Here is a 115,343-nt window from a genome sequence, read left to right as displayed (position 1 = left end):
GACAGCCTAAAAAGAAGAAAAAACGTTAATGTTGTGGTAATGTATAGTTAGATTAATGATAAAATCCTCAAACTATACAGATAATATATACTCAACAAGTCCTTGATCGTGATGTAAATCCATTTTTTTACGCAAACGATATCTTTTAATTTCAACACTTCGTAGTGAAATATTAAGTAATGGTGCAATTTCTTTAGACGAAAGGTTTAACCTGAGGTAGGCACAAAGTCTTAAATCATTCGGAGTTAAAGAAGGATGTGCTAATTTAATTTTCTTCAAAAAGTCCTTATCTGCATTATCAAAGGCTTCTTTGAACACCTTCCAGGAATCCTCTTCGGTAATGTTTTTATTGATGGTTCTGATAACTGATTTTACACTTAAACTATTATTACTTTCCGAAGTTTTCTTCAAGTCTTCTTTTATAAAAGCGAGTAACTCATTCTTGCTGTTTAAACTCATCGATGTAGCAGCTAGTTCTCTGTTTTTCATGTCTACATCAAGTGTGAGCTTTTCGTTTTCTACTTTCATCAGTTGTTGCTCAATTTCGAGTTCTTTAATTTCGAGCAATCTATTGTTTTCTTCTATTAATTTTTCTTGTTGTTTATGGTAATAATTCCTATATGTTTTATGAATATAACGGGTTAAGAAAAGAAAAAATAATAAAAAAATAAAAATCGCAAAATTTGTTCTGTAAAAGGGTTTGAGAATAGTAAAGGAATAAACTGCCGTGTTTTCGATAGAAGAATTGGCAAATTTGGCTCTCACTTTAAATACATAATCCCCAGAAGAAATATTTTTAAAACTTACTGTTGGTTTTGTGCTCCATTCGCTCCATTCATCATGAAATCCTTCTAGCACATATTGATATTCTGCTTTAATATATTTGTTGTATTCTGGTACTGTATAATTAAATGACACATTATTTTCGTCATATTTAAATTCTCCTTCTTCATTAATTGATCTATAAATTGACTCCTCGCTTAATGTATTTGTGGTAATTTCAGAAATGGATACAGAATATCTTTTTGATGCTAAATCACTAATATTCAATATGTAATAACCATCAGTAGTGCCTATTAAATAATCATAATTTGATATTTGAGTAACATTTTCATAGCCTGGCATTGCATTAGTAAGCGAAGCCGGAATAGGAATAGCATTTTGTTTGAGTTGATTGCTCAATTTACTCATTGAAAAATAATGTATGCGGTTTTTTGAAAATAGCCAAATCTTATTTGAATTATCAACAATCATTTTTCCAGAAGTATACTCATCATTTTCAAAAACAGAACTCAATAATTTATCTTTTTTGAATTGTTTTGTTTTAGAATCTAATTTAAAAACACCCTCTTTGTAGGCGTAATAGATTGTATTATTATACTTTACTAAACCCGAATTTTTACCGCTCTTTGGTGAAGAATAGGTTATAATTGAGTTTGTTTTTTGCAACTTTGTATCTAATTGCAATCTAAAAATACCCTGTTTTTCGTGACTAACATAGACTCCAAAGGTATTATCCAATTCAAAATATCGCGAAGAATAATCAAAACCTTTTATTTTATTTCTAAAAACCCATTGATTATTTACTTTCGTTAAAATTGAAAGCCCAAAATAATTCCCTTGTAGTAAAAGTGATTTTTGATTAGGAACCGTTTGAAATTTCCAAGTTCCTGATAACGAAAAAATATTTTTTGCAGTAGTATCTTCAATAATAAATGTGCCTGAATCATGGCCACAAAACAGGGTATTATCGTATTCAAATAATGACCAAACCTGCCCTTTTGTTCCAGTAATTAATTTAAATTCTTCGTTGCTTTTATTATTTTTATAAAACAAGCCCTGATTTGTTCCTATATATAATTTTCCTTGATACAGTTTAGCTGCATAAACTGTTCCCAAATTACCTGTATCATCTGTGCTACTATGTATGGGAGATTGTAGGTTTAAACAATTGATACCGTTGTCAGAACCAACCCAAAGATTTTTATCATAGTCTTCAAATAAAGACAAAACAGTATTATTAGTCAATCCCAAAATTTGAGTAATGTGGTATTTCAAATTACCTTCTTTTGTCAAAATATAAATCCCTTTTGATACTGTTCCTATAACAAAACTACCGTCAGATAGCCTGATGCTACTATAAATACTTGTAGAGGCCAATTCAGCGTCAACTGCTGTCGAATATTTAGACAAAATAGAATTTGCCAATTTATAAAAACCATTAAATTCTGTCTGAATCAATAGGCCTTCATCTATAGAAAACACATTGACAATTCGGTTTTTTTGAAGAATAAGAGCATTCGAAACTAACCGACTTTTTCCGCTTTCAATCTCATAAAGTCCATCATTCAACGATTGAAAATAGATAGAATTATTTGTTTTATATGATTTGGTTATTCCTTTTTTTGTGGCAACAATTGTAAAGTTTCCTTTTTGTGAATCAAAAATAAAAATTCTATTTAATGATTGAAAAACAACCCATTGGTCGTAACTTATTATATTCCAAAAGATTTCATCATTAAGGATTTTATTTTTTATAGTAGTACTTAGTGAAGTATATTTTAATCTTCCATCATCCTGCCTTTTCCAGAAACCAAATTCCATATAACATCCTGTATAAATTCTATCACCGATGACTTTTACAGAACGAATTATGGTTTCATTAGGAGAAGGGTAAAGTTTCCAGCTAGATCCATTGAATTCTAAAAGTCCCTCATTATTTGCAAAGTATAAATGTTGATTTTTATCTTGAGTAATCATCCAGTTTTGATTTCCACCCTCATAGGTTAAAGCTGAATATTTAATTATAGGAGGTAGCTCTTGTGAAAAACTCAACGATAAATTGAGCAGTAAAACACAAAAAATAAATCGAAAAAGTAAATTTTTAAGCATTTTAAATTGGGTTTTAAATAAAAAGTAAAAAAAATAAAAAATTAATAACAAATATAAAATAATAAAGGCACGTTTTTGTTAAAACGAGCCTTTAAAAAACAAAACTATTAAACCTAAAAAACTATTCTTTAACTACTTTCGAGGTGTTCAATTTACCTTCAATTTCTGTAGTTACCATATAAACTCCTTTTTGAAGTTCATTGGTTTGCAAAGTGGTAGTATTACTTTTTGGACTTGATTTCATTACTTCTTGTCCCAAAATATTATAAACAGATACTCTTTGTATTTCACTGTTGGCCTCGATGGTCAAAGTGTTTTTCACAGGATTAGGATACATTTTTACCTTTGAAGTTTCAAATTTTTGTGTTCCTAAGACAATATTATTGTGTAAATAAATATTGTCCACATATACAATTCCAATATTTGATGAAATAAGGAATTGGTATATAGCTTCTCTTGAAAAAGCAGGTCCTGCTCCTTGTGGAGCAAAGTCTGAAAGTGGAACGTCAAGTGATACCCATGAACCTGCAACTGTTGGTAAGTTGGTTAATAAAAGGGCATTAGTTTCTCCTGCCATGGCTGCATGATTGGACAATTTTGGGTTTAAAACTTTTCCAACTAAATCAGTTCCAACATTAATATAATAATCCATGTGAAAGTGTGTCATAGAAGTTGCATTTGTATATGCCCCAAGTTGAACACCTAAGAAATTTCCAAAAGTAATTTTTTTAGTTGCATTACCAGCCACTGTTACATCAGCAATACTAGAATCATCCCAACCGGTTGACCACTCTGTTACTGCAATGTTTGTATACGCATCGCTAAACAATGATATAACATCTGCTGGAGCTCTGTTTGGAGGTGTTGGAGCAGCAGCTGTAGGAGCTGGTTCTACGGGTGGGGTTCCAATAACGCCTTTAATATTGTCTACATAAAACGTTCTTGCTGGTGTAAGAACCCCTGCAAATGTAGTGTTTCCTGCTGTCCAATAAGCATGTATGACAAAACTCGAATAAATGCCATTGGCAGTTGCAGCCTTACCGTCTAGTGCGGTGTTAAATGTAAATGTAAGTGTCTGCCACAAGCCATTACCATTGTGTGTAACCTCAGCTGCAGCTTCTGGAGCTCCTGATAAACCACCATTTACTTTAACCAAAAAAGTAATTGGTGCACTAGAGAGCACATCGATAGTCATCGATTTGGTTGATGTCAATTGTACTGGAGAGGTTAAATTTAAATTTATTCCTTGCCAAACTTCAGGACCGCCACTTCCAACTATCTTAAGAACTTGGCTTGTGTTGGTTCCAGTTCCGGCTTCTACAGCAGGGGCCGGCATGTTACCAAAAGGACCTCCGTTTACACCTCCACTTTCTCCGGCTTCAAAACCTATTACAAGATCTTGAGAAAAAACTAATGAAGTTATCATTAGTGCAATTAAAATTGTAATTTTTTTCATAATATTTATTTTTAAGTTAATATTCAAATTTAATCAACAAAATAGTAATTGCTATTTTGTTGAACTATATAAAAACTATACAAAAAAAAATAGTACGAAATCGTTTGAAATCACTGAATATAAAGGTTTACAACTTAAACCTGTTCGTTTTTAATTTTATTGAAAAACATAGTTTGATGTAGTAATGTTAAGTTAAATTTATGCTTTTGCTATAATAAAAAAAAGTTACAATAAAATTTGATATATAAAAAAACACACAAAACATCGTTTTTATACAACATAAATAAAATATTGATAAATCTCAAAGTAAACTTAAATCTTAGAAAACGATTACTATTTGAAATCTTAAAGAATAAATTCAACTGATTTGCAGTCAATAATTACACATTAACAATTACATTTATTTTCTTATAAAATTTGTTTTAAATAAATATGTATCGTAATATTGCAATATAAATATATAACGATGGGAGCATCCAAAACACACAGTTTTACAAATCAACAAAATGAATTAGCCATTCTTGCCAAAGCATTAGGACATCCGGCACGAATAGCCATAATCGAATATTTACTAAAAGTAGATACTTGCATTTGCGGCGATATCGTCAACGAGTTACCCTTGGCACAACCCACAGTTTCTCAGCATTTAAAGGAACTCAAAAATGCAGGATTAATCAAAGGAAACTTCGAAGGTGTATCCATTTGCTATTGCATTGATGAACTGGGTTTCGAAAAAATAAAAAGTTTTTTTCAAGATGTTACCCTGCATCTAGAGAAAAGAAAAAACAATTGTTGTTAACTTAAATTCAAATACAATGAAACTATCACAAGCAAAAAACATCTTAAAGTCAGTAGAAGCGGTAAACTTCTTATTGCCTGATGGAACTTCAGTTCCAGAACATTTTCACGTGACCGAAGTGGGTTTAATTACTAAAAACTTCATCGATTGTGGAGGAACCGTTCGCAAAGAAATGGTTGTCAATTTTCAATTGTGGGATGCCAACGATTTTGAACACCGTTTGAAACCCCAAAAATTGCTGAACATCATCGAATTGTCCGAAAAGATTTTGGGCACCGAAGATTTTGAAATTGAAGTGGAATATCAGGCACAAACCATAGGCAAATACGATTTGGATTTCAACGGAAACGATTTTGTTTTGCTAAACAAACAAACCGCTTGTTTAGCTCAAGACCAATGCGGTATTCCATCCGAAAAGCAAAAAGTAAAATTATCAAATATAAAAATCGAACAAAGCTGCTGCACTCCAGGTGGAAGTTGCTGCTAATTTTCGCTAAATTCCAATTGATTCGGTTATTGTAGAAAAATTGATACCGGGAATATGAATTGGCTTTAGCCAAATAGAAAAAAATTTGGCTAAAGCCAACAATTGCAATATTAATTAATCCTTTGGCTAAAGCCAAAGGCAATTCATAATTAATGATTTTCTGAAAATTTTAAAATACAAACTTCATTTTTAAACGATATAAACCAGTATAAATGACATCAACCAAAACAATCCTATTCCCAGAAATTGAAAATATTATTGCAGCTTTAAACTTCGAAAGCATATTCGAAGAACGCAAAATCGTTTTACAACCGCTTATTGATTTTATTCAAGGCAAAACCAACAATCAACAACAAATAAGACTCAACCTGATTTGTACCCACAATTCCAGAAGAAGCCATTTGGCACAAGTTTGGGCACAAACAGCAGCAGCGCATTATGGAATTAAAAACGTGTTTTGTTATTCAGGAGGAACCGAAGCTACGGCAATGTTCCCAATGTCAGCCAAAACTTTGACCAAGCAAGGGTTTCAAATCAAAACCATTGCCGAGGGAAGCAATCCTGTTTATGCCATAAAATATGCCGAAAATGAACATCCAATTATTGGTTTTTCAAAAACTTTCGACGATGATTTCAATCCACAAAGTGAATTTGCAGCGATTTTGACTTGTTCCTCCGCTGATCAAGGTTGTCCGTTTATTGCTGGTGCCGAATTGCGAATTCCAATTACTTTTGAAGACCCAAAAGCCTTTGACAATACGCCACAACAAGCCGAAAAATATGAAGAAAGAAGTGTGCAAATTGCTACCGAAATGTTCTATGTATTCTCTCAAATTAAATCATAAATATGTCAGCAAATAATTGTGCACCTGTGGTAGAAAGAAAGAAACTAGGTTTTCTTGACCGATTTTTGACGCTTTGGATTTTCTTGGCAATGGTAATAGGAGTTTTGATTGGGTATTTCATTCCTTCGAGTGGTAATTTCATCAATTCTTTTTCGAGTGGGACTACCAATATTCCGTTGGCAATCGGCTTGATACTAATGATGTATCCGCCATTGGCAAAAGTAAAATACGAACAAATGGGAGAAGTATTTAAAAACACCAAAGTTCTCGGAGCTTCCTTATTTTTGAACTGGATAGTCGGACCAATCCTGATGTTTGCATTAGCCTTATTTTTCTTAAATGGCTATCCCGAATATATGATTGGTGTTATCCTTATTGGATTGGCGCGTTGTATTGCAATGGTTGTGGTTTGGAATGATTTAGCCGATGGAAACCGCGAATATGCGGCAGGTTTGATTGCATTGAATAGTATTTTCCAGGTATTACTTTATAGCGTTTATGCTTATGTTTTCATCACTATACTTCCACCCTATTTTGGTTATACGGGTTTTGAGGTGAACATTAGTATTGGACAAATTGCCGAAAGCGTGGGAATCTATCTCGGAATTCCTTTTGCACTCGGAATCATAAGCCGTTATGCTTTAATTGCGCTCAAAGGTTCGGAATGGTTTGAAACTAAATATGTGCCTTTTATTTCTCCAATAACATTGATATCGTTATTGTTTACGATAGTTTTAATGTTCAGTTTGAAAGGGGAATTAATAGTCCAAATTCCGTTTGATGTTTTGCGAATTGCGCTTCCTTTGGTGATTTATTTTGTGATAATGTTCGTGATTAGCTTCTTCATCGGAAAGTATTTTGGTGCAGATTATTCGAAATCTAGTGCCATAGCATTTACAGCTACAGGAAACAATTTCGAGCTGGCAATTGCTGTTGCCATAGGTGTTTTTGGTATCAATAGTGGCCAAGCTTTTGCGGGTGTTATTGGCCCTTTGGTAGAAGTCCCAGCTTTGATAGCCTTGGTCAACGTTGCTTTTTGGTTTAGAAAAAAACACTTTTCTAAAACAGCATAAAATCAAAACTATAATACAAAAAGGCTCTTTTAAAACATACTGTTTTAAAAGAGCCTTTCTTTTTTAACTCCAAAAAAATTATTATTCTTCTTCCTCTTCTTCTTTGTTCAAATGCCAAATGATTTCGGCTATTAGTCCTGTCCATCCAGTTTGATGATTGGCCCCTAAACCTTTGCCCGTATCACCATCGAAATACTCAAAAAACAAATTATTTTTGTTGAAAAGTTCATCTTTTTGGAATTTCTCATACTCGCCATACATTGGGATTTTCTTTTCAGCATCTGGAATAAATAGGGCTAATAATCGCCTTGCTACGCCTTTAGAAGCTTCTTTAAGAGTCATTTTATTTCCAGAATTGGTTGGAAATTCAACTTTAAATTCTTTGCCATAGTAGTTGTGAAATTTTTCTAAAGAATCTAAAATCAAATAATTCATTGGAAACCAAATTGGACCTCTCCAATTGGAATTACCACCAAACATATCCCCTGTGGCTTCGGCTGGTGCATAATCTACTTGAATAATTCCGCCATCATGTTTAAATTTATAAGGGTTTTCTTTATGGTATTTTGACATAGATCGCACTCCAAAATCAGATAAAAATTCCTCCTCATCAAACATCCGCTTGAGAATCATTTTCATCCTATGTCCTCTAAGAGTAGAGAGTAATCTTGTTTCTCCCTCACCTTGAACAAACCAACTAGAAACTAAATTAGCTAAGTCAGGACGATTTTTCAAAATCCACTCTACACGACGCTTGAATAATGGTAGTTTTTCGAGTAAGTCTGGAGTCAATACTTCAACAGCAAATAGTGGAATTAAACCTACCATCGAACGAATTTTTAACAATTCGGCATCACCATTAGGTTTATGAAGCATATCATAGTAAAACTCGTCGGTTTCATCCCAAAGACTTATGTGATTGTCTCCCAAAGATTGCATTGCTCCGGAAATATGGAGAAAATGCTCAAAGAATTTGGAAGCCATGTCCTGATATACTGGATTTTTTAGTGATATTTCACAAGAAATTCTTAACATATTCAAGCAATACATGGCCATCCAACCTGTACCATCGGCTTGTTCAAGATGGCCTCCTGTGGGCAAGTCATAGGAACGATCAAAAACTCCAATATTATCCATTCCGAGGAATCCACCACCAAAGATATTATTCCCATTTTCATCTTTCAAATTCACCCACCAAGTAAAGTTGAGTAGTAATTTATGGAAAATGCGTTCTAAAAAAACAGTGTCTCCAACACCTCCATTAGCTTCCTTGTCTATTTCATATACTTTCCAAGTAGCCCAGGCATGAACAGGCGGATTTACATCAGAAAATGACCATTCATAAGCAGGGATTTGCCCATTGGGGTGCATATAATATTCTCGAAGAATGACCAATAATTGTCTCTTTGCAAAATCGGGATCCAGTCTGGCCAAAGGCAAAGTATGAAAGGCTAAGTCCCAAGCAGCAAACCAAGGATATTCCCATTTATCGGGCATTGAGAGAATGTTAGAGGTATATAAGTGTTTCCAAGAGCTGTTTCTACCTTCATTTCGTCCTCTTTCTGGTTTTGGTTTAGCTGGGTCTCCTTTTAGCCATTCATAAACATTATAATAATACCATTGTTTGGTCCAAAGCATCCCTGCATAAGCTTGCCTCTGGATGGATTTTAAATTTTCGTCCGTTACCCCTTTTTGAATTGGAGCATAAAATTCATCGGCTTCTTCAATTCTTTTTTGGAATAAGGCATCAAAATCTTCAAAAGCATCTTCGGGATTAGTATTTGTAAATCGAAGGCGATATTCTTTTTTACCTTGTGCTGGAATGCTATCATCATAATGTACTGAAGCCTTTGTACCAAGGGATTCAGGATTGATGCTAAGTCTTTTTTTATTAATTATATAATCATTTATACCATCTTTTGCATATAAAGATTGTGCCGGTGATCCATATAATTTTTCGTAATTGGTCTTGTTGTCACAAAACAAAATATTTTTTGCATTTTCTGCATATAAGTTAAAATGTCCTACTAATTTGTGATCGACTTCGATATGCGAATTGCCAATACCTTTCAAAGTTGGTTTTTCTTTGTAATTTTCGTATCCCCAACTCCAAGTATTTCTAAACCATATGGTGGGTAAAACTGTAATTGGAGCCGCTTCTTTTGAGCGGTTTTCTACTGTAACTTTTATTAAAATATCTTGCTCATCGGCTTTAGCATATTCTATAGTAATGTCAAAATAATCGTCATTATCAAAAACACCGGTGTCAATTAATTCATATTCAGGTTCAAGGCGAGAACGCTTCTTGCTTTCTGCAATTATTTTTTCGTATGGAAAAGCCTTTTGTGGATACTTATAAAGCATCTTTTGATAGGAATGAGTTGGCGTGGCATCTTGATAATAATAAATTTCTTTGACATCCTCTCCGTGATTAGATTCGGCTGGCGTTAATCCAAAATAGCGTTCTTTCAAGATACGATCTTTGTGGTTCCAAAACGAAAAAGCGAAACAAATGTGTTGTTTATTATCCGAAATCCCACCAATGCCTTCTTCTCCCCAACGATAAGCTTTAGAACGAGCCATATCATGATTGGTGCTTCCCCACGCATATCCACTTTGAGAATAATCTTCTCTAACTGTTCCCCATTGCCGATCAGTTAAATAAGGTCCCCATTTTTTCCAACCTTTATTGTCGGTTCTTAATTTTAATCGCGCTTTTTCTGCATTAGTTTCAACCTCTCTTTCCGACATGCTTTTTTGTTTTGATTCAGAATCGCAATTTATATAAAACGTGTATAAAAACAACTATAGAATTTGCAAAAATTAAAAGCTAAAACAAGCAATAAGTCATTTATTAGTTGTTTTATTATTGTATTTACAGAATTGCCCTAATCACAGAACTTGACGGTACTTTATTTTTGCGAAAAGTCTCAACGTTTTAGATAATCGTATTCCAGATGAATTTTTGTCAAATCAGAATCCAAAAGATATTCTGTATAAAAGCTATCAGAATTAATTTTGTTCAATTAATAACGTAAGCATTTAAAAGTTTTAAAATTATTTTTTGAATCTTCGAATGTTGATTTCTAAATAATTCCTGAAAAATATCCATTACTCTTAATCTTTTAATATATTAGCCCTGAAAACATTATGTATTATTATGCAGCATCTTCCAGAATGTCAACTTATTTTGAATAAACTTAAAAATGAATTATCTTCAAATTTGTTTTATCACTCTATTTATCATACTCTTGACGTATACCATTCTGCTGAAAGTATAGCGAAAGAAGAAGGTATTACTGATTCGGATTTGAAACTGCTACTAGTTGGCGCCGTCTATCACGATGCCGGTTATCTTATACAAAATAATAATCATGAACAGATCTCTTGTGAAATAGCAAGACAATATTTGCCACAATTTCTTTATACTGAAGAAGAAATAGACCTTATTTGTGGAATTATTATGGCCACCAAAATACCACAACGTCCAAAAACCCATTTAGAAGAAATCATTTGCGATGCGGATCTGAATTATTTGGGAAGGACTGATTTTCTTAGCATTCAGGAAAAACTTTATGAAGAAATGTATGCCTTTGGTTATATAGAAAACAAGAAGGAATGGAACAAAGTTCAGTTGAATTTTATGCAAAATCACCATTTTTTTACCCCAACGGTCATCAAACACAATTATTTGCAAAAAGAAAAAAATATTGCAATAGTACAATCTAAAATCAAATAACAAAATGATAGAGAAAATTACTCAACAACATATTATTGATACTATTTATACCATCGCCGGAATATTGTTTTGCAGCTTTGCTTTGAAAGGATTTTTAATTCCCAACCAATTTTTTGATGGAGGAGTTACTGGTATTTCCTTATTAATTCACGAAATATACCATTGGAATATTGGATTGGTAATTCTATTGGCCAATATTCCTTTTATCATTCTCGGTGCTTTTCTGGTCAATAAAACATTTGCCATAAGGACTTTGCTTGCCATTATCGGTCTAGCACTTTGTCTTCATTTTATTGAGTTTCCACAAATTACTTCCGATAAACTACTCGTGTCTATTTTTGGAGGTGTATTTTTGGGATTAGGATTGGGTTTAGTTATGAGAGCTGGATGTGCTCTTGACGGTATAGAAGTGTTGGCACTTTATACTGGAAAACGCATCAGTTTTACGATTAGCGAAATTATTTTGGGTATCAACACCATCATTTTTTTAATTGCAGCCATAAAATTAGGTCTGCCTGTAGCGCTTTATTCCATACTAACTTATTATTCGGCATCGCGAACCATCGACTTTGTAATTGAAGGTCTTGAACAATATACAGGGGTCACCATTATATCAGGTCATAGCGAAAAGATCAAAGAAGAACTGGTGTTGGGTTTAGGGCGTGGCATTACTGTATATAAAGGCGAAAGAGGCTTTATGAAAGACAGCTATGAAATCAGCCAACCCGTTGACATTGTTTTTACAGTTGTCACCCGTATGGAATTAATACGATTGAAAAACTTGGTGCATAAAATTGACCCCAAAGCGTTTGTATTTACCAGCATCATTAAAGAAACAGCTGGTGGTATACTAAAACGCAAGGTAAGGCATTAACAGTTTTTTTATTCCATAACCTCATATGTGCTGACTGGTTTGGCTTTATTTTTCAAAGTAAATTCTCCATTCGGTGTACATTTAAAGGATTCTGTGGTTTTTAAGTACACTTCTTCTGTGATAATGATTTGTCCTGCTTTAGCAATTGTCTGAAGACGTTGTGCTACATTGACGGCATCACCAATAACGGTATAATCCAGCCGTCTTAATGAAGCCGAGCCAATATTTCCAGATACCATTTCTCCAGAATTAATGCCAATAGAAATTTGTGGTTTGTATGTTTTACCTCCTTGCATTGCTACTTCAACATTACTGATTTGCTCTTTGATGGCCAATGCCACATCAATAGCTCTATCGAGATGGTATTCACCCCTAAAAACAGCCATAACGGCATCTCCCATAAATTTATCGACATGACCTCCTTGAGCAATGATTTCTTTTACGATTTTGTCAAAAATTCCATTGAGTAATGCTACAACCTCATTCGCAGGGATCTGTTCCGTGATGGCCGTGAATCCACAAACGTCTATAAACATAACAGTGGCGTCTAGTAATTCATTTTTCAGTAGACTGCTTTCAAACTCTTTGTTGGTCATAAAGTTCAGCACATTCGAATCCACATACATTTTCAAGATATTGTTTTCCTTAATGGCTTTAATTGTATCCTGCAATTGTTTGACATGGATTATTGTCTTTTCCATAGTAAGGTCAAGATCATCAAAATCAACCGGTTTGCACACAAAATCAAAAGCACCTCTATTCATTGCTGTCCTTATATTTTGCATATCTCCATAGGCCGAAACCATAATGGCTTTCAATAAGGAATTGGCTTCAGGCAATCGGCTTAACAAGGTAAGCCCATCCATAACCGGCATATTGATGTCACTCAGGATAATATCCAAATCCGGATGTTCGTGTACTTTTTGCAGTGCTTCCTCTCCATTTCTGGCAAAAATGAATTCATAAGTGTTTTCCCTAATTTTTCTTCTAAATTTCTGTTTAACGAGCATTTCTAAATCTGCTTCGTCATCTACTACAAGTATTTTTGCCATTATTCTAGAAGGTGTTTGAGTTTTTCTTTCAATACATTAAAATCAAGAGGCTTGGTCAAGAAATCATTGGCGCCATTTTCTATAGCCTGCCTGCGATTTTCATCATCACCATAAGCTGTAATCATCATTACAACAGGTTCAGGTTCGTGGTAATCATGTCGAATTTTAGACAAAAGCTCAATACCGCTCATTCCAGGCATATTAATATCGGAAAGTATCAACACGATTTCTGAATGTTCCTTTTTCATAAATTCGAGTGCTTCCTCGCCAGAAAGAGCAAAGTCAAATTCTAATTCGTGTGCCCGTAATTCTTTACGGAAGCGTTGCTGGAAAAGCGGTTGCACATCTGCTTCATCATCTACTACTAGTATTTTTATCATAAATTTCTAAAATTTAATTTGTAATTAAATAATTTTCAACTAATTAGAATTTTTAAATATAATCTTTAATGTGCTATAAAAAACATTTCATTTATCCTAAAGGCAAGCGAATTGTAAAAATGGTATATTCGTTTTCTTTGCTATCAATGCTAATTGTTCCTCCATGACTCTTCACAATAATATCATAACTCAATGACAATCCAAGTCCAGTTCCTTCTCCTGTAGGTTTAGTGGTGAAAAAAGGCTGCATTATTTTGTCTTTGATAGCATCCGGTATTCCCATTCCGTTGTCTTTTACGGTAATTTCAACAATGTCATTTTTCTGCGCAGTTGTTACCGAAACTGAAGGTTTATATTCTCCCATCGCTGCTTTTTGCTTTTGGTGTGTTGCATAAAAAGCATTGGTAAACAAATTCAGCAGCACTCGCCCAACATCCTGCGGAATCACATTTATTTTTGGAAGGTTTGCGTCAAAATGGGTTTCCAGCTCTGCATTGAAACTTTTGTCTTTAGCGCGAAGCCCATGATAAGCCAGTCTTAAATATTCATCGGCAAGTGTATTAATATTAGTGGATTCTTTCACATTATTTCCGGCTCGGCTGTGCTGCAACATTCCTTTCACTATACCGTCGGCACGTTTGCCATGATAGTTTATTTTTTCTAGATTTTGTTTGATGTCAATTGCAATGGTTTTGGCTTCCTCCAAATCTCCTTTTCCAATTTCAGCTTCCATTTCGTCTATTAATTCCATACTTACTTCAGAGAAATTATTGACGAAGTTCAACGGGTTTTGGATTTCGTGTGCTATTCCTGCAGTGAGTTCTCCGAGTGATGCCATTTTTTCAGATTGGATGAGCTGGGATTGGGTATTTTTGAGATCTTCAATTGATTTGGTCAACTGATTCGTTCTGAGAGCAACTTTTTCTTCGAGTATTCTATTTTCCCGTTTTAGATTTCTGGCTCTGAAGACAACGTAGGCTCGCAGTAAACTAATAAACACAACAAAATAAATCAAATACGCCCACCACGTTTTCCACCAAGGAGGAGAAATAATAATCGTAATCGCTGATTTGGCTTTGCTCCAAACCCCATCACTGTTGGCGGACTTTAGATTAAAGGTATATGTTCCGGGAGATAGATTGGTATAGGTTACCGTTCTTATTTTTCCAGCCTGAACCCAATCGTTGTCATAACCGTCCAGTTTATAGGCGTAGGTGTTTTCAGTTGGCTCATCGAATTGAAGTCCAATATAGTTCAAACGAATACGGTTTTGATTATACGGCAGTTCCAATTCTTTAAGACCAAATGTGACACGTCTGGTTTCCTCCTTTTTGTCTGCATCTGGATTACTATAAACTATTTCTTCAAGATGCACTTTTGGAGGAAACGGATTCGCATTTAGATTTTTGGGATCAAAAACAACAATACCATTTGTTAACTGTGACACAAAACGTCCATCCTCAAGTTTAAATAAACCTTGATACACATCAGAAAAATTATATTCCGTCAAAATAATATTCGACGAGAAATTTTTAACTGAAAGATCCTTTGGATTAATACGTGAAAGGCCTCTTTCGGTAGTAACCCATAGTTGCCCTAAAGCATCTTCATTAATTCCAAGTACACCATTAAACAACAAACCAGACGCTTCATTGAGGTGTCTTGTCCATTTTCCCTTTTTAAGGTTGAATTCGAAAAGACCATCCTGATAGGTACCCACCCAAAGTCTGCCGGAGCTGTCCTCGTAAATACTTGTAATACACCTCATTGCTTTATCTTTTGAATTATAATACGAAATGAAGCCATCTTTTATCGGATCATAAAGATTTAAACCTCCCTGGTTAGTACCCACCCAAAAATGATGTTGCCGGTCAATGTAGGTAGCCACTACCCTATTGTCATCTAAAGCTCCTGAATTTTTTGTAGTCAATTTTCCTCCATTTTCCCGGTAGGGATAAGCCTTAAATTTTTTATTCTTCGGGTTAAAAGAACAGATACCTTTACCATTTGTTCGCAACCAAATTATCCCGTTATCATCTTCAAATGGACTGTATAAAGTTCCTTCTGTAATTATTTTATCTGATGTGAATTTTTCTTTCTTTCCTGTTTTGAGGTTGTAAAAAACTAAACTTTTTAAAGTAGAAATATAAAAATTACCATCGTTGGTTAGACATCCTCGACCAATAAAATGCTCATCAGTATCTGCTGTATGGGTCTTGATAAAATTATTTGAATCTTGTTTCCATCTATAAATTATCTTTTCGTCATTAAACCAGTTGAAACCATTTTTTCCTGAAGCAAAAACACCGCCTTCTTTGGGATAACTATCCATTTGTTTTGGATTGTTTTTGTAGATATTAAAGACACTTTTTATCCTATTACTTTTATTAGCACCAGCCCAGCCAAATCCCAACCAAAAAGTACCGGTATGGTCAATTATTTTTGAAAAAAGAACTCGATTTGTTAAAACAGTTCCCAGACGATCTGGATCTGGTAGGTATCTTTCAAATTGAGCCGTTTTGGGATCAAAGTGAACCAATCCACCAGGCGAAGACAACCAGAAATCCCCTTCTTTGGTTTCTTTAATATCAAAAACCCATTCCGTTTTTGTTTCATTTTCATATTTAAAACCTGTTTTAAAATAGTCGAAAGTTTGCGTTTTTCGATTCAATCGAACCAATCCATCAAAACCGGCAAACCACAATTGTTGTTTCTTGTCTTCGTGAATACTATTAAAAAATTTAGGAATATAGTTGCTGATATTAAATAATTTAGAATTTGTATAATTAAAAATTCTAGAGTTTGTATTCAATGATTCATAAGCGTTTGATTTAGAATCAAAGCGAACAATCTTGCAATCTTTATATTTTCCGTGAAAAGTTACCATCCAAAAAATCCCTGACTCCGAAGGCGGTTCATACAGATAAACCACTTCGTTAGTAATTTCCGGATTAGTTGTTGTTTTATATCCTTTTAAGGGAATGTTCTTTCCTTCGTAACTATAAAACCCATTATTGGTACCAAACCAAACTTTTCCGGATGCGGAAGTAAAAGCTGTATAAATTCGAGAGGCATTGATATAATTAGTGTTTTTAAATTTTTTGCCAAAAAATTCAAAATGCCCTTTTTTGTCTAATTTCCAGAGATAATTTTTTTCATCATCTTTATCGACAGTACCCCATAAATTTCCATCTTTGTCATCTGTAAAAATAGTGTAACTAACTGCTACGTCTTTTTCTGGATAAACAAATTGTATAAAATTATCGCTATTGCGATTGTATTTAAACAAGCCATTTGAACTAGTACATGCCCAAAGCGTATTGTTCTTGTCTATAAAAAGGTTCCTTACATTGGATATATGATCAAGATTATTTTTTTTGGAACCCAATTGATATACTTTATATTGGTAACCGTCGTATCGCACCAATCCGTTTTGTGTAGCCATCCAGATATACCCCTGTTGGTCTTCCTTTATATCATTGACTGAACTTTCAGGCAAGCCCGATTTTACATCATACTTTTCAAAGTATATTTGGTTTTGTTGCGCTTGACTAATATTGGGAAGTCCCGAACAAAAGCTGATAAAAACAAAAATAATAGAAAAGTTTTTCATATAATTTTACTGATTAATTTTTGAAAGGTAGTGAAATAATAAATACACTTCCTTCACCTTCAACCGATTCAATATTTATGGAGCCACTATGCGATAGTACCACAATATCATAACTCAAGGATAATCCAAGTCCAGTTCCTTCTCCAGTAGGCTTTGTGGTGAAAAAAGGTTGCATTATTTTGTCTTTAATGGCATCCGGTATTCCCATTCCGTTGTCTTTTACGGTTATTTCAACGATTTCATTTTTTTGAACTGTTGTCACAGAAACACATGGTTTGTACTCACCTTTTGCTGTTTTTTGTTTTTGGTGTGTTGCATAAAAAGCATTGGTAAACAAATTCAACAACACGCGACCAATATCTTGCGGAATCACGTTTATTTTTGGAAGGTTTGCGTCAAAATTTGTTTCCAGTTCTGCGTTGAAGCTTTTGTCTTTGGCGCGAAGTCCGTGATAAGCCAGTCTTAAATATTCATCGGCTAGCACATTTATATCAGTGGATTCTTTTACATTGTTTCCGGATCGGCTGTGTTGTAACATTCCTTTCACGATACCATCGGCACGTTTGCCGTGATAGTTTATTTTTTCCAAATTTTGTTTGATGTCATTGGCTATTGTTTTAGCTTCGGCCGCATCTCCTTTTGCTATTTCGGCTTCCATTTCGTCAATCAATTCCATACTTACTTCTGAGAAATTATTGACAAAATTTAACGGATTTTGGATTTCGTGAGCAATTCCGGCTGTCAGTTCTCCCAGAGATGCCATTTTCTCAGATTGTATGAGTTGGGATTGGGTTTCTTTCAATTTATGATAGGCTACCTCAATTTCTTTGGCTTGAGCCAGTTCAATTTCTTTGGCCATTACACGCTGTTTTTCAAGAAGTCGTTTTCGTTGGAATCGGTCAATTGAAAATATTACAATTATAAAAAGCAAACCGTAAATTGTATAAGCCCACCAAGTACTCCACCAAGGTGGTGTAATACTGAAATGAATGGAAGCACCCGTTTCATTCCAAACGCCATTACTGTTGGCTGCTTTTACTCTAAAAGTATAGTCGCCTGGCGGCAAATTATAATAATATGCCATACGAACAGTTCCTACTTCACGCCAGTTGTCATCATAGTTCTCGAGTTTATAGGCAAATTTATTACTCGCAGGATTGGCATAATGTATTCCTATATAATTTATAGAAATGTTGTTCTGATTGAAATTGAGCACAATATTTTTCGACTTATAGGGTACATTCTTTGCCAATGAATCATTGTTCACAAAAATTGATAATTCTCCAATTTTAAAATCGGTGATAAACACTTTTGGTGGCGTTGAATTCTTTGTAATATCATTAGGATTAAATACTGTAATCCCGGTTTGACCCCCAAAAATCATCAATCCGTTCGAAGTTTTGAGATAAGATCCATCTGCAAACAATCGTCCTTGAATCCCATCTTCCATCGAAAAGTTGTTAAATTGCTCTTCTTTTAAACTGAATCTACTCATTCCTTCAAAGGTACTAAGCCAAAGCGCCTTGTTTTTTTCGTCGGGTAAAATACCCTGAATACCCATAGAAGGTAAACCATCCTTAATGGTATAGTATTTAATTTTTCCAGTTTTGGTATTGTATTTATTAAGACCACCATTCCAAGTCCCAACCCATAGTATTCCTTCTTTATCTACATATAGTGAATTGATGTCTTGTGATTTTAAAACATCTCCTTTTTTGGGGTCAAATCCGTATCGTTCCACTTTAGCTGTAGAATAATTATACAGAAACAATCCGTTATCAGTCAGCAACCATATTCCAAATTTTGAACTATCATAAATATTGTTTACTGAGTTACTTGAAGTATTGGAACCCGGAAGTTTACTTAAATCGAAATGTTGTAATGTCTTACTATTTTTTCTTTTCAAAAAAGCCCCCTCAGTTGTACAATACCATTGATTGTCCCTACTGTCCTTTTTTAAATTAAAAATATGTAGTTTAGCTAGTTTAGGATCTAGTATAGTTTTTTTACAAATTTTAGTAATTGTATTAAAAAGGAAATACCCTTTATTCGTTTGGATGAGAATCTCGTATGGAGAGAATTCACCAATTGCGGAACAATTTTCAAATCCAGGCAGAATATCGGCAAAAGAATATGGTGTTAAAGAATTATTTTTAGGATCAAATTCATTAAGTCCCCTTTCTGAAGTAATCCAAACTTTACCCTCTCTTTTTTCAAACATTTTATTGACCCAGCCAAATGAAATGGAGTTTTTATCCTCTTTTTTGTAAACATAGGATTTCAATACGGCTTTATTTGCATATCTAAGTAATCCCTGAGAGGGTGTTCCCATCCAAATATTATCGAAGGAATCCAAATGAAGACAGTAGACTTCAACTTTTGCCATTTTTGGATCTTCACTTTCTTTCAATATTTGAAATTGTTCCTTTTTTAATTGAAAATACCCTAAGCCTTTATTTGTTCCAATCCATATATTTCCTTTTGAATCCATCTCCATTTCATTTAAAAAAAGCGGAACTTTATCATTAGCTTGTTTCAAAGGATAGGATTTAATTTTACCGGAATTGGGATTCCATACACTAAGAATAGAATAAATGTTATTGCTTGAAGCCATCCATATATTGCCTTTAGCATCACTTATGATTGTACTATAGTATTTATCAGTTAGAAATTCAGCTATTGGCCAATTTTCTTTATGGATATTTTTATTGTTATCAATCCTAAAAAAACCATTGGAAGCAAAAACCCAAATATTGCCCAATTTGTCTGTGGTAGCTTGATAAATACTTTTTATTTCCACCTTATTTGGGGAATCATAGCGTTGGAGCTGTTCCTTGTTTTTGTCTTTATAGAAAATAGTATGGTTTCCTATACTACCAAATTTACCCCAAGCCCCAAAATAAATTCTACCTTCTAAATCCTCATTTATAGTAGTTATTACAACTCGTTCACCAAAAGGAAAATCAGTTAGTTTTGAGAAATTATAATTCTTAAATGTTTTAGTAACTGGATTGAATTCACTCAATACATTATCTGAAGAGCCAATCCAAATATGTCCATCCTGAGCCTCAAATAGTTTATTAGGTAAAATACTGCCCATTGTTTTTGAATCTTTGGGATCAACATCATAATGTTTGTATTCGTAACCATCGTAACGCACGAGTCCATTATCGGATGCAATCCAAACAACACCTGACTTGTCAGTAATAATATCCCTGATAAGAACGCCTTGTAATTCATTATAAAAGCTAAGATTATTAGGATTAAGTTGTGCTGAAACGGGCGTGAAAAACGCCTGAAAACTTACCAATAAAATAATAAGAAATAGTTTTTTCATAATGCTATATTTAGATTGTAGTTGGCAATTGAATACTAAAAGTACTGGTAAGGGAAATTTTATCTTCGGCAGACAAATACTTGACTTGCTGAATAAAATTTAAAATATATTGCAGGAGTTGATTCATTTATTTCTATTTCTAAAATCACAGAACAAGTTGTGCAATTATGCATTTTTAGTTTACCATTGAAGGTTATGGTAAGTTTTACTTAAAAAAACAATATTCATTTCCCAAAAAAAATCTGATTCAAAATTTAATCAGCTAAGGGAATCCGTAAATAATAAAAAGAATGGGGCGAAAAAAATAATTGAAAAAAATAACAGATTTTTTACTATATCAATTATTGAATTGTAAATTAAATGAAAAATTGTGATAAAATTATTTTTTTTTAACAATAATTTTATTAAAGAATAAAAAATTATATAAATTCCATTTGTTAGGTATAAAATATTCCTATCTGTTTCTTGTGGTAAATGCACATTTCATTTGATGTCTTGCGAATTGCGCTTCAGTTAGTGATTTATTTCACCATAATACTCATCCTCTTTTTCTTCTTCCTCGTGCAAAAGTCTATTGATTGCAGTAAAAACCTCTTTTGAAACCCTAAGAAAAATTCGACTATTATTCACTTATTTGTAGTAATTTTGTAAAACCAGTTTTTAAAAACATCAAAAAAAAACAAAATTATGGGATTTTTTTCAGCATTAATAGGCAACGCAGGAGCGGTAAGCCAAGAAAGTTTAATCAAAGATTATGGTAAATTATTAATCGAAGGCGAAGAAATTGAGTTGGGTTTCAAACTCATTCGCGATGTATTTATCTTCACCACCAAGCGTCTGATTTTGATAGAAAAACAAGGCATAACTGCTAGCAAAATTGAATACAAATCCATTACTTATAAAAGTATCTCCAGATTTAGCATCGAAACAGCAGGCACTTTCGACTTGGAGGCAGAACTTAAAATTTGGGTTTCAAGTGAAACTCATCCAAGTATTGTGAAGCAATTTAATAAATCGGTGAATGTTTATGACGTTCATATGGTTTTGGCGTCGCATGTTTTGGCGTAAATTAATTGCCAAATTCTTTTCACCAAATTCGAACCATTTCACATCTGATTGTAAATATTTTTAATAATCTCAGCAGCATATTTACTTGATATTTTTTTTATAAAAGAGGGGAAATCAATGTGTGCGGTCTCGTCTGCAATGTCTGAGATGGTTCGAATTATACTAAAGGGAATTTCATATTCATAACAAACTTGGGCTACTGCTGCTCCTTCCATTTCTACGCAAAGTACATTTGGTAATTGTGTATTGAGGTTGACTTTTTGTTCATTAGAAGAGAAAAATTGATCTCCGCTGGCAATATCTCCAATGAATAATTTGGGTTGCGAAATATTGAATTCCACCAAATCGTTTTCTCCAATAACCGAATGCAAACTTTTATTTTCAAATACTGTCTGTATTGCTTTTGATGCAATAACCAAATGAGTTGCATCACTTTCAAAATAAGTTTTGGATAGCAACGGAATTTCATATTGGTTCATCAATGGTCTTGCATCCATGTCGTGTTGAATTAATCTTTTACCCAAAACGATGTCACAAATTTTTAGTTCAGAGCTAATGGCTCCGGCAACTCCTGTAAAAAGTAATTCAGTGATTTTAAATTCGTGAATTAATGTAGTTGCTGTTGTTGCAGCAGCGACTTTTCCCCATCTCGAAAAAACCACTACAGTTTCTATTCCATTCAATTGTCCCGAAAAATAGGTTCGTTTCCCCATTGATGATTCAACGCAATCCGAAAGTAATGCCACAACGCCTTCAATTTCTTCGGGCATAGCTCCCATAATTCCAATTCTTCTTTTGCTCATTTGTAGCTACCTTTTTTCAATAAATATACAAATCACAAAGATTATAAAATTATGGGAATTTAATTTACTTTTTATTATTGTTTTGCATTATATTTTCGCAAATATTCCCGCGTTTTCAAACCTGATTCTTGTATATCGGTATCTTTCCAATTTCCGTTTGAATTTGCATATGGTTTAAGAAACGAACAGGTTTCGACTTTGCTAGAAACTGACCAAGTAATCCAACTTATTTTCCTTTCTTCCATCCAATCAATATATTCTTGCCACGACTTGTAATCTAATGGGCCATCACCCGATGCTTCCATTCCAGCCGATTCTGAAACAAAAATAGGCAAACCACTTTTTATGGCTTCATCGGTTCGGTCTCTCAACCATTTTCCGTGAGTGCCCGCATAAAAATGCATCGTGTACATTAAATTATCGAAACCTAAAATTGGGTCTTTGGCTGGTAAATGAATGTCTTGATCCCAATGTGGACTACCCACAAGGATAATATTTTTTGGATCATTTGCCCTTATCACTTTAATAACTTCTTCTGAATATACCTTTACTTCTGCCCAAGATTCATCATTTGGTTCATTGAAAACTTCGTAAATTATATGAGGATATTTTCCGTATTTTTTTGACATTTCGTCAAAGAAAATTTTAGCTTCTTTAAGATGAATGTTATGGCTATGAAAATCAATTATTACATAAATGTCCTGTTTTATAGCTTCTTTTATAACTGCTTCAATCTTTGCTTTGGAATCTTCTGGACTCTGAATAAAACAATTTTGGTCAGCATCTACTCCCATAGCAACTCTCAAAACATTGGCATTCCAATCGTTATGAAGCGTTTTGACTACCTCTTTATTGTAAAATTTTCCCCACCAATTGTGCCATCCGAAACTTAGTCCGCGCAACACAATAGCCTCTCCATTTTTATCTACTAACTGTGTTCCTTTTACGCTAAGCTGTCCGTGTTCTTTGACAAATTGTGCGTTTGCAAAACTACAATTCAAGACAAGCAAAAGCAAAATAATTTTAGATTTGAAGTTCATATTTACTAAATTAAGGAATTAATTTCAAAGTAATAACATCGTGAGCAACAATATCGGCGGTGAAATTCTTTTTGGTGGTTCCTGCTTCTTTGTTTTTCCAAAGATCTATAATTTTGAAGATGTTTTTGTTAAAATCGGCTTCGTAACCAAAATCAGTATCTTTAATAGAATTTTTCTTCCAATCGAAATTGATTTTTTTAGCCACTTCGGTTCGGTTCAAAAAAGTAACTGCCCAAGCACCATCGGACAAAGGTTTTACCCAAACTTCCACTCCGTCTTCTATCGTAAATTTGAATCCTTGAATTCCCAATTTGTCTTGATTTACGGCAATTAAATTTTTGTTGGTTAAAATGGCCAATGTTTCTGGTTTCATTTTTCGGAAATCATTTCCTGCGATTAGCGGAGAAGCCATCATACACCACATTGCAAAATGAGATCGGTCTTCGATGGTTGTCATTTCGTTGCCTACTTCCATCATATCAAAATCGTTCCAATGGTCGGGACCTGAATATTTCCGAATGTCTTTTCTCATTTCGACAATTTTCATAAATCCCCAAGACGACCAATTTTCGGGATGCTTGAATTCGCAATCGAAGCAAGGATAAATATCGCCCGAAATTCTCCAAAGATTTCCAACAGGCTCTCCCCATTCCCACGGTTGATTGTCTCCCCATTCGCAAAGGCTAAATACTATTGGTCTTCCAGCCATTTTTAGCGCATTACTCATTGTATTGTAAGCTTCTTTGGCAGTAATTCCTGCGGTATTACACCAATCGTATTTCAGAAAATCGATTCCTAATTTGGCATAAAAACGAGCATCTTGGTATTCGTATCCTCGAGTTCCTGGATAACCAGCACAGGTTTGTGTTCCGGCGCAATTGTACAACCCAAATTTCAATCCTTTGGAATGCACATAATCGATTACGGATTTCATTCCGCTTGGAAATTTTACAGGATCGGGAATTAAATTGCCATTTTCATCACGCTCTTTGGCCATCCAGCCGTCATCGAGTACAATATAATTGTAACCCGCTGCCGCCATTCCAGACGAAACCATAATATCGGCGGTTTCTTTAACTAATTTTTCGTCGATATTTGTGGCAAATGTATTCCAAGAATTCCAACCCATTGGCGGCGTCATAGCTAGACCTTTGTACTTTCCTAATTCTTGTTTGTGGGTGTTGCCTTGTGCGAAGCCTAGAATTGTTGTTCCGCTTAAAAGCAAAGTGATGAGTAATTTTTTCATTTTATGTTTTAGTTAAATTATAATATTTTGTTTTAGATTAAAATTGCCTCCAACTTTAGCTGGAGGAATAAAATTGCAATAGTTATGAATGGCTTTATCCAAAATTGTATTCCTTTTGGCTAAAGCCAATTTAACATTCATTCCTTTTCCCTCCAGCTAAAGTTGGAGGCAATTCACTAAAGCTGCAGGAAATTCACTAAAGCTGGAGAAAATTCAAATCTAGAGGTAATTCATTTTGTTGTATTTATTTTTATTTCGGCTTTCTTTAATCCATTTGCTGTTGCTGTCAAAATAATTTTGCCTGTTTCCCCCGTCGATTGCACGATAACTTGAGCCAAACCACTAAACAAAGTTCGTTTCCAAGTTGGCGCTGGTGTGAGGATTTGGATTGTTCCCGGATTGGTGTTTACTGTTCCCCATTTGTACTTGTAAATTAAAGGCGTTGTAACAATCGTAATTGTATTTTTTCCTGCTCGAAGATTGGTTTTATCTAATACAAAACTGTCTCCTTTTTTGTTTTCGGGAAGGGCATTTGCAATTAGTTTTCCATTAATATAAATGGATTGCGATTGCCCGATACTGTTATAGAACAAATTGATTTTGGTCTCCTTGAAATTATCCGGTAAATCAAAATCAGTACGATAGATTACGGCTTTGGCTTTCTTTCCAAAAATGGTGTCGCGACTGTCCTTGAAAGCAGAATCCCAATTGGAAACATCCATATTATCAGCAGTTTCAGCCGTATCAAAAATAGAATTAATGATTTTTTCTTTCAGATTTGAAATATTGATAACCGTATTTTGTTCCAAAAATTGGTCAGGTTCTACAGATGTTGGCTTTCCGTTTCCAACGCCGATTATTTTCCCTGGACCAGAAATGGTAAAGGCTACTTCGTTTTCAGAAGTTGGAACATGCAAGCCTGATTTATCTTTGATATCGACGGTAATCATTGCGATATCGGTAGCATTAGCTTGGATTGTTTTTACATTCGATTGCAAGCCAAGAGCAACGGCATCGGAAGTGGTTTTCACTGTTTCGCTTAGAAATTTCTTGCCGTTTTTATAGCCAATGGCTTCCAACGTTCCGGCTTGATAATTGACTTTCCATTCCAAGTGACCATTTTTTTCCATTGTTTTTTTTCCTAAACTTTTTTTGTTGAGGAACAATTCTACTTCATCACAATTGCTGTAAGCCCAAACATCAATGGGTTGTCCTTCTTTTCCTTTCCAATTCCAATGGGGTAAAAGGTGTAAAACGGGTTCGCTTCCCCACCACGATTTTAAATACCAAGCATCGTCTTTATAAAAACCACATTGATCCAACATCCCAAAATAAGAGCCTGTTGCAGGCCAAACGTAAGGTGTGGGTTCGCCACGATAATCAAAACCGGTCCAAATATACATTCCGGCGAGATAATCGCGAGAATCGTAATGTTTCCAACCTTGTTCTATACTGTGTGCATTGGCCGATTGTGGCAGATCGTAAGCGGGTTTGTATTGTTTTTCGTTGTCTTCAAAATAAATTCCGCGTGTGGCAAAAGTGGAGCCTTCTTCGGTTCCCCAACTGGCCAAATTTGGAAATTCACGATGGTGTTTGTCGGTGGTTTCTTTTCCTCCGTGTTTGATATAATTGTAGCCCACAATGTCTAAAACTGTAGCGATTCCGTTATCCCAATTACCACTAATTCCCGCTGTAATTCCTCTTGTGGTGTCGATGGTTTTGGCATAATCTTGTATGGTTCTGGTCATTCTTGCTCCTTTGATGTCGCCTTCAATTCCCCATTCTTCATTGGCTATAGACCAACTTATGATAGAAGGATGGTTTCTGTCTCGAAGCATCATTCTTTTTAATTCGCTCAATTGGGTGCTTGTAATTCCCATTAATCGGGTTTCATCAATCACAACCATTCCCAGTCGGTCACAAGCATCCAATAATTCTGTAGTGGGCGGATTGTGCGAACAACGATAAGCATTTGAACCAAAAGATTTTAAAGCAGCAATTCGAAAATCTTGCAAACCATCAGGCAATGCTGCTCCGATTCCTGCATGGTCTTGATGGTTATTGGTTCCTTTTATTTTAAGATGTTTTCCGTTTAAAAAAAATCCTTCGTTGGCATCAAAACGCAAAGTTCGGATTCCGAAAGTGGTGGTTTGTGTGTCTGTTAATTCCGTTCCTACATAAATATTGATAACCATTTTGTGCAAATACGGATTGTCCACCGACCAAAGTTTTGGATTAAGAATAGATAATGCGGCTTCAAATTCTTTGGATTCCATTGGTCGCAAATTCAGATTATCGATCGTTGCAGTGGCAATAGATTTTCCAGCTGCATCTAAAACAGTATGTACAATTTTGAAGTTTTGGGACTTACTTCCTTCATTAATTACCAAGACTTTCGAAGTGAGTTCAGCATTGTTAGTATTTAATTTGGTTGTACTTACAAAAGTTCCGTCCGATGGAACGTGTAATGGACTGGTTTTGTTCAACCAAACGTGTCGGTAAATTCCGGCTCCTTCGTAAAACCAACCTTCTTCCATCATTGCATCTACTCGAACTGCGATAGTATTTTCTCCACCATAATTGACATAATCGGTAACATCGTATTCGAAACCCAAATAACCCGATGGATTTATTCCCAAATAATGTCCGTTGAACCAAACCGTTGAATTGCGAAAAACACCATCAAAAGCGATGTGGATTCTACGTCCCAAATCGCCTTCGGGAATGTTTATTTTTTTTCGGTACCAACCGATGCTGGCTTCTGGAAATGGTCTTCCAATGTTTTTGAATCCATGACTATAACTAGCTTTCTCGCTAAAACCTTGTTCGACTGCCCAATCGTGTGGCAAATCGAGTTTTCGCCAAGAACGATCGTCAAAATTCGCGGCAGCCGCACCGTCGCCATAAGTGGATTTGGCTAAATAAGAGAAATAACCCGTTCCGTTATTGAAATCTTTGGCAGTATCAAAAGGATGACCAAAGGCAAATTGCCAATTTTTATCGATAGAAATGTGTTCTCGATTTTTGCTATTTGGAGCCGATTGAGAAAACCCTGCAAGACAAAAACTAAGAGAAATAAATAATGAAAATGTAATTTTGAGTGAATTTATCATTAAAGAAAGTTTAAAAAAACTGATTAGCCTATAGAACATACAATGTTAAATAATAATGACTAAAAACAATGATACTTTATTGTCAAAATACAATCATAACTTAACAAAAATTAGAAATTGGCTTAAAAAAGTCGAATTATAAGATACGCTTTAATCCTGAAAAATCTTCTCGATATTGACTCGGAGTACGGTTTTTAATTGCTTTGAAACTTCGGTTAAAATTAGCCAGATTATTATAGCCAGATTTGAATGCAATTTCAGAAACACTCATATCTTTCTCTACCAGCCATCTTGCCGCATATCCTATTCTAATGTCGTTAATATAATTGACAAAAGTCTTTCCTGTACGTTTTTTTATAAATCGATTAAAAGAAATACTGGTCATATTGGCAACACTGGAAACCTCTTCAAGAGTTATTTTTTGAGCAAAGTTTTTCTGAACATATTCATACACCAATTTCATTTTGTCATAATCATCGAAAGTCGCATAATCAACAGTATAAGTAGAAAGAAGTCTTTGATTTCGGGAGTTTGCAAGGTCAAACAATATCGAAGTTATCTCAAGAAAATAGTCCATACCGTCCAATTTTGACAATTTAATCAGTCTTGGCGTGAGTTCATCGGCAACTTTTTTTGAAAATAAAATACCATGAATAGAGCGATTAAACATCTCCTTAATAGGATTCATGATCCTTCTAGAAAGTAAAGAATCTGGAAATAAATTATTATCAAATTGAATTGTAATTTCGTGAATTTTCTTGCTTGTACATTTATTCAATTCCCAACCATGATATAAATTAGGACCAATCAGAACCAGTTCAATAGTTTCAATTTCTTCTATATTATCACCTACAACACGTTTTACGCCTTTTCCATTTAATATAAAATTGATCTCAAATTCAGGATGATAATGTACCGGAAAGTCAAAAGTATCTTTAACTCTGTCAAAGACTAAAAAACTATCAAGCGGGGACAATGGAGGAATTTCTCTATAAAATTTTTTCAAATTACTCATCTCTATTTTTTGTTTGCAATAATATGATATATAATTGATAAAATAATACTATTTAAGCAAGCTACATCAAATTACCTTTGAAATATATAATTACACTATTTTTAGTATTAATATTTATAAAAAACTATAATCATTATAAATAGGACAAGTTTTTATAATTTTGATAATTCTTTAGAAAAATTATCTAAATATATTAAATCAAAAAAAACAAAGCAGTCCCCTCAAAATATGTTTTTTAAACCACTAACAAATAATTATTCCATTCCATGAAAAAACGCTTAATTCTACCCCTTATCTATATTGCTATAGGAATGTCTTGTTCATCGAAAGCTCAAACTAGTAATACTATTTCATCTATTTCAGACAAAAAAGCTACACCTGAAACTAAAATATTGTACAAAAATTTAACAAAATTATCTAATAAAGCAATACTTTTTGGTCACCAAGACGATCTAGCCTATGGTGTTAACTGGAAATATGAAGCCGGAAGAAGTGATGTAAAAGACGTTACTGGTGAGTATCCCGCAGTTTATGGTTGGGATCTTGGTGGATTAGAAAATAAATCAGAGAAGAATATAGACGGCATTCCTTTTGATAAAATGCGTCAATATATAAAAGATGGTCATTCTCGTGGTGGAATTATAACGTTGAGTTGGCACTGTGACAATCCATTAACCGGAAAAAATGCATGGGACATTACTCCAAAATCGCTTGTATCAGCCTTACCTGGTGGCAAAAGCCACGAAAAATTCAAATCCTGGTTGGATGAAGCCGCAAAATATATTCTGACATTAAAAGATAAAAACGGAAAACCAATTCCAATTCTCTATCGACCATACCACGAATTGACTGGCACTTGGTTTTGGTGGTGCAAAAACAATGCAAGTCCAGAAGAGTTTAAGACTTTATGGAAATTCACCTACGATTATTTTCAAATGAAAGGTATTCATAATCTAATCTACGTGTACAACACTGCCGATTTTAAATCTAAAGAAGAATTCTTAGAATATTATCCAGGTTCCGATTATGCTGATGTTTTGAGTTTTGATAATTACCAATACAACGATCCAACAAAAGACAATTCTTTTATTGAAAATTGCCAAAGACAATTCAAAATAATGGATGACATTGCCAAAGAACAAAATAAAATTATGGCCTTTGCCGAAACGGGTTACGAAGCGATTCCGTATGACAAATGGTGGACGAACACTTTGTTGAAAGCCATTGGCGACTATAAAATCTCCTATGTTTTGGTTTGGAGAAACCATGGTTGGCAAGAAAACGAGAAAAAAATGCACTACTATTCACCTTACAAAGGTCAAGTGAGTGAAAAAGATTTTGTTGATTTTTATAAACTTGACCAAATTTTATTCGAGAAAGAAGCAGCAAAAGAAAAACTATACAAAAAATAATCCTTAAACCTTAATACCTCAAAAACCTTTAAAAATGCACGAAAAAATTAGTTTAAAAGAAAAAGTAGGATACGGTTTAGGCGACGCTGCTTCCTCAATGTTTTGGAAAATATTCAGCATGTATCTAATGTTTTTTTACACCGATGTATTCGGAATAGCACCAGCTGTCGTTGGAACAATGTTCTTAATTACCCGTATTTGGGATTCTTGTTTTGATCCATTTGTTGGGATTATGGCCGATAGAACCAAAACGCGTTGGGGCAAATTCAGACCCTATCTACTTTGGACAGCCATTCCCTTTGCATTAATCGGAATCTTAACTTTTTACACACCCGATTTCGACGAAAAAGGAAAAATAATTTATGCTTACGTTACCTATTCATTGATGATGATGGTGTATTCCATAATCAACGTTCCTTATGCCTCGCTTCTTGGTGTGATGTCCTCCGACAGAAAAGAAAGAACAACACTTTCCTCCTATCGTATGGTTTTTGCCTTTGGCGGAAGCTTATTGGCGCTTTGGTTAATTGAACCTTTAGTAAATCATTTTGGGGGAAGTTTAAATTCTAAAACGGGTTGGTTGTACACCATAATGGTTTTCGGAATCATTACTACAATTTTCTTTTGGGGTTGCTTTTTTCTAACCAAAGAAAGAATGGAACCAATCAATGACGAAAAACCAAATTTAAAAGAAGATTTAAACGACCTCTTAAAAAACCGTCCTTGGTGGATTCTTTTAGGTGCAGGAATTGGCGCATTAGTATTCAACTCCATTCGTGATGGTGCTGCCGTTTATTATTTTAAATACTATGTAAGTAGTACGGTAAGCTATAGTATTAATGTCTTTGGAGAAAATTTTGCTATGACACCTACCTCACTATACTTCGTTTTAGGACAAGCTGCTAATATTATTGGAGTCATTGCAGCCACACCAATCGCCAATAAAATTGGAAAAAAGAATACCTTTTTCGGTTCAATGACATTGGCAGCAATTTTAAGTGTAATTTTCTATTTCCTCGGAAAAAACGATGTGATGTTGATCATGGTTTTCCAAGTATTGATAAGCATTTGTGCCGGTTGTATTTTCCCATTGATCTGGTCAATGTATGCCGACAGTGCTGATTATTCCGAATGGAAACAAGGAAGACGTGCTACTGGACTGATATTTTCTGCTTCTTCGATGTCACAAAAATTTGGTTGGACAATAGGTGGTGCTGCAACAGGATGGCTTTTGGGGTATTATGGCTTTCAAGCCAATGTAGAACAAACCGCAGTAACCCAAAACGGAATTCAGTTAATGTTGAGTATTCTTCCAGCAATTGCTGCTGGAGTTTCGGTATTATTCATTCTACTCTATCCATTAACCGAAGAAAAACTAGAAACAATCGAACACGAATTAAGTAACAAAAGAAATACAACAAAATAATTTTTGATTTTTACATTAACACCCATGAGTACAACAACAAATACAATTTTCGATAAAAGAAAAGCAGCAATTGAAAAAGAATTTCAACAATTGATCGAGAAAAAAAACGAACCACAATCTACTGTTGGAAATGGAATCTTCGAGAGATATAAAAACCCTGTTGTAACCAGAAATCACGCTCCAATAGAGTGGCGTTATGATTTAAACGAAGCCACGAATCCATTCTTAATGGAACGCATTAGTATCAATGCCGCCTTCAATGCTGGGGCAATGAAATGGAATGACAGCTATATACTTGTAGTTCGTGTGGAAGGTGTGGACAGAAAATCGTTTTTTGCCATTGCCGAAAGCCCAAATGGGGTTGATAATTTCAAATTTTGGGATAAACCTTGCGTGATTCCACAAACCGAAGAGCCAGATACCAATGTTTATGATATGCGTTTGGTACATCACGAAGACGGCTGGATTTACGGTATTTTTTGTACCGAGAGAAAAGATCCAAAGGCACCAAAAGGCGATACGAGTTCGGCTATAGCCAATGCAGGAATTGTACGCACCAAAGATTTAGTGAATTGGGAACGTCTTCCTGATTTAATTTCGAATACAGGTCAACAAAGAAATGTAGTGATGCATCCTGAATTCGTGAACGGAAAATATGCCCTTTACACAAGACCACAAGACGGATTTATCGATGTAGGAAGCGGTGGTGGAATTGGATTGGGTTATGTAGACGATATGAAAAATCCAATTGTAATAAACGAAAAAATCATTTTCGGAAAACAATACCATACCATTTATGAACTAAAAAACGGATTGGGTCCAGCACCGATTAAAACAGAAAAAGGTTGGTTGCATTTGGCACACGGAGTACGAAATACCGCTGCGGGATTGCGTTACACACTGTATATATTTATGACCGATTTAAACGATATTTCAAAAGTAACTCACGTTCCAGCAGGACATTTTATGGGACCACAAGACTCCGAAAGAGTGGGCGATGTATCCAATGTATTGTTTTCGAATGGCTGGATTGCCGATGAAGACGGAACTGTTTTTATCTATTATGCCGCATCAGATACAAGAATGCACGTTGCCGTTTCTTCGGTTGAAAAATTAGTAGATTATGTACTGAATACGCCCGAAGATACTTTTATATCAGCTGGTTCTGTGAATACTATCATCTCTCAAGTGAATAAGAATAAAGAAATTAAATAAGTGTCTGTCAGCTCCGCAAAGTCTCCGACTTTGAGGATGTGAATGGCGGTCTCTGACCGCTTCTAAACCAAATAGTTATAAAAATAAATCGTGTCAACACAAACAATACATCTAAAAACCGAACTCACCACTGAACTCGACAACATTCTTGAATATTGGTCAAAAAATACTATTGACCAAAAAAATGGCGGTTTTATTGGTCAAATAGATTGCAATGAATACAAAAATTTTGAAGCGGAAAAAGGCTCTGTTCTAAATGCTCGAATTCTTTGGTCATTTTCTGCTGCTTATTCAATCACAAAAAACGAAGCACACAAAAAAATTGCCAAAGATGCTTTCGAATTCATTCTAACGTATTTTTATGATATCGAATTTGGTGGAATTTTCTGGAGCATTAATCCTGATAAAACACCAAAAGATACCAAAAACCAAATTTATGCTTTGGCTTTTGTGATTTATGGATTGACTGAATACTATGAAATTTCCAATGACGAAAGAGCGCTGAGATTTTCTGTAATACTATATAACAGAATACAAAAACACAGCTACGACCCAATAAAAAAAGGCTATTTCGAAGCTTTTACCCGCGATTGGCAACCTATCGAAGATTTGCGTTTGAGCGATAAAGATGCTAACGAAAAAAAGACAATGAATACCCATTTGCATATCGTTGAAGGCTATGCGAATTTGTACAAAGTGTGGAAAAACGAAAATCTAAAAAATGATATAATTGAATTGCTAGAAGTCATTGAAACGCATTTTATCAACAAAGAAACAGGTCATTTACGATTATTTTTTAACGAAAATTGGATCGAAAAACCAGACGTAACCTCTTATGGACACGACATTGAAGCCGCTTGGTTATTATTGCAATGTGCCGAAATTACTAAAAACGAAGCACTAATCGAACGCTACAAAAAATATGCAATTCTCCTAACCGATGCCACTTTCGAAGGAATTGACCCAAATGACGGCGGACTTTGGTACGAATTAGAACCCAAAGAGAACAAGTTGATAGCAGAAAAACATTGGTGGCCTCAATCCGAATTAATGATTGGTTTCTACAATGCCTACCAACTTTCAAACGACAAAAAATATTTGGATGTCGTACTCAAAAACTGGGAATTCGTAAAGGACTATATTTTAGACAACAAAAATGGAGAATGGATTTGGGGTATCAATAAAGATTATTCCAAAATTGAAAAAGACAAAACTGGTTTTTGGAAATGTCCATATCATAATACTAGAGTATGTATTGAATTAATACATCGAATAAAACCTCTCTTTAACTAAATAAAATCATTAATTAATATCCTAATGAAAAACCTAAAAAAACAATTTCTGTTTTTACTTGTCATTCTAATATTTTTCCAAGCTACAGCTCAAGAAAATGTAACAAAACTGAACGATGGAATAGAAATTAAGATAAAAAAACCGCAACGAAATGATGCTGCTGTTCTTAGAATTCAAGTAGTTTCCAATTCGATTTTGCATATTACAGCGAGTCCAACCTCAACGTTTGACAGTACAAAAAGCTTAATGCTTATTGATTTAAAACCCAACATAGCTAAATTCGAGGTAAAAAGCACCAACGATAATGTTACGATTTCAACTGCAACTTTGAATGCTACCGTTTCGACAGAAACAGGTGAAATAATCTTTAAAGATGAAACTGGAAATACACTTTTGCAAGAAACCAAAGGTGGCGGAAAAACAATAACTGGAACTACGCTGGACGGAAAACAATCCTATATCGTAAAACAATCCTTCACTGGCGAAACCGACGAAGCTTTGTACGGATTAGGGCAACACCAAAATGGGATTTTCAATTACAAAGGAACCAAAGTTTTATTATCACAATACAATACTGAAGTAGCCATTCCTTTCTTGGTATCGAGCAAAAACTACGGGATTTTATGGGATAACAACTCGCTTACCAAGTCGGTTGATACTCGAGATTTCGAAAAGATTTCTACCTTAAGATTGTATTCTGATAAGGGAGACAAAGGCTGGTTGACCGCAACTTACACCAACAAAAAAGGGCCATCAAAAGTACTTTCTCTCCCAGAATCTTTTATCGATTATAGCTTTATTCCATCCTTGAAACACCTTCCGGAAGGAATTGTATTAGAAAACACTACCGTAAAATGGGAAGGTGCTTTTGAAACTGATTTTTCGGGTGAACACCAATTTAATCTTTGGTCATCTGGTTATACCAATGTGTATATCGACGATAAACTAGTAGCAGCAAAATGGAGACAAGGTTGGAATGCAACCAACGAATTGATTCGAATCAATCTTGAAAAAGGCACAAAACACAAACTAAAAATTGAGTGGGATCCATTGGGAAATGAATCTTTCATTTGCTTTAACTGGTCAAAACCATTAACCGAAACACAAAAAAATGAATTTGCTTTTGAATCGGAAGCTGGTCAAAAAATAGATTATTTCTTTGTTTCTGGAAAAAATATAGACGAAGTAATAAGCGGTTATAGAACCCTTACGGGAAAAGCGACTATGATGCCCAAATGGTCGATGGGATTTTGGCAAAGTCGTGAACGCTACAAAACACAAGACGAAATACTAAACACGGTTGCCGAATTCCGTAAAAGAAAAATTGGATTAGACAATATTGTACTCGACTGGAGATACTGGAGAGAAGGTCAATGGGGAAGCCATGAATTTGACCCAGAACGTTTTCCTGACCCAAAAGGAATGATAAAAACACTTCACGAAAAATACAATACCAAATTAATGATTTCGGTTTGGGCAAAATTCTATGAAGATACTCAAAACTACAAAGATCTTGAAGCCAAAGGCTATATCCTAAAAAGAAACGTGGTCGAAAACCGAAAAGATTGGTTGGGTTTTAACAATGCCATTTACGACCCGTTCCATCCCGAAGCCCGAAAAGAATTTTGGAAATTAATCAACAAAAACATCTATACCACCGGAATCGATGCTTGGTGGATGGACGCTTCAGAACCAGATGTTCACAGTAATATGCCTCCCGAAGTTCGAAAAGAAATGATTGGAAACACCTACCTTGGAGCGCCAGAAATCAACTATAACGCATTCTCCTTGATGAATGCCAAAGGAATTTACGAAGGCCAACGCAGTGTAGATCCCAACAAAAGAATCTTTATGCTGACTCGTTCGGGTTTTGCAGGTTTGCAACGTTATGCTGCAGCCACTTGGAGTGGTGATATTGGCTCTCGATGGGAAGATTTGAAAAATCAAATTCCTGCTGGTTTGAACTTTACAATGTCTGGATTACCGTATTGGACAAGTGATATTGGAGGTTTTTCTGTAGAAACTCGTTACGAAAACGCAACAGGCGAAACACTAGAAGAATGGAGAGAATTAAACGCTCGTTGGTATCAATATGGCGTTTTTTGTCCACTATTTAGAGCTCACGGTCAATTTCCATACAGAGAAATTTACAACATTGCACCTGAAGATCATCCAGCATACAAAAGCATCTTGTTCTACAACAAATTACGGTATCGAATGATGCCTTATATTTATTCTTTAATTGGACAAACGTATCATAACGATTACACGATGATGCGTGGACTTCCAATGGATTTTAATTCTGATAAAAAAGTTTTAAATATCGCCGATCAATTTATGTTTGGCCCAGCATTGCTTATAAATCCAGTAACCGAATACAAAAAACGCAGTCGTGAATTGTATTTACCAAACACCAATGGTTGGTACAATTTGTACACTAGCGAATTCCTAAAAGGTGGTCAAACCATTACTGCCGAAGCAACTTACGAACAAATTCCGTTGTATGTAAAAGAAGGTTCTATTTTGGCTTGTGGACCCAATATTGAATATACTTCACAAAAATCGTCGGAGCCTTTTACTATTTATGTTTATACCGGAAAAGACGTTTCTTTTAGTTTATACGAAGATGAAAATACAAATTACAATTACGAGAAAGGGAAGTTTTCTACCATTGAATTTAAATATAACGAAGCTTCAAAAACATTGACTATCGCAAACAGAACAGGAAGTTTTGACGGAATGCAAAAAAACAGAGCTTTCAATATTGTCTTCATTGGGAAAAATAAAAATGCAACTTTCAATTTGATTTCAAACGCAAATGAAGGACAAAAAGTGAAATATAATGGTAATAAATTAGAAGTGAAATTCTAAAAAAATTCGATCTAATTATAGAGCTTAAAAAGCAGTATTTAAAAATATTATTATGAAAAAATCAGCATTACTACTAGTTTTATCTCTTTTTAGTTTGGGAAATTTTTCTTGTCAAGCACAAAAAAAACAACCCAAGATCACGGTCAAGGAAACACAATTCTTCAAAGGCGACAAACCTTATTCCTATATTGGAACCAATTATTGGTACGGAAGTTTATTGGCTTCGAAAAAAGTGGGTGACCGAAAAAGATTGTTGCGTGAACTGGATTTAATGCAGAAAAATGGCATCGATAACTTGAGAATTCTTGTTGGTGGCGATGGCGGAAAATACGATTTTACCGTTCGCCCTGCTTTACAATACGAACAAGGAAAATACGACCAAGATTTACTCGACGGTCTGGATTTCTTGATTTCCGAAATGGGCAAACGCAAGATGTACGCCGTTTTATTTTTGACCAACAACTGGGAATGGTCGGGTGGAATGTCGCAATACTTGGAATGGAACGGAAAAGGACCAATTCCCGTTCCTGCAATCCCACCAAATACGTGGCCTCAGTATATGTCATACACCGAAAAATTCCACAGTTGCGAACCGTGTATAGAAGCCTTAAACAATCACGTGAAGTATATTATGACCAGAACAAATGCCTACACCAAAAGAAAATATACCCAAGACAATACCATTATGGCTTGGCAAGTAGGCAACGAACCCCGACTTTTTACGGAGGAAAACGAAGCTAAATTCACGGGTTGGCTGAATAATATTGTCAATTTGATGGATAGTTTAGACAAAAACCATTTGATTTCGACCGGTTCCGAAGGGTTGAATAGTTCGAATGACAAGATAGAAATTTTCGAGAGAACCCATCAAAATCCGAATATCGATTATTTAACGATGCACATTTGGCCTAAAAACTGGAATTGGTTCAAAGCCGACGATGCCGATAAAACGTTACCAACCACATTAGAAAATACAGGTAAATATATTGATGCTCACATCAAAGTGGCACAAAATCTAAAAAGACCCATCATTATTGAAGAATTTGGTTTGCCTAGAGAAAATGAAAGTTTAGTTTCCAGTTCCTCTGTTGCCAATCGAAATGTTTTTTACAACTATATCTTCAATAGAGTTTTAGAAAGTCATAAAAATAATGGAGTGTTGCAAGCGGCCAATTTTTGGGGATTTGGTGGCGAAGGAAAAGCCGTTACCCCAGACGGGAAATGGAATCCCGGAGATCCATTAACAACCGATCCACCACAGGAACCACAAGGGCTGAACAGTGTTTTTTCGTCGGACAAATCGACTTTAGATATTGTGAAAAAATATAATTTGGAGTTGAAGTAAAATTAAATTATTGAATTACAATTCAATGATGATTTTTTAATTGTCCCTATTTTGAATTGCCTCCAGCTTTGATTTGCCATTAGCTTTGAATTGCTTCCAGCTTTGAATTGCCTCCAGCTTTAGCTGGAGGAATAGGAAATGAATATAAAATTGGCTTTAGCCAAAAAAACATACAATTTTGGCTAAAACCAATTCTACAATTGCTGATTTTTTCCCTCCAGTCAAAGCTGGAGGCAATTAAAATAAAAATTCTCAAAATCGTCTCAAATGAAAACAATAATCCTAGCATTTTATTTTTTGTTTATTTACACTTCCTATTCCCAAAAGAAGGAAAACTTTCAATTGCTTTCTCCTAACGGAAAAATTGAAATTAAAATAGTTGTTGACGAAACTATAAGTTGGTCTATTTTGAATAAAAAAGACCTTTTTTTGGCTCCTTCGGCAATGTCGATGACTTTGGATAAAAACGTAATTTTAGGTAAAAACCCAATACTTTTAAATACAAAAAAGGAAAGTATTCGCACTTCATTTGAAACACCATTTTACAAAAAAAAATCTGTTCAAGATCATTACAATCAATTAGTATTGAACTTCAAAGGCGATTTCAGTGTTGAATACCGCGCTTTCGATGATGGGGTTGCGTATCGGTTTCTAACCAAAAAGAAAGGCAATATTACCGTAAAATCAGAAGAAGTGGTTTTGAATTTTGACCAAGACTACAGTACTTTAATGCCTTATGTTCGAGATTTAAGAAACCCAAAAGACCCCTATATTTCTTCATTTGAATCACATTACGAAAACAAAAAAATCAGCGAATTTGCCAAAGATACTTTAGCTTTTCTACCCTTTTTAATAGATTTAAAAAACCAGAAAAAAGCCGTTTTCCTCGAATCCAATCTTCAAGATTATCCTGGAATGTATGTTACAAATAACAAATCAAAATCAGGATTCGAAGCTCGTTTCCCTAAATACCCTTTGCAGGAAATGAACGGCGGTTTCAATTTTCTAAACAAATTAATTAGCCAAAGAACCGATTATTTGGTTACCACAAATGGCAATCGAAATTTCCCTTGGCGAATTGTGGTTATTTCAGAAAACGATGCCGCTTTGACCAATAACGATATGGTACAACGATTGTCCGAACCTTCCAAAATCAAGGATGTTAGCTGGATAAAACCCGGTAAAGTCGCTTGGGATTGGTGGAACGATTGGAACATTTACAAGGTCGATTTTCAAGCGGGAATCAACACCGAAACCTATAAATATTACATCGATTTTGCTTCCAAAAACAAGGTAGAATACATTGTTTTGGACGAAGGTTGGAGTGTGGAAACCAATATTATGGAACACAACCCAAAAGTGGATTTGAAAACCTTAATCGGGTATGGTAAAGAAAAAAATGTTGGGATAATTCTGTGGTGTTCTTGGATGGCATTACATGAAAATATAGATGTGATTTTCAAAAATTACTCCGATTTGGGTGTCAAAGGTTTTAAAATCGATTTTCTGGACAGAGACGATGCCAAAATGGTGAATTCCGTGTATGAAATTGCTCAAAAAGCAGCCAATCATAAGTTGTTGCTCGATTTTCATGGCATGTACAAACCAACAGGAATTCAGCGGACTTATCCCAATATTTTGAATTTTGAAGGTGTAAAAGGTATGGAAAACAACAAATGGACACCCAACGATGATGTTCCTACTTACGACTGTTCCATTCCGTATATCCGAATGATGTCTGGTCCAATGGATTATACACCCGGAGCCATGCGAAACGCCACAAAAAGTGAATTCAAACCCAGCAATTCGAACCCTGTAAGCCAAGGAACGCGATGTCACCAACTGGCGTTGTACACTATTTTTGAAGCGCCTTTGCAAATGATGGCCGATAGCCCAACGGCTTACATAAAGGAACAAGAAAGCACCGATTTTATTGCAAAAATCCCAACCACTTTCGATGAAACCGTTGCTTTAAACGGCGAAGTTGGAAAATACATTTCTATAGCCCGAAAAAAAGGAAGTACTTGGTATTTAGGAGCCATTACCAACTGGAACGGCAGAAACATAACTATTGATTTCTCCTTTTTGGAAAAAGGAAAAACTTTCGAAGCCGATTTATTTACCGATGGATTAAATGCTGAAAAAGCTCCAGTCGATTACAAAAGAGAAAAAATCACTGTGGATTCCTCGACTAAAATGACCTTTCATTTGGCTAGTGGCGGTGGTTTGTCAGCAATTATTACAGCTAAATAAGAATAGCTTTTAAAAGCAAAAAAGGGAGCAAGTTTATATTTGCTCCCTTTTTTGCTTTTAAAATATTTTCAATCTTATCGATGATAATTTTTAAAATTTTTAATTGTCTCCAGCTTTGAATTTCCTCCAGCTTTAGCTGGAGAAAAAGAAATGAATATCAAATTAGCTTTAGCCAAAAAACATACAATTTTGGCTAAAGCCAATGCACTATTGCTGATTTTTTTCCCTCCAGCTAAAGCTGGAGGCAATTGAGAAATTGCAAAGATTAGTTTTTAAAAGAATTAAATTTTGTCAAAATCAAATTCATTTCTGTTTTGTCAAGCCTATCTTCAAAATGTCTATTAATCCAATACTCAGCAGTATCAAAGTCTATTTTTATAGCATAAATAAAACTAAGAATGTATTCAAATGATATAATTCTTCTTCCTATTTCATATGGTGGATTATTTATGTCATTCAATAGATTTGATATATTTTGTTCTATAGTTTTGTTTTCTTCAAACCATTCTTTTAGTTTAGAGATATTATTTTCAATAACATTATTTAAACTTTTTCTAAATTTATCTTCATTTACGGTACTTATTTTGTCGGGATTTATTGGACTGTTATTTTCATAACTTTTTTGCCAACCTTCCAATCTTTTATAATAAATGATTTTGGTTGATTTGTTAGTTTTATGATAAGTTAACTTTTTCTGTGATGAAATTGTTGGAATAAAATCGTAACAGATCCCAAAAGAGAATGAGCCTCCAAAACCTTTAAAAACATTGTATTCTATAACATATTTAATGCCCTGTGCGTTAAAATCACTAAACCATAAATATTTACCATTCCAATTATTTAGTCCAATTTTCGCAAATTTTGGTGTTACAATTTCATTAAAAATCTCAAGTCTCTTTTCTAATAGAACTTCATCTAAATTTTTTATATCGTTGTAGATTTCATCAATTGCTTTTCTTCGATTAATTATGTCTATAATTTTTTTTAAAAAAATCATATAGATTTCATTTTTTTTAAATTAATCCAACTCCCAATTTCAAACCGACGCCAAAATCGCTTCAATCTTGTCCAATTCCGCTTGTGTAAAATCGATATTTCCCAACGCATCAATATTGTTTTGCAATTGTCCCACCGAACTCGCACCAATCAAGACCGAGGTAATTCTATTGTCTTTGAGCAACCAAGCCAGCGCCATTTGAGCCAAAGATTGATTTCTACTTTGTGCGATGTCATTCAAGGCAACGATTACCTTAATTTTTTCTTCGGTAATATCTTCTGCTTTTAGAAAACCATTTGGGTTGGAAGCTCTTGAATTTTCTGGAATTCCTTTTAAATATCTATCAGTCAAAAGTCCTTGTGCCAAGGGTGAAAAGGCGATACAACCAATTCCTTTTTCGCCCAAAACATCGAGCAACCCTTCTTCGGGTGTGCGAACAAACATCGAATATTTCACTTGATGAATCAAACAAGGCGTTCCCAATTGTTTTAGAATCGCTGCAGCTTCTACAGTTTGTTCTGGGGGATAATTGGATATTCCGGCGTACAAAGCTTTTCCGCTTCGAACCGCATAATCCAAAGCCGTCATCGTTTCTTCCAAAGGTGTTTCTGGGTCAAAACGGTGCGAATAAAAAATATCGACATAGTCCAAATCCATTCGTTTCAAACTTTGATCTAAACTCGACAACAGATATTTGCGTGAACCCCAATCGCCATAAGGTCCCTCCCACATACCATAACCTGCCTTGGTCGAAATCACGATTTCATCACGAAGGTTTCCTTGAAAATTATTTTTGAGGATTTTACCAAAATTAGTCTCCGCTGAACCTGGAATTGGTCCGTAATTATTGGCCAAATCAAAATGGGTAATTCCTTTATCGAAAGCAGCTTTGGCAATACTTTCGGCATTTTCGAATGAATCCACCGAACCGAAGTTGTGCCATAATCCCAAGGAAATTTGCGGCAATTTCAAACCACTTTTTCCACATCTATTGTATTCCATTTGATTAATATAAAAAGGTTTAAATATAAAACACGAATTTCACGATTTTTCACCAATTAATTAGTGTCCATTCGTAAAATTCGTGTTTCTTTTTTTTTTATTTCAACTCAAATCCACTTTCCAAACCTTTGTCGGAACTTCCTCCTACCATAATTTTGAAAGTGCCCGGTTCTACTAAATAATTACCATCGTTGTCATAGAAACCAAGTTCTTTTTCGGTCAAAGTCAGGGTAACGGTTTTGGTTTCTCCTTTTTTCAATTCGATTAATTCGAAGCCTTTGAGTTCTTTTACTGGTCTTGCTAAACTGCCAAATTCATCGTGTATGTACAATTGAACTACTTCTTTTCCGTCATAATTTCCGGAATTGGTCACCTCAACAGAAACTTTTACTGGCTCTCCTTTGGCGAAAGCCGTTTTGTTAATTTTCAAATTTTTATACTCGAAAGTGGTATAACTCAATCCGAATCCAAAAGGGAATTGTGGTGTTTTTTCTACATCAGTATAATGCGACCAAAACACATTATTATCTGTCATATTGGGTCTTCCTGTACTATAATTGTTGTAATAAATGGGACATTGACCTACATTTCTTGGAAAAGACATTGGCAATTTTCCACTCGGATTATAATCGCCATACAACACTTGGGCAACTGCATTTCCGGCTTGGGTTCCTAATTGCCAAGCTTCAACAATAGCGGGAATATTTTTGGCAGCCCAAGGCAAAGCCAATGGTCTTCCGTTGTTTAAAACTAAAACAATATTTGGATTTACTTTATAAATTTCCTCCAATAATTCTTGTTGCAAACCCGGTAAATCAAGATTAGTTGTGCTTCTAGCTTCGCCTGTCTGAAAACCATTTTCACCTAAAACCATAACCACTATATCGGCATTTGCGGCTACCTTTTTGGCAGCATCAAAACCACTTCTGTCGGTTGTATTAAAAACCAATTCGTTGAGGAAAGTTGCTTTTTCAATAGTTAAATCTGCTCCTTTTTCGTAGGTCAGTTTGTTTTCTTTATATTGTTGCATTGCTTCTAAAACAGAAACGGCTGAATTGTCGTCGGCAGCTAATCTCCAGCTTCCCAATGGACTGTTTTTATCATTGGCCAAAGCCCCAATCAAAGCAATTTTTTGTCCTGATTTTTTTAGCGGAAGCAAATTCTTATCATTCTTCAGCAATACAATCGATTTTTTTGCCATATCCAAAACCCCATCGTTGTTGGCTTTGCTACCAATAACAGCTTTTTCTCTAGCTTCGTCACAATATTTATAAGGGTCATCAAATAAGCCCAATTCAAATTTAACGCGGAGAATTCTACGAGCTGCATCATCAATCAAGGACTCATTTACTTTTCCATCCTTAACAAGTTGAACTAAATCACTGACATAATTATAAGACTCCATATCCATATCCGAGCCCGCTTTTACTGCTTTTTCTGCAGCTTCTTTTCCATCTTTGGCATAACCGTGTGTAACCATTTCTTTAATAGAACCCCAATCGGTAACTACAAATCCATCAAATTTCCATTTGCCTTTTAGAATGTCTCTTTGCAAAAAGCTACTTGCAGTTGCTGGAACACCATTCAGAATGTTAAAGGAATTCATAAACGTACGAATTCCTGCTTCTTTTGCAGCCTCAAATGGTGGTAAAACGATATTGAATAATGTTGAATTACTCATATCGACTGTATTGTAATCTCTACCAGCTTCGGCAAAACCGTAAGCAGCAAAATGTTTGGCGCAAGCAGCAATCGTATTTACTTTCGACAGATCCGCTTTTGTATCACCTTGAAAACCTTTTACTCTGGCTGTTGCAATTTTGCTTCCAAGAAAAGGATCCTCACCAGCACCTTCCATCACTCTTCCCCAACGGGCATCTCTAAAAATATCGACCATTGGAGCAAAAGTCCAATTTATTCCTGAGGCCGATGCTTCGTCCGCTGCTATTTGAGCTGATTTTTTGATGGCTTCCAAATCCCAACTCGCCGCTTCTGCCAAAGGTATTGGACTCAAAGTCTTATAACCGTGAATCACATCGAAACCGATTATTAATGGAATTCCCAATCTGGTTTCCTCAACGGCAATTTTCTGAACGGCTCGCACTTGTTTTACACCACGAACCGATAGCATAGAACCCACCCATCCATCACGCAAATGTTTGTATTTCAGTTCGGCATTTCCCCCTTTTGGCGCAGGACCAGTTACTTCCCAAAAACCATTATATTGATTCATTTGACCCACTTTTTCTTCGAGTGTCATTTGTTTCAACAGCAAATCGATTCGTTCTTCAGTAGGTTTAGTTTTGTCTAAATGTGGTTTTTTTTGTGCGTTTAAAGTTCCAAAAGTCATTAGACAAAAAATTCCAAAGAAAATTAAATTTTTATTAATCATAGTTATAAGTATTGATTTCGTTATTGTAAAATTTATTAATTATTTAGTGATGAAAGATGAAGCTGGCAAATTGGCTTTATTGAAAAGAGTCGCCTGATCGGTGTTCTTCCAAGCAAAACGCACTTTTACAGGGTTTTTCTCTTTATCCGATTGTAAAACAACATTATTATTTTTGATAATTGCCACAGCTTCATAAAATATACCATCTGCTCCAGCAATTTCAAATTGATTGAATTTTGTATTCGAAAAATGCAATCCTTCGGCAAAATCGAAAGAAACTACGACTTTGTTTTTCTCGATTTTAATTCCTTTATAAAGTGGACCGTTTACCAATGCGGTGTTGGTTTTATAAGTATTGGCCAAAGCCAAATTAGCCAAACGTGTTCCTACTGATTTTTTGTCTTTTGGATGAATATCGTCAATGGGGGAAATATCGCTGGTCATTGCCATTCCGGTATAGGGAACTTCTTGCAACACTTTTCGTTGCGCATTGCGGATGATGGCGCCACCAAAATGATTTTCTCCATATTTATAAGGAGCGATTTGCACATAATAAAATGGAAAATCATATTTCCACAATTTCCTCCAAGAACCGATTAAAGCTGAAAAAGTCTTGTCGTAAACTGGTGATCCTACATTGCTTTCGCCTTGATACCAAATCACACCTGCGATTTTGAATCCCGCCAAAGGATAAATCATTGCATTGAAAGCCCGCCCCGGTTGGTTCGGACCATAAGTTTCCTCTTTTCTGGTTTTGGCGGCTTCTAATAAAATAGCATCGTTTTGAATCACTTCTTCGGGTGTCCAAATCTCGGCTGGAGTCCCGCCCCAATTGGAAGAAATCAAGCCAATGGGCACATTTTTCAATTCATCTTGTAAACGTTTAGCAAAAAAATAACCCACGGCACTAAAATATTTCATTGTTTCGGGAGTGCATTCTGTCCAGTTTCCAGAAAGATTGTTTTGTGGAGTTGCAGCTGTTAATTTAGGAACTGTAAAAAATCGGATGTTGGGATTTGTGGCATTTTTTACCATTTCATCGCCGTTTTCGATTCCCCAACTGGCGTTCATTTCCATATTGGATTGGCCAGAACAAAGCCAAACTTCACCAATCAAAATGTTTTTCAAAATGACTTCGTTGTAGCCTTTTATCGAAATTGAAAAAGGTCCGCCTTCTTTTGGAGTTGGAATGTTAATTTCCCATTTAGCTTGATTGCTAGCTTTTATTTTATAAGATTGATTGTTCCAACTTGGCGTAATTACAACTTCTTCCTGTGGATTTGCCCAACCCCAAATGGTAACTTCGGTGTTGCGTTGCAAAACCATATTGTCCGAAAGCACGTTCGGCAGCGTAACATTGGCGAAAGCAGTATTAAACAAGGTTAGGAAAAGAACAAATGCGATTAAATTATTTTTCATTTAACAATATTTTAAAAAATGGAATTAATTGGTCGGCCATCACTTTATCATCGGCGATGGCGGGATGATAACCGCAACCTTTGGGTACCATTGGTTGGAATTCGAATAATTCAATTTTTTTATGAATTGTATCATTTTCGAAAGCTTGAATAATTTTTTTCAAACAATTTACAAAAGTTACATTTCTATCACCTGAAACCATTGGGCTGTTGAGTAAAACAATTCGAGTTTTTGGAGCATGTTTGTAAACGGTTTTAATGAATTCGATATAATTCGAAACAAATTTTTCTTCGTTGAATGGTAATCTTGGTTTTTTGCCATCACCATCAGAAAGGTCGTTGGTTCCTAAACAAATACTCACTAAATCGGGTTGAAACTTAAAATCATACGGTTTTGAACGGTCTGTATTGAGGTATAAATTTTCATAAACATCAGGAATAATAGGTTCATTAATATGTTCGTCGTTCCAATTGCGATACATTCCGTATCCCGAAACCGAACTCAATACATAATCAATATCCAAAGCTCTAGAAAGTATTGGCCCGTATGCCCAATACGCATTATGCTGATCGTACCAATCACCTGTTCCACAAGAAATTGTTGAGTCATCATTACCAAAACCACTCGTAATTGAATCGCCAATGAGTTCGATTTTCTTTTTGGTTTTTGGAGCTGAAATTTCCATTAATTTAGCGGATGTACCTGCAAATAAAACACCTCCGTTTGTAGCTTCGGTAGCTTTATAAACCGAAAGATGGTGTATATTTTTTCTTTCGGAAATGGTAATAGGAAAGGGTTTTACATCTCCTTTTTCGATTCGGATTCTTCCAATGTATTTTCCGTCTAATTCTAAGGACACATAATTTTGATGATTTTCAACACTTTGTAACAAAATAGAACAGGAATCCCCTATAAAATCAAAAGAAACTGAGGAAGATGGACCGATGAGAATTACATTATTTGTGTCAAGAAGTTCAACTCTACCGGAATATGAAAATGAATTGCTTTTTGTTTGTACATTTTGAGAATTACAAACTAAATAAACCGAAAACAACAGAATGAAAAACGAAAATTTTTTTAAAATCATTTTTTTAAGCAATTAAGATGAATTCTGTAAAAATATAGATTTTAAAATTAAAGAAGAGATACAATAATGTCAAAATATAATCTAAAAGCGACTCGGAAATTAATATTTAAAAAATCATTATTACTATTGCCAAATTTTTAAATATTTGGTCCATTTAATATTTTTTTTACAAAATATTTTTAAGCACTTTCTCCTATTTGGAAGTAGTACAAATAAAATTATTTATGATTAATTTAACATAATTTTTTTTTAAATTTTTTTAAATTTATTCGATATTTCATTACCATATTATCAATTTCTTAAAATAGGATCAATTAATTTGAAAATTTTACGAATTGATAAATTAGAAAAATAATCATTAAGAATACATTAATGAAATTTTCACCACAAGAATATTCTTATCCAGACCTTTCGATGCAACCCTTTATTGATGCAAATGAAATATGGAATATTCTCAAAAATACTGCCTCTTCAAAAGCAGCCATCGAAGAAGTTATTGCCAAATCTTTATCCAAACAAAGACTCAATTTAGTCGAAGTAGCTATTCTAATAAATGCAACTGATGCTAGTTCAATTCAAGCTATAAAAGAAGGTGCTAAAACATTAAAAAAAAATATTTATGGCAATAGAATTGTGCTTTTTGCTCCTTTGTACATTGGCAATAAATGCCAGAATAACTGCTCTTATTGTGGTTTTAGAACTTCCAATAAAGAGGCTGTTCGCAAAACACTTGACGATCAGGAAATCATCAACGAAATTGAAGCTCTTGAGGAAAATGGGCAGAAAAGATTGGTTTTAGTATTTGGCGAGCATAAAGAGTATACCCCTGAATTTATTGCTAATACTGTAAAATTAGGGTACAGTGTAAAAAAAGGAAATGGAGAAATCCGCAGAGTCAACATCAACGCGGCTCCAATGGATATTGAAGGATTTAAAATTGTGAAAGAAGCTGGCATTGGAACCTTCCAAATCTTTCAGGAAACCTATCATCCAGCAGCATACGCAGCATACCATTTAGGCGGAAAAAAAGCAGACTTTGAGAACCGATTGACATCCTTAGACCGAGCTCAAGAAGCCGGAATTGACGATATAGGAATTGGGGTTTTGTTTGGATTATATGACTGGCGTTATGAAGTTATGGCCTTGGTTCGCCACACAAATCATTTAGAAGCTTGTTACAACGTTGGTCCTCACACTATTTCGTTTCCAAGAATCAAGGAAGCTTCGGGATTTAAAGCAATTCCAAAATATTTAGTTTCTGATGAAAATTTCACAAAACTCATCGCTATTTTGAGATTGGCAGTTCCTTATACAGGAATGATTCTCACCGCTAGAGAACCCGCAGAACTTCGAGACGAAATTATTCAATATGGTGTATCTCAAATTGATGGAGGTACCAAAATTGAATTAGGAGGGTATTCGAAAACATTAAATAGCGAACAAAATCTCAATAAAGGTCAGTTTAAAGTCAACGACGAACGTTCGTTAAACGAAATCGTCAATGAATTATTGGATAAAGAAATGATTCCATCGTTTTGCACTGCTTGTTATCGATTGGGCAGAACGGGCGAACATTTTATGGAATTTTCAGTTCCTGGATTTATCAAAAAATGCTGTACTCCTAATGCAACATTGACATTAGCTGAATATTTGATTGATTATGCCGATGAAACAACTGCCGAAAAAGGATGGAAATTGATTCAGAAAACAGTTGATGAAACTGAGAATAAAAAACTAAAAAAATCGCTGAAAGAAAGAATCGAAAGAGTTAAAGCTGGTGAACGAGATTTAATTTATTGAGGAAGTTGGAAGCTAAGAGTTTCGAGTTTGGGAGTTTCGAGTTTGAGGGTATCAATAGCCAACAGTTTCAAATGTTGGGTGCAAAATAATTAAATAATTGCCTTATGGATAAAGGTAAAGACAATAAACCACACATTGGAATCTACGGACGGCGCAACGTAGGCAAAAGTTCGTTTATCAATGCGCTGTCAGGAATTGATGTGGCCATCGTTTCTGAAATAGCCGGAACCACAACAGATCCCGTTAAAAAATCTATTGAAATTTTCGGAATTGGTCCTACCATTCTAGTTGATACTGCAGGAATTGACGATTTTGGAGAATTAGGCACAAAACGAATTCAAAAAACCATCCAAACTCTGGAACATATTGATGCGGCAATATTATTGATTTCCAATAATGTCTTCGACTCATTTGAACAAAAACTAATCAAGGAATTCAACAATTTTGACATTGAATATATCATTATTCACAACAAGGAAGACCTTGAAAAACTGAGGGATGAAACCGCTTTGAAAATCAAACAATTTTCGAAAGCGCCTATTGAAATTTGCAGCATTAAAAAGTCACAAAATATTGGAGAAGTCATTGAATTATTAAAAATTACCATTCCCGAAACTTCCTATCAAAAAAATACTTTATTGGGCGATATTATCCAAAAAGATTCCATTGTGATGCTCATCACGCCATTAGATTCAGAAGCTCCCGATGGTAGAATGATTTTACCACAAGCTATGGCAATCCGAGATGTATTGGATAATAATGCGGTAAATATTGTACTCCGAGAAACCGAAGTGGAAACTTTTTTCGAAAAAACTTCACTCCTACCAGACCTTGTAATTACCGACAGTCAGGCATTTGAATATGTCAATACAATTATTCCAAAACAAATTCCGTTGACCAGTTTCAGCATTGTTTATGCTCATATGCGAGGCCCATTCGAAGAATATGTGAACGGAGCTCAAAAACTTTCGGAATTAGAAAATGGAGATAAAATTCTAATTTTAGAATCCTGCGTCCATCAGGTAAGTTGCGAAGATATTGGACGATTTAAAATCCCCAATTGGGTTAGAAAATTCAGTGGCAAAAATTTGGAATTTGATGTTGCCGCCGGACTTTCAGCAATTGAAAGACCTATTAAAGACTATCAATTGGTTATCCAATGCGGTGGCTGTATGATTACCCGAAAACAATTATTCAACAGACTAAAACCAGCTTTGGAAGCTGGAATTGCCGTGACTAATTACGGAATTGCCATAGCCTATATGAACGGAATTTTAGACCGAGTTGTCGAACCTTTTTTAAAAGAACAAATAAATTCAAACCATTGAATGCCTTTTCTAAAATAGTGAATCAAACTTCTTTCTACAAAAAAGACCTCATCACGATGCTCAATGCTGACGAGGAAGACCAAATTATATTGTTCAAAAAATCAAAAGAAATTACTGATTCCCTAATTGGGAATAAAGTTCATTTGAGAGGTTTAATTGAGTATTCTAATGTTTGCATCAAAGACTGTTTGTATTGTGGCATCCAAAAATCGAATAAAAATACGCAACGTTATACACTTTCCGATGAAGAAGTTATCCAATGTGCTCTTTATGCTTTGGAACATAATTATGGAAGTATTGCAATTCAATCTGGCGAACGAACTGACCCACTTTTTATTTCCAAAATCACTCACTTACTTAAAGGAATAAAGAAACTAAGCAATGGAAAATTGGGAATTACATTGTCATTGGGCGAACAAACATTAGAAACTTACAAAGAATGGTTTGATGCAGGAGCGCATCGGTATTTGTTGCGAATTGAAACTTCAAATAGAGCACTATATTCTAAAATTCATCCCAACAATGACTTACATAATTTTGATAAACGACTTGAAGCTTTGCAAAATATTCGAAAAGCAGGTTTTCAATTGGGAACAGGTGTAATGATTGGTTTACCGCATCAAACCATAGGAAATTTGGCTGACGATTTATTGTTTTTGAAAGCTTTAGATGTTGATATGGTGGGAATGGGACCTTATATAGAGCATTTTGAAACTCCATTATTTGAAGCTCGACATTTATTAAAAACTCCTCAAGAACGCTTGGATTTGACTTTCAAAATGATTGCCAGTTTACGAATTATAATGAAAGACATTAACATTGTAGCCGCAACAGCCTTGCAAGCTATCGACAAAATAGGGCGCGAAAAAGCCATTCGATACGGAGCCAATATCCTGATGCCGAATATCACACCAGGAAATTTTAGAAATAATTACAAACTCTATCAAGACAAACCTTGCACTGATGAAAATGCCAACGATTGCAACACCTGCATCGATGCAAGAATGAGTATGATAGGAAGTAAAATTGGTTATAACGAATGGGGAGATTCAAAACATTTTACGAATTTGAAAGTTTAAATAACTCCAAGGGAGCAATAAATTGAAAATAAGAATTATTGAAAATAAAAATGAAAAATGAAACACATAAAAACATAGAAAAAAGAATAAGATAGACTAATTGCTTCGCCAGTTCGCTATCGCTCGGGTCTTGGTTTCACAAAGCTATGATTACTATAATAAAGTGAAACGTCTTAATAAAATCAATAAAAACTATGTTTCTATGTGTTTAAAAAGTAGAAATTAAATTACACCCAATGGGTTTAAAAAACAAAACATTTTACAATGGAAACCATAAAATCAGTGGCAGATTTACATAAAATCCGAACTTCAATTCTCGAAGCAAAACAGAAGCAAATCGTCGAAAATGACAATAAAAAATTGGTCGAAATTAAAGTTGCAATGGCTACTTGCGGAATTGCATCAGGAGCGAAAGCGGTAATGGATTTCTTTAGAGAAGAATTACCCAAAAGAAATATTGTGGCCAATGTAAAACAAACGGGATGTATGGGATATTGCTATGCTGAACCTACTTTGGAAATTACAATTCAGGACGAAAAACCGGTGGTTTTCGGGTATGTAGATCTTAAAAAAGCGGATGAAATCATTGAGAAATTCATCAAAAAAGGAGAATTGGTCGATGGAATTATTCCCATAAAATATGAATTAGCCAATTAATAAATTTTAACACATTAGTTATAATTAATTGAATTTTAAATTGAAAAAAATTGAAACACATAGAAACATAGAAAAAAGAATGAGATAGACCAATTCTTGGTTTACACAGAGCTATGTTCACTATTTCAAAATGAAATGACTTATTAAAACACTTCAAACTATGCATCTATGTGTTTAAATAAAAAGCATAATACAAACTCAAAATAATTTCAAAATGAGTAATAGGTACAGGAAAAATTTATTGGTATGCAACGGTAGTTCTTGCCAGCAAGCGTCAGATGCTGATTTAGTAGCTTTTATCAATTTCAAATTAAAAGAATACAACCTTGAGGACGGAATCAAAGTCGTGCAATCGGTTTGCTCCAATAAATGTTCCATTGGTCCAAATATCATTGTGTATCCCGACAATGTGGAATATTCAAAAGTCACCAAATCAGACATTGACGACATCATTATTGAACATTTGTTGAACGAAAGAATTGTAGAACGGCTTGTTTTTGATAAAGAAAACGGAAATGGTGTTGCTCCAATAAAACAATACAGAATCGCACTCCGCAATTGTGGTTTTATCGACCCTGAAGAAATCAAAGATTATATTGAAAAAGACGGTTACGATGCTTTGGCAAAATGTTTATCCAAATATACTCCAGAAGAAGTAACTCAAGAAGTCATAAAAAGCGGACTTCGAGGTCGAGGTGGCGGTGGTTTTCCAACAGGTTTAAAATGGGAAATTACTAGCAAAAGTGTTTCCGACCAAAAATATGTAGTTTGCAATGCCGACGAAGGCGATCCGGGAGCTTTTATGGATCGTTCCGTACTTGAAGGCGACCCACACTCTGTCCTTGAAGCAATGGCAATTTGTGGTTATTGTATTGGTGCCAACAAAGGAATTATATATGTTAGAGCCGAATATCCATTGGCTGTCAAAAGATTAAAAATAGCTATAAATCAAGCCAAAGAATATGGATTACTAGGTAAAAATATCTTCGGAACTGGTTTTGAATTTACCATCACTATAAAATATGGAGCAGGAGCATTTATATGCGGCGAAGAAACCGCCCTGATTCATTCGATGGAAGGATTCCTTGGCGAACCTACTTTAAAACCACCATTTCCCAGTGTCTCAGGATATTTAAAAAAACCAACCAATGTCAATAATGTAGAAACTTTTGCGAATATTCCCGCTATTATCAACAAAGGAGCCGATTGGTATGCCAGTATTGGAACAGAAAAATCCAAGGGAACAAAAGTTTTCGCTTTGGCAGGAAAAATCAATAATGTAGGTTTGATTGAAGTTCCAATGGGAATCACTCTTAGAGAAATAATCTATGATATTGGAGGCGGAATTGTTAACGGAAAAAAATTCAAAGCAGTGCAAACCGGAGGACCTTCAGGCGGATGTTTGACAGAAAAACATTTGGATTTACCTATAGATTTTGATTCACTTACCGCCGCAGGTTCTATGATGGGTTCTGGCGGTATGATTGTTATGGACGAAGACGATTGTATGGTTTCGATGGCTCGTTTTTATTTGGAATTTATTGTGGAAGAATCCTGTGGTAAATGTGCCCCTTGCCGAATTGGCAATAAACGATTGCACGAAATGCTCACCAAATTATGTGATGGTAAAGGAACAATGGAAGATTTGGATTTGCTTCGCAATTTAAGCGTTGTGGTCAAAGACACATCTTTGTGCGGATTGGGGCAAACTTCTCCAAATCCAATTCTTTCTACAATGGCCAATTTCTATGACGAATATTACGCCCACGTTGCTGAACATCGTTGTCCGAGTGGTCAATGTAAATCGTTTATGCTTTATTATATCAGCGAGGAAAATTGTATTGGTTGTCTGGTTTGCGCCAGAAAATGTCCTGTTGGCGCTATTTCGGGTGAGAAAAAGAAACTCCATATAATCAATCAGGAACTTTGTACGAAATGTGGAGTTTGTATGGAAAAATGCAAGTTTCATGCAGTTCACTTAAATTAATTCTATACTACAATTTTATGGATACCATTAGCATAAAAATCGACAATAAAAATTTTCAGGTTGAAAAAGGAACTACAATTTTGGATGCTGCCAAAAGTGTGGGAATTAATATTCCAACCTTGTGTTATATGCACTTACACGATTTAAACACGACTCACAATCCAACTGGTTGTCGAATTTGTGTAGTAGAAGTCGTAGGTCGCAAAAATTTAGCTCTCGCTTGTGCAACGGAATGCCTGCCCGGAATGGAAATAAAAAACCAAACCATCAGAGTATTAAACAGCCGAAAAACCATATTAGAACTTATCCTCAGCGACCATCCCACTGATTGCTTGATTTGTGCCAAAAATGGAGATTGCGATCTTCAAAGTATGGCGCAACAAATGGGTATTCGTGAGATTCACTACAAAGGAGAACAATCGCATTATATCAAAGATACTTCGCCAGCCATCAAAAGAGATATGGACAAATGTATTGGTTGCCGAAGATGCTTGACAATGTGTAATGATGTTCAAACTGTTGGCGCTTTATCAGCCATTAACAGGGGATTTATGTCGGTTGTTGCTCCGGCTTTTCAAATGAATTTAGAAGACAGTGTTTGTACCTATTGTGGCCAATGTGTAGCGGTTTGTCCAACGGCCGCTTTGACCGAAGTCGACCATACTAATTTAGTAATTAGAGCATTGGCAGACCCAACCAAAACTGTAGTTGTGCAAACAGCTCCGGCTGTCAGAGTTGCATTAGGAGAAGAATTTGGATACGAACCTGGCACAATCGTTACCGGAAAAATGACAGCAGCTCTGAAAGATATGGGATTTGATTATGTTTTTGATACTGACTTTGCGGCTGACCTTACCATTATGGAAGAAGCAACGGAACTTCTCGACAGACTGACAAGATACATCAATGGGGATACTACGGTAAAATTACCTTTATTAACTTCTTGTTGTCCGGCTTGTGTCAATTTCTTTGAGCATCAGTTTCCTGAAATGAAAGATATTCCTTCAACAGCTCGTTCCCCTCAACAAATGTTTGGTGCGATTGCCAAAACTTATTTTGCAGATAAATTAGGCATCAAACGAGAAAATATGGTCGTAGTTTCTATCATGCCTTGCTTGGCAAAAAAATACGAATGCAGCCGAGATGAGTTTAAAACTAATGGTAATCCCGATGTAGATTACGTTTTATCAACCAGAGAATTAAGCCGATTAATCAAACAAGCCAGTATTGATTTTGATAGTTTAATACCTTTAGAATTTGACCATCCAATGGGAGAATCATCAGGTGCTGGGGTCATATTTGGCACAACAGGAGGTGTAATTGAAGCTGCTGTAAGAACGGCTTATGAAACTTTTACAAAGCAAAAACTAGATAAAGTCGATTTCAAACAACTCAGAGGAATGGATTGGATTAGAGAATCGACCATTGATTTTAATGGAACGCCAATCAAAATTGGAATTGCCCATGGTTTAGGAAATGCCCGCAAACTGCTACAGGAAATCAGAGAAGGAAAATCACAATATCATGCTATCGAAATTATGGCTTGTCCCGGCGGATGTATTGGTGGCGGAGGTCAGCCTTTGCATCACGGAGATTCTAATATTTTATTGGCAAGACAAAAAGCACTGTATGCTGCAGATAAAGCGAAAGTCATTCGAAAATCTCACGAAAATCCTTCTATTCAAAAGTTGTACACTGAGTTTTTAGAAAGACCAATGAGTGAAAAAGCACATCAATTACTTCACACTCATTATTTTGACCGAAGTACTCACGTGGAAATTACCAAAGATTAATTTTAGCATTCGATAATTAAAATAGTAAAGAAATGATGACAATATGCGAAAGTAATGTCGCCAAAATAGAAGCAATTTGCAAAGAATATAATTGCGATAAAGGAGAATTAATCAATGTACTCCACCAAACGCAAAACACTTTTGGCTATTTACCCGAAGATGTTCAAGAAATTATTGCCGAAAACCTACAAACTTCCTTAGCTCAAGTGTATGGCGTGGTCTCTTTTTATTCTTTTTTCACCATGATTCCAAAAGGAAAACACCCTGTAAATATTTGCAAAGGAACCGCTTGTTATGTAAGAGGTGCTGAAAAAATAATCGACGAGTTTAAAACATTACTAGACATCAATATTGGAGAGACTACTGCAGACGAAAAATTCTCTTTGAGCAGTCTCAGATGTATTGGTGCCTGCGGATTAGCACCAGTAGTTTTAATAGGCGATAAAGTGTACGGGCGGGTTACGCTCGATAGTGTAAAGGAAATTCTGGATGAATATCAATGACAAATAAACCATAAAAAATTAAACATCAAGACCTTTGAAATAATAAAAAACTTCAAAGGTCTTGTTAAAAAAATCAATGGGTTACTAATTCAAAATGATTTTTAATACTACTATATTAATGTTGCAAAACAGGTTCAGCAACTTTATAAGGGACTATATTTTTCATTCCCATTGTAATCGCTTCTAGATTTAAAGGAATTAAATGATGATAGCGTTCAGAGATGGACTTTTTCAAGCCTTCAATCACATTTTCTATTTTTATTACGGGTTTTTCTTTTAAAAACCCTCCTAAAATTACCATATTGAAGATTTTTTTATTACCCATTTCGGTAGCTAATTTTGTGCCTTCAATTTGGAAAATTTTGATGTCGCTTCTTGTGGGATGATGGGTAATTCCGTTTGGATCATAAATTAAAATTCCACCCGGTTTTACAGATTCCTCAAATTTATCCATCGATTGTTGGTTCAAAATGATAGCAGTATCTACAATTTTTAAGTAAGGCGAACTAATTCTTTCGTCACTCAAAATTACGGTAACATTTGCTGTTCCGCCTCGCATTTCGGGTCCATATGAGGGTAACCAACTCACTTCTTGGTCTTGCATTATTCCTGAATAGGCTAAAATTTTTCCCATTGAGAGCACTCCTTGCCCACCAAAACCTGCGATAATTATTTCTTCAGTCATGATTTATACTTTTAATTTATTTTCTACTTTTATGTCTCCTAGAGGAAAGTAAGGAAACATATTTTCAACCATCCAATCATTGGCATCATTAGGAGTCATTTTCCAACCCGAATTACAATTGGAAAGAATTTCGATAAAGGAAAGCCCTTTTTTCAATCGGGTATTTTCAAAGGCTCGTCTAATCGCTATTTTTGCTTTTCGAACGTGTTTATGAGTATGAAGTGCGTGACGACTTACCGAATAAACTCCCGGAAGATTTGCAATTAACTCCGTTATTTTTAAAGGCGAACCCATCGTAGCTATTTCTCTTCCATAAGGCGAAGTCGAAGATTTCATTCCTTCTAAAGTCGTTGGTGCCATTTGTCCGCCAGTCATTCCATAAATACCATTATTGATAAAAAAGATGACTATATTTTCGCCTCTATTACAAGCGTGAATCGTTTCGGCTGTTCCAATGGCGGCCAAATCTCCATCACCTTGATAGGTAAAAACATATTTTTCTGGCCAAGTTCTAACAATCGCTGTTGCCACAGCAGGAGCACGTCCGTGAGCGGCTTGGGTCATATCGATATTCATAAAATCATAAGCCAAAACAGAACAACCAACTGGCGCAACACCTATAGTATCCTCTGAAATTCCCATTTCATCAATGACTTCCATAATTAAATTATTCGCCGTTCCGTGACCACAACCAGGACAATACGACAAAGGCGTATCCGTCATTAAATGTGACTTACAGAATACTTGATTCTCTGGTTTTATGATGTCTAAAACTTCCATTGTTGATTATTTTTTGTTCTAAGGCTGCTACAATTTCTTCTGGTGTGTGGATAATTCCTCCGGTTCTTCCAAAGTGTTCTACGGGTACTTTATGCTCCACAGAAAGTCTGACATCTTCTACCATTTGACCCGCATTTAATTCCACACTTAAAATTCCTTTGACTTGATCGGCCAATTCTAATAGTGCTTGTTTTGGAAAAGGAAATAATGTTATTGGTCTTAACAAACCCAATTTGATTCCTTTGGCTCTAGCCAATTCAACCGCTTTTTGTGAAATTCTAGCACTTGAACCGTAAGCTACTAAAAGGTATTCAGCATCTTCACAGTTTATTTTTTCAAAACGCAAATCTTCTTTCTCCATTTGCGCATATTTCTTTTGCAATCGATGGACTCTAGCTTCCATTTTTTCGGATTGCAAATCGAGAGACGTAATAATATTGCGTTCTCTTCCTTTTTTACCAGTAATTGCCCAATCTCCATATTTTTCGATTAATTCGGCATCTGTCAATCTAGGTTTTTGGTCTTTTAGAATTACTTTTTCCATCATTTGACCTATTAATCCATCGGAAAGAATCAAAACTGGTGCACGATATTTGAATGCAATATCAAAAGCATCTTCAACAAAATCAGCCATTTCCTGAACCGATGCTGGTGCTAAAACATATAATTTATAATCGCCGTGCCCTCCTCCTTTCACCGATTGAAAATAATCGGCTTGCGAGGGTTGAATCGTTCCTAAACCAGGGCCACCACGAACTACATTTACGATTACAGCAGGCAATTCGGCGCCAGCCAAATAAGAAATTCCTTCTAATTTCAAAGAAATACCAGGACTTGATGAGGAGGTCAGCGCTTTTTTACCAGTACTTGCTGCACCATAAACCATGTTGATGGCTGCTATTTCGCTTTCGGCTTGAAGAACAACCATTCCTGTTCGTTTTTCAGGACGTTCAGTCATTAAGTATTCAATAATTTCTGTTTGTGGAGTAATTGGGTAACCAAAATAAGCATCAACTCCTTCCCTAATAGCGGCTTCGGCCAATGCTTCGTTCCCTTTCATCAATTTTAATTCTGACATCATTAATGTTTTAATGGTTCTGTAGCAACTTTCACTCTATAAACTGTAATGGCTCTGTCGGGACAAACTGTCCCACAATTTGTACATCCGTTGCAAGCATCGGGGTTTTTCATATAGGCATAATGGTAGCCTTTTCTGTTGATGTCATTTGACATGCCAATCACGTTTTCCTGACAAACAGGAATACACACTTCGCAGCCTTTGCATACTTGAGTATCTACAACTATAGCTCCTCTTACTTTTGCCATTTCAATAAATTTATATATGATTATAGTGTCATAATTTTATTATTCTCAAAATTACGACTTGTCTATTGCAATAAAAATGATAATTATCATATTTAGCAGGTTTCAATGTTAGAAATTTGACAAAAAATGGCAATAAAAAACCCACTGAAGTTAGGATTCAGTGGGTTGTAATTTTTAATAAAACAATATCTTTATTCAGGAATTAATAATACAATTTTTTCCATTTTTAAAAAGTTCTATTTATTTCCTTTTTCGAAATCGGCAATAAATTGTGCCAATCCAATATCCGTTAATGGGTGTTTCAATAAGCCTGAAATCGCAGAAAGTGGTCCAGTAATTACATCGGCACCAATTTTGGCACAGTTTACAATGTGCATTGTATGACGAACCGAAGCCGCAAGAATTTGCGTTTCGTAACCGTAATTGTCATAAATCAATCTAATTTCTTCAATCAAGGCCAAACCATCAGTAGAAATATCATCTAAACGGCCAATAAATGGCGAAACATAAGTAGCACCCGCTTTGGCAGCTAATAAAGCCTGACCTGCGGAGAAAACCAATGTTACATTTGTTTTTACCCCTTTATCCGAAAAATATTTGGCAGCCATAACACCCTCTTTGGTCATTGGTAATTTCACAACAATTTGTTCGTGTAAATCAACCAATTCTTCTCCCTCTCTTACCATTCCTTCAAAATCCAAAGCGTTTACCTCGGCACTTACATCACCATCTACAAGGTTGCAGATGTCAACATAATGTTTCAAAATATTGTTTTTTCCGGTAATACCTTCCTTTGCCATCAAAGATGGATTGGTAGTTACACCATCTAAAACGCCTAATGCCTGTGCTTCCTTAATTTGGGCCAAATTTGCCGTGTCAATAAAAAATTTCATATGTATTTATTTAATTGTGTGTTTAAAATCAGGTGCAAAATTACAATTTATAATGATTCATCAGCATCTTTTCATATACTTTATCAGGCAAAATTCGTTTTAAAACAATCGAAAATTTCTGCATAAAAGCACCTACTTTATAATGAATTCGTGGGTTTGGATTCTGAATAATTTTATAAACTGCTTCGGCCATTTCATTGGGATTACTGCCGCTATCTACGTGTTCGTCCATCAATTTCAAGGTGTTTCCATAGGGGATTTCGTAAGCCGAATTCTTCAGTAAAGGTGCATGAAAACGCCCCGAAGCAATATTCGTAGCAAAATCGCCTGGAGCCACATTGGTAATCTGAATTCCCATAGATTTGACTTCCATTCGCAAGGCTTCGGTAATCAATTCTAAAGCTCCTTTCGAAGCCGAATATACACTTCGATAGGGCAAACCCATATACCCCGCAATGGAAGTGATATTGATAATCAGTCCAGATTTTTGAGAACGCATTTGTGGCAAAACTGCTTTCATTACTTCGATGGGACCAAAGAAATTGGTCTCGAAATTATTCCGAATTTCAGTTGTCGGAATTTCTTCTAAAGGTCCTGTAATCCCTACACCAGCGTTATTAATAACAATATCGAGTCGTCCTGTAGTAGCCAGGATTTTGGCAACAGCCGCTTGAATGGAATCTACATTTTGAACATCTAAAGAAATTAAAGGAAAAACTGAGTTCATAACTCGTTCTGGATATCGGCTCGTTCCGTAAACAACAAATCCTTTGTGGTGCAAAAATTCGCCTATAGATTTTCCTATTCCCGAAGAACCGCCTGTGATTAGAACTACTTTATTCATTTTAGATTTTAGATTTTAGATTTAGGAGGTGGAGGACTTAACGTGTCCAAAAATAAAAAAATCTTCCCTAAGGAAGACTATAATATAAAAAAAGATTGCTTAAAATAAAAAATGGCAAGCGACCTACATCGCACCGCTCAACCACGTACCCTTGCTATGTTCCCATCCTGGGGGATTTTGCAGGAGCTGGTCGTGTAGGACTTGCCGTTGCAAAGATACACTCTTTTTATATTTTTGCAAGGACTTTGCATCTATAAAATATCGTTGTATATTGCATCATCAAAAATAAAATTTATGAAAAATTATAACTTCCTATTTATCATTTTATTAGGAATCACTTTGTCGAATTGTGGGAGTAAAAAAAAAGGTGAAAATTCTATATTTACTTTCGATGATTCGAAATTTTCAGCACAATATCAGTCACAAGAGGAGTTAAAACTGGGGGTATTGAATCCAAATACAAAAACCGTTGATAGTGTTGAATACTATAATAACGATTTGAAAATTGGTTCCATAAAAGGACTTGAAAAACTTACTTTCGAATTAAAAAACCAAAGATTAGGCTATCAAAACCTGAAAGCAATTGTCTATTTTGAAGGCGAAAATTCTGTGGCTACAACACGAATTGAATTGGTTTCGAATGTAACACCTAAAGCATTAAAATATACTATTGTAAATACCTATCCGCACGATACTGCCTCATTTACCGAAGGTTTAGAGTTTTACAAAGATACCTTGTATGAAAGTACGGGATCAGGAAATGATTGTAAATCGTATTTAAGGAAATACAATTATAAAACTGGAGAAATATACAAGCAAAAAAATCTTGACTCAATTTATTTTGGCGAAGGAATAACCTTTGTCAACAACAAAATATTTCAACTGACTTGGCAAAACAAAACAGGTTTTATCTATAATGCCAATAGTTGGAAACTCGAAAAAACGTTTACTTACGATAGGGATATCGAGGGTTGGGGAATGACCAATGACGGGAAAAACATTTATCAATCGGATGGAACAGAGAAAATTTGGAAAATGAACCCAGATACCCAAAAAATGATTGATTATGTCAATGTGTATTCCGGTGATTATAAAATTCCCAAAATAAATGAGCTTGAATGGATCAATGGGAAAATATATGCCAATGTTTGGCAAAAAGATCTTATCGCTGTGGTAAACCCTGAAAATGGTACTGTTGAAGGAATTTTGGATTTTTCAGCTTTAAGAAAATCCATACAATTCCCACAAGCCGAAGTACTCAACGGAATTGCCTATAACCCCAAAACTAAAACCATTTTTATAACTGGTAAACAGTGGGACAAAATGTTCGAAATCACCATTTCAGAATAATTATAAAACTGCAAATTCGCAAATTAAAAAACCGAAAATTAAAATCATAATTTGCGAATTTGCGGTAATTTTTTTAGATAATCACAATTCTACTAAATGAAAACGCTACTCATCAACATTCAGAAATTACTTCAAGTTCGAGATACCTCGATTTTGAAAGTTTCTGGTGCGGAAATGGCGATTCTTCCATCCATTAAAAATGCTTATTTGGTAATCGAAAATGATTTGATAGCCGATTTTGGTTCGATGGATGATTTACCTGAAGACATAAACCCTGAAAAATGTATTGATGTTGATGGAAAAATAGTGCTTCCAAGTTGGTGTGACTCCCATACTCATATTGTGTATGCTGGCAATCGGGAGCGAGAATTTGTCGATAGAATCAACGGACTTTCCTATGAGGAAATCGCCAAGCGTGGTGGTGGAATATTAAATTCGGCCAAAATACTCAACGAAACTTCCGAAGAAGAAATTTACAACCAATCGAAAGTTCGACTGGAAGAAGTTATGCGATTGGGAACGGGTGCGGTCGAAATAAAATCGGGTTACGGCCTTACTGTCGAGGGAGAATTGAAAATGCTTCGGGTAATCAATCAATTGTCCCAAAACTATCCCATAACCATAAAAGCTACTTTTCTGGGCGCTCACGCTTTTCCTTTAGAATATACAGAGAATCGAAAAGGCTATATCAATTTGATAGTCAACAAAATGCTTCCTGAAATCGCCGCAACTAATTTGGCTGACTTTATAGATGTATTTTGCGAAAAAGGGTATTTTACCGTTGAAGAAACGGAACAAATTATGGAAGCTGGAATTCGTTTTGGTTTAAAACCAAAAATTCATGTGAATCAATTCAACTCTATTGGCGGAATTCAAGCTGGAATTAAATACAAAGCGCTGTCTGTAGATCATCTAGAAATTATGAATCCCGAAGATATTGAAGCCTTAATAAATTGCGAAACTATGCCGGTAGCTTTGCCATCTTGCTCCTTTTTCTTGAGAATTCCGTATACTCCTGCTCGTGAAATGATGGCAAAAGGACTACCATTGGCAATCGCTACCGATTTTAATCCCGGTACAACTCCCTCCGGAAATATGAATTTTGTGGTTTCTACAGCTTGTATCCAAATGAAAATGACTCCAGAAGAAGCTATAAACGCCGCAACGATAAATGGAGCTTATGCGATGGGGATTTCTGAAACCCACGGAAGTATCACCATTGGCAAAAAAGCCAATCTTATTATCACTAAACCCATTTCCTCCTATTATCAATTGCCTTATGCTTATGGCAGTAACCTGATTGATTCTGTAATTATTGAAGGGAAAATTTTTGCATAAAAAAAGAGGAACAAAAATGCTCCTCTTTAAATTGAAATCTTGAAACTATTATTTCAAAGTGAAACTCGTTTTAGAAACTAATTCGCTTTTGTCGAAAACATTTACAAAGTAAGTTCCTTTTGCAAAATCTTTTCCAGGTAAATCTTCAGAAACTTGAACTGTTTTATTTTCGTATTTCACTTTAGAAATAAAACTATAAGTTAATGATTTTTCATCAAAACTCACGGTTTGTTTGTCGCCAAGTACATTGTTTTTGCTGTCGATAACTTGAACATAATATTCTTTATCTCCCGATTTTGCTATTTGATTTTCGGCAATAGTGAAGCTGATTTTTAGAACATCCGCTCTACCCGCTTTATCTGTAGCAATTTGCTTTCCTGAGCTTTTAATTTTGTAGGCAGCAGTTTGCATATTCAATACAGACAATTTAGAACCTTTTTCGACAGTTTTCGACAACTCTTCATTTTGCCCTACCAAAACTTCATTGTATTTTTTGGATTCTCCTAATACAACAACAGTACTATCACGTTGTACAGTTAGTGTTGTATTTTGTTTTTTCAAGCTTTCATTTTCAGCCATTAGAACCTTCATATTGTTTTCTAATTTCTGAAATTGAGATCTGAATTTTGACACATCTCCTTTAGATTTGTCAATGTCATTCATCAAATTAACTACTTTGTCTCTTTCTATAATCAATTCTTCTGACATTGAAGTGTTTTCGGCAATTGCAGCATCATAAGTTGCTTTTAATTCTTGCAAATCTTTCATAACTGATTCTTTTTCAGTCATAGTAGATTTTAATTCAGTTTGCACTTGTTTAGCATCAGATGAAATCTTGTAGATATAAAATAAACTTCCTATTAATAGAATTGCTAAAATACCGATAATAATCTTTAGACTTGAATTCGAATTGTTTTGTTGATCTTCCATTTTGTTTTCTTTTTGTGGTAGAAATTAATAATTAAACAAATTTAATAATATAATTTGACTTGATAACGGATTTTAAACATTTATATTATATTTGGGGATTTAAATTTATATGGAAAAACTGATACCGTTCACGATTAATGATCTTGCAAAAGTTACCAACCACCGTAGTGGCGAAATAAAATTTGGGGAAAAGATGTTAACTATTCCGAAAGGAATCGATATTATTGAGTTTTTAAAAACCTGTGAAGCAAAATATGTGTTGTTCGGAATTCCAGAAGACATTGGGGTTAGAGCCAATTTTGGAAGACCCGGAGCAGCATCCGCTTGGGAATGTGCCATAGCTAGTATTGCAAACATTCAACACAATCGTTTCTGTAAAGGCAGCCAAATATTAGTTTTAGGACGATTGAATGTCTGTGAAGAGATGAAAGAAGTAGAACATTTAGATTTTAATGATATTGACGATCGATCAAAATTGAGTCAGCTTGTTGAAATAATTGATAAAGATGTTTCGCATATCATTTTTAATATCGTAAAAGCAGGAAAAATTCCAATTATTATTGGTGGCGGTCACAATAATTCCTATGGAAATATTAAAGGAACGGCGCTTGCCAAAGGAAAACCCATCAATGCTGTTAATTTTGACGCCCATTCTGATTTTAGAATTCTCGAAGGACGCCATAGCGGAAATGGTTTCTCATATGCTTTTGAAGAAGGCTTTCTTAAAAAGTATTTTATTTTTGGCTTACACGAAAATTACACCTCCAAAAGTGTCCTGGATATTATCAAAAAAATTGAAGATCGAGTGCGATATACTACTTACGACAGCATCAATATTCGAAAGGAAAAAGACTTCAATCACGAACTCATTTTGGCATCTCAATTTATTCAAACTGATTTTTATGGAGTTGAAGTCGATTTAGATGCTATTCCAAATATTGCCAGTAGTGCAATGACGTTAAGCGGTTTTTCTATTGAAGAACTTCGACAGTTTATTACATTCTTCGCGAAAAATAAAAATGCTGCTTATCTTCATATTTGCGAAGGCGCACCTGATTTATGTTATGAAAAAAACAATCATTTAATTGGTAAACTCATTGGCTATTTGGTTACCGATTTTATAAAATCGAACAATAGTATTGAGGTTTTATAAGTCTAAAACCTCTTAATAAATCTTCGGAATTTTTGAATTAATTTCCATCAAAAATAATAAACCTATATTTGCGAAAATAATCTAAGTAAAAATTTCTAGATATTTAATACAAAAAATATGTTATTCGAAGATTTATCACTTTCAAAAAGTATTCAAAAAGCCGTATTTGAAGAAGGCTATACACAACCCACACCCATCCAAGAAAAATCTATTCCACTAGTTTTAGCAGGAAGAGACTTAATAGGTTGCGCACAAACAGGAACAGGAAAAACAGCAGCATTTGCCATTCCAATTATACATCAATTGCACCGAATTGTAGGCTCATCAAAAAAAGCCAAAGAGATTCGGTCTCTAATAGTTACTCCTACCCGAGAATTAGCGGTTCAAATTGGGCAAAGTTTTGACACCTATGGCAAATATACCAATTTAGTGCAACTGACCATTTTTGGTGGTGTTTCTCAAGTTCCTCAAGTAGATGCACTTCGCAAAGGAGTGGATGTTTTGGTGGCAACACCGGGAAGGTTGCTTGATTTGCACAAACAAGGTTTCATCGATTTAGATCATTTGCATACTTTAGTCCTTGACGAAGCCGACCAAATGCTAGATATGGGATTTATAAACGATGTCAAGAAAATTGTAAAGCTTACGCCAAAAAACAGACAAACTTTGTTATTCTCAGCGACAATGCCAATGGCTATACGAGAATTGGCCGAAATGTTCTTGAAAGACCCCGAAAAAATAGAAGTTTCTCCCGTTTCCTCCACTGCCGAAAATGTTGAACAGCACGTTTATTTTGTCGAAAAAACCGAAAAAAGAAACTTGTTGTATCATTTAATCAAAAATCAAAACTTATCGGATGTTTTAGTTTTTTCAAGAACCAAACACGGCGCGGATAATGTGGTGAAAGCTTTGCGAAAAAATAATATTGCTGCCGAAGCCATTCATGGAGACAAATCGCAAAATGCCAGACAACGCGTTTTAGATGCTTTCAAAAAGAAAGAAATTGGCGTTCTTGTGGCTACTGATATTGCCGCTCGTGGTATTGATATTGACCAATTGCCTTATGTAATCAATTTTGATTTGCCTAATATTCCAGAAACTTATGTGCACAGAATTGGAAGAACTGGTCGTGCTGGAAATGAAGGAATTGCGATTTCCTTTTGCAGTAAAGACGAACATCAATATTGGAAAGACATTCAAAAACTAATCAAAGTAGATGTAAAAACAATAAGTGATCATCCCTATCCTTGGCATTCTGGAAGTCCTGAAACAGCTCCAGGAGGATCTACAAAACCAAAAAACTCCAACCGAAGTGGTGGCGCTCACAAATCAAGAAAATCAGACGCATCTAAACAAAATAAAAAACGGTGGTATTAATTCGCATTTAACTTCTGAACAATCAAAAAGCAAAAAAAACGCTGTCACAAGACGGCGTTTTTTGCTTTTATAATTTGATTATTAATCACCTGAAATAACTTTATTGACTCAAATGGTTTTATGATAATATCATTCATTCCAGCATCTAATGCTTCTTCGGTAATTTCGTCTTTGGCGAAAGCCGTCAAAGCAATAATAGGAGTTTGAATGCCTTTGAGACGAATTTTTCTGGTAGTTTCAAAACCACTTATTAGAGGCATATTTATATCCATTAAAATAACATCAAAAACATCTTTTTCTAGCACATCCAAAGCTTGAAATCCATCATCAACAATAAAGCAACTGCAATTGTTTTTTTCGATTATTTTCTTGGTAATGGTCTGATTGATTTTGTTATCTTCTACTACTAAAACCTTAAATATTTGTCCTGAACTTAAATCAACATTAATATTATTGATTATTTCGTTTGTTTTTTCAGGATCATATTCAAATGCTATTGTAAAAATAAATGTAGTTCCGACACCTACTTGACTTTCGAGCGAAATTTCACTATTGAAGAGTCCTAACAATCGTTTTACTATAGACAAACCAAGACCAGTTCCCTGATAATCAGTATCGTTTCTTCCTAGTTGCACAAATTTATCAAAAATTTTATCTTGGTCAGCGGCCTCAATTCCAACTCCATTATCAGAAATTTGAAACTCAATATGATGCAAATTATTTTCTACTTTAACTAAATCCGCACTAATAATTACTTCCCCGTTTTTGGTAAATTTCAATGCGTTACTTACGAGATTCATAAGTATTTGAGCCAATCGCAATTTGTCTCCAATAAGATATTCTGGAATTGCTGAATCTATTTTGACACTAATTTTATTTTTATGACTTTGTGAAATAAAAGAAAGGGCATTTTTTACTAATTTAATTTCATCCGAAAGATTGAAGGTTAAAATTTCGAGAATTATTCTGTTTTCTTCAATTTTATTTATTTGTAAAATATCATTAACAAGTGACAATAAATAACGAGCCGAAAATTTCAGCGAATTCAAATGAGGACTTTTTGCGAGTTCTTTATGCTCATCTAATAACAAATTGGTAATTCCAATAACGCCATACAACGGAGTTCTAAGTTCGTGGCTAATAGTCGATACAAATTGTGTTTTTGCACGAGATCCTTCCTCGGCTTTATCTTTAGCAATTAACAATTCTGCATTGGAAAGTGTAAGGTCGTAATTTGCCTTTTTCTTAAAATTATAATTTTTATAGAGCGAATACAACAACATTAATAAAACCAAAAATACCATTACAAATAAGACTACTATGATGCGCGATTTTTTTAAACTTTGCGCTTGTAATACATTTTCTGTTTCAATTCTATCAATTTCTCTTTTATATTCGTCCAATTCGAGATTAATTCCCGCAACATTGGCTTTTTTCAGCAATCCTTCGCTATAAATTTCCTCTGTGATTTTATGATAAATCACTAAGCTTTCATAAGCTTTTTTATAATCTCCTTTTTTTAATAAAAACTTAGAATATTCTTGGTTAGAAAAGGCTAAATCATTCTTTTCACCAAATTTTTTTCCAAGACTTATAGCAGTCAAAAAATACGATTCGGCAGTTTTATCAGCACCAATGTGATTGCTATATATACCATTTAGCATATTGAAAATAACTATTGTCGTTTCATCTCCAAATTTCGCATGGTATTTATTTATATACTGTAAATAGGGTAATCCATTTTCATATTGACCAATATCAAAGTAAGCCCAAGCTATATTTAGTTTGGTGAAAACAATTTGGGTAGTATCAGACACTTTTTGACTGTATTCTAAGGACTTTTTGTAATAATTGATTCCTTTTTGATACTCTTTTTTTTCAAAGCAATACACATTACCCAAATTATTATTTAAATAATTTTTGATGGTATCATTTTTGGTTTTATTAGCATAAGTTAACCCTTTTTTATAAAAGAATATAGCTTTGTCAAACTCAGATAATGCATCAAAATTAGCCGCGATAATATTATAAGATACTGCAATAAAATAATCATCCTTAATGATTGTAGCATTATTCAAACTCAATCTTGCTGTTTCTAGCGATTTTTCAAATTTTTCTGAATTCAAATATTTTACTGCACGTTTTACAGTATTTCGTATTTCAAGTTTAGAAGGAGTTTTAGTTTGTGCAAATGAAATAGTACTGAAAGAGTTCAGTGTAGTAAGTAATATTAATAATAAAAAAAGGCGGATTTGAGGCATGATTAATTAAAAACATTTCAAATATACATTATAAATTTATATTAAACTATATGACATAAGGTTTTTAAAAGTTATTCCTTAATATACAAAGATTCAAAATATAAATTAAAAATAAAAAGGATGTTCACAAAAAAACCCGCTCGAATAATCGAACGGGTATTTGCTATTTATATTGAATTAAATTTTCCTAAACAGAATCTTCACCCTCCCATTTTCCGACTACAGATGTTGCTAAAGCATTTCCTAAAACATTGGTTGCACTTCTAAACATATCACAGAAATGGTCTATTGGAAGAATCAAAGCGATACCTTCAATTGGAATTTTAAACATTCCGCAAGTAGCCGCTACAATAACTAAACTTGCCCTAGGAACTCCTGCAATTCCTTTACTTGTAAGCATTAAAACTAAAAGCATTGTCATTTGAGTTCCCATATCTAAATCGATTCCATAGGCTTGTGCGATAAATAAACTAGCAAAAGTCATATACATCATACTGCCATCTAAATTGAATGAATATCCCAAAGGCAACATAAAAGCTACGATTTTATCTTTTATTCCAAAGCGTTCTAATTCCTCCGTCAACTTTGGAAAAACTGCTTCGCTACTGGTTGTACTAAAGGCAATAATCAGCGGACCAACAATATGATTTAATAAAGTTTTCATTCTTTTTCCTAGAAAAATAAATCCAACTGCTAAAAGAAAAACCCATAAAGAACTAATTCCTACTAAAAATGATGCGAAAAACTTGATATAAGTAAACACTAATTCGTTTAGATCCTTGACAGCAAAAACACCTGCAATCGCCCCGAAAACGCCCATTGGAGCAAATTTCATTACATAATTTACCATTTTTAGTACAATATGCGATAATACTTCTATGGCATGTATTACAGGTTTTGCATAATTACCAATTGAAGCAGCAGCTAAACCGAAAAAGATAGAGAAAATTACAATTTGAATAATTTCATTATTCGCCATTGCTTCAACAATACTTTTGGGAATAATATGTTCGATAAAATTTTGTGTAGAAAAACTCTGCGTATTTCCTGTTACTTCCGCAGCGGTAGATAAATCGATATTGGACAAATTAAGTCCAACTCCAGGTTTCAAAACGTTGACCCAAAATAAACCTATCAAAAGTGAAATAAAAGATGCACTAAAAAACCAACCTAATGCTTTTCCTCCCACTCTACCAACGGTTTTAATATCACCTAACTTAGCAATACCAGGTACTAATGTACTGAATACCAATACTGCAATTATCATTTGCACTAAGCGAATAAAAACTGTAGCTAATATTTTTATCTTATCACTAAATTCTTTGGCAAAAGTCACATCATAATTATTATGGACATAAATGCCTAAAAATGCTCCTAAAAGCATTGCAATAACAATTTGAACAGTAAGATTTCCTAAAAAAGAAGTTTTTTTGGTTTCGGTTTTGGTCATTATTTTTAGGTTTAGTTTGCTGTATTCTGTTTGCAGTTCGCACTGAACATTACAAACAAAACACCAAAACTATTTGAAATATGTTTTGTTTATCAAATAAAAATCGGCAAGAACAATGGCAGCCATTGCTTCGACAATTGGAACTGCACGGGGAACAACACAAGGATCGTGACGACCTTTACCTTGCATTTCTGTAATATTTCCTTGATTGTCTAAAGATTCTTGCTTTTGCATGATAGTTGCCACTGGTTTGAAAGCTACTCGAAAATAAATATCCATTCCGTTGCTGATTCCACCTTGAATTCCGCCCGAGAGATTGGTTCTGGTAGTTCCATCTGGATTGTATAAATCATTGTGTTCACTTCCTTTCATTTTTGCTCCACAGAAACCGCTACCAAATTCGAATCCTTTTACGGCATTTATCGAGAGCATGGCTTTGCCCAATTCGGCGTGCAATTTATCGAAAACAGGTTCCCCTAAACCAATTGGAACATTTTGAATCACACAAGTTACAGTACCTCCAACGGTGTCGCCTTGTTTTTTTATCACACGAATGTATTCTTCCATTTCCGCAGCCATTTTTTCATCTGGACAACGTACAGGATTGCTTTCTATTTTAGAAAAATCTAAATCTTGATACGGTTTTTCGAGAAATAGTGGACCAACCGAAGAAACATAAGCATTGATTTTTATTTCTGGCAACATTTGTTTTGCAATCGCTCCTGCTACTACTCTACTGGCTGTTTCACGAGCAGAACTTCTTCCTCCGCCGCGATAATCGCGAACGCCATATTTTTTTTCGTACACATAATCGGCGTGACTAGGTCTGTAATTGTCTTTTATATGCGAATAATCATCCGATTTTTGATTGGTATTCGGGATGATAAATCCAATAGGAGTTCCTGTAGTTTTTCCTTCGAAAATTCCGGATAAGAATTGTACATCATCTGGCTCTTTTCGTTGGGTAACAATAGCGGATTGACCAGGTTTTCTTCGAGACATTTCAATTTGAATTGCCTCCAAATCTAATACAATTCCTGACGGGCATCCGTCAATTATTCCACCTAAGGCTTCTCCGTGAGATTCTCCAAAAGTTGTTATTCTAAATAGGGTTCCGTAGCTATTTCCTGCCATTATAATTAGTTTTGAACAAATATAATATTTTAGTTCAAAGTTCAAAAGTTTATCCCTTGATTTCAGGATAAACTTTTTAAAAACCGTTAGTACAAATTTGAATTTTAAAGTTAAAAAGCTACAATTTAACTTCTTGAATAATAAGAACTTCACAAAATTGAATCTATTATTGGTAAAAGTGTAAAATCCTGATACTCCCTTTTTTGAGAACAAATCTTACCAAACAAAAAAGCTGTAAAATGAACATTTTTAAGTAATAAATATGATTTTTTTTTATGTTTATATAATTTTTTTGTAAAATCTTAGTTTTAACTTTGTAAAAAATAAAAAATCAATTATGAAAAGAATTATTTTATCGGCTATCATGCTAATCGGATTAGCATTTACCACACAGGCTCAAGACATTTCAAAAAATGCATTAGGATTACGTTTAGGAGACAATAACGGTTTTGGTGGAGAAGTTTCTTATCAAAGAGGCTTATCAGATAACAATCGTTTGGAATTAGATTTGGGTTGGAGAAATAATGACAACGTTGATGGCTTCAAACTAGCGGGTATATACCAGTGGGTATGGAATATTGACGGAGGATTCAATTGGTATGCTGGAGTTGGTGGAGGTATTGGGAGTTGGAGCTATAACAATAACAATGACAACGGAACTTTCGTTTTTGCCGCTGGAGATATTGGAATAGAGTATGGTTTCAAAGAAGTGCCTATTTTACTTTCATTAGATTTCAGACCTGAAATAGGTGCTGTTAATTACTACGGAGATAATTATAGTTCAGATATCGCATTAGGAATTCGGTACCAATTCTAATCTAATTAGTCTTTTAAAATTTATAAATCCTACTCCATTAATTTAGAGTGGGATTTTTTATTTTATAATAATTTCTTTTTTAGAATTTATTCTCACCACACAATAGGGAGTTGTAATTTCTTGTGTAACTATTGAACCCGATTCTGGTGCAATTTCGTTAATCGTAATAATTATATTTTTATCAGTTTCGACAGCACTTTCAATCCCAATTTTATATCCACCTGATGTTTTTTCGCCCATATTCAAAACTATAAAATTAGAAGTTTGAATGTCGGTTGGCTTAATTTTGTTTTTTAATTTTTCGTCATTTTGCAACATGACGATTTCGTTTTCCTCAGATAAAATCTCATAAAAACGAATGCTTGCTCCTCCGTCTGATTGTTGAGTTAAGACCTCATACAAAGAATTCGCAACCGAAGTTTTTGTTGACGAAGCTCCACAAGAAACTAAAATTAAAGTGAGAAAAATTAAACCTATTTTTTTCATGAAAATTTATTTATAGCCTTATGATAAAGCTCTTCATACAAAGGCAGAATTTTTTCGATATCAAATTGCTTTGCAACAGATAACGCATTTTTTTTGAATTTATTTAACGTAGTTGTATCATTCAATATTTTCAGTGCGTTTTCGGCCATTTCATCAGTATTACCGATATCACTCAAATAACCTGAAATTCCATCAAAATTTACTTCAGGTAAACCTCCAGAATTAGTCGAAATTACGGGAACACTCCACGCCATTGCTTCGAGAGCAGCAAGTCCAAAACTTTCTGTTTCCGAAGGCAGCAAAAATAAATCGGTGTAACTCAATATTTTATCGATTTCATTACTGTTTCCAAAGAAAATCACTTTGTCTTGAATACCTAATTCGTGACATAAAAACTCTGCTTTTTCTTTCTCAGGTCCATCACCAACCATCATCAATTTGGCAGGAATTTGTTGTTGAATTTTATAAAATATTTTAATAATATCCGGTATTCGCTTTACTTTTCTAAAATTACTAATGTGTGTAATTATCCTTTCGTTTTCATTGGCCATAACCGATCTACGGCAAGAAATACTAGGATCAATAGTGTTTTTATCCAATTCGATAAAATTGGGAATCACTTGAATATCGTTCTTAATATTAAATAATTTAAGGGTATCCTCTTTCAAACTTTGCGAAACTGAAGTCACAAAATCGGATTTATTGATACTAAAAGTTACTGCAGTTTTATAAAAAGGATGATTACCAACCAAGGTAATATCCGTTCCATGAAGCGTGGTAACCATTGGGAGATTTATACCTTCATCTTTGAGCATTTGCTTTGCCATATACCCAGCGTAAGCGTGCGGGATGGCATAATGAACGTGTAATAATTCAATTTTATAAAGCTTCACCATATCGACTAATTTGCTTGACAAAGCCAATTCATACGGTTGAAAATGAAACAATGGATATTCCGGAACGTTCACTTCGTGGTAATACACATTAGGATTTAGTAGTGCTAAACGAACAGGTTGACTGTAGGTAATAAAATGAATTTCGTGACCACGACGAGCCAACTCAAGTCCTAATTCGGTGGCGACAACACCACTTCCGCCAAAAGTTGGATAACAAACAATTGCTATTTTCATGTGTATATTTTGATGAGAAGAACTTAATAAATTAGTATTTCCCAAATTGAAATTATGAATACTTGCTAAGGCTTTCGAACCTTATACTAGAAATTTATACTAGAAAAAACGACTGTGCCAACTATCCATAGCTGGAACTTCCCAAGATTCGTTATATTCTTCGATATTGTTTACGAGATTATTGAAAACGATGGTGTTTTCGGTAACGGCTTTTTCTTTGGCCATTTTCTTGAAATCGATTAAGGTTTTGTGTGCAATGTGTTCGCCATTTTTGAAAGTAACATTCATTTTATCGAGCAAATCTACATTGTATTTTTGCTCTAATTTTTGAATAAACTGAACCGAAGAATCGATAGAACAACCAGTCGCTGCTTGTACTTCCTGATTTACGGCAATAATTATAAATCGATTGTACTTCAGTTGATAGGAACATTCAAGACCAACGCTGTGCGCTTCCCATTTTTCAAGAAAGGAAATTACGTCAGCTTCTATTTCGGAAAATTCTGCATCCGAAAATTTTCTGTTGGACTGGTAAATCCAGATTTTGGATTCTAATGGTAAATTTTCGAAAGGAATTAGCATTTGATTTTAGATTTTAGATTTCAGGTTTTTTAATTTTAAATTAATTTACAAATCTTGGGCATTGGCGATTAGTTCTGCAATATCCATTATTTTTACTTGACCTTCTTTTTCTTTGTTTTTGATTCCGTCAGTCATCATTGTATTGCAAAAAGGACAACCTGCGGCAATAATATCGGGTTTAGTTTCAAGAGCATCTTCGGTTCTTTCGATGTTGATTTCTTTGTTTCCAGGTTCTGCATCTTTAAACATTTGAGCTCCTCCTGCTCCACAGCATAAACCGTTGGCACGAGAACGTTTCATTTCGACTAGTTCAACATCAAGTTTTTTGATTAAATCTCTGGGAGCTTCATAGACATTATTGGCTCTTCCTAAATAGCAAGGATCGTGAAATGTGATTCTTTTTCCTTTGAATTGTCCTCCTTCGATAGTTAATCTTCCATCGTCTAACAAAGATTTTAAAAACTCTGTATGATGCAAAACTTCATATTTTCCGCCTAATTCTGGGTATTCATTTTTTAAAGTGTTGAAACAATGCGGACAAGCCGTCACGATTTTTTTTATTTCGTAGCCATTCAAAACTTCAATATTGGTCATTGCTTGCATTTGAAACAAAAACTCGTTTCCAGCTCTTTTGGCGGGATCGCCAGAACAACTTTCTTCGGTTCCGAGAACGGCAAAGGAAACATTGGCACGATTCAAAATTCGGACAAATGCCTTTGTGATTTTTTTGGCTCTATCATCAAAACTTCCTGCACAACCTACCCAAAACAATACTTCGGGTTGTTTACCTTGAGATAGCATTTCGGCCATTGTTGGTACTATTAAGACTTCTGACATATATAAAGGTTTAAGGGTTTCAAGTTTTGAAAATCTGAAAGTTGAAACCGTTTTGTTTTATTTATTTATTTCCTCTCCGCGTGAGGGATAGCAGTGGAGCTCTTTTTTGTGAGGCTTTTTCTGCCTCACAAAAAAAGCGGGAACGTATAGCCCGACCCGTAGTTTTTACGGAGGGTCACGCCCAAATTATTCTATTCATTTTTCCAATTCAATCTATCTTGCTGATTGTATTGCCAAGGCGCACCGTTGTTTTCGATATTGGTCATCATTGTGTTTAATGAGTTTGGCGCTGCGCTTTGCTCCATAACCAAATAACGTCGTAAATCGATAATAATTGAGAGGGGACTGATATTCACAGGACATTCTTCAACGCAAGCATTACAGGATGTACACGCCCATAATTCTTCGGGTGTGATGTAATCGTTTAATAATGATTTATTGTCGGGAACGAAAATTCCTTTATTGGCATCGATATTTTTTCCAACTTCTTCGATTCTGTCTCTCGTATCCATCATAATTTTACGCGGCGATAATTTTTTGCCTGTAAGATTCGCTGGACAAGACGATGTGCAACGACCGCATTCGGTACACGTATAAGCGTTCAGTAATTGAACCCAATTCAAATCCTGAATATCACTAGCTCCAAATTTACTCGGCACCACATTCGCGTCAACAACTGGTGTGGCGTATGGATCGGCATTTGGATCCATCATCAATTTTACTTCGTTAGTTACAGATTCTAAATTGGAGAGTTGTCCTTTTGCATTTAAATCTGCAAAATAGGTGTTTGGGAAAGCCAATAGAATATGAAGGTGTTTTGAATAATACAAATAATTCATAAATATCAAAATCCCTATAATATGCAACCACCAAAATAATTCGTTGAGTAGCATCACCAATTCGCTGGAAACGCCATTGAATAAAGGTTGAATAAATTGACTTACAGGAAAAGAACCTGCCTTGATAAAATGCGAAAAACCTCCTGGAATGTTTTGTAAATGCAAATCGGAAGCGTTCATTAGCAGAAATAATGACATTAAAACTACTTCGAAATAGAGTATGTAATTGGCGTCTTTTTTGGGGAAACCGTTTAAATCTTTATGGATAAATCGTTTTAATTTAATGCTATTTCTTCTGATCCAAAAAGCAAATACTGCAACTAAAACCAACAAAGCTAATATTTCGAAAGAAGCAATCAATATATTGTAGAACGTTCCCAAAAAGGCGAAAACTCTATGGGTTCCAAATAATCCGTCGATAATAATTTCTAATAATTCGATATTGATGATGATAAACCCTGCGTAAACAATAATGTGAAGAATTCCCGCAACTGGTCTTTTAACCATTTTGGATTGTCCAAGGGCAATCATCGCCATATTTTTCGAACGGGCTTTGGGATTGTCTTTACGATTTATGGGAGTACCCAAGTTTATATTTCTGGTGATTTTTTTTATATTAATAAAAAAATAACCAAATCCTATAATTAATAGAATTGCAAATAAAATAGAATCTAAATAACCCATAATTACACGTTTTTTATTTGGAAACTGTATCGTTTACTGGAGCAACATAAGGTTTGTTTTTCTTTCCGAAGACGGATACGTTTACATAACGTGTTGGGTGAAGTCTTACGTCCTCTAATAATAATTCTAGTTCTTTTGAAGTTTTTTCTAAATTATTATACAACCCTTCATCATTGATAAGTTTCCCCATAGATCCTTTGCCTTCTTGAAGATTTGCCATCATTTTATCTACTTTTTCCAAAGTACTTTGCAAATTGGCCACCGTTTTTCCTAAATCGGCTTTGTCTAAAGAGTCTGATATTTTAGAAAAATTACTTGAAACTTTATTCAGGTTGGTCACAACACCGTTTATTTGTCCTTTATTGTCGTCAAGAATTGTATTGATACTCGAAGAAGCTTTGTGAAATTGTTCCATAGTTTTACTCAATTCCGCTAAACTATTCTTTAAATCTTGCTGTCCTTTGTTGTCTAAAACATTGTTAATTCCTGTTAATAAATTATCGGCATTGAGCAACACTTTCTCGAATTTTGCCTGAAGTGGAACCAATTGTTTTTTCAGGGCTTCGGTTAAATCTAATTCAGACAATCCAACTAAAATTTGTCCTTCGGCACTTTCTGATTTGTCGGCAAGATTAGGGTGAATCGCAATTTGTTTCCCATCTATAAAACCAGGTTTGTAAATCACCGCTGTGCTAGTTTTAGAAATAGGAAAATCTGTTTTAAGTTGCAGTTGAACCATTAGCTTTCCTGTGCTTTTATCTAAAGTAATTTTAGTTACTTTTCCCACAATCAAACCATTTATAGTGACGGATGCTGATGGAGATAAACCTTCAACATTGTCATATTGCACATAAAATGTTCGGTATTTATCTAAAAGGTCTCTGCCTTTCAGATAACTATATCCCCAAATAAATAGTAAAATTGTCGAGATGACAAGTATGGCAGTTTTAATTTCTCGTGATAATTTCAAAGTGTAAAATTTTAGACAAATTTAATATAAATAAATTAAACTTGGAGTTAATAATTTATTTGATTGCATCTTGCACACTAATCATTTCGCCATTTTTAAAGGCAATTATATAGGCTGAATCATATCCTTTGGATTTTGCTTCCTGCAATAATTTCTTAGCATCTTCATAATTAGAAGCTTCGCCATACATATATTTGTAATATTTACCTTCTGAAGACATCGTTATGTTTTTCAAACCTTTAAAATTACTTGAAATTAATTCTACATTCTTTACACTAGCTGATAACTGAACTTTAAAAATGATTGCAGAGCTATCTTTATTCTCCACTTGTTTTTTTTCAATTGTTGATGAAGTATCTTTAACTTGTTTAGCAATTATTTTCTTAAAAGTTCTTTCGTTAATATTATCGGTAGCATCAGCACCAAAATATTCTCTTTTGTAACTGACTATGGCATCGGCAATGGCTTGGGCAATATCGTTTTGACCCTCTTCAGAGTTTAATAAATTTCCTTCAACAGGATTAGAAATAAATCCAGTTTCAACTAAAACTCTAGGCATATAAGCTTTGTGGAGCACCATAAATGGGGCTTGTTTTACACCACCGTGTCTGATTTCTTTTCCTAAATCGGCAAATCTATCTTCAATTTTACTGGCTAAGGAAATACTATATTCTAAGTATTCTTCCTGCATAATGGTCATTCCAAGCATTGTTTCAGGAGAATTGGGATCAAAACCTTCATATTTTTGTTTGTAATCTTTTTCTAAGGAGATAACGGAGTTTTCCTTTTTTGCGGCTTCTAGATTAGAAGCTAATTTACTCATCCCCATTACATAAGTTTCGGTTCCCGAAGCCGAAGTATTTTTGTTGGCGTTGCAATGTATTGAAACAAAAATAGTAGCATCAGCCCGATTAGCAATATTGGCTCTTTCAATTAAATCTATAAAAACATCGGTTTTTCGGGTGTAAATCACATCTATTTTGGGATTCTGTTCTAATAGTTTTCCGACTTTTAGCACTAATGCCAAGTTGATATTTTTTTCGACTCGGCCACTATAAACCGCACCAAAATCGTGGTCACCGTGACCCGCATCCAGGGCAACCCTGAAAATATCAGATTGAGCAAATACAGAGCTATAAACAAACCATATCATAAATGATAGCTTGATAGACGACCTACTAAATTCTTTCATTAATTTCAATATTTTTACAAATTTAGTTTTATTGCTTCGCAACATCATTTACCATAGTACTTTTCCCGTCTTTTAAAGCAACAATATAAGCATCTACAAATCCTAATTTTTTTGCTTCTATTTTCATTTTATTGGCTTCATTAATACTCAATGTTTTACCATAAGTATATCGATAAATATTATTATTAAAAGTACTTGATACATTTTGTAATCCTTTAAACTGTTTCGAGTCCATTTGTATTCTTTTAGAAGTTGCAAAAAGTTGCACTCTATATACAGTATCGTTTGAAACCAACAAAGGTTTTACTACAAGATCAGCTTTACTTATTATTGCGACGTTTTCAGTATCATAGTTCTTTATGCTACTATTTATTTGTTCACCAAAATATTCTGTTTTATAGGATTTAATTGCATTTGCTATTTGCATCGCCATTTTATTCTGACCTTCCTCTGAATTCAAAAAAGTTCCTTCCTCTTTATTGGATAAAAAACCTAATTCAATTAATACTCCTGGCATAAAAACCGCATCTAAAACCCAAAGTGGCTGTTGTTTTACTCCTCTTGAATTTCTTTCTAAATTATGCGTAAAATTATTCTGAATTTTTGTTGCTAAATTAATACTGCTGTTTAAATTTTCTTCTTGTAACAAAGTCAATCCTATCAATGATTCGGGGTTTTTAGGATTGAAACCTTCATAGGTTTCTTTGTAATTATTTTCTAATAGGATAACCGAGTTTTCATTTTTGGCAACTTCTAAATTCATTCCGCTTCTGGATAATCCCATCACAAAAGTTTCTGTCCCGAAAGGAGCAAAATTTTTAACTGAATTACAATGAATAGATATATATAAATTTGCATTCGACTTATTGGCTATTTTAGGCCTGTTTATTAATTCAATAAATGTATCCGTAGTACGAGTAAAAATTATTTTAAAATCCTTTTCTTTTTCTAAAATAGCTCCCACTTTTAAGGTCGTTTTAAGTGCAATTTCTTTTTCACTAAATCCGTGATATGAATTACCTGGATCTTTTCCGCCATGACCTGCATCAAGAACAATTGTAAAATGTTGATTTTTTTGAGAATTTACTAACCCACAAATAAACAGCATTAAAATATTTATTGTATTATATATTTTATTGTTGGGTTTCATCTATTAAAGTTAATTTAATTAAAACACTAAGGCTATAATGTAATATTTGATTATTTTTGCCAAAATTTATATGTAAGTTTGACACATCAAAAAACAAGCCATATTTTTACAAAAATAGCATTAAAACCTTTGAATACAAACTTATTTAATATCGTTTTATTATCAATTTTCCTAACAATAGGAACTTGTAAAATATATTCACAAGATATATCAAAAAAAACGAAATCGATTCCCGTAAATAATAAAAAAAACAGCCCGATTTCTAGCGCTGAAAGCAAAAATGAATCGACTACACTTTTAACAACTACAGATACCATCAAAAAAGATAGTATTCAACCGAAAGCACTTCTTGAGGGACAAATAAAATACAAGGCTACTGATTATGTAAAAATTGAGCAAAAGAAAAAGCTAATTACTTTATACAATAATGCTGAACTTTACTATCAAGATACCGAATTGAAAGCAGGAATCATCGTTTTGAACTATGAAACAAACGAAGTTCTTGCTGGACGAATAAAAGATTCTCTTGGAAAACCATCTCAATACCCAAACTTCAAACAGAGCGAAAATGTCATTGAACCCGATTCGATTCGTTTTAATTTTAAATCAAAAAAAGCATTGATTTGGAATTCCAGAACAGATCAAGGTGAATTCAAAGTCAAAGCCGTATTAACAAAAAAAGAAAATGATTCGGTATATTTCTTAAAAGGAGCGCGTTTTACAACATCTAAAGACATAGACAATCCAGAATATTACTTCCAAACTAGTAAAGTAAAAATCATTCCTGGAAAAAAAGTCGTTACTGGATTAACCAATTTGGTGATTGCCAATGTGCCTACTCCTATAGCTTTACCATTTGCTTTTTTCCCGATGAGTAAGGAAACTAGCGTTTCTGGACTTCTTTTACCAAGCTACAACGATTCGAATAATAGAGGTTTTTCATTGCAAAATGGCGGTTATTATTTTGCACTTAGCGACAATTATGATTTAACGGTTTTGGGCGATTATTACACTAACGGAAGTTATGCGATGCGATTTGAATCCAGTTATGCCAAACGATATAGTTATAGAGGAAACTTAAACTTTAGATTTGAAAATTTAATTAATAGCGAAAGAGGCTATCCTGATTATTCAAAACAAAGCATTTACAATTTGCAATGGTCTCACTCGAAGGATTCTAAGGGAAGTCCCAATTCAAGTTTTTCTGCTTCGGTGAATATGGGTAGCAGCAAATATTTTCAACAATCTATAAATCAGTCGAATGTAGGTTCAAATTTAAATAATACTTTGAGTTCTTCGGTTTCTTATAGTAAAACATTTCTGGGAACAATAGGTTCGCGTTTATCTTTGAGTGCGACACATTCGCAAAACACTCAAACTTCTGAAATTAATATGACGTTACCAGATTTACAATACAGTGTAGATCGAATATACCCTTTTGTGGGCAAAGACGGAATGAAAAAAGGGTTTTTCAAAAACATCAATTTACTTTATAACTTAGTAGGGAAAAACAGTTTTGTCACCTCTGATTCCTTGTTTTTTTCTAAAGAAATGTTTGACAATGCTAAGTTGGGTGTTCAACATAGTATTCCTTTAAGTACCAATTTCAAACTATTCAAACATTTTAGTGCTTCGGCTGCAATGAATTATAACGAAGTTTGGACTATAAAAACCATTAACCGTTTTTATAACAAAGATCAAAGCACAGTAACAGACCAAACCATCAATGGCTTTGATTCTTTCAGAACTTACAATTTCTCCAGTAGTTTAGGAACCACGATTTATGGGACATTCAATTTCAAACCCGATAAAAAAATAAAATCCATACGACACGTGATGCGACCTTCTCTTTCTTATGGTTACACACCCAGTTTCGAAAAATATTTCGATACCTATGCTACCGATGCCAGCGGAACGATGACTAAAGATTATACTCGATTCGAAGGTGGCATTTTTGGGGCTCCAGGAAATTCTAATTCTAATATTGTTGGGTTTGATTTGAGCAATACATTCGAAGCTAAAATAACAGACCCAGACAGCACAAAAGTAGAAGCAAAAAAAATAATGCTTCTTAATAATTTGAATTTCTCTACAAGTTATAACGTCAATGCTGATGGAAAAACGACATTTGGATGGGCTCCAGTTCGTGTAAGCGGCGGAACACAACTATTTAAAGATAAGCTAAATATGAATTTTGGCGCTACCTTAGATCCTTATGCAATTGACAATTCCGGGGCTACAATTAATGTCTATAACATCAATAATGGTGGAAGTTTGTTTAGAATGACAAGTGCCAATATGACTTTAAATTATTCGATTTCTAGCAAAGATTCTGACAAAGAAAAGGAAGATGAAAACAAACAAGGTCAAAGAAATGGGGGGCGTGATGATGATTTATTTGGACGAAATACAGTAGATAACGTAAGAGGAAATAGCCAATTTGACGATGAAGACACAGAAGGAACAGATGAAATCAGCGAGTTTTTTGCGTCAAAACTGCCTTGGGATATGACATTCGCCTATTCACTTACGTATAGCAATAACAACAGACAAAGCCAAATTTCAGGAAATTCTATAATGGTTTCGGCCAATGCCGATTTGACACCAAAGTGGAAAGTTGGAGCCTCAACTGGATATGATTTTGTTCAAAATGGAGTAACTTACACCCAACTTCGTTTTGAAAGGGATTTGTTGAGCTGGCGAATGGATTTTAACTGGCAACCTTTTGGCAATCAAGCCAACTGGAGCTTCTTTATTGGAATAAAATCGGGGATTTTGAGTGATATAAAATACGATAAACGAAGCGCTAGTAATAGATAATTGGGCTCTACTTGCTTTTGTGTAAAAAGTCAAAGCAATTAAAGTATAAATTTACAAACATTTTAAACCATTAAGATATTTTAAGATTTATTAAGAAAGACTGTAAAGCTTAATTACTTAATTACCTAAATGGTTAAAAAAAAAGACTTAATGTTCGCAACATTTCTAGTAGAATCATTTCAATTAAATCATTAACATATAATCCTTATTTTTATGAAAAAAATAATCTTTACCGAAAATGCTCCAGCACCAATTGGGCCATACAATCAGGCGGTTCTGAAAGGAAATACGCTTTATACTTCTGGACAAATCGCTATAAATCCAGCAAATGGAGAATTAGTTACATCCAATATTGAAGACGAAACCAAACAAGTGATGGAAAACATGAAAGCAGTTCTCGAAGCGGCTGGAATGACCTTTGAAAACGTGGTAAAATCAACGATATTCATAATGAATATGGGAGATTTCGGAACAATAAACACCATTTATGGTTCTTATTTCGACGAAAAAACCGCTCCAGCTCGCGAAACGGTTCAGGTGGCAGGTTTGCCAAAAAATGTAAATGTAGAAATCTCTATGATTGCTATTCTTTAGCGATAGCATTCAAAAATAATTATGCCGAAGCTTCATTTGTAGCCAATGGCACGTTGTGAACATCACAAACGCGCACTAACATGCTCACATCCGATTCGTGTGCGTGGCTCGATAAAGGGTCTTTAAAAAACAAGACCATTTTTGTTTTGCCTTCAGCCACTCTACCCGCAATTTGGGCATCGCCTCCTTGGGGCCCAGAGAGCATTTTTTTTACTTTAAAACCCACACTTTCAGCTTTGGAACCTGTTGTTCCAGTAGCAATAATTTTAATATCTTCTCGCAGCAAAATGGTTTTGTTCTTGTTCAAAAACTGAACCATATCGGCTTTTTTTCCATCGTGAGCAATAATCGCTATTTCCATTTTGTTAGATTAAAAAAAACCTGATAACAAAAGCATCAGGTTTTAGTATTTTATTTATTTGAAATGTGATAGGCTATTAATCCATCTATTGGTCGTCGCAATACATTTCCTAGCTTCATTTCGTATTTGTCAAACATTATTTGCAATTCATCTTTGAGATAAAAAGCTATGGAACCTACAAAATGAACCGGAACTTCTTTGCAGTTATCGTATTGTCTGATGTAGTTTTTTATAAAAGATTTCATCCCTTTGAAAATGATTTTTTTACAAAATTCATGGTCTTTATTTTGAATAAGAAACTTTGCAAAAGTGGCCAAATACGCATTAGGATTTGGTTCTTTGTATAATTTATTTTTTACAAAATCAGGCTCTAAATCGTATTCTTTTTCAAATTCTACTACTAATTCTTTTGGCATTTTATTGAAATAATATTTACGAATTAATTCTTTTCCAAAAAAATTACCACTGCAATCATCCATCACAATGTAGCCCAATGATTGCACTTTTTGATGCAATGCTTTTCCATCAAAAAAACTACAATTTGAACCCGTTCCAAGAATACTAACAATGGCTTGTTCCCCTTTTGGAGTAGTAGCAAAAACGGCTGCATAGGTATCTTCTTGAACATCTACGATTGCGTTTTTAAAATATTTTTGAAAAGCTTGAGAAAGCATAATTTTCATTCTATCCGTTCCACAACCTGCACCATAAAAGAAAAGGTGTGTGGCTTTATCTTTATTTTGCAGAATATCAAATTTATCATTTAATCGCTCAATAATTTCATCTTCATCAAGAATTTCAGGATTCAAACCTAAAGTTCGTGTGGTAAACAATATTTTTCCCTCTTCATCAATTGCAATCCAATCGGCTTTTGTAGAGCCACTATCAACTAATAATCTCATCTTTAAAAAAATTTTAGATTTCAGATTTTAGCTCGATAGCTACCGGGACTAAAAGCTAAAAAATGGTTATTGGGTTAGGTAAAAAAATCCCGCTAAAATGAATCTAACGGGATTTCTTTTTGTAAATATAATTATTTTAAACTTGTGATATGAACCGCAAGGTCAATTAATTTGCTTGAATAACCATATTCGTTATCATACCAAGAAACCAATTTGAAGAAAGTGGAGTTTAAACCAATTCCTGCAGTTGAGTCAATGATAGAAGTTCTTTTGTCAGAAATAAAATCCTGAGAAACAACAGCATCTTCAGTGAATCCCATAATTCCTTTCATTGTAGTTTCAGAAGCTAATTTTAAGGCAGCCATGATTTCTTCATAAGAAGTTTCTTTAGCCACTTTTACTGTTAAATCTACCACAGAAACGTCAACAGTAGGAACACGGAAAGACATACCAGTTAATTTTCCATTCAAATCAGGAATCACTTTTCCAACTGCTTTTGCAGCACCTGTAGATGAAGGAATGATGTTTACGCTTGCAGCACGTCCGCCTCTCCAGTCTTTTCTAGAAGGACCATCAGCTGTCATTTGAGTTGAAGTTGTAGCGTGAACTGTAGTCATCAAAGCCTCCACAATTCCAAAATTATCGTGGATAACTTTAGCCAAAGGAGCTAAACAGTTTGTAGTACAAGAAGCATTAGAAACAACAAGATCAGAAGCTTTTGCAGTTTCGTGATTTACTCCCATTACAAACATAGGTGCATCTGCAGATGGAGCAGAAATAATTACTTTCTTAGCACCACCTTTGATGTGTGCGTTCGCCGTTTCGATAGTAGTAAAAATACCTGTACACTCAGCAACTACATCAACTCCTACTTCGTCCCATTTTAAATTAGCGGGTTCTCTTTCGGCAGTAATTCTAATATTTTTTCCGTTTATGAATAATTTCCCTTCTTTTACTTCAACAGTTCCATTGAAACGACCGTGAACAGAATCATATTTTAATAAGTATGCTAAGTGATCTACATCTAATAAATCGTTAATTGCTACTACTTCTACATTTTCTCTATTAAAAGATTCTCTAAATACGATTCTTCCAATTCTACCGAATCCATTGATTCCTAATTTTACTTTTGACATTTTTTGTTTGCTTTGGGCTTAAAGGTCCTACTTTAAGCAGATTAATTATTTATTTAATTTATTGTTATTTGGCGTAAGCCATACATTTATACTGACATAATTTCAGAAACTCGAAGTAATTCTCTATCAATTACTGATTCTCCTTTTATGGCTTGCAATAATGGAGTAAGTGTTACTTTGTCAGAAAGCATTCCTACCATAAAATTTGATTTTCCTTCTAACAAGCTTTCTACCGCTTTCACTCCCAGTCTACTGGCGAGAACTCTATCAAAACAAGATGGTGCACCACCACGTTGCATATGTCCTAAAACCGAAACACGAATTTCATATTCTGGCAAATTGGCTTCAACATAATCTTTTAATTCGAATACATTTTTACCAATCTTGTCTCCCTCGGCAATGACAACAATACTAGATGATTTTCCAGCTGCTTTACTTTTCTTTAATGATTCTAGTAATCTTTCTAATCCTAATTCTTCTTCTGGAATCAGCACTTCTTCAGCTCCTCCTCCAATTCCTGCATTTAATGCGATGTGACCTGCGTCACGCCCCATAACTTCCACAAAGAATAAACGGTTGTGTGAACTTGCTGTATCGCGAATTTTATCAATACATTCTACAACAGTATTTAAGGCTGTATCGTATCCTAAAGTATGGCTTGTTCCGAAAATATCATTGTCAATTGTACCAGGAATTCCCATTACTGGAAAGTTGAATTCTTTATTAAAAATTTCTGCACCTGTAAAACTTCCGTCACCACCTATAACTACTAAGGCATCAATTCCAGCATTAACGAGTTGGTCATGAGCTTTTTTACGACCTTCAACTGTCATAAACTCTTTTGAACGAGCTGATTTTAAAATTGTTCCTCCTTTATTTATAATATTATGAACTGTTCGTGGTCCCATTGGTATAAAGTCACCTTCAATCATTCCTTGGTAACCTCTATAAATTCCTGCACATTCTATATTGTGATAAGCACAAGTTCTTACTACTGATCTTATAGCAGCATTCATCCCAGGTGAATCTCCTCCTGAAGTTAGCACACCTACTTTTTTTATTGTTTTTGACATCATTTAAGTATTAAAAGCGTAAATTTAATAAACATTCAGCAAATTTGGCGGTATGTTTTTAATAAATTAGTAAAACCCAGCAAATTCAAACGTTATCGTTGATAAGTTGCTTAAATATTGCAATAAAAATGATATTTACTTGCGTAAGTGAAGCTTTAATATGCTATTAAATTTATTTTAAAGAAAATTTCAGATTGAATTTAGTCTTCTTCAGGAACTCTTCCCTCTGTGTTAGGATATAACGTTTTCGAATTGGGGTTATTCGATTTCGATGAATCCTTTTTTTCTGGAGCAACATTAGAATCATCAATAACGGCAGATTCTACTACTTTTTTTATTTTTTTATTTCTAAACTTATCAATTATTTCTTTAAATGTATCAAAATCAACCTCATAAGAAATACCAACTCCTTGAGTATAACCAACTCCTTCACCGATGTAACTAATGTCATTTTCTCTATTAAAAAAACGTAGATTCACAGTTCCATCTTCATTTACACGATATAAAATTTCAACATCACCTACTACTGCAGTCTGTGAAATCCCGCCAAATGGAACTCCAACTTTTCCATTAATGGTAATTCTTTCGTTTATTTTAGAAGATATTGAGGCTACAAATCTACCATCGGTTTCTTTTCCAGTAGTTCTATCTGCACCAATGATATCAATATTAACCTGAAATTTTTCGTCGTTAGAATGTATCATACTTGTTAACAAACTGGAAGCCGTTTCGTAAGCACTCTGAGATAGCGCCGATTGACTTACTCCTTCAGAACTTAAAAAACTTCCCGTAGATAATAAATAAAGTGCTTGAGTTTGTCGTACTTCTTTGTCACTTAATTTATATTCGATTTCGGATTTCATCACGTTACTAACCGTTGGAAATTCAAAATTAAAGTCAGGTTCAGGACTGGTCAAATCGCCTCGAACACCAATAACGACGTTGACATCTATTTTTTTATTATATGATGAATTTTCTAGTAAAACAGATGGATTTGCTGATGTTTTATAAATGGCTTCAAGGTTCAAACGAGCTCTCATCGGGTTTCCTTCCCAAGAAATATACCCTCCTTTTTTGACTATAAATTTCTTATCTATTAAGCCTCCGTATTTAAAGTTATAAGTTCCTTCATAGGCTTGAAAATCACCCCACATATTGAATTTTCCTAATGTATTGATTTTGAAAAGCAGTGTTCCGTTTCCTTTTCCTTTCATTCCGTGACCTGTATTTCGGTCTAGAATAACCTCTACTTCAGCATCTGGCGTAATATCTAAATCGAACTCCAATTCAAGCCCTTTGTAATTTCTGGAATTATCAACAATTCCTTTTTGAAAATTAAACTTTTCTTTGACAGTCAAAAAATGCAAAAAATCATTATTGCTCACACTTTCGGAATTATTAATAGGTATTTTTAAGGAGGAGCCTTTTTCAGATTTTGCATCAACCTTAATAAATATTGAGTTTGTTGGCCCCTTGATTGTCGCTACACCATCTATAAATGCAACACCATAATACGCTGCGTCTTCAGAATCTTGTGTGTCTAGCACCAATAATCTTTGAGAATTAATGGTTAAATCCAATTTCCAATCAGAAAAATTACGATGTTCAACACTTCCGTTTAAATTCCCTTTTGTACCAAATTTAGTATCGGTAAGTACATCATTTTTAAACAAAAACTTCTCATCCGTCAAATCAACAACGGTTCTTTTATTTAAGGCATAATCAACATTTAAATAAGGGATTTTTAGTCCTGCATCATCTACATAAAGTCGCCCATTGATTTCGGGCTTTTTGAGATTTCCCGCAATACTAGCATTTCCAGAAGCAAAGCCTCTAATGTTCGAAATCACATCACCTCCAAGCGGTCCTAAAATTCCTAAATTGAATTTATCAAGCTTTAATTGTAAATCAAGAATGGTGTTTTTGCCTACAATTTCAAAGTTCCCATCGACACTGAAAGACTCCAAATTTTCATTTTCGATAGATGAATTTACAGCAAATTTCCTAAATGTTTCATCACCTGTAATATCAAAATTCAAATTACCCAAATTCGTATTATTAATATTCAAACTCTCAATTTGAATTGATGCTGTAGGCTGAAAAATGGATTTATCTTGTTTATAATTGATGATGGCATCTAAATTTCCATTGATGACAAACTTTGGATCTGCGGGGGTAATTTGGTTTATATCAACATTTTTAAAACTTAATTTTAAATCCTTGTATGTTTTACCCTTTATATCACCCATAAAAGTGATTTCTTGGTTTTGGTGAGTTAGAATAATGTTGTCAAAATTGAAATTTGTAAAAGATTTATCAAAAACAATTTGATTATTAGGCGTTTCTTTTTCGTTCAAAAACCACAAATAATCCTTGAGTTTTATCTCGGATTTATGTATTCCAACTACATTATTGTTGTCTTTATTTATAGTATGATACAAATTCAGATTGAAATAATCTTGACCTCGTGTACCGCCTTTAAACTCCGATCGAAAGAATAGAGTGTCTTTCATAGTCACATTTATCAAACTAAAATCTTGAATTTTATAAAACTTTGTTTTTATGCTATCCAATTCAATGAAAGCATTATAAAGCGGATTTTTATTATCAATTTTTACTCTAATATTATCGAATGTGTTCGTAGATGCGGTAACTTTTGGTGAATTGAAATTGAACTTAAATTCTTGATTATCTGAGTTGATATTTCCCTTAACAAGGGTATTTGTTGCTATCGAAATTTGAGGATAAAAGATTTCGATTATTTTATTATAAATGGCAAAATTAAATTTCAGAAACTGCCCTTTTTTAACTTTTTCAGGTTTAAAATTAGCATAAAGACTTCCCAGCGAATTCATCACTAATTTCTCCAACTGATTGAATTGAAATTTCCCTACAATTTCACCTTCAATAATATCATGAGAATTTACCTTTATGGTTCTCACAGCGTATTGGTCAAAAGTAGAATTGATATAAAAATCATCAAAAGAATAAGTTGCTTTTGTATTTTGATAGGTCGTTTTATTTATAAAAACATCCCCGGTAAGATTGTCGATTGTATTGCCAGACAAATTCACGATAACATCTCCTTGGAATATGGAAATACTATCTTTCATGAAATTTAATTTTTTTAGGTCGGCATTTTCTACATTAATATGAAAATCATATCGGCTATTCTTTTTACTCAAATCTACCAATCCGTCAAAATTCATTTTCAAATTTGGATCATTCGCTTTAACTTGACCTTTATAAAGACCTCTAATAAAATTACCATTCAAATCTAAATTACTATAGGTATAATTGTTATAGTTTATTTGAGCAACACTTCCTTTTACAGAAGTATTCAATGATTTTTTAGAAAAACCTTGACCCTCAATATCAAGATTCAAACTTGCTTTTCCTAAGTCTTTTCTATCGATAAATGTCCCAATATCAAAATTATCTAAGACAACATTTCCTGCATAGGTAGCTTCATCTGATAAATTCATGTTATCAATAACTAAATTTGATTTTACATTCCCTATTTGTGAGGCCAATACAAAACTGGCATCTAGAGAAGTTGTAGTAACCTGAGCATTTCCCACTAAATTGATGGTGCCCAATTTTTTCAAAATAACAGGTAGCGTTTTACCTAAAACATTGGGCAAAATAGTAACCAAATCATCGTAACTAGTAGAAAGTTTGGCAAACCTACCATTCATATAAAATTCTTTTCCTTTGCTTGGAAAAAAATTTTTGAAATTGATTGTACCTATGATTTGAGATTTCTTAGAATCGATTAATCTTAAATTTGATAAAACAAGATTATTCAATGGGCCTTTAATTCTTCCCTTGATTTTGAAAAGCTGATTTTTCCCTAATTCATTATAAAAACTGCGAATATCATTAGAGGCCAAAGCCGCATTTTCCAGTTTAATATCAAACTGAACTTTATCTGTAAAATGAGCAAAATCTTCAATTTCATAATTCATCACCACCGAACCTTTTAGATTGGATTCTTTGGTAACTAATTCAAGATTTTCAAGTTTAATATGTTTCTGAGTATAACTGAATTTTGTACTTATATCTTCTATAAATATGCCTCGATGATCCTGAAACGATAAGGAATTGATAGTGGTAGTCACCTCAGGTCCATATATTTTCAAAGCAGTAGCCGCTAGATTAATCTTTGTAAAATCAACATCTTTTGGATTGGCTCTATTCTCGTCAATAAGACTGTAATGACCGTTAGTGATTTTTACTTTGGTGGCTGTTAATAGAAATTTTTTGTTTGAAGGTGGAGCATTCGAATTAAATGCAGCTACAAATTTATCAAGATTGGAGTGTTTTTCCTTTTTGTAAGTTTTCATATTGAAATACAAACTATCTAATGCAATATCCCCAAAAACCAAATCGCCATCGGCTATTTTACTCCAGTCTAAAATATTGGTTTTTATTCGGTTAGCCGAGATCAAAGTATCTTTATGATGATCTAGAATCAAAACATTTTTTAGCTTCATTCCACCAAAAACCGTCAAAGAAACTTCCTCAACATTGATACTTATCTTGTATTTTTCGTTGAGCGTATTCGTTACATAATTCCCAATTTTAGTTTGAACAAATGGTACCGTCAATGCAATACCTAGTAACAGAACTAGCAGAATGAGTGCAAGAATCGTACGAAATACTATTTTAATGATTTTTTTGATACCTATTTGTGGTTTAAATTTATTCTGAATTTTTATTTTGCACAACGAAAGAAAGCAATTTTAGATAAAAATTCTTTAATTTTGGCTCCTCCGTAAAGTATATATTACGGATTGTCAAATATAATTCAAAATTTGTGCCTTTTTATGCAAAATTCCGAGGTTTTTATTCTTGCTATCGAAAGTTCTTGTGATGACACTGCTGCAGCGGTTTTGCACAACGACAAAGTACTGTCGAACGTAGTAGCTAACCAATTGATACATAGTCAATACGGAGGTGTTGTTCCAGAATTGGCTTCTCGTGCACACCAACAAAATATTGTTCCAGTCATTGATGCTGCTTTACGTAAAGCAAATATAACAAAAGAACAATTATCCGCAATTGCATTCACACAAGGTCCCGGATTAATGGGTTCATTGCTAGTAGGAAGTTCATTTGCAAAGTCATTGTCTTTGGCTTTAAACATTCCTTTGATTGCCGTAAATCATATGCAAGCCCATATTTTGGCTCATTTCATTGACGAAGATGGATTTGACAAACCTACATTTCCTTTTTTGGCTTTGACCATTTCTGGTGGACATACTCAAATCGTGAAAGTTAACGACTTTTTTGATATGGAAATTATTGGCGAAACCACCGATGATGCTGTTGGGGAAGCGTTTGATAAAAGCGCCAAAATACTAGGACTTCCCTATCCTGGCGGACCATTGGTTGATAAATATGCCCAACTCGGAAATCCGAAAGCTTTTGCCTTTACCAAACCAAAAGTTCCCGGTTTAGACTTCAGTTTCTCGGGATTGAAAACAGCTATTTTGTATTTTATCCAAAAGAAAAAATTAGAAAACCCCAATTTTGTTGAAGAAAACCTCAATGATATTTGCGCATCCATCCAACATACGATTATCGAAATTTTGATGGACAAATTAAAATTGGCCGTAAAAGAAACTGGAATCAAACAAATCGCCATTGGTGGAGGTGTTTCTGCCAATTCTGGAATTCGAAATACTTTGAAAGAAACCGAAAATAAATACGGTTGGAAAACCTACATTCCAAAATTTGAATACACCACCGATAATGCTGCAATGATTGGAATTGTAGGTTATCAAAAGTTTTTATCCCAAAATTTCGAAACTTCTTCCGTTGTTTCTAAAGCAAGAATTCAATTCTAAACTATGCAATTATTTTATAATCCAACGATTGACGAAACCACTGAAAATTTTTCTTTTGACAAAGAAGAAAGCAAGCATATTATAAAAGTATTACGGAAAAAAGACACTGATATTTTATACGTGACTAATGGTCTAGGCTTATTATTCAAAACTGAAATCACTCTAGCTTCAGACAATAAATGCACGGTAAAAATTCTTACGGTCGAAAAAACGGAGCCTTCAAAATTTCAATTGCATCTGGCTGTTGCCCCGACCAAAATGAATGACCGTTACGAATGGTTTCTAGAAAAAGCCACCGAGATTGGTATTCACGAAATCACGCCAATTATTTGTGATCGCTCAGAACGAAAAGTGGTAAATAGAGAACGTTTTGAGAAAATTTTGTTGACTGCAATGAAACAATCCAATGTTTTATTTCTTCCAAAACTCAATGAAGCTATTAGTTTCAAAGAATTTATAAAACTTAAAAATAATGGATTACAACTCATAGCTCATTGCGAGGAAACCGATAAAAAAACACTAAAATCAGTTTTAAAACCCAACGAAAATGTTACTTTGCTCATTGGTCCCGAAGGCGATTTTACTGAAAAAGAAATAGCATTGGCACTCGAAAACAACTATGTTCCGGTATCTTTGGGAAACACTAGATTAAGAACCGAAACAGCTGCTATTGTGGCTTGTCATAGTGTTGTTTTTTTTAATGAATAACAGCTCGTCAGTTCGAGTGTTTAATTAAAAATGCGATAGCTTTTTTAAATGAATAACAGCTCGTCAGTTCGAGTGTTTAATTAAAAATGCGATAGCTTTTTTTAATTAAATGTATCGAGAACCCTAACAATGAAGCTTCTCGATACAATTTTGAAGAGTAAAGCTATCGCATTACAATTCAAAATCACTCGAAGTGACGAATGAATTCTTAAATAATCGACATTGAATAATGATTGAAGATAAACTAATTTAGATTTCAGAAGTTTATGAAAAATCTTTTTATAAGTTTGATTTTATTGTGTTGCACTACTCTATTTTCCCAAGAAATTGCCTTGGTAAAATACAGTGGTGGCGGCGATTGGTATGCAAATCCTACATCTTTACCCAATTTGATAAAATATTGCAACGCCAATATTAACACAAAGATAAAATTAAAACCAGCCACTGTAACTCCCAGCAGTCCTGACTTGTTTTCCTATCCGTTTGTGCATATGACCGGGCACGGAAATGTTGTTTTTAGCGATGCCGATGTCAGTAATCTAAGGAATTATTTGACTTCGGGTGGTTTTCTACATATAGATGACAATTACGGAATGAATGAATACATCCGAAAAGAAATTAAGAAAATTTTTCCTAATACTGATTTGGTCGAAATTCCTGCTAATCATCTCATTTTTCAAAAACCTTATTTATTTGCGAGTGGATTACCCAAAATTCACGAACACGATGGAAAACGCCCTCAAGCTTTTGGCGTTTTTGTCGAAAATAGATTAGTATTGCTTTATACTTTTGAATGTGATCTGGGAGATGGCTGGGAAGATGCCGAGGTTAATAACGATCCTATAGAAGTTCGTGAGAAAGCTTTAAAAATGGGAGCCAACATTTTGAATTACATTTTTAATAATTGATTTCATTTTTAAAATTTTAAACAATCTATATTAAATTTGAAGAAGACAGAAACTACAAACAAATAGTATGCTTTTTTGTGAAATTATTTGTTGTTTTAATAAATTTGTTATACAATTGTAAATAATTAATTCAAATCATTAAATATTTAACATTTGATACTGTGAAAAAAATTCTTTTATCCGCAGCAGTAATCCTGATGCTTTTCTCTTGTCAAAACGACTCAACAGATTTAGCCGATTCAACAAAAAATGCTAGTGCGCGTCGTCATTGTGCCTCACAAGAGGTTCTCGAAGAACTATTGGCCGCCGATCCTACTTTAGCCATTAGAATGAATAAAATTGAAGCTTTTACACAAAAAAGAACTTCAAATCCTAATTTCAGATTAGTAAATGGAAAAATTGTAATTCCAGTTGTTGTCAATGTTTTGTACAGAACAGTGGCCGAAAACATTTCTGATGCTCAAATACAATCACAAATTGATGTTTTAAACAAAGATTTTACTGCCACAAACCCTGATTTTGCGAATGTTCCTGCTGAATGGTCTGGGATAAAAGCTAATGTTGATATTACATTTGAATTGGTAAAAATTAATCGCAAAGCCACGACTAAAACATCTTGGGGAACCAGGGATGCTATGAAAAGCACAAAAAAAGGAGGCTTAGATCCTACAACACCTTCTACTACATTAAACTTTTGGGTTTGTACCATTGGAGGAGGAATTTTGGGTTATGCACAATTTCCAGGTGGTTCATCGGCTACTGACGGAGTTGTTTGTGATTCACAATATGTTGGCGTAACACCTAACTCTGGTGCATCTTACCCCTATAATTTAGGAAGAACCGCAACTCATGAAGTAGGTCACTGGATGAATTTACGACATATCTGGGGAGACGCTTCTTGCGGAAATGACCTAGTTGCAGATACACCTGTTGCCAATACTTCAAACTTCGGAGTACCTACATATCCTTACGTAAGCACATGTTTACCAGCCCATAACGAAATGACGATGAATTATATGGACTACACAGACGATAGAGGAATGTATCTGTTTACAAACGGACAAAAATCAAGAATGTCTGCTATATTTGTTTCTGGCGGCGCTAGATCTGCATTTGGAATATAATTTTTTTAGTGTTATAAATATGAAACTCGCTACTTGTTAGCGAGTTTTTTTTTATCTTTAACCTCAAAAAAATCAAAAATGATTACATCAAAAATTATTGGAAACGGAATTTTAAGAGCCATAGGCTTTATAGTTTTAACCACAATATCCATATCTTTTATTTATCTAATTCAATCGGTTATAATCTATCTCGTAGTGGCTTTGATACTTACTTTAATAGGAAATCCAATTCTTGATTTCTTCAAAAGAAGATTAAAATTCAAACACACCTTGGCAACAATTGCTACACTTTCCATTTTTATCCTTTTCATTGCTGGCTTTGTACTGATGTTTATTCCTTTGATTTCTGCACAAGGACAAAATTTATCATTACTTAAATCAGCTGAAATTGAAGAAAACATAACCGAATTATCAGACCAAGCGATCACTTTTCTAGAAAGTCATAATATTGATTCTGAAGAAATGCTTAAAGAAGCCAATGTGACTTCTAAATTAAATTTCAATTTTATTCCCAATTTTTTAAATAGCGTATTAGGTACAATTGGAAGTTTTGGTATGGGATTAGCCTCCGTTTTATTTATTACTTTTTTCTTTCTTAAAGACCGATTACTTTTCATTGTTGGAGCAAAAAAATTGATTCCTGACACACACGAAGAACAAATATTGAATTCGGTTCACAAAATAAATTATTTACTTTCTCGCTATTTCATTGGATTATTGCTTCAATTATTTATAGTTTTTATTTTATATGTAATTGTGTTATCTATTTTTGGCATTCCCAATCTATTAATAATTGCCTTTTTATGTGCTGTTTTGAATATTGTACCTTACATTGGACCGTTAATAGCATCGATTTTAGCAGCTATTTTGACAATGTTGAGCAATTTAGGCTCTGATTTTCAAACCGTAATTTTACCCACTACAATCTATGTTTTAATAGGCTTTTGGATTGTTCAAGTGATTGACAACAACTTATCACAACCTCTAATTTTTTCCAAAAGTGTTAGTTCACATCCTCTCGAAATCTTCCTAGTTATCCTGATTGCTGGGTTTCTATCCGGTATTTTAGGAATGATTATCGCTGTACCGTTATACACTATTATGAAAGTAATTGGGAAAGAATTTTTTCCAGAAAACAAAGTAATTCAGCTACTTACTAAAAACATTTGATTTTGGATTTAAAGCTATTGAATTCTGAAATTCAAGAATTTATCAATTCGTCTATTGATAAAACTATTACTAAATTGGCTTTGCAAAAAAATCCATTTCCTGTAATGGAGTGGGTTTCTATTTTAAATCAAATTGAGGCTAAAACCAAATCGAAAGAGAAATTACCCCATTGGTTTGCTACCAAAAACATCATTTATCCCAGCAAAATTTCTGTTGAACAAACCTCATCCGAAAAAACTGCTTCCTATAAATCCGAAATTGTTTCTGGCGAAAGTCTCATTGATTTAACTGGAGGTTTTGGTGTTGACGATTTTTATTTTGCAAAAAAAATAAACAAGGTAACTCATTGCGAAATAAACCCTGAACTTTCCAATATCGTTAAACACAATTTCGAGCAACTCAATGTAAAAAACATAAGATGTCTTTCAGGAGATAGCTTAGAGATTTTGTCGCAATTAAAGGCTGAATACGATTGGATTTACATTGACCCTTCCAGAAGAAGTGATGCCAAAGGCAAAGTTTTTATGCTCAAAGATTGTTTGCCCAATGTTCCTGAACATCTCGATTTTTTATTTAATTCTTCGGATAGAATTCTAATAAAAACAGCACCTCTCCTCGATATTTCGGCTGGATTATCCGAACTAAAAAACGTAAAATCGATACATATTATAGCTCTAGAAAATGAAGTCAAGGAATTATTATGGGAATTACACAAAAATTATTTTGGAAAAACAATCCTGAAAACTATTAACATAGTCAAGGAAAAAAGAGATACTTTCGAGTTTGTATTCAATGAAAATTCCGAAAATCCTGAATATGGTTTGCCAGCGAATTATTTATATGAACCCAACAGTGCGATAATGAAATCAGGCGGATTTGATGAAATTGGCATATTTTATAAACTCAAAAAACTCCATAAACATTCGCATTTATATACTAATTCTGAAATTATCGCCTTTCCTGGAAGAATTTTCGAAATTGATAATACCATTGAATATCACAAAAAAGAGATGAAAATTTTTCTAGAAGGAAAACAATTCAATATCACCACCCGAAATTTTCCAGAAACGGTAGATAGCATTCGCAAAAAATGGAAAATAAAAGAAGGTGGAAAACAATATTGTTTCTTTACAACTGATGAAAATGACAATAAAATAGTTTTAATTTGCAAAAAAATTAAATAAAAATGAAACAAGTAGCTTTAGCCTTTTTCTTCTTGATAAGCAGCAATTTATTTGCCCAAAAAACATGTGAATACAGTACAAATATTACTGATTCTATTGGAACCTATAAATTGACCAAAGAATATATGATTTATGAGAAAAATTTTGCTGGAAACAAAAATTACATCTTCCTTTCTTTAGCTTTGACTGATGGAACTCCTACTTTGAATGTTCAGTTTATTCAAAAAAGTAAAGACTTTATAAAAGCGAATTGTTTTGACAAAAATTCAAAATTATTTTTTCAATTGAATAACGGAAAAATCATAACCTTAATCCACATCGACCAAGAAAATTGTGGCACAATGATCAGAGATAACGAGGGATTCGACAACAGAATTCTTGTTGGAAATTTTATGTTTTTAAAAGGTTCTTTCGAAGATTTGAAAAGTTCTCCTGCCAATTTAATGCGAATTAAATATTTGACCGATTTAGATGATTATGTTGTCCGAAAAGAATTTACCGCTGAAATGGACAACCAAGTTTACCAACCTGAAAATTATTTTATCAACTTTTTGCATTGCGTTGAGTAATTAATCACACTTCCATTTGGCATTAGAAACTTTATCATTTAATGCCGATTTCAAATTATAATGCCACCATTCCGAATCTAATGAGTTAAAACCATTTACAATCATTATGGATTTCAATAATTCTCTATTAGATTTTATTTCTTGCGAAAGATTTTGATAATTATGCCCCGCTTCAATACCAAAAAAGTCGAAAGTTGTTCCCATATCGAGCGTTACTCCTTTAGTATCTACTAAAGTTATATCGACAGCTCCTCCTCGATTATGAATAGAACCTTTGCTCGGATTTGCTACATACTCGGGATTTGGAACAATTTTCCACATTCTTTTTTGAATATCCAAAGGGCGATAACAATCGAATATCTTGATTTTGTAGCCTTTTTTCATAAATTCGGAATTGGCATTTAGCATTGCTTTTACGGTTTTTAAACGCAAAAAACATTCGGCGCAATCATACACTTTCGCCTTTAAAAAATTATCTGAACTGGCGTATTTCATATCATACACAAAATCTTTGCTGTAATCTTTTAAATTCACAAATGTGGTGTCATTTACGATTGCCTCCTTTTTCTCATCGGTAGTTACTGTTTGCGATTTGCAGGAAAACAATCTCAGAATCGCACAAAAAAGAAAAACGGATTTGATATGGAAAGTCATAACTTTTTATTTTGGATAAAAATAGAAAAAATCTATCTTGTTTTACTGGATTAAATGTTTAAAGTTAGAATCAATTTAGTATTAAAAAAATAACCCCAAAGTAGTACTTCGGGGTTATGATTAATAAAAAAATAAATAAAATTACAAATCTGTAATAGGACTGTATTTAGGCACTAATGATTTCATTACAATCCAACCTATTAAGTAACAAACGGAACAAATGGAGAAAATAATAAAATATCCTGCTTCAATACCTTCAAAGCCCATAAATGCCATATTTGTTTCTTTGGTGTAATCAAACAACAATCCAGAGCCTTTGTTGATAATTGTAGCGCCTAAACCCCCAGCTAAACCCCCAATTCCAGTGATTGTAGCAATAGCTTTTTTAGGAAACATATCTCCAACCGTAGTGAAAATATTTGCTGACCAAGCTTGATGAGCTGCTCCTGCTATTCCAATAATAATTACGGGTAACCAATAGCTGATATGCCCTAAGGGTTGTGCCACCAATGCCAGCAATGGGAAAAAAGCAAAAATCAACATCGATCTCATTCTTCCCTCATACGGATTCATTCCTTTCTTTTCAACAAAATAAGTGGGCAACCAGCCTCCAATGATAGAAAGTAAGGTAATCATATAAAGAACAAATAAAGGAAAAGCAGCCTCTGTAGAATCCATTCCGTAAACTGAGCTTAAATAAGCAGGTGTCCAAAACAAGAAAAACCACCAAACACCATCTGTCATAAACTTGCCAAAAGCAAAAGCCCACGTTTGTTTGTATCTAAAACAATCTCTAAAAGTTACTTTAGTAGTAGTTTCTGGCACATAACCTACTAATTTACTGTCGGCAACATCGTCTTGCTGGATATATTCTAGTTCAGCGGCACTAACTCTTTTATGATTTTCAGGCTTGTCATACATAAATACCCAAAAGCCCATCCATATAAAACCTAACGCACCAATAATAATAAATGCCATCTCCCATCCAAAAGCTTTAGCAATAAACGGAATAGATATTGGGGCAGCCAGTGCTCCAACAGTAGCGCCTGCATTGAAGATACTTGTAGAAAATGCCCTATCCTTTTTAGGAAAATATTCTGCAGTTGTTTTAATTGCGGCAGGGAAATTTCCTGCCTCACCCACTGCTAAAACAAAACGCGCAAAAATAAATAAAGTAACACTCACGTTAATAATTAATCCGGTATCTTTTACCGTACTAAGAGCTTCTTTTGCTCCTTCAAAACCAACAAACCAATCACCAGTTATTATACCAGCGGTTGCAATTCCACAAAAAGCGTGTAAACAAGCTCCTACAGACCATACTCCAATAGCCCAAAGAAATCCTTTTTTGGTATCCAACCAATCTACAAATTTCCCTGCAAATAATAAAGAAACCGCATAAAATATAGAAAATAAAGCCGTAATATTTCCATAATCATTGTTAGTCCAATGGAATTCAGGGGCAATAAAATCGCTCCAAGTTAAAGATAGTACTTGCCTATCTAAATAATTGATTGTCGTGGCAAAGAAGAGTAAACCACAAATAGTCCATCTGTAATTTCCAATTTTTTCGGTTGATTTAATCATTGATTTGGTTTTTTTGATTAGTTAAAAATATTTTTTGTTGAATTTTAATTAAATATTTATTTTAAAATAGCTTTTGGCATTCTTGTAACAAATGCCTTCCACCATATTTCCTATAAGGTTCATATCATCCGGCAATTCCCCTTTTTGAATTTCTTCGCCGAGAACATTGCACAAGATACGTCTAAAATATTCGTGACGTGGAAAAGATAGAAAACTTCTAGAATCAGTTACCATTCCAACAAATTTACTCAATAAACCAAAATTTGAAAGTATGTTCAATTGCTTTTCCATACCGTCTTTTTGGTCTAAAAACCACCAAGCTGCACCATATTGCATTTTTCCCGCGACAAGTCCATCATTGAAATTATTAGCCATAGAAGCAAACATTTCGCTATCTCTAGGATTTAAATTATAGACAATTGTATTTGCCAATCCATCACATTCACTCAACTTGCCGAAAAATTTACTCATACTATCAGCCATATTCAAATCGCCAATAGAATCATATCCTTGGTCAGGACCAATACTGTGTAACATTTTGACATTATTGTTTCGGATAGCTCCCACATGAAATTGCTGTGTCCAAGATTTTTCTTTGTTCATCAAAGCCAATTCATGTAAAACTGCTGATTTGTATTTATTCATCTCAAATGAAGAAACCTTTTCTCCTTTCAACCCTTTTCTAAAAATTACATTAACTTGGGTTAAAGTATAATCCTTCCCGTAAAAAGTAGTGTGTCCGTGATCCGAAATACGACAACCCACTTCATGAAAGTAAGTATGACGCTCTTTTAATGCTTTGATAAGTGTTTCAAAATTAATAATAGGAAACCCTACAACTATTTCCAGTTTTTGAATCCAATCAACAAATGCTTGACCTTTTTCAATTTCGGTAGCTTTGTCTGGTCGGAAAGAAGGTAAAACCTTAATTTCAAAGTTTTCTTCTTGAAGTTGTTTATGATAAGCCAAATCATCTGTTGGATCATCTGTTGTTCCTACCACTTTTACATTCATTTTCCTTAGAATATTTCGCACACTATATTCCCGTTTTTTTAATAACTCAGAACATTGATTGTAAATCGATTCGGCAGAATCTGAATTCAATAAAGTGGTTATCCCAAAATAGTTCTTGAGTTCTAGATGAGTCCAATGGTACAAAGGGTTCCTCAATGTATTAGGAACTGTTTCTGCCCATTTCAAAAATTTTACATAATCGCTAGCATCTCCTGTGATGAATTTTTCGTTCACACCATTGGCGCGCATAGCCCGATATTTATAATGGTCACCAACTATCCAAATTTGGTATAAATTCTCAAATTGGCGGTCTTCAGCAATGTCTTTTGGAGACAAATGGCAATGGTAATCAAAAATAGGTTGCTTTTTTGCAAAATCATGATAAAGCGTTCTTGCAGCTTCACTATGAAGCAAAAAATCATCCGTAATAAATATATTTTCAGACATCTTTTTTAAAATAAACTTTTTTCTATTCCCATTTCCAAACCTCTCAATTCAGCCAAACCTCTTAAACGACCAATTCCTGAATATCCCGGATTGGTTTTTTTGTTCAAATCGTCCAACATTTGGTGACCGTGATCGGGACGCATTGGGATGATTCTTTTCGTTTCTCTTTGCTTTTTTATAATAGATTTAATCACTTCATACATATCTACATCGCCTTCAAGATGATTGGCTTCATAGAAATTTCCTTCTTCATCGCGTTGGGTACTTCTTAAATGAATAAAATTCATTTTATCTCCGTGACGATCAACAATGCCTGGCAAATCATTTTCGGCAATTACTCCGTAAGAACCTGTACACATACAAAATCCGTTGGATGGAGAATCAATTGCATTTAATAATTGTATCAAATCAGCTTCAGTGCTTACCACTCTTGGCAAACCTAAAATTGGATAAGGAGGATCATCTGGGTGAATCGCCATCAAAACGCCAACACTCTGAGCTACTGGAATAATTTCTCGCAAGAAATAGTATAAATTTTCTTTCAATTTATTGGCATTAATTCCGTCGTATCCTTGAAGTACTTTTAAGAAATCTTCAACAGTATATGATTCTTCTGCACCTGGTAAACCCGCTATAATGTTTTGTTGCAATTTTATTTTTTCGGCATCGGTCAACTTTTCGAAAGTGGCTTTTGCTTTCGCTTTTTGCGCTTCAGTATAAGTGTTTTCTGCTCCAGGTCTTTTTAGAATAAACAATTCAAAAGCAGCAAATTCATTCACGTCAAAACGCAATGCTTTAGAACCATCCGGCATTTCAAATGACAAATCGGTTCTGGACCAATCTAAAACAGGCATGAAGTTATAGCAAACAATATTGATACCGCAAGTTGCCAAGTTTTTGATACTTTGCTTGTAGTTTTCAATATATGTCAAATAATCTCCTGTTTGCTTTTTGATATCCTCGTGTACTGGAATACTTTCGACAACCGAAAGAGTCAATCCAGCCGCTTCCACTTCATTTTTTCGCTTCATTATCTCGTCAACTTCCCACACTTGACCATTTTTAATATGGTGTAGCGCAGTCACAATTCCGGTGGCTCCGGCTTGTTTAGCGTCAGATAACTTTACGGGATCATTGGGTCCGTACCATCTCCATGTTTGTTCCATAACTTTAGGTATTTAATGTTTTAAGTTCTATATATTAAACTCCGCTAAACGCGCTAAAACCTCCATCGATAGGAATAACTACACCAGTTACAAAAGAAGATGCGTCATCGCATAAATAAAGAGTAGTGCTGATTAAATCCTCAGGTTCTCCAAATCTTCCCATAGGTGTTTGCCCAATGATGGTATTTCCTCTGGCTGTCAATTCACCGTTTTCGGTTGTCAATAAAGCACGGTTTTGATCTGTCAAGAAAAATCCTGGAGCCAAAGCATTCACACGAATCCCTACTTTAGAAAAATGTACTGCAAGCCATTGTGTAAAGTTAGAGACCGCAGCTTTTGCGCCACTGTATGCTGGTATTTTTGTCAAAGGTGTAAAGGCATTCATCGAAGAAATATTCAAAATGCTACAGCCTTTTTTACCTATCATATCTTTTGAAAAAACTTGAGTTGGCAATAAAGTACCAATGAAGTTTAAATTGAAAACGAATTTTATCCCTTCGGCATCTAAATCAAAAAATGTTTTGAAACCTTCAGTTGTATTTTGCAAGTCCACCTCCATCAGAAATGGATTTGATGTGGTTCCCAAGGGATGATTTCCTCCTGCTCCGTTCACCAAAATATCGCAGCTACCCAATTTCTCATTGACTTCTTTTTTGGCTGCTTCCAATGATTCCTTTTCCAATACATTTGCGGCTACACCAATTGCTTTTCCTCCAGCTGCATTAATTTCGTTGGCAATTTTATCTGCAGCTTCTTTTTTTAAGTCCAAAAGGGCTATTTGGTAGCCTTGTTTAGCCAATGCTTTGGCCAATGTACCACACAAAACTCCTCCTGCCCCTGTTATAACTACTGTTTTCATCTGAATTTTTTATTTGTTTTTTAATGGAAGATGGACCGCCTGTAATTATGTTCCTGCGTGTTGGAATAACTTCCGTCAAAGGCGTTTCATCTATTTATTTTTTATGGATTGAATTAAATTCAAAACGGCTTTAGTTTCTGATTCAATGGTTGCGTAATCCTTATCCGCCATCAATTGTTTACTGATGAGTTTGCTTCCCATTCCTACCGCAGAAACTCCAGCTTTGAACCAACCTTCGATGTTTCCTCTAGTTGTGTCAACACCACCTGTAGGCATAAACAATAATTTTGGAAAAATATCTTTGATACCACTCAAGAAATCTGGTCCTAGCATATTTCCAGGAAAAAGTTTAATAAATTTCACTCCTGCATTTTCGGCAGCAATAATTTCAGTTGGAGTCATACAACCTGGACTATACAAAATATCTTTTGGAATTAAAAAAGCGGCTACTTCAGGAACAAAACCTGGACTGATAAAAAAATCAGCACCCACATTTAGATATTCTTCTGCTTGTTGTAGATTTTTAATAGTTCCAATGCCTAATAATAAATCGGGCATTTCAGCATTTCTCACTTCCACCATTTTGGTAAAGTTGCTCAAAGCGGTTTCTCCACGACTTGTATATTCTACAGCTTTAATTCCAGCTTTGTAAATCGCTCTCAAAACTTCTATAGTTACATTTTCATCAGCATTAAAGTACAAAGGAAGCATCCCTTGAGCAACAATTGCGTCAGTTACTTTTTGAATATTACTCATTTTATTAAATTTTAACTTTAAACACTAATTTTTTGATTTCACCTTCCCCAATCATTGGAGCGTGAACATCTTCTGGGTAAAATATGGCAAATTGGCCATCTGTCAATTGGAAAGACATATCTGGAGCATCACTAAAAAAACGTACGTCTTTTTCGGGATTATACGTTCCGTTTGGTTGAACGCATTTTTCTCTTGGTTTCCAAGCAATTGTTTCTAATCCTTTTACGCAAAACTGGATGTCGATATTTTTATCGTGACATTCAAATTTTGCTAAACTTGCTTCTGCGGTTTTTCCGTTAGCCGTATTGACGATTAGTTTAAGACCTTCAGATATTTCAGAAACACCATCAGGAAGAGTAGCTAAATCGTTTTTATTGATAAAGTCAAATGCTTTTGCAAATAATGGATTTAAACCAATATATTTAGGAGCGTTGGCTAATGTATCTATAATCATAATTATCTAAATTAACGTGCAACTCTACCGGATGCATCACCACCCATCAATTTAGAAACTTCCTCAACCGTAACTAAGTTAGCATCACCTTTGATTGTGTGTTTCAAGCAAGAAGCTGCAACAGCAAAATCCAATGCGTTTTGATCATCATCAGGATAAGTTAATAATCCGTAGATTAAACCTCCCATAAAGGAATCTCCACCACCTACTCTATCAACGATATCAGTAATTTGATATTGACGAGTTTGTAACATTTTTTTTCCATCGTATAAAACGCCAGCCCAAGTATTGTGAGACGCAGAAATAGAACCTCTTAAAGTAGTAATTACTTTTTTAGCCCTTGGGAATTTTTCCATCATTTGTTGACAAACTGACAAGAAGGCTTCTGCTTTTACATCATGTCCATGAGTTTGAACTGCAGCTCCTTCAGGTTTAATTCCGAAGTGCATTTCAGCATCTTCTTCATTTCCTAAAATCACATCGCAATACGAAGTTAACTCGGTCATAATAGCTTCACGATCTCCACCGTATTTCCATAACTTAGCACGATAATTCAAATCCGTTGAGATAGTAATGCCTAATTTACTGGCAATTTTGACAGCTTCTAAACAAGCATCGGCAGAACTTTGAGAAATAGCCGGAGTAATACCAGTCCAGTGAAACCATTCGACCCCTTCAAAAACTTTTTCCCAATTGATCATCCCTGGCTGGATTTCAGACATTGATGAGTGTGCTCTATCATAAACCACTTTACTCCCTCTGCTTACGGCACCTGTTTCAAGAAAATAAATTCCTAAACGATCTCCACCCCAAACAATATTATCCACTCCAACGCCTCTTTTACGCATTTCCATCATAGCACATTCTCCAATATCATTTTTTGGTAAACGAGTTACAAAATCAACTGGAATTCCATAGTTAGCTAACGAAACAGCTACATTAGACTCTCCTCCTCCATATACAACATCAAAATTGTCTGCTTGTGAAAATCTTAAAAATCCTTGTGGAGCTAATCTTAACATTATCTCACCAAAAGTCACTACTCTTTTTGTCATTACTTTAATTGTTAATTGTTAATTTATAATTAGTTATATACTTTTTTTTAAGTGTTCGAACACGTGTATTATTAAAATCATCTCGAAACTCTGCCGCCCCCTGAACCACTCATCAATGCTTTTATTTCACTTACAGTCGCTAAATTAATATCTCCGGATATGGAATGTTTCAAACAAGTCGCAGCAACTGCAAATTCGAGTGCTGTTTGATGGTCGTCTGGCCAAGTGATTAATCCGTAGATAATTCCTGCCATAAAAGCATCTCCTGCCCCTATTCTATCAATAATATGCGAAACATTGTATTCTCTGGAATGCAATAATTCTTTACCATTCCAGATAGAAGCGTTCAAACTGTTCGATGAAGCATTAGCACGCATCCTGTGGGTTGAAGTAATGTTTTTTAATTTTGGGAATGCTTTCATCCAATTGGCAAAAACAATTTCCTCCGTTTCACCTTCATTCATTTTAACTCCCAATACTTTTTCTGATTCATCAATACCTCCCAATAATAAGTCGCAATGTTGTACTAGATTTGGCATTATTTCATTAGCATGTTTACCATATTTCCATAAAGTAGGTCTGTAATTTAAATCGGCAGAAATAGTCAATCCCATATTTTCGGCAACTACTAAAGCTTCTTTACATAATTCAGCTAATTCCAATGAAAGTGAAGGAGTAATTCCAGACCAATGGAACCAATCGGCATCCTTGAATATTGTTTCCCAATCAATCATTTCTTTTCTTAGCGTCGAAAATGAAGAATCTTCTCTATCGTAAACCACTTTTCCAGGTCTTTCAGAAGCACCTTGTTCAAAATAATAAATTCCAAGTCTTTTGCCTTGGGTAAAAGCTATAGGCTCCACACCAAAAGAGCGCAACATACTCAATGATGATTCTCCCAATTCGTTTGGAGGCACAGCAGTAATAAATTTTACAGGAAGACCAAATTTGGCCAACGAAGCAGCTACATTGGCTTCGGCGCAACCGTAATACAAATCAAATGAGGTGGCCTGAGTCAATCTTAAATGACTTGGTGGCGAAAGCCTAAGTAATATTTCTCCAAAAGTTACAATTCTTTTTGACATATCAGATGAAATTTTCGTGTGCGTACACGAGCGGTACAAATATATAAAAAAAAAGAAGTCAAACAGAAAATTAAATGAAAATTTAAAATAATTATAAAAGACAAAAAAAAGTATAATTTTACATTGTCAAATATTTAAAAGTTCGAATTATCATTACAATAAAAAAAATAGCCAAAATTGCTAATGTTTCCGTAGGAACAGTAGATAGAATTATTCATAATCGTGGACAGGTAACGGAAGAAAATATCGCCAAAGTTCAGACGATTATCAAAGAGTATGGCTATAAAAAAAATATTTTTGCCAGCAATTTAGCTTTCAACAAGAAATTTAAATTTGCTGTTTTTCTTCCCAAAAATAAAAATGTCGAATATTGGCAAGCACCAATTGTAGGTATATCAAAAGCCGCAGAAGAATTGGCTAATTTTGGTATTTCTATTGACTACCTCTATTTTGATTACAATATCTCTTCTTTCAAAAAAACGGCAACCAAAGTATTAAAAATGGATTATGATGGACTGCTATTTGCCCCAATCTTTTATGAGGAATCTGTTTCTTTTTTAAAAGAATACAAGAAGAAAAACACTCCAATTGTCATGATTGACTCCAACCTTCCAGAAATTGACGGAGTAGCCTATATTGGTCAAGATTCTTATCAAAGTGGATATCTGGGGGGGAAATTAATTAGTTATGGCATCAAAAACGACAGTAATGTTTTGATATTAAAAATCACTCGAAATGTAGAAAGCACTTCAAGAACAAATGTTTTTTTGCAACGTATCAAAGGTTTTTATGCCTTTTTCAATGACAAACAGAATCTCCCAAAATTTAATTTTACTGAAATCAGTATTAAATATGATATTGAAAACCAATTAAATATAAATATGTTTAGTGGAATAGACTGTGTATTTATACCTAATTCGAGAGTTTATATTGTGGCTAAATTCATAAAAGAAAACGACTTACAAGGAATTCGAGTTGTAGGTTATGAGTTATTAAAACAAAACCTAGAATATTTAAATGACGGTATTATCGACTTTTTAATTCATCAAAAACCTGAAGAACAAGGCTATATGGGAATTAATCATTTGTACAAAAAAGTGGTTTTAAAGGAAACGGTTACCGACTTACACCATATGCAACTAGAAATTATTGTACAAGAAAATTATACAGCTACAAAATTGTAAGTAATAAAAACAACTCTGATTTTTTTGTGTTAACGGAATTATTGAGACAAAAAAATATATTTAACTTCTATAATAAATTTCTTTTTTAAAATCAATATAAGAAGTCACTAAACCAATATCCGTATTTGGGTGTTTTAGCAACCTTTCAATAGGTCTAAAAGAAATTGTAATTCCTTTATCCATAACCGATGGATTTCTGTTAAAAAAGAAAGGCTTGTTTTTATTTTAAAATAAAAACAAGCCTAAAACTAAACTAAAACTAGTCCTAAATATATTGGTTGATGATATTTTCAAACAATTCTTGTTTGCCACTTTGTAATGTAAGTTCACCATTTTCTTTGGCGATTTCGTACAAAGCTTTAAAATCTAATTTTCCTTCTTCAAATTCTTTTCCTTTTCCGGAATCGAATGAGCTGTATCTTTCTGTTCTTAATTTGTTATAAGCTGATGAAGTGATGATTTTATCTGCAGTCAACAAAGCTCTTGCAAAAGTATCTGCTCCGCCAATATGTGCGTGGAAAACATCTTCCATATCTGTAGAATTTCTTCTGATTTTAGCATCAAAATTAACACCACCACCTTGAAGACCGCCTGCTTTCAAGAATACCAACATGGCTTCGGTAGTTTCTTGAATATTGTTTGGAAATTGGTCTGTATCCCATCCGTTTTGATAATCTCCGCGGTTAGCATCTAAACTTCCTAACATTCCCGCTTTGGCAGCCACTTCAATTTCGTGTTGGAAAGTGTGTTGTGCCAATGTAGCGTGGTTTACTTCGATATTCATTTTGAAATCATTCTCTAAACCTTGTGCACGTAAAAATCCAATTGCGGTAGCACAATCAAAATCATATTGATGTTTCATTGGCTCCATAGGTTTTGGCTCAATGAAGAAATTTCCTTTAAATCCTTGCGCACGAGCATAATCACGAGCCATTCTCAAAAATTCTCCCATATGGTCTAATTCTCTTCCCATATCAGTATTTAACAATGACATATATCCTTCGCGTCCTCCCCAGAAAACATAATTCTCACCGCCTAAGGCAATCGTTGCATCTAAGGCTAATTTTACTTGTCCACCTGCTCTTGCCACTACGTTAAAATCAGGATTGGTAGCAGCACCATTCATATAACGAGGGTTCGAAAAAGCATTGGCAGTTCCCCAAAGCAATTTCACACCAGAAGCCGCTTGCTTTTCTTTCAAATAGTCAGTGATAGTTAAGATTCTTTTTTCAGATTCTCCAAAGGTTGCTCCTTCACGAATTAAATCGTAATCGTGGAAACAGTAGTATCCAAATCCCATTTTGGTAATGAATTCGAAAGCTGCATCTGCTTTGTCTTTAGCTGCTTGCACTGCATCTGATGATTGATCCCAAGCAAAATTTTGTGTTCCTGGTCCAAATGGATCGGATCCTTGCCCACAGAAAGTATGCCAATATGCGATAGCAAATTTAAAATGCTCGCGCATCGTTTTTCCTGCCACAACTTGGTCTGGATTGTAATATTTGAATGCTAAAGGATTGTCTGATGCTGCTCCTTCAAATTTAATTTCGCCAATACCTTTAAAGTATTCTTTATTGCCTAAAGTTGCCATATTCTATTTATTTATTGATTATTAATTCTAATTCGTTTTTCCAAAGTTGATACGCTTCTAAATACGGTTGTTTGTCTTTAAAAGGCATATACGTCATTACGTGATCATTGTCAGTAATATATTTTCCGAAGGTTTCAAAATCGCCTTCGTGAAGTCCTGATGCTCTTGCTGCACCAATGGCTCCTGTGGTATTGTAGATCTCTATTTCGTGACCAATAAGTGTTGCCACAGTATTTGAAAAAATCTCGGAACGGAATAAATTATCGTTTCCAGCACGCATTACATTCACTTCGATACCATCGGATTTCATAATTTCCATTCCATAGACAAATGAAAAAGCAATCCCTTCTAAGGCAGCGCGACAAATATGAGCTTTGCCGTGATTGTTGAGATTGACATTGACCAATCGGGTTCCAATGTCTTTGTTATTCAACATTCGTTCGGCTCCGTTTCCAAAAGGAATCATACAAACCCCATCAGATCCTACGGGAATATCCGAAGCTAGATTATTCATTTCTTCATAAGAACTTACCGAAAGATTATTCAGCAACCATCGGTATTGAATTCCGGCTCCATTAATGCACAACAATTTTCCAATTCTTGGTTCATTGCCTTTTTTATAATTGACGTGGGCAAAATTATTGACTCTCGAACTTTCTTTGACAGACAAGCTACTGGTCATTGCATAAACCACACCCGATGTTCCGCCTGTTGCAGCCACTTCGCCTGGATTGAAAACATTCAACGAAAGTGCATTGTTAGGTTGGTCACCTGCTCTATAAAATATAGGAATTCCTTCGGCAAGTCCGCTTTCTTCTGCTCCTTTTTTATCTACTTTAGATTGAACGCAAAAAGTATCTACAATATCTGGAACAAGTTCAGTCGAAATACCATATTGCTCAAACAAGAAATTGGCGAAAGTATCATTTTTAAAATCCCACATTATACCTTCGGACAAACCTGAAATCGTGGTGTTGATAACATTAGACAATTTGTAGGCAATGTAATCACCTGGCAACATAAATTTATGAATCTGATTGTAAATTTCTGGCTCATTCTCTTTGACCCATTTCAACTTTGAAGCAGTGAAGTTGCCAGGAGAATTTAGCAAATGTTCGTTGCATTTCTTTTCACCGATGGCAGAAAATGCCTCATTTCCTATTTCAACGGCTCTACTATCACACCAAATTATTGATTTTCGCAAAGGTTGTCCTGCTGCATCAACCAAAACCAATCCGTGCATTTGATACGAAATCCCTATTCCTTTTATTTGTGTTCTGGAAATATTGAATTTCTTTTTCAATTTGACTACAGCATTGCATGCGTGTAACCACCAATCTTCTGGTTTTTGTTCAGCCCAACCGTTTTTTAGTGCCAGCATACTCATTTCGGTTTCTGGCTCTTGTGCTACACCAATGCTTTTTCCGGTTGCAATTTCTACAATAGCCACTTTTACCGAGGAGCTACCTATATCAAATCCAATGTAATACATAATTTATAATGATTCTCTTAATATTAATTTTGTCGACACATAATACTGCATCGGTTCGTCTTTGGTAATAAATTCGGCCCCTTTGGTTCCTAATTCCTTAAAATCTGTTGTAACCACCGAAATTCCTTTATAAATAAATTTTTTCATTGGAGTTTCATTGTACGATAAAAATCCAACGTCTTTTCCGGGTTCAAAATCTTTTTCCCGGCATTGTTCTAAAAAGAAACCTAATATTCTGTCGCTTACACTTATATAAGCAATGTTTTTTTCAATGTTAAACTCCTTTGGATTGATGATAATTTTAGATTCAAAACCAAATTCTTTACAAAATTTTTTAAAAAAAGTAACAGTTTCTATTGGATGATTGGTGAAATTTGGATACACAAAATGAATCGCTTCATATTTTCTAAACAAATCAACAGCCTCTTTCAAAGATTCATAAAAAGCAATTCCAAAATCTTGAAATACATAATTATTCTTGGATTTCGAATGAATATTCCAGTCAATCAACAAGAGCTTATCGTTAGCGATATTGGTCAAAACAGAAGCGACTTCTTTATGATCAAAATTCATTACGACATATTTATAATACTTGCCAACACTATTATTGATAATCGTTTTGAAATTATCGATGTTATAATGATGAAATTGCACATCTGTAATAATATTATCGGGTAAATTATTCACAAAAGAATGATACAAAACTTCTTTGTATGCTTTGAAGGTGTCTAAAACTAAAAGTATTTTTCGAGTTTCGCCAGCAACGTAATACCCTTTATTTGGAACCGATTCAATAACTCTTTGGTCTTTTAAAATTGAATAAGCTTTAAAAACTGTATCTCTTGAAAGTTTATTTTCATTGCAAATACTATTCACTGAAGGCAACAAATCTCCCTTGTTAAGAAGCTTTTTAGCAATAGCATTATTGATAGAATTTACCAATTGCTGATACTTTGGGATGTCACTTTCGTGATTAATATTAAAAGCGAAAATCTTTATATTCATAACCTGCGTACTGTTCTGTTCCGGTATGCTAAATTAGTGATTTTTTCAATATAAAAAATTATTTTCGAAATAATTTAATCATTTTTTTTTAGGTTAGACAATCATCTAGTCTGAGCTGAATTCCTGAAGCATATTCAGAGAGAAATTCTTATGAAAACTATTATAAAAAATAGTATATTTGTTATTAATTATTTTTTATTATATGGAAGAAAATAAAGACGTGACGATATATGATCTCGCTAATAAATTAAAACTAGCAACCTCAACAATTTCAAGAGCTCTAAAAGATCATCCTACAATAAGCACAAAAACAATAAAAAAGGTTAAGAAAATGGCCGAGGAAATGGGCTATGTTCCTAATACTTTGGCCGCTGGTTTGCGGGGGAATAAGACCAATACCATTGGAGTTTTGATTCCAACTGTTACCCAACCCTTCCTTTCTTCACTGATAAGCGGTATAGAAATTACTGCTCGAAAATCAGGTTATAATGTAATTATTATGCAATCTCATGACTCCTATGAAGAAGAAGTCAGCATGGCTAAATCTTTATATAGTAGCAGAGTTAGTGGTATTATTTGTTCCATAGGGATGAAAACAGTTGACACTTCCCATTTTCAACAATTTGTAAATAACAATATTCCATTAGTTTTTGTCGATAGGGTTCCAAAAGATTTCAATACATTTCGAGTAATAATTGACAATTATGCTGCTGGATATAAAGCAACAAAACACCTTATAGAACAAGGTTGCAAACGCATTGCTCATATTACTGCCGGTTCTGAGTTTGGTAATTTATATAATGAAAGAAAAAGAGGCTATATCGATGCCTTGATAAAATACAATTTGCCTGTAGAAAAGGAACTCATGGTAGATTTAAAAACAGTTACTTACAACGAAGCATTAAAAGCCAGTACTAAATTACTGGAGTTAAAAAATAGACCCGATGGTTTATTTGCTTCGGGAGACATCATGGCTGCGAGTGCGATACAAAGTGCTAAAAGAAAAGGTCTTAGAATTCCAGAAGATTTTGCAGTGATCGGTTTTAATAACGACCCTATTTCGGAGATTATAGATCCAAATTTATCAACAATTACACATCCAGCTGCAAAAATGGGGCAAATGTCAGCGGAAATTATTTTGAAAAGTATCAAATTCCCAAATAAAGACGAAGTCAAAGAAATTACTTTTCTGAATACCGAAGTATTGGTTCGGGAATCTTCAAAGAAGATAACGTCTTCGTAAAAAATCCTTTCTATAATTAGTCAATTGTTAAAAGAGTTGGTTTTTAATTTATGGTAAAATAAGAATATTATTTTGAGTAGAGAAGTTGAGTATTTTAAATATCCAAAAGCAATTTGCTCTTTAATTTGATTAAATCGTAGTTTTAAATTGTATCCAATTCCCGCTAAAAGTGCATTATGAATATCCCCCCCAGCCACGCCTTTGAGGAAATTTAATCCTAAAGCGTGGTTTTTTTTTAAAAGTAATATTGTGTTACTGTTTCTGCTACTGGAGGTCTATTAGGCTTAGTTGGCTTACTATCCTTTGAACAGGAAACCAATAACACAAGTAGAAAAAAAAATTAAATTTAAATTTATTCATATTAAGTTATTTAATTTTTGATTGTCCGTTTTTAGTCATAACCCTGTAATGCTTGCTATTACTAGCCTATCGAATAATTTTTCTTCAAAAT

The 115,343-nt window shown here is 34.3% G+C and carries 90 protein-coding genes and 1 other RNA gene; 37 read left to right on the top strand and 54 right to left on the bottom strand.

All coding sequences use genetic code 11. The features are described 5' to 3' along the window. Positions 1 to 72 precede the first annotated feature (72 nt). Complete coding sequence (locus FNW17_RS06890) at positions 73 to 2,892, bottom strand: helix-turn-helix and ligand-binding sensor domain-containing protein (RefSeq protein WP_144071245.1); 2,820 nt, start codon at positions 2,890 to 2,892, stop codon at positions 73 to 75. Positions 2,893 to 3,013: 121 nt separating this feature from the next. Beyond that, positions 3,014 to 4,348: a T9SS type A sorting domain-containing protein gene (locus FNW17_RS06885; RefSeq protein ID WP_144071244.1), complete on the bottom strand. Its 1,335-nt coding sequence runs from the start codon at positions 4,346 to 4,348 to the stop codon at positions 3,014 to 3,016. A gap of 466 nt (positions 4,349 to 4,814) precedes the next feature. On the opposite strand from FNW17_RS06885, the gene FNW17_RS06880 reads away from it, so the two are divergent. From FNW17_RS06880 to arsB, 4 genes are all read left to right on the top strand, one after another. Further along, positions 4,815 to 5,147: an ArsR/SmtB family transcription factor gene (locus FNW17_RS06880; RefSeq protein WP_143390910.1), complete on the top strand. Its 333-nt coding sequence runs from the start codon at positions 4,815 to 4,817 to the stop codon at positions 5,145 to 5,147. 16 nt (positions 5,148 to 5,163) lie between these two features. Further along, on the top strand, positions 5,164 to 5,634 hold the full coding sequence (locus FNW17_RS06875) for a DUF6428 family protein (RefSeq protein WP_143390909.1): 471 nt from the start codon (positions 5,164 to 5,166) through the stop codon (positions 5,632 to 5,634). A 212-nt stretch (positions 5,635 to 5,846) separates the two neighbouring features. Next, entirely contained in the window at positions 5,847 to 6,479 is a 633-nt protein-coding gene (locus tag FNW17_RS06870; RefSeq protein ID WP_185964824.1) for an arsenate-mycothiol transferase ArsC, read from the top strand. Between the two features lie 2 nt (positions 6,480 to 6,481). Then, positions 6,482 to 7,552: an ACR3 family arsenite efflux transporter gene (arsB, locus tag FNW17_RS06865; RefSeq protein ID WP_143390908.1), complete on the top strand. Its 1,071-nt coding sequence runs from the start codon at positions 6,482 to 6,484 to the stop codon at positions 7,550 to 7,552. A gap of 81 nt (positions 7,553 to 7,633) precedes the next feature. On the opposite strand, the gene FNW17_RS06860 is transcribed toward arsB, so the two are convergent. Next, positions 7,634 to 10,303 (bottom strand): MGH1-like glycoside hydrolase domain-containing protein, encoded by a 2,670-nt coding sequence (locus FNW17_RS06860; RefSeq protein WP_144071243.1) that lies wholly within the window; start codon positions 10,301 to 10,303, stop codon positions 7,634 to 7,636. A 409-nt stretch (positions 10,304 to 10,712) separates the two neighbouring features. Between FNW17_RS06860 and FNW17_RS06855 the strand changes: the two genes are divergently transcribed. Together FNW17_RS06855 and FNW17_RS06850 are read left to right on the top strand one after the other, a co-directional pair. Then, positions 10,713 to 11,291 carry an HD domain-containing protein gene (locus FNW17_RS06855; RefSeq protein ID WP_144071242.1) on the top strand — a complete coding sequence of 193 codons (579 nt, stop codon included), beginning with the start codon at positions 10,713 to 10,715 and terminating at the stop codon, positions 11,289 to 11,291. A gap of 4 nt (positions 11,292 to 11,295) precedes the next feature. Continuing rightward, the gene (locus tag FNW17_RS06850) at positions 11,296 to 12,165 is read left to right on the top strand and encodes a YitT family protein (RefSeq protein WP_144071241.1); all 870 of its coding nucleotides are present in this window, start codon (positions 11,296 to 11,298) and stop codon (positions 12,163 to 12,165) included. A gap of 8 nt (positions 12,166 to 12,173) precedes the next feature. On the opposite strand, the gene FNW17_RS06845 is transcribed toward FNW17_RS06850, so the two are convergent. From FNW17_RS06845 to FNW17_RS06830, 4 genes are all read right to left on the bottom strand, one after another. Then, a complete protein-coding gene (locus tag FNW17_RS06845) occupies positions 12,174 to 13,217 on the bottom strand; it encodes an adenylate/guanylate cyclase domain-containing protein (protein ID WP_185965272.1) in 1,044 nt (347 codons plus the stop codon). After that, positions 13,217 to 13,597 (bottom strand): response regulator, encoded by a 381-nt coding sequence (locus tag FNW17_RS06840; protein WP_235893254.1) that lies wholly within the window; start codon positions 13,595 to 13,597, stop codon positions 13,217 to 13,219. The genes FNW17_RS06845 and FNW17_RS06840 overlap by 1 nt, the downstream gene beginning before the upstream one ends. A gap of 91 nt (positions 13,598 to 13,688) precedes the next feature. After that, positions 13,689 to 17,210, bottom strand: coding sequence for a sensor histidine kinase (locus FNW17_RS06835; RefSeq protein ID WP_144071239.1), 3,522 nt, complete (start codon positions 17,208 to 17,210; stop codon positions 13,689 to 13,691). A gap of 13 nt (positions 17,211 to 17,223) precedes the next feature. Next, positions 17,224 to 20,547: a sensor histidine kinase gene (locus FNW17_RS06830; RefSeq protein ID WP_144071238.1), complete on the bottom strand. Its 3,324-nt coding sequence runs from the start codon at positions 20,545 to 20,547 to the stop codon at positions 17,224 to 17,226. A 687-nt stretch (positions 20,548 to 21,234) separates the two neighbouring features. Here FNW17_RS06830 and FNW17_RS06825 point away from each other — a divergent pair. Continuing rightward, the gene (locus FNW17_RS06825) at positions 21,235 to 21,615 is read left to right on the top strand and encodes a PH domain-containing protein (RefSeq protein ID WP_144071237.1); all 381 of its coding nucleotides are present in this window, start codon (positions 21,235 to 21,237) and stop codon (positions 21,613 to 21,615) included. Between the two features lie 38 nt (positions 21,616 to 21,653). Here the strand turns inward: FNW17_RS06825 and FNW17_RS06820 are convergent, their stop codons facing one another. The 5 genes from FNW17_RS06820 to FNW17_RS06800 all read right to left on the bottom strand — a co-directional run bounded on the left by FNW17_RS06820 (position 21,654) and on the right by FNW17_RS06800 (position 28,832). Beyond that, positions 21,654 to 22,418 carry a 5'-methylthioadenosine/adenosylhomocysteine nucleosidase gene (locus FNW17_RS06820; protein ID WP_144071236.1) on the bottom strand — a complete coding sequence of 255 codons (765 nt, stop codon included), beginning with the start codon at positions 22,416 to 22,418 and terminating at the stop codon, positions 21,654 to 21,656. A 74-nt stretch (positions 22,419 to 22,492) separates the two neighbouring features. Then, complete coding sequence (locus tag FNW17_RS06815; RefSeq protein WP_143390904.1) at positions 22,493 to 23,458, bottom strand: glycoside hydrolase family 5 protein; 966 nt, start codon at positions 23,456 to 23,458, stop codon at positions 22,493 to 22,495. A 10-nt stretch (positions 23,459 to 23,468) separates the two neighbouring features. Further along, the gene (locus FNW17_RS06810) at positions 23,469 to 24,704 is read right to left on the bottom strand and encodes a glycoside hydrolase family 27 protein (protein WP_144071235.1); all 1,236 of its coding nucleotides are present in this window, start codon (positions 24,702 to 24,704) and stop codon (positions 23,469 to 23,471) included. 230 nt (positions 24,705 to 24,934) lie between these two features. Further along, positions 24,935 to 27,817, bottom strand: coding sequence for a beta-galactosidase GalA (galA, locus tag FNW17_RS06805; protein WP_144071234.1), 2,883 nt, complete (start codon positions 27,815 to 27,817; stop codon positions 24,935 to 24,937). A 136-nt stretch (positions 27,818 to 27,953) separates the two neighbouring features. Continuing rightward, a complete protein-coding gene (locus FNW17_RS06800) occupies positions 27,954 to 28,832 on the bottom strand; it encodes an AraC family transcriptional regulator (protein ID WP_143390901.1) in 879 nt (292 codons plus the stop codon). A 266-nt stretch (positions 28,833 to 29,098) separates the two neighbouring features. On the opposite strand from FNW17_RS06800, the gene FNW17_RS06795 reads away from it, so the two are divergent. The 7 genes from FNW17_RS06795 to FNW17_RS06765 all read left to right on the top strand — a co-directional run bounded on the left by FNW17_RS06795 (position 29,099) and on the right by FNW17_RS06765 (position 40,647). After that, positions 29,099 to 30,244 carry a glycoside hydrolase family 26 protein gene (locus FNW17_RS06795; RefSeq protein WP_144071233.1) on the top strand — a complete coding sequence of 382 codons (1,146 nt, stop codon included), beginning with the start codon at positions 29,099 to 29,101 and terminating at the stop codon, positions 30,242 to 30,244. Between the two features lie 34 nt (positions 30,245 to 30,278). After that, positions 30,279 to 31,670, top strand: coding sequence for an MFS transporter (locus FNW17_RS06790; RefSeq protein WP_143390899.1), 1,392 nt, complete (start codon positions 30,279 to 30,281; stop codon positions 31,668 to 31,670). 24 nt (positions 31,671 to 31,694) lie between these two features. Continuing rightward, the gene (locus tag FNW17_RS06785) at positions 31,695 to 32,885 is read left to right on the top strand and encodes a glycoside hydrolase family 130 protein (RefSeq protein WP_143390898.1); all 1,191 of its coding nucleotides are present in this window, start codon (positions 31,695 to 31,697) and stop codon (positions 32,883 to 32,885) included. Positions 32,886 to 32,975: 90 nt separating this feature from the next. Beyond that, positions 32,976 to 34,178 carry an AGE family epimerase/isomerase gene (locus FNW17_RS06780; protein WP_143390897.1) on the top strand — a complete coding sequence of 401 codons (1,203 nt, stop codon included), beginning with the start codon at positions 32,976 to 32,978 and terminating at the stop codon, positions 34,176 to 34,178. 24 nt (positions 34,179 to 34,202) lie between these two features. After that, positions 34,203 to 37,049 (top strand): TIM-barrel domain-containing protein, encoded by a 2,847-nt coding sequence (locus FNW17_RS06775; RefSeq protein WP_143390896.1) that lies wholly within the window; start codon positions 34,203 to 34,205, stop codon positions 37,047 to 37,049. Between the two features lie 52 nt (positions 37,050 to 37,101). Then, on the top strand, positions 37,102 to 38,394 hold the full coding sequence (locus tag FNW17_RS06770; RefSeq protein WP_143390895.1) for a glycoside hydrolase 5 family protein: 1,293 nt from the start codon (positions 37,102 to 37,104) through the stop codon (positions 38,392 to 38,394). Positions 38,395 to 38,661: 267 nt separating this feature from the next. After that, complete coding sequence (locus FNW17_RS06765) at positions 38,662 to 40,647, top strand: glycoside hydrolase family 97 protein (RefSeq protein WP_144071232.1); 1,986 nt, start codon at positions 38,662 to 38,664, stop codon at positions 40,645 to 40,647. Positions 40,648 to 40,912: 265 nt separating this feature from the next. On the opposite strand, the gene FNW17_RS06760 is transcribed toward FNW17_RS06765, so the two are convergent. From FNW17_RS06760 to FNW17_RS06740, 5 genes are all read right to left on the bottom strand, one after another. Further along, positions 40,913 to 41,644: a hypothetical protein gene (locus tag FNW17_RS06760; RefSeq protein ID WP_144071231.1), complete on the bottom strand. Its 732-nt coding sequence runs from the start codon at positions 41,642 to 41,644 to the stop codon at positions 40,913 to 40,915. A 39-nt stretch (positions 41,645 to 41,683) separates the two neighbouring features. Continuing rightward, on the bottom strand, positions 41,684 to 42,646 hold the full coding sequence (locus tag FNW17_RS06755) for an aldo/keto reductase (RefSeq protein ID WP_144071230.1): 963 nt from the start codon (positions 42,644 to 42,646) through the stop codon (positions 41,684 to 41,686). A gap of 97 nt (positions 42,647 to 42,743) precedes the next feature. Further along, the gene (bglX, locus tag FNW17_RS06750) at positions 42,744 to 45,038 is read right to left on the bottom strand and encodes a beta-glucosidase BglX (RefSeq protein WP_144071229.1); all 2,295 of its coding nucleotides are present in this window, start codon (positions 45,036 to 45,038) and stop codon (positions 42,744 to 42,746) included. Between the two features lie 39 nt (positions 45,039 to 45,077). After that, on the bottom strand, positions 45,078 to 46,457 hold the full coding sequence (locus tag FNW17_RS06745) for a sialate O-acetylesterase (RefSeq protein ID WP_144071228.1): 1,380 nt from the start codon (positions 46,455 to 46,457) through the stop codon (positions 45,078 to 45,080). After that, complete coding sequence (locus FNW17_RS06740) at positions 46,447 to 47,544, bottom strand: SGNH/GDSL hydrolase family protein (protein ID WP_144071227.1); 1,098 nt, start codon at positions 47,542 to 47,544, stop codon at positions 46,447 to 46,449. The genes FNW17_RS06745 and FNW17_RS06740 overlap by 11 nt, the downstream gene beginning before the upstream one ends. A gap of 372 nt (positions 47,545 to 47,916) precedes the next feature. Between FNW17_RS06740 and hydG the strand changes: the two genes are divergently transcribed. From hydG to FNW17_RS06705, 7 genes are all read left to right on the top strand, one after another. Continuing rightward, on the top strand, positions 47,917 to 49,344 hold the full coding sequence (hydG, locus tag FNW17_RS06735; RefSeq protein ID WP_144071226.1) for a [FeFe] hydrogenase H-cluster radical SAM maturase HydG: 1,428 nt from the start codon (positions 47,917 to 47,919) through the stop codon (positions 49,342 to 49,344). Between the two features lie 104 nt (positions 49,345 to 49,448). After that, the gene (hydF, locus tag FNW17_RS06730) at positions 49,449 to 50,672 is read left to right on the top strand and encodes a [FeFe] hydrogenase H-cluster maturation GTPase HydF (protein WP_144071225.1); all 1,224 of its coding nucleotides are present in this window, start codon (positions 49,449 to 49,451) and stop codon (positions 50,670 to 50,672) included. A 17-nt stretch (positions 50,673 to 50,689) separates the two neighbouring features. Beyond that, positions 50,690 to 51,751 carry a [FeFe] hydrogenase H-cluster radical SAM maturase HydE gene (gene hydE / locus FNW17_RS06725; RefSeq protein ID WP_218043858.1) on the top strand — a complete coding sequence of 354 codons (1,062 nt, stop codon included), beginning with the start codon at positions 50,690 to 50,692 and terminating at the stop codon, positions 51,749 to 51,751. Between the two features lie 264 nt (positions 51,752 to 52,015). Beyond that, positions 52,016 to 52,408 (top strand): (2Fe-2S) ferredoxin domain-containing protein, encoded by a 393-nt coding sequence (locus FNW17_RS06720; RefSeq protein ID WP_144071224.1) that lies wholly within the window; start codon positions 52,016 to 52,018, stop codon positions 52,406 to 52,408. A 214-nt stretch (positions 52,409 to 52,622) separates the two neighbouring features. Beyond that, on the top strand, positions 52,623 to 54,395 hold the full coding sequence (locus FNW17_RS06715) for an NADH-quinone oxidoreductase subunit NuoF (RefSeq protein ID WP_144071223.1): 1,773 nt from the start codon (positions 52,623 to 52,625) through the stop codon (positions 54,393 to 54,395). A 17-nt stretch (positions 54,396 to 54,412) separates the two neighbouring features. Then, the gene (locus tag FNW17_RS06710; RefSeq protein ID WP_144071222.1) at positions 54,413 to 56,188 is read left to right on the top strand and encodes an NADH-dependent [FeFe] hydrogenase, group A6; all 1,776 of its coding nucleotides are present in this window, start codon (positions 54,413 to 54,415) and stop codon (positions 56,186 to 56,188) included. Between the two features lie 32 nt (positions 56,189 to 56,220). Next, complete coding sequence (locus tag FNW17_RS06705; protein WP_143391898.1) at positions 56,221 to 56,691, top strand: NADH-quinone oxidoreductase subunit NuoE family protein; 471 nt, start codon at positions 56,221 to 56,223, stop codon at positions 56,689 to 56,691. Between the two features lie 115 nt (positions 56,692 to 56,806). On the opposite strand, the gene FNW17_RS06700 is transcribed toward FNW17_RS06705, so the two are convergent. The 7 genes from FNW17_RS06700 to ffs form a co-directional block, all read right to left on the bottom strand. Then, positions 56,807 to 57,376, bottom strand: a complete 570-nt coding sequence (locus tag FNW17_RS06700) for a 2-oxoacid:acceptor oxidoreductase family protein (protein ID WP_143391897.1) — start codon at positions 57,374 to 57,376, stop codon at positions 56,807 to 56,809. Positions 57,377 to 57,379: 3 nt separating this feature from the next. Continuing rightward, positions 57,380 to 58,156: a thiamine pyrophosphate-dependent enzyme gene (locus tag FNW17_RS06695; RefSeq protein ID WP_143391896.1), complete on the bottom strand. Its 777-nt coding sequence runs from the start codon at positions 58,154 to 58,156 to the stop codon at positions 57,380 to 57,382. Next, positions 58,110 to 59,234 (bottom strand): 3-methyl-2-oxobutanoate dehydrogenase subunit VorB, encoded by a 1,125-nt coding sequence (locus FNW17_RS06690; RefSeq protein ID WP_218043794.1) that lies wholly within the window; start codon positions 59,232 to 59,234, stop codon positions 58,110 to 58,112. Before FNW17_RS06690 ends, FNW17_RS06695 begins: the two co-directional genes overlap by 47 nt. A gap of 2 nt (positions 59,235 to 59,236) precedes the next feature. Beyond that, positions 59,237 to 59,482, bottom strand: a complete 246-nt coding sequence (locus FNW17_RS06685) for a 4Fe-4S dicluster domain-containing protein (RefSeq protein WP_143391894.1) — start codon at positions 59,480 to 59,482, stop codon at positions 59,237 to 59,239. 236 nt (positions 59,483 to 59,718) lie between these two features. Then, positions 59,719 to 60,375: a fructose-6-phosphate aldolase gene (gene fsa / locus FNW17_RS06680; RefSeq protein WP_143391893.1), complete on the bottom strand. Its 657-nt coding sequence runs from the start codon at positions 60,373 to 60,375 to the stop codon at positions 59,719 to 59,721. Between the two features lie 40 nt (positions 60,376 to 60,415). Further along, positions 60,416 to 61,219: an SDR family oxidoreductase gene (locus tag FNW17_RS06675; RefSeq protein ID WP_144071221.1), complete on the bottom strand. Its 804-nt coding sequence runs from the start codon at positions 61,217 to 61,219 to the stop codon at positions 60,416 to 60,418. 109 nt (positions 61,220 to 61,328) lie between these two features. After that, positions 61,329 to 61,426: signal recognition particle sRNA small type (gene ffs, locus FNW17_RS06670), an RNA gene on the bottom strand. Between the two features lie 87 nt (positions 61,427 to 61,513). On the opposite strand from ffs, the gene FNW17_RS06665 reads away from it, so the two are divergent. Both FNW17_RS06665 and hutI read left to right on the top strand, forming a co-directional pair. Continuing rightward, positions 61,514 to 62,569, top strand: coding sequence for a glutaminyl-peptide cyclotransferase (locus FNW17_RS06665; RefSeq protein ID WP_144071220.1), 1,056 nt, complete (start codon positions 61,514 to 61,516; stop codon positions 62,567 to 62,569). A 96-nt stretch (positions 62,570 to 62,665) separates the two neighbouring features. Further along, positions 62,666 to 63,907, top strand: a complete 1,242-nt coding sequence (gene hutI, locus FNW17_RS06660; protein ID WP_144071219.1) for an imidazolonepropionase — start codon at positions 62,666 to 62,668, stop codon at positions 63,905 to 63,907. A gap of 48 nt (positions 63,908 to 63,955) precedes the next feature. Here the strand turns inward: hutI and FNW17_RS06655 are convergent, their stop codons facing one another. Then, positions 63,956 to 64,837, bottom strand: coding sequence for a hypothetical protein (locus tag FNW17_RS06655; protein ID WP_143391889.1), 882 nt, complete (start codon positions 64,835 to 64,837; stop codon positions 63,956 to 63,958). A 109-nt stretch (positions 64,838 to 64,946) separates the two neighbouring features. On the opposite strand from FNW17_RS06655, the gene FNW17_RS06650 reads away from it, so the two are divergent. Together FNW17_RS06650 and FNW17_RS06645 are read left to right on the top strand one after the other, a co-directional pair. Then, positions 64,947 to 65,990 carry a formimidoylglutamase gene (locus tag FNW17_RS06650; RefSeq protein WP_144071218.1) on the top strand — a complete coding sequence of 348 codons (1,044 nt, stop codon included), beginning with the start codon at positions 64,947 to 64,949 and terminating at the stop codon, positions 65,988 to 65,990. Positions 65,991 to 66,107: 117 nt separating this feature from the next. Beyond that, positions 66,108 to 67,367, top strand: a complete 1,260-nt coding sequence (locus FNW17_RS06645) for a DEAD/DEAH box helicase (RefSeq protein WP_143391887.1) — start codon at positions 66,108 to 66,110, stop codon at positions 67,365 to 67,367. 44 nt (positions 67,368 to 67,411) lie between these two features. On the opposite strand, the gene FNW17_RS06640 is transcribed toward FNW17_RS06645, so the two are convergent. From FNW17_RS06640 to aroC, 3 genes are all read right to left on the bottom strand, one after another. Further along, on the bottom strand, positions 67,412 to 69,628 hold the full coding sequence (locus FNW17_RS06640; RefSeq protein ID WP_144071217.1) for a response regulator: 2,217 nt from the start codon (positions 69,626 to 69,628) through the stop codon (positions 67,412 to 67,414). A 187-nt stretch (positions 69,629 to 69,815) separates the two neighbouring features. After that, on the bottom strand, positions 69,816 to 71,078 hold the full coding sequence (locus FNW17_RS06635; protein ID WP_143391885.1) for a dicarboxylate/amino acid:cation symporter: 1,263 nt from the start codon (positions 71,076 to 71,078) through the stop codon (positions 69,816 to 69,818). A 69-nt stretch (positions 71,079 to 71,147) separates the two neighbouring features. Further along, positions 71,148 to 72,212, bottom strand: a complete 1,065-nt coding sequence (gene aroC, locus FNW17_RS06630) for a chorismate synthase (RefSeq protein ID WP_143391884.1) — start codon at positions 72,210 to 72,212, stop codon at positions 71,148 to 71,150. Positions 72,213 to 72,549: 337 nt separating this feature from the next. Here aroC and FNW17_RS06625 point away from each other — a divergent pair, with 337 nt between their 5' ends. Next, entirely contained in the window at positions 72,550 to 73,029 is a 480-nt protein-coding gene (locus FNW17_RS06625) for a hypothetical protein (protein WP_143391883.1), read from the top strand. A 57-nt stretch (positions 73,030 to 73,086) separates the two neighbouring features. On the opposite strand, the gene FNW17_RS06620 is transcribed toward FNW17_RS06625, so the two are convergent. From FNW17_RS06620 to FNW17_RS06585, 8 genes are all read right to left on the bottom strand, one after another. Continuing rightward, complete coding sequence (locus FNW17_RS06620) at positions 73,087 to 73,515, bottom strand: protease complex subunit PrcB family protein (protein WP_143391882.1); 429 nt, start codon at positions 73,513 to 73,515, stop codon at positions 73,087 to 73,089. Then, positions 73,512 to 74,645, bottom strand: a complete 1,134-nt coding sequence (gene bshA, locus FNW17_RS06615; protein ID WP_143391881.1) for an N-acetyl-alpha-D-glucosaminyl L-malate synthase BshA — start codon at positions 74,643 to 74,645, stop codon at positions 73,512 to 73,514. Before bshA ends, FNW17_RS06620 begins: the two co-directional genes overlap by 4 nt. A gap of 99 nt (positions 74,646 to 74,744) precedes the next feature. After that, a complete protein-coding gene (locus tag FNW17_RS06610; protein WP_143391880.1) occupies positions 74,745 to 75,227 on the bottom strand; it encodes an ABC transporter ATPase in 483 nt (160 codons plus the stop codon). Positions 75,228 to 75,272: 45 nt separating this feature from the next. Then, positions 75,273 to 76,064 (bottom strand): (Fe-S)-binding protein, encoded by a 792-nt coding sequence (locus tag FNW17_RS06605; protein WP_143391879.1) that lies wholly within the window; start codon positions 76,062 to 76,064, stop codon positions 75,273 to 75,275. A 191-nt stretch (positions 76,065 to 76,255) separates the two neighbouring features. After that, positions 76,256 to 77,587, bottom strand: a complete 1,332-nt coding sequence (locus FNW17_RS06600) for a (Fe-S)-binding protein (protein ID WP_144071216.1) — start codon at positions 77,585 to 77,587, stop codon at positions 76,256 to 76,258. A 13-nt stretch (positions 77,588 to 77,600) separates the two neighbouring features. Beyond that, a complete protein-coding gene (locus tag FNW17_RS06595; protein WP_144071215.1) occupies positions 77,601 to 78,557 on the bottom strand; it encodes an MlaD family protein in 957 nt (318 codons plus the stop codon). Positions 78,558 to 78,612: 55 nt separating this feature from the next. After that, the gene (locus FNW17_RS06590) at positions 78,613 to 79,749 is read right to left on the bottom strand and encodes an N-acetylmuramoyl-L-alanine amidase family protein (protein ID WP_144071214.1); all 1,137 of its coding nucleotides are present in this window, start codon (positions 79,747 to 79,749) and stop codon (positions 78,613 to 78,615) included. Between the two features lie 28 nt (positions 79,750 to 79,777). Further along, positions 79,778 to 80,899 carry an N-acetylmuramoyl-L-alanine amidase family protein gene (locus FNW17_RS06585; RefSeq protein WP_144071213.1) on the bottom strand — a complete coding sequence of 374 codons (1,122 nt, stop codon included), beginning with the start codon at positions 80,897 to 80,899 and terminating at the stop codon, positions 79,778 to 79,780. Positions 80,900 to 80,977: 78 nt separating this feature from the next. Here FNW17_RS06585 and FNW17_RS06580 point away from each other — a divergent pair, with 78 nt between their 5' ends. Together FNW17_RS06580 and FNW17_RS06575 are read left to right on the top strand one after the other, a co-directional pair. Then, positions 80,978 to 83,719, top strand: a complete 2,742-nt coding sequence (locus FNW17_RS06580) for a putative LPS assembly protein LptD (protein ID WP_144071212.1) — start codon at positions 80,978 to 80,980, stop codon at positions 83,717 to 83,719. Positions 83,720 to 83,932: 213 nt separating this feature from the next. Beyond that, complete coding sequence (locus tag FNW17_RS06575) at positions 83,933 to 84,313, top strand: RidA family protein (RefSeq protein ID WP_143391873.1); 381 nt, start codon at positions 83,933 to 83,935, stop codon at positions 84,311 to 84,313. A gap of 19 nt (positions 84,314 to 84,332) precedes the next feature. Here FNW17_RS06575 and FNW17_RS06570 read toward each other — a convergent pair whose 3' ends face one another. From FNW17_RS06570 to FNW17_RS06550, 5 genes are all read right to left on the bottom strand, one after another. Next, positions 84,333 to 84,674 (bottom strand): methylglyoxal synthase, encoded by a 342-nt coding sequence (locus tag FNW17_RS06570; RefSeq protein ID WP_144071211.1) that lies wholly within the window; start codon positions 84,672 to 84,674, stop codon positions 84,333 to 84,335. Between the two features lie 50 nt (positions 84,675 to 84,724). After that, positions 84,725 to 85,576 (bottom strand): N-acetylglucosamine kinase, encoded by an 852-nt coding sequence (locus FNW17_RS06565; RefSeq protein ID WP_144071210.1) that lies wholly within the window; start codon positions 85,574 to 85,576, stop codon positions 84,725 to 84,727. Positions 85,577 to 85,707: 131 nt separating this feature from the next. Continuing rightward, positions 85,708 to 86,712 carry a type I glyceraldehyde-3-phosphate dehydrogenase gene (gene gap / locus FNW17_RS06560; RefSeq protein ID WP_143391983.1) on the bottom strand — a complete coding sequence of 335 codons (1,005 nt, stop codon included), beginning with the start codon at positions 86,710 to 86,712 and terminating at the stop codon, positions 85,708 to 85,710. An 86-nt stretch (positions 86,713 to 86,798) separates the two neighbouring features. Further along, positions 86,799 to 87,785: a 6-phosphofructokinase gene (pfkA, locus tag FNW17_RS06555; RefSeq protein ID WP_144071209.1), complete on the bottom strand. Its 987-nt coding sequence runs from the start codon at positions 87,783 to 87,785 to the stop codon at positions 86,799 to 86,801. A 200-nt stretch (positions 87,786 to 87,985) separates the two neighbouring features. Further along, a complete protein-coding gene (locus FNW17_RS06550; protein ID WP_144071208.1) occupies positions 87,986 to 92,395 on the bottom strand; it encodes a translocation/assembly module TamB domain-containing protein in 4,410 nt (1,469 codons plus the stop codon). 219 nt (positions 92,396 to 92,614) lie between these two features. Here FNW17_RS06550 and tsaD point away from each other — a divergent pair, with 219 nt between their 5' ends. From tsaD to FNW17_RS06515, 7 genes are all read left to right on the top strand, one after another. Continuing rightward, positions 92,615 to 93,637 carry a tRNA (adenosine(37)-N6)-threonylcarbamoyltransferase complex transferase subunit TsaD gene (gene tsaD, locus FNW17_RS06545; protein WP_143391980.1) on the top strand — a complete coding sequence of 341 codons (1,023 nt, stop codon included), beginning with the start codon at positions 92,615 to 92,617 and terminating at the stop codon, positions 93,635 to 93,637. Between the two features lie 3 nt (positions 93,638 to 93,640). Then, positions 93,641 to 94,345: a 16S rRNA (uracil(1498)-N(3))-methyltransferase gene (locus FNW17_RS06540; RefSeq protein WP_144071207.1), complete on the top strand. Its 705-nt coding sequence runs from the start codon at positions 93,641 to 93,643 to the stop codon at positions 94,343 to 94,345. Between the two features lie 266 nt (positions 94,346 to 94,611). After that, the gene (locus FNW17_RS06535; protein ID WP_144071206.1) at positions 94,612 to 95,253 is read left to right on the top strand and encodes a DUF4159 domain-containing protein; all 642 of its coding nucleotides are present in this window, start codon (positions 94,612 to 94,614) and stop codon (positions 95,251 to 95,253) included. A 161-nt stretch (positions 95,254 to 95,414) separates the two neighbouring features. After that, a complete protein-coding gene (locus tag FNW17_RS06530; protein WP_144071205.1) occupies positions 95,415 to 96,377 on the top strand; it encodes a zinc metalloprotease in 963 nt (320 codons plus the stop codon). 78 nt (positions 96,378 to 96,455) lie between these two features. Beyond that, positions 96,456 to 97,547, top strand: a complete 1,092-nt coding sequence (locus FNW17_RS06525) for an AI-2E family transporter (protein ID WP_144071204.1) — start codon at positions 96,456 to 96,458, stop codon at positions 97,545 to 97,547. Between the two features lie 2 nt (positions 97,548 to 97,549). Beyond that, on the top strand, positions 97,550 to 98,731 hold the full coding sequence (locus FNW17_RS06520; protein WP_144071203.1) for a THUMP-like domain-containing protein: 1,182 nt from the start codon (positions 97,550 to 97,552) through the stop codon (positions 98,729 to 98,731). Between the two features lie 2 nt (positions 98,732 to 98,733). Next, complete coding sequence (locus tag FNW17_RS06515; RefSeq protein ID WP_144071202.1) at positions 98,734 to 99,300, top strand: hypothetical protein; 567 nt, start codon at positions 98,734 to 98,736, stop codon at positions 99,298 to 99,300. Here FNW17_RS06515 and FNW17_RS06510 read toward each other — a convergent pair whose 3' ends face one another. The 9 genes from FNW17_RS06510 to FNW17_RS06470 form a co-directional block, all read right to left on the bottom strand. Next, positions 99,301 to 99,954: a M15 family metallopeptidase gene (locus FNW17_RS06510; protein WP_144071201.1), complete on the bottom strand. Its 654-nt coding sequence runs from the start codon at positions 99,952 to 99,954 to the stop codon at positions 99,301 to 99,303. A 141-nt stretch (positions 99,955 to 100,095) separates the two neighbouring features. Continuing rightward, positions 100,096 to 101,541, bottom strand: a complete 1,446-nt coding sequence (locus FNW17_RS06505; protein ID WP_143391834.1) for an MFS transporter — start codon at positions 101,539 to 101,541, stop codon at positions 100,096 to 100,098. 48 nt (positions 101,542 to 101,589) lie between these two features. After that, entirely contained in the window at positions 101,590 to 103,002 is a 1,413-nt protein-coding gene (gene uxaC / locus FNW17_RS06500) for a glucuronate isomerase (RefSeq protein WP_144071200.1), read from the bottom strand. Between the two features lie 5 nt (positions 103,003 to 103,007). Then, on the bottom strand, positions 103,008 to 104,168 hold the full coding sequence (gene uxuA, locus FNW17_RS06495) for a mannonate dehydratase (protein WP_143391832.1): 1,161 nt from the start codon (positions 104,166 to 104,168) through the stop codon (positions 103,008 to 103,010). Between the two features lie 34 nt (positions 104,169 to 104,202). Further along, entirely contained in the window at positions 104,203 to 105,027 is an 825-nt protein-coding gene (locus tag FNW17_RS06490) for an SDR family oxidoreductase (RefSeq protein WP_144071199.1), read from the bottom strand. Between the two features lie 90 nt (positions 105,028 to 105,117). Then, positions 105,118 to 105,783 (bottom strand): beta/alpha barrel domain-containing protein, encoded by a 666-nt coding sequence (locus FNW17_RS06485; RefSeq protein ID WP_144071198.1) that lies wholly within the window; start codon positions 105,781 to 105,783, stop codon positions 105,118 to 105,120. A gap of 4 nt (positions 105,784 to 105,787) precedes the next feature. Continuing rightward, positions 105,788 to 106,237 carry a YhcH/YjgK/YiaL family protein gene (locus FNW17_RS06480; protein ID WP_144071197.1) on the bottom strand — a complete coding sequence of 150 codons (450 nt, stop codon included), beginning with the start codon at positions 106,235 to 106,237 and terminating at the stop codon, positions 105,788 to 105,790. 11 nt (positions 106,238 to 106,248) lie between these two features. Next, complete coding sequence (locus FNW17_RS06475) at positions 106,249 to 107,292, bottom strand: sugar kinase (RefSeq protein ID WP_143391828.1); 1,044 nt, start codon at positions 107,290 to 107,292, stop codon at positions 106,249 to 106,251. A gap of 77 nt (positions 107,293 to 107,369) precedes the next feature. Then, a complete protein-coding gene (locus FNW17_RS06470) occupies positions 107,370 to 108,377 on the bottom strand; it encodes a sugar kinase (RefSeq protein ID WP_144071196.1) in 1,008 nt (335 codons plus the stop codon). A gap of 122 nt (positions 108,378 to 108,499) precedes the next feature. Between FNW17_RS06470 and FNW17_RS06465 the strand changes: the two genes are divergently transcribed. Continuing rightward, on the top strand, positions 108,500 to 109,561 hold the full coding sequence (locus FNW17_RS06465) for a substrate-binding domain-containing protein (protein ID WP_317129770.1): 1,062 nt from the start codon (positions 108,500 to 108,502) through the stop codon (positions 109,559 to 109,561). 60 nt (positions 109,562 to 109,621) lie between these two features. On the opposite strand, the gene FNW17_RS16640 is transcribed toward FNW17_RS06465, so the two are convergent. From FNW17_RS16640 to FNW17_RS06450, 4 genes are all read right to left on the bottom strand, one after another. After that, a complete protein-coding gene (locus FNW17_RS16640; RefSeq protein ID WP_262710840.1) occupies positions 109,622 to 109,744 on the bottom strand; it encodes a hypothetical protein in 123 nt (40 codons plus the stop codon). Between the two features lie 82 nt (positions 109,745 to 109,826). Then, the gene (gene xylA / locus FNW17_RS06460; protein ID WP_143391825.1) at positions 109,827 to 111,152 is read right to left on the bottom strand and encodes a xylose isomerase; all 1,326 of its coding nucleotides are present in this window, start codon (positions 111,150 to 111,152) and stop codon (positions 109,827 to 109,829) included. A gap of 7 nt (positions 111,153 to 111,159) precedes the next feature. Then, on the bottom strand, positions 111,160 to 112,644 hold the full coding sequence (locus tag FNW17_RS06455; RefSeq protein ID WP_144071195.1) for a xylulokinase: 1,485 nt from the start codon (positions 112,642 to 112,644) through the stop codon (positions 111,160 to 111,162). Positions 112,645 to 112,647: 3 nt separating this feature from the next. Then, complete coding sequence (locus tag FNW17_RS06450) at positions 112,648 to 113,649, bottom strand: GntR family transcriptional regulator (RefSeq protein ID WP_143391823.1); 1,002 nt, start codon at positions 113,647 to 113,649, stop codon at positions 112,648 to 112,650. Positions 113,650 to 113,851: 202 nt separating this feature from the next. On the opposite strand from FNW17_RS06450, the gene FNW17_RS06445 reads away from it, so the two are divergent. After that, positions 113,852 to 114,892 (top strand): LacI family DNA-binding transcriptional regulator, encoded by a 1,041-nt coding sequence (locus FNW17_RS06445; protein ID WP_144071194.1) that lies wholly within the window; start codon positions 113,852 to 113,854, stop codon positions 114,890 to 114,892. Positions 114,893 to 115,343: the final 451 nt, after the last annotated feature.

Source organism: Flavobacterium franklandianum (genome assembly GCF_007097365.1).
Lineage (GTDB): Bacteria > Bacteroidota > Bacteroidia > Flavobacteriales > Flavobacteriaceae > Flavobacterium > Flavobacterium franklandianum.
The sequence above is the reverse complement of the archived record's forward strand: the minus strand, read 5'-3'. Positions and strand labels throughout refer to the sequence as shown.

Excerpts from the sequence above, each read along its gene's own strand:
- bglX (WP_144071229.1), bottom strand. The coding sequence starts at position 45,038 with ATGATTAATAAAAATTTAATTTTCTTTGGAATTTTTTGTCTAATGACT.
- hydG (WP_144071226.1), top strand. The coding sequence starts at position 47,917 with ATGAAATTTTCACCACAAGAATATTCTTATCCAGACCTTTCGATGCAA.
- FNW17_RS06740 (WP_144071227.1), bottom strand. The coding sequence starts at position 47,544 with ATGATTTTAAAAAAATTTTCGTTTTTCATTCTGTTGTTTTCGGTTTAT.
- FNW17_RS06475 (WP_143391828.1), bottom strand. The coding sequence starts at position 107,292 with ATGACAAAAAGAGTAGTGACTTTTGGTGAGATAATGTTAAGATTAGCT.
- FNW17_RS06515 (WP_144071202.1), top strand. The coding sequence starts at position 98,734 with ATGAAACAAGTAGCTTTAGCCTTTTTCTTCTTGATAAGCAGCAATTTA.
- FNW17_RS06770 (WP_143390895.1), top strand. The coding sequence starts at position 37,102 with ATGAAAAAATCAGCATTACTACTAGTTTTATCTCTTTTTAGTTTGGGA.
- FNW17_RS06765 (WP_144071232.1), top strand. The coding sequence starts at position 38,662 with ATGAAAACAATAATCCTAGCATTTTATTTTTTGTTTATTTACACTTCC.
- FNW17_RS06675 (WP_144071221.1), bottom strand. The coding sequence starts at position 61,219 with ATGAATAAAGTAGTTCTAATCACAGGCGGTTCTTCGGGAATAGGAAAA.
- FNW17_RS06870 (WP_185964824.1), top strand. The coding sequence starts at position 5,847 with ATGACATCAACCAAAACAATCCTATTCCCAGAAATTGAAAATATTATT.
- FNW17_RS06525 (WP_144071204.1), top strand. The coding sequence starts at position 96,456 with ATGATTACATCAAAAATTATTGGAAACGGAATTTTAAGAGCCATAGGC.
- FNW17_RS06610 (WP_143391880.1), bottom strand. The coding sequence starts at position 75,227 with ATGCTAATTCCTTTCGAAAATTTACCATTAGAATCCAAAATCTGGATT.
- FNW17_RS06845 (WP_185965272.1), bottom strand. The coding sequence starts at position 13,217 with ATGGCAAAAATACTTGTAGTAGATGACGAAGCAGATTTAGAAATGCTC.
- FNW17_RS06685 (WP_143391894.1), bottom strand. The coding sequence starts at position 59,482 with ATGGCAAAAGTAAGAGGAGCTATAGTTGTAGATACTCAAGTATGCAAA.
- tsaD (WP_143391980.1), top strand. The coding sequence starts at position 92,615 with ATGCAAAATTCCGAGGTTTTTATTCTTGCTATCGAAAGTTCTTGTGAT.
- uxuA (WP_143391832.1), bottom strand. The coding sequence starts at position 104,168 with ATGGAACAAACATGGAGATGGTACGGACCCAATGATCCCGTAAAGTTA.
- pfkA (WP_144071209.1), bottom strand. The coding sequence starts at position 87,785 with ATGTCAAAAACAATAAAAAAAGTAGGTGTGCTAACTTCAGGAGGAGAT.
- FNW17_RS06490 (WP_144071199.1), bottom strand. The coding sequence starts at position 105,027 with ATGAAAACAGTAGTTATAACAGGGGCAGGAGGAGTTTTGTGTGGTACA.
- FNW17_RS06445 (WP_144071194.1), top strand. The coding sequence starts at position 113,852 with ATGGAAGAAAATAAAGACGTGACGATATATGATCTCGCTAATAAATTA.
- FNW17_RS06785 (WP_143390898.1), top strand. The coding sequence starts at position 31,695 with ATGAGTACAACAACAAATACAATTTTCGATAAAAGAAAAGCAGCAATT.
- FNW17_RS06855 (WP_144071242.1), top strand. The coding sequence starts at position 10,713 with ATGCAGCATCTTCCAGAATGTCAACTTATTTTGAATAAACTTAAAAAT.
- FNW17_RS06470 (WP_144071196.1), bottom strand. The coding sequence starts at position 108,377 with ATGTCAAAAAGAATTGTAACTTTTGGAGAAATATTACTTAGGCTTTCG.
- gap (WP_143391983.1), bottom strand. The coding sequence starts at position 86,712 with ATGTCAAAAGTAAAATTAGGAATCAATGGATTCGGTAGAATTGGAAGA.
- FNW17_RS06810 (WP_144071235.1), bottom strand. The coding sequence starts at position 24,704 with ATGAAAAAATTACTCATCACTTTGCTTTTAAGCGGAACAACAATTCTA.
- FNW17_RS06825 (WP_144071237.1), top strand. The coding sequence starts at position 21,235 with ATGGGATTTTTTTCAGCATTAATAGGCAACGCAGGAGCGGTAAGCCAA.
- FNW17_RS06790 (WP_143390899.1), top strand. The coding sequence starts at position 30,279 with ATGCACGAAAAAATTAGTTTAAAAGAAAAAGTAGGATACGGTTTAGGC.
- FNW17_RS06505 (WP_143391834.1), bottom strand. The coding sequence starts at position 101,541 with ATGATTAAATCAACCGAAAAAATTGGAAATTACAGATGGACTATTTGT.
- FNW17_RS06830 (WP_144071238.1), bottom strand. The coding sequence starts at position 20,547 with ATGAAAAAACTATTTCTTATTATTTTATTGGTAAGTTTTCAGGCGTTT.
- FNW17_RS06650 (WP_144071218.1), top strand. The coding sequence starts at position 64,947 with ATGGAAAAACTGATACCGTTCACGATTAATGATCTTGCAAAAGTTACC.
- hutI (WP_144071219.1), top strand. The coding sequence starts at position 62,666 with ATGAAAACGCTACTCATCAACATTCAGAAATTACTTCAAGTTCGAGAT.
- FNW17_RS06450 (WP_143391823.1), bottom strand. The coding sequence starts at position 113,649 with ATGAATATAAAGATTTTCGCTTTTAATATTAATCACGAAAGTGACATC.
- FNW17_RS06755 (WP_144071230.1), bottom strand. The coding sequence starts at position 42,646 with ATGGAATACAATAGATGTGGAAAAAGTGGTTTGAAATTGCCGCAAATT.
- FNW17_RS06570 (WP_144071211.1), bottom strand. The coding sequence starts at position 84,674 with ATGGAAATAGCGATTATTGCTCACGATGGAAAAAAAGCCGATATGGTT.
- arsB (WP_143390908.1), top strand. The coding sequence starts at position 6,482 with ATGTCAGCAAATAATTGTGCACCTGTGGTAGAAAGAAAGAAACTAGGT.
- xylA (WP_143391825.1), bottom strand. The coding sequence starts at position 111,152 with ATGGCAACTTTAGGCAATAAAGAATACTTTAAAGGTATTGGCGAAATT.
- galA (WP_144071234.1), bottom strand. The coding sequence starts at position 27,817 with ATGATAAATTCACTCAAAATTACATTTTCATTATTTATTTCTCTTAGT.
- FNW17_RS06695 (WP_143391896.1), bottom strand. The coding sequence starts at position 58,156 with ATGGAAGTTTTAGACATCATAAAACCAGAGAATCAAGTATTCTGTAAG.
- FNW17_RS06850 (WP_144071241.1), top strand. The coding sequence starts at position 11,296 with ATGATAGAGAAAATTACTCAACAACATATTATTGATACTATTTATACC.
- FNW17_RS06480 (WP_144071197.1), bottom strand. The coding sequence starts at position 106,237 with ATGATTATAGATACATTAGCCAACGCTCCTAAATATATTGGTTTAAAT.
- FNW17_RS06775 (WP_143390896.1), top strand. The coding sequence starts at position 34,203 with ATGAAAAACCTAAAAAAACAATTTCTGTTTTTACTTGTCATTCTAATA.
- FNW17_RS06710 (WP_144071222.1), top strand. The coding sequence starts at position 54,413 with ATGGATACCATTAGCATAAAAATCGACAATAAAAATTTTCAGGTTGAA.
- FNW17_RS06800 (WP_143390901.1), bottom strand. The coding sequence starts at position 28,832 with ATGAGTAATTTGAAAAAATTTTATAGAGAAATTCCTCCATTGTCCCCG.
- FNW17_RS06605 (WP_143391879.1), bottom strand. The coding sequence starts at position 76,064 with ATGTCAGAAGTCTTAATAGTACCAACAATGGCCGAAATGCTATCTCAA.
- FNW17_RS06795 (WP_144071233.1), top strand. The coding sequence starts at position 29,099 with ATGAAAAAACGCTTAATTCTACCCCTTATCTATATTGCTATAGGAATG.
- FNW17_RS06485 (WP_144071198.1), bottom strand. The coding sequence starts at position 105,783 with ATGAGTAATATTCAAAAAGTAACTGACGCAATTGTTGCTCAAGGGATG.
- fsa (WP_143391893.1), bottom strand. The coding sequence starts at position 60,375 with ATGAAATTTTTTATTGACACGGCAAATTTGGCCCAAATTAAGGAAGCA.
- FNW17_RS06640 (WP_144071217.1), bottom strand. The coding sequence starts at position 69,628 with ATGCCTCAAATCCGCCTTTTTTTATTATTAATATTACTTACTACACTG.
- hydF (WP_144071225.1), top strand. The coding sequence starts at position 49,449 with ATGGATAAAGGTAAAGACAATAAACCACACATTGGAATCTACGGACGG.
- FNW17_RS06890 (WP_144071245.1), bottom strand. The coding sequence starts at position 2,892 with ATGCTTAAAAATTTACTTTTTCGATTTATTTTTTGTGTTTTACTGCTC.
- FNW17_RS06455 (WP_144071195.1), bottom strand. The coding sequence starts at position 112,644 with ATGTATTACATTGGATTTGATATAGGTAGCTCCTCGGTAAAAGTGGCT.
- FNW17_RS06690 (WP_218043794.1), bottom strand. The coding sequence starts at position 59,234 with ATGTCAGAATTAAAATTGATGAAAGGGAACGAAGCATTGGCCGAAGCC.
- FNW17_RS06715 (WP_144071223.1), top strand. The coding sequence starts at position 52,623 with ATGAGTAATAGGTACAGGAAAAATTTATTGGTATGCAACGGTAGTTCT.
- FNW17_RS06760 (WP_144071231.1), bottom strand. The coding sequence starts at position 41,644 with ATGATTTTTTTAAAAAAAATTATAGACATAATTAATCGAAGAAAAGCA.
- FNW17_RS06720 (WP_144071224.1), top strand. The coding sequence starts at position 52,016 with ATGGAAACCATAAAATCAGTGGCAGATTTACATAAAATCCGAACTTCA.
- FNW17_RS06590 (WP_144071214.1), bottom strand. The coding sequence starts at position 79,749 with ATGAAAGAATTTAGTAGGTCGTCTATCAAGCTATCATTTATGATATGG.
- FNW17_RS06815 (WP_143390904.1), bottom strand. The coding sequence starts at position 23,458 with ATGAACTTCAAATCTAAAATTATTTTGCTTTTGCTTGTCTTGAATTGT.
- FNW17_RS06840 (WP_235893254.1), bottom strand. The coding sequence starts at position 13,597 with ATGATAAAAATACTAGTAGTAGATGATGAAGCAGATGTGCAACCGCTT.
- FNW17_RS06565 (WP_144071210.1), bottom strand. The coding sequence starts at position 85,576 with ATGAGATTATTAGTTGATAGTGGCTCTACAAAAGCCGATTGGATTGCA.
- FNW17_RS06860 (WP_144071243.1), bottom strand. The coding sequence starts at position 10,303 with ATGTCGGAAAGAGAGGTTGAAACTAATGCAGAAAAAGCGCGATTAAAA.
- FNW17_RS06540 (WP_144071207.1), top strand. The coding sequence starts at position 93,641 with ATGCAATTATTTTATAATCCAACGATTGACGAAACCACTGAAAATTTT.
- FNW17_RS06510 (WP_144071201.1), bottom strand. The coding sequence starts at position 99,954 with ATGACTTTCCATATCAAATCCGTTTTTCTTTTTTGTGCGATTCTGAGA.
- FNW17_RS06635 (WP_143391885.1), bottom strand. The coding sequence starts at position 71,078 with ATGACCAAAACCGAAACCAAAAAAACTTCTTTTTTAGGAAATCTTACT.
- FNW17_RS06625 (WP_143391883.1), top strand. The coding sequence starts at position 72,550 with ATGAAAAGAATTATTTTATCGGCTATCATGCTAATCGGATTAGCATTT.
- FNW17_RS16640 (WP_262710840.1), bottom strand. The coding sequence starts at position 109,744 with ATGGATAAAGGAATTACAATTTCTTTTAGACCTATTGAAAGGTTGCTA.
- FNW17_RS06575 (WP_143391873.1), top strand. The coding sequence starts at position 83,933 with ATGAAAAAAATAATCTTTACCGAAAATGCTCCAGCACCAATTGGGCCA.
- bshA (WP_143391881.1), bottom strand. The coding sequence starts at position 74,645 with ATGAAAATAGCAATTGTTTGTTATCCAACTTTTGGCGGAAGTGGTGTT.
- FNW17_RS06705 (WP_143391898.1), top strand. The coding sequence starts at position 56,221 with ATGATGACAATATGCGAAAGTAATGTCGCCAAAATAGAAGCAATTTGC.
- FNW17_RS06620 (WP_143391882.1), bottom strand. The coding sequence starts at position 73,515 with ATGAAAAAAATAGGTTTAATTTTTCTCACTTTAATTTTAGTTTCTTGT.
- FNW17_RS06600 (WP_144071216.1), bottom strand. The coding sequence starts at position 77,587 with ATGGGTTATTTAGATTCTATTTTATTTGCAATTCTATTAATTATAGGA.
- uxaC (WP_144071200.1), bottom strand. The coding sequence starts at position 103,002 with ATGTCTGAAAATATATTTATTACGGATGATTTTTTGCTTCATAGTGAA.
- FNW17_RS06820 (WP_144071236.1), bottom strand. The coding sequence starts at position 22,418 with ATGAGCAAAAGAAGAATTGGAATTATGGGAGCTATGCCCGAAGAAATT.
- FNW17_RS06745 (WP_144071228.1), bottom strand. The coding sequence starts at position 46,457 with ATGAAAAATAATTTAATCGCATTTGTTCTTTTCCTAACCTTGTTTAAT.
- FNW17_RS06535 (WP_144071206.1), top strand. The coding sequence starts at position 94,612 with ATGAAAAATCTTTTTATAAGTTTGATTTTATTGTGTTGCACTACTCTA.
- FNW17_RS06880 (WP_143390910.1), top strand. The coding sequence starts at position 4,815 with ATGGGAGCATCCAAAACACACAGTTTTACAAATCAACAAAATGAATTA.
- FNW17_RS06655 (WP_143391889.1), bottom strand. The coding sequence starts at position 64,837 with ATGGAAGATCAACAAAACAATTCGAATTCAAGTCTAAAGATTATTATC.
- aroC (WP_143391884.1), bottom strand. The coding sequence starts at position 72,212 with ATGGCAGGAAATAGCTACGGAACCCTATTTAGAATAACAACTTTTGGA.
- FNW17_RS06700 (WP_143391897.1), bottom strand. The coding sequence starts at position 57,376 with ATGACTGAAGAAATAATTATCGCAGGTTTTGGTGGGCAAGGAGTGCTC.
- FNW17_RS06585 (WP_144071213.1), bottom strand. The coding sequence starts at position 80,899 with ATGAAACCCAACAATAAAATATATAATACAATAAATATTTTAATGCTG.
- FNW17_RS06665 (WP_144071220.1), top strand. The coding sequence starts at position 61,514 with ATGAAAAATTATAACTTCCTATTTATCATTTTATTAGGAATCACTTTG.
- FNW17_RS06875 (WP_143390909.1), top strand. The coding sequence starts at position 5,164 with ATGAAACTATCACAAGCAAAAAACATCTTAAAGTCAGTAGAAGCGGTA.
- FNW17_RS06835 (WP_144071239.1), bottom strand. The coding sequence starts at position 17,210 with ATGAAAAACTTTTCTATTATTTTTGTTTTTATCAGCTTTTGTTCGGGA.
- FNW17_RS06885 (WP_144071244.1), bottom strand. The coding sequence starts at position 4,348 with ATGAAAAAAATTACAATTTTAATTGCACTAATGATAACTTCATTAGTT.
- FNW17_RS06645 (WP_143391887.1), top strand. The coding sequence starts at position 66,108 with ATGTTATTCGAAGATTTATCACTTTCAAAAAGTATTCAAAAAGCCGTA.